The 115343-nt window shown below is 52.2% G+C and carries 80 protein-coding genes and 3 pseudogenes (1 of these 83 running past the window's edge); 45 read left to right on the forward strand and 38 right to left on the reverse strand.

The annotated features are described in order from the left end of the window. Positions 1-293: 293 nt before the first annotated feature. From F3J38_RS02930 to F3J38_RS02940, 3 genes are all read left to right on the forward strand, one after another. On the forward strand, positions 294-1193 hold the full coding sequence (locus tag F3J38_RS02930; RefSeq protein WP_167134930.1) for a dihydrodipicolinate synthase family protein: 900 nt from the start codon (positions 294-296) through the stop codon (positions 1191-1193). Positions 1194-1202: 9 nt separating this feature from the next. Then, positions 1203-2699: an aldehyde dehydrogenase gene (locus F3J38_RS02935; protein ID WP_167134932.1), complete on the forward strand. Its 1497-nt coding sequence runs from the start codon at positions 1203-1205 to the stop codon at positions 2697-2699. Between the two features lie 225 nt (positions 2700-2924). Continuing rightward, positions 2925-3620 (forward strand): GntR family transcriptional regulator, encoded by a 696-nt coding sequence (locus F3J38_RS02940; protein ID WP_167134934.1) that lies wholly within the window; start codon positions 2925-2927, stop codon positions 3618-3620. A gap of 45 nt (positions 3621-3665) precedes the next feature. Here the strand turns inward: F3J38_RS02940 and F3J38_RS02945 are convergent, their stop codons facing one another. Continuing rightward, a complete protein-coding gene (locus tag F3J38_RS02945) occupies positions 3666-5051 on the reverse strand; it encodes an MFS transporter (RefSeq protein WP_167134936.1) in 1386 nt (461 codons plus the stop codon). A 93-nt stretch (positions 5052-5144) separates the two neighbouring features. Here F3J38_RS02945 and F3J38_RS02950 point away from each other — a divergent pair, with 93 nt between their 5' ends. Next, positions 5145-6110 carry a LysR substrate-binding domain-containing protein gene (locus tag F3J38_RS02950; RefSeq protein WP_240155876.1) on the forward strand — a complete coding sequence of 322 codons (966 nt, stop codon included), beginning with the start codon at positions 5145-5147 and terminating at the stop codon, positions 6108-6110. Positions 6111-6145: 35 nt separating this feature from the next. Here the strand turns inward: F3J38_RS02950 and F3J38_RS02955 are convergent, their stop codons facing one another. Beyond that, positions 6146-6391, reverse strand: a complete 246-nt coding sequence (locus tag F3J38_RS02955) for a DUF2543 family protein (RefSeq protein WP_167134938.1) — start codon at positions 6389-6391, stop codon at positions 6146-6148. A 15-nt stretch (positions 6392-6406) separates the two neighbouring features. After that, on the reverse strand, positions 6407-6889 hold the full coding sequence (locus F3J38_RS02960) for a cold-shock protein (RefSeq protein WP_167134940.1): 483 nt from the start codon (positions 6887-6889) through the stop codon (positions 6407-6409). Positions 6890-7077: 188 nt separating this feature from the next. Between F3J38_RS02960 and F3J38_RS02965 the strand changes: the two genes are divergently transcribed. Next, a complete protein-coding gene (locus F3J38_RS02965) occupies positions 7078-7776 on the forward strand; it encodes an RluA family pseudouridine synthase (protein ID WP_167134942.1) in 699 nt (232 codons plus the stop codon). A 15-nt stretch (positions 7777-7791) separates the two neighbouring features. Here F3J38_RS02965 and F3J38_RS02970 read toward each other — a convergent pair whose 3' ends face one another. Both F3J38_RS02970 and F3J38_RS02975 read right to left on the reverse strand, forming a co-directional pair. Beyond that, on the reverse strand, positions 7792-8331 hold the full coding sequence (locus F3J38_RS02970; RefSeq protein ID WP_167134944.1) for a DUF2058 domain-containing protein: 540 nt from the start codon (positions 8329-8331) through the stop codon (positions 7792-7794). An 83-nt stretch (positions 8332-8414) separates the two neighbouring features. Then, complete coding sequence (locus tag F3J38_RS02975) at positions 8415-8765, reverse strand: DUF1304 domain-containing protein (protein WP_167134945.1); 351 nt, start codon at positions 8763-8765, stop codon at positions 8415-8417. Between the two features lie 45 nt (positions 8766-8810). Here F3J38_RS02975 and F3J38_RS02980 point away from each other — a divergent pair. Both F3J38_RS02980 and yajD read left to right on the forward strand, forming a co-directional pair. After that, positions 8811-9158, forward strand: a pseudogene (locus F3J38_RS02980) (LysR substrate-binding domain-containing protein); the annotation flags it as partial. Between the two features lie 83 nt (positions 9159-9241). Further along, positions 9242-9589, forward strand: coding sequence for an HNH nuclease YajD (yajD, locus tag F3J38_RS02985; RefSeq protein WP_167134949.1), 348 nt, complete (start codon positions 9242-9244; stop codon positions 9587-9589). 214 nt (positions 9590-9803) lie between these two features. On the opposite strand, the gene F3J38_RS02990 is transcribed toward yajD, so the two are convergent. Beyond that, complete coding sequence (locus F3J38_RS02990) at positions 9804-10259, reverse strand: winged helix-turn-helix transcriptional regulator (RefSeq protein WP_167134951.1); 456 nt, start codon at positions 10257-10259, stop codon at positions 9804-9806. A 157-nt stretch (positions 10260-10416) separates the two neighbouring features. On the opposite strand from F3J38_RS02990, the gene F3J38_RS02995 reads away from it, so the two are divergent. Together F3J38_RS02995 and F3J38_RS03000 are read left to right on the forward strand one after the other, a co-directional pair. Further along, the gene (locus F3J38_RS02995) at positions 10417-11304 is read left to right on the forward strand and encodes an EamA family transporter (RefSeq protein WP_167134953.1); all 888 of its coding nucleotides are present in this window, start codon (positions 10417-10419) and stop codon (positions 11302-11304) included. A 340-nt stretch (positions 11305-11644) separates the two neighbouring features. Beyond that, positions 11645-12964 carry an NAD(P)/FAD-dependent oxidoreductase gene (locus F3J38_RS03000; protein ID WP_167134954.1) on the forward strand — a complete coding sequence of 440 codons (1320 nt, stop codon included), beginning with the start codon at positions 11645-11647 and terminating at the stop codon, positions 12962-12964. Between the two features lie 41 nt (positions 12965-13005). On the opposite strand, the gene F3J38_RS03005 is transcribed toward F3J38_RS03000, so the two are convergent. From F3J38_RS03005 to glnT, 5 genes are all read right to left on the reverse strand, one after another. Continuing rightward, the gene (locus F3J38_RS03005; RefSeq protein WP_167134956.1) at positions 13006-14304 is read right to left on the reverse strand and encodes an ammonium transporter; all 1299 of its coding nucleotides are present in this window, start codon (positions 14302-14304) and stop codon (positions 13006-13008) included. A gap of 61 nt (positions 14305-14365) precedes the next feature. Continuing rightward, on the reverse strand, positions 14366-15691 hold the full coding sequence (locus F3J38_RS03010; RefSeq protein ID WP_084931594.1) for an FMN-binding glutamate synthase family protein: 1326 nt from the start codon (positions 15689-15691) through the stop codon (positions 14366-14368). Positions 15692-15703: 12 nt separating this feature from the next. Continuing rightward, positions 15704-16384 (reverse strand): GltB/FmdC/FwdC-like GXGXG domain-containing protein, encoded by a 681-nt coding sequence (locus tag F3J38_RS03015; RefSeq protein WP_167134958.1) that lies wholly within the window; start codon positions 16382-16384, stop codon positions 15704-15706. A 2-nt stretch (positions 16385-16386) separates the two neighbouring features. Continuing rightward, the gene (locus tag F3J38_RS03020) at positions 16387-17307 is read right to left on the reverse strand and encodes a class II glutamine amidotransferase (RefSeq protein WP_167134960.1); all 921 of its coding nucleotides are present in this window, start codon (positions 17305-17307) and stop codon (positions 16387-16389) included. A 28-nt stretch (positions 17308-17335) separates the two neighbouring features. Further along, entirely contained in the window at positions 17336-18670 is a 1335-nt protein-coding gene (gene glnT / locus F3J38_RS03025) for a type III glutamate--ammonia ligase (RefSeq protein WP_166935505.1), read from the reverse strand. 547 nt (positions 18671-19217) lie between these two features. On the opposite strand from glnT, the gene purU reads away from it, so the two are divergent. The 8 genes from purU to F3J38_RS03065 are packed head-to-tail and all read left to right on the forward strand — an operon-like array spanning position 19218 to position 27519. Beyond that, the gene (gene purU / locus F3J38_RS03030; RefSeq protein WP_166935502.1) at positions 19218-20081 is read left to right on the forward strand and encodes a formyltetrahydrofolate deformylase; all 864 of its coding nucleotides are present in this window, start codon (positions 19218-19220) and stop codon (positions 20079-20081) included. Next, entirely contained in the window at positions 20081-20980 is a 900-nt protein-coding gene (locus tag F3J38_RS03035) for a bifunctional 5,10-methylenetetrahydrofolate dehydrogenase/5,10-methenyltetrahydrofolate cyclohydrolase (protein WP_167134962.1), read from the forward strand. The genes purU and F3J38_RS03035 overlap by 1 nt, the downstream gene beginning before the upstream one ends. A gap of 11 nt (positions 20981-20991) precedes the next feature. Beyond that, positions 20992-22233 (forward strand): FAD-dependent oxidoreductase, encoded by a 1242-nt coding sequence (locus tag F3J38_RS03040; protein WP_167134964.1) that lies wholly within the window; start codon positions 20992-20994, stop codon positions 22231-22233. A gap of 11 nt (positions 22234-22244) precedes the next feature. Beyond that, positions 22245-22562 (forward strand): sarcosine oxidase subunit delta, encoded by a 318-nt coding sequence (locus F3J38_RS03045; protein ID WP_166935497.1) that lies wholly within the window; start codon positions 22245-22247, stop codon positions 22560-22562. Next, positions 22559-25471: a 2Fe-2S iron-sulfur cluster-binding protein gene (locus tag F3J38_RS03050; RefSeq protein ID WP_205298092.1), complete on the forward strand. Its 2913-nt coding sequence runs from the start codon at positions 22559-22561 to the stop codon at positions 25469-25471. Before F3J38_RS03045 ends, F3J38_RS03050 begins: the two co-directional genes overlap by 4 nt. Beyond that, on the forward strand, positions 25471-26055 hold the full coding sequence (locus F3J38_RS03055; protein WP_167134966.1) for an aminomethyltransferase family protein: 585 nt from the start codon (positions 25471-25473) through the stop codon (positions 26053-26055). The genes F3J38_RS03050 and F3J38_RS03055 overlap by 1 nt, the downstream gene beginning before the upstream one ends. A 46-nt stretch (positions 26056-26101) precedes the next feature. After that, entirely contained in the window at positions 26102-26905 is an 804-nt protein-coding gene (locus F3J38_RS03060; protein WP_166935493.1) for an IclR family transcriptional regulator, read from the forward strand. After that, the gene (locus tag F3J38_RS03065) at positions 26902-27519 is read left to right on the forward strand and encodes a helix-turn-helix domain-containing protein (RefSeq protein WP_167134968.1); all 618 of its coding nucleotides are present in this window, start codon (positions 26902-26904) and stop codon (positions 27517-27519) included. The genes F3J38_RS03060 and F3J38_RS03065 overlap by 4 nt, the downstream gene beginning before the upstream one ends. Before the next feature lie 345 nt (positions 27520-27864). Here the strand turns inward: F3J38_RS03065 and F3J38_RS03070 are convergent, their stop codons facing one another. After that, positions 27865-28155, reverse strand: a complete 291-nt coding sequence (locus F3J38_RS03070; protein ID WP_240155877.1) for a DUF1330 domain-containing protein — start codon at positions 28153-28155, stop codon at positions 27865-27867. Next, positions 28155-28832: a GntR family transcriptional regulator gene (locus F3J38_RS03075; protein ID WP_167134970.1), complete on the reverse strand. Its 678-nt coding sequence runs from the start codon at positions 28830-28832 to the stop codon at positions 28155-28157. Before F3J38_RS03075 ends, F3J38_RS03070 begins: the two co-directional genes overlap by 1 nt. Positions 28833-29349: 517 nt before the next feature. Between F3J38_RS03075 and F3J38_RS03080 the strand changes: the two genes are divergently transcribed. The 6 genes from F3J38_RS03080 (at position 29350) to F3J38_RS03105 (ending at position 35848) form a co-directional block, all read left to right on the forward strand. Then, positions 29350-29952, forward strand: coding sequence for an amino acid synthesis family protein (locus F3J38_RS03080; protein WP_167134971.1), 603 nt, complete (start codon positions 29350-29352; stop codon positions 29950-29952). Beyond that, a complete protein-coding gene (locus F3J38_RS03085; protein WP_167134973.1) occupies positions 29924-30751 on the forward strand; it encodes an alpha/beta fold hydrolase in 828 nt (275 codons plus the stop codon). The genes F3J38_RS03080 and F3J38_RS03085 overlap by 29 nt, the downstream gene beginning before the upstream one ends. A 3-nt stretch (positions 30752-30754) precedes the next feature. Further along, positions 30755-31696: a flavin reductase family protein gene (locus F3J38_RS03090; protein ID WP_167134975.1), complete on the forward strand. Its 942-nt coding sequence runs from the start codon at positions 30755-30757 to the stop codon at positions 31694-31696. Further along, positions 31693-32730 carry an LLM class flavin-dependent oxidoreductase gene (locus F3J38_RS03095; protein WP_167134977.1) on the forward strand — a complete coding sequence of 346 codons (1038 nt, stop codon included), beginning with the start codon at positions 31693-31695 and terminating at the stop codon, positions 32728-32730. The genes F3J38_RS03090 and F3J38_RS03095 overlap by 4 nt, the downstream gene beginning before the upstream one ends. Positions 32731-32741: 11 nt before the next feature. Further along, a complete protein-coding gene (locus F3J38_RS03100; RefSeq protein WP_167134979.1) occupies positions 32742-34208 on the forward strand; it encodes an aldehyde dehydrogenase in 1467 nt (488 codons plus the stop codon). 242 nt (positions 34209-34450) lie between these two features. Continuing rightward, on the forward strand, positions 34451-35848 hold the full coding sequence (locus F3J38_RS03105; protein ID WP_167134981.1) for a purine-cytosine permease family protein: 1398 nt from the start codon (positions 34451-34453) through the stop codon (positions 35846-35848). Between the two features lie 54 nt (positions 35849-35902). On the opposite strand, the gene F3J38_RS03110 is transcribed toward F3J38_RS03105, so the two are convergent. Then, positions 35903-36754, reverse strand: coding sequence for a Vmh family MBL fold metallo-hydrolase (locus tag F3J38_RS03110; RefSeq protein WP_167134983.1), 852 nt, complete (start codon positions 36752-36754; stop codon positions 35903-35905). Positions 36755-36873: 119 nt separating this feature from the next. On the opposite strand from F3J38_RS03110, the gene F3J38_RS03115 reads away from it, so the two are divergent. The 3 genes from F3J38_RS03115 to F3J38_RS03125 all read left to right on the forward strand — a co-directional run bounded on the left by F3J38_RS03115 (position 36874) and on the right by F3J38_RS03125 (position 39709). Continuing rightward, a complete protein-coding gene (locus tag F3J38_RS03115) occupies positions 36874-37761 on the forward strand; it encodes a LysR family transcriptional regulator (RefSeq protein ID WP_167134985.1) in 888 nt (295 codons plus the stop codon). Between the two features lie 60 nt (positions 37762-37821). Further along, positions 37822-38505 carry an O-methyltransferase gene (locus F3J38_RS03120; RefSeq protein ID WP_167134987.1) on the forward strand — a complete coding sequence of 228 codons (684 nt, stop codon included), beginning with the start codon at positions 37822-37824 and terminating at the stop codon, positions 38503-38505. Positions 38506-38569: 64 nt separating this feature from the next. Then, positions 38570-39709: a dienelactone hydrolase family protein gene (locus F3J38_RS03125; RefSeq protein ID WP_167134989.1), complete on the forward strand. Its 1140-nt coding sequence runs from the start codon at positions 38570-38572 to the stop codon at positions 39707-39709. Here F3J38_RS03125 and F3J38_RS03130 read toward each other — a convergent pair whose 3' ends face one another. After that, complete coding sequence (locus tag F3J38_RS03130; protein ID WP_167134991.1) at positions 39710-40921, reverse strand: MFS transporter; 1212 nt, start codon at positions 40919-40921, stop codon at positions 39710-39712. A 132-nt stretch (positions 40922-41053) separates the two neighbouring features. On the opposite strand from F3J38_RS03130, the gene pdxR reads away from it, so the two are divergent. Next, positions 41054-42487: a MocR-like pyridoxine biosynthesis transcription factor PdxR gene (gene pdxR, locus F3J38_RS03135; RefSeq protein WP_167134993.1), complete on the forward strand. Its 1434-nt coding sequence runs from the start codon at positions 41054-41056 to the stop codon at positions 42485-42487. Here the strand turns inward: pdxR and F3J38_RS03140 are convergent. Further along, on the reverse strand, positions 42453-43427 hold the full coding sequence (locus F3J38_RS03140) for an AEC family transporter (RefSeq protein ID WP_167134995.1): 975 nt from the start codon (positions 43425-43427) through the stop codon (positions 42453-42455). The two genes, pdxR and F3J38_RS03140, sit on opposite strands and share 35 nt — an antisense overlap. 91 nt (positions 43428-43518) lie before the next feature. Here F3J38_RS03140 and F3J38_RS03145 point away from each other — a divergent pair, with 91 nt between their 5' ends. Next, positions 43519-44406, forward strand: coding sequence for a LysR substrate-binding domain-containing protein (locus F3J38_RS03145; protein WP_167134997.1), 888 nt, complete (start codon positions 43519-43521; stop codon positions 44404-44406). A 316-nt stretch (positions 44407-44722) separates the two neighbouring features. Continuing rightward, complete coding sequence (locus F3J38_RS03150; RefSeq protein ID WP_167134998.1) at positions 44723-46063, forward strand: HdeD family acid-resistance protein; 1341 nt, start codon at positions 44723-44725, stop codon at positions 46061-46063. Here F3J38_RS03150 and F3J38_RS03155 read toward each other — a convergent pair. Next, complete coding sequence (locus F3J38_RS03155; protein ID WP_167135000.1) at positions 46048-46815, reverse strand: AraC family transcriptional regulator; 768 nt, start codon at positions 46813-46815, stop codon at positions 46048-46050. The genes F3J38_RS03150 and F3J38_RS03155 overlap by 16 nt on opposite strands. Positions 46816-46923: 108 nt before the next feature. On the opposite strand from F3J38_RS03155, the gene F3J38_RS03160 reads away from it, so the two are divergent. Next, positions 46924-47712: a sulfite exporter TauE/SafE family protein gene (locus F3J38_RS03160; protein WP_167135575.1), complete on the forward strand. Its 789-nt coding sequence runs from the start codon at positions 46924-46926 to the stop codon at positions 47710-47712. Here F3J38_RS03160 and F3J38_RS03165 read toward each other — a convergent pair. Next, the gene (locus F3J38_RS03165; protein WP_167135002.1) at positions 47709-48422 is read right to left on the reverse strand and encodes a molybdate ABC transporter substrate-binding protein; all 714 of its coding nucleotides are present in this window, start codon (positions 48420-48422) and stop codon (positions 47709-47711) included. The genes F3J38_RS03160 and F3J38_RS03165 overlap by 4 nt on opposite strands. Then, on the reverse strand, positions 48391-49461 hold the full coding sequence (locus F3J38_RS03170) for an ABC transporter substrate-binding protein (RefSeq protein ID WP_167135004.1): 1071 nt from the start codon (positions 49459-49461) through the stop codon (positions 48391-48393). Before F3J38_RS03170 ends, F3J38_RS03165 begins: the two co-directional genes overlap by 32 nt. 220 nt (positions 49462-49681) lie before the next feature. On the opposite strand from F3J38_RS03170, the gene leuE reads away from it, so the two are divergent. Then, positions 49682-50320, forward strand: a complete 639-nt coding sequence (leuE, locus tag F3J38_RS03175) for a leucine efflux protein LeuE (protein ID WP_167135006.1) — start codon at positions 49682-49684, stop codon at positions 50318-50320. Positions 50321-50543: 223 nt separating this feature from the next. Further along, positions 50544-56108, forward strand: coding sequence for a trifunctional serine/threonine-protein kinase/ATP-binding protein/sensor histidine kinase (locus F3J38_RS03180; protein ID WP_167135008.1), 5565 nt, complete (start codon positions 50544-50546; stop codon positions 56106-56108). An 80-nt stretch (positions 56109-56188) separates the two neighbouring features. On the opposite strand, the gene F3J38_RS03185 is transcribed toward F3J38_RS03180, so the two are convergent. The 3 genes from F3J38_RS03185 to F3J38_RS03195 all read right to left on the reverse strand — a co-directional run bounded on the left by F3J38_RS03185 (position 56189) and on the right by F3J38_RS03195 (position 59653). Continuing rightward, positions 56189-56806 (reverse strand): response regulator transcription factor, encoded by a 618-nt coding sequence (locus F3J38_RS03185; protein WP_167135010.1) that lies wholly within the window; start codon positions 56804-56806, stop codon positions 56189-56191. Between the two features lie 384 nt (positions 56807-57190). Beyond that, positions 57191-58378: a formaldehyde dehydrogenase, glutathione-independent gene (fdhA, locus tag F3J38_RS03190; RefSeq protein ID WP_205298095.1), complete on the reverse strand. Its 1188-nt coding sequence runs from the start codon at positions 58376-58378 to the stop codon at positions 57191-57193. A 438-nt stretch (positions 58379-58816) separates the two neighbouring features. Continuing rightward, positions 58817-59653: an undecaprenyl-diphosphate phosphatase gene (locus tag F3J38_RS03195; protein ID WP_369410981.1), complete on the reverse strand. Its 837-nt coding sequence runs from the start codon at positions 59651-59653 to the stop codon at positions 58817-58819. 478 nt (positions 59654-60131) lie between these two features. Here F3J38_RS03195 and F3J38_RS03200 point away from each other — a divergent pair, with 478 nt between their 5' ends. Beyond that, a complete protein-coding gene (locus F3J38_RS03200) occupies positions 60132-61370 on the forward strand; it encodes an aromatic amino acid transporter (RefSeq protein ID WP_167135014.1) in 1239 nt (412 codons plus the stop codon). On the opposite strand, the gene F3J38_RS03205 is transcribed toward F3J38_RS03200, so the two are convergent. After that, positions 61367-62245 (reverse strand): LysR family transcriptional regulator, encoded by an 879-nt coding sequence (locus F3J38_RS03205; protein WP_167135016.1) that lies wholly within the window; start codon positions 62243-62245, stop codon positions 61367-61369. The two genes, F3J38_RS03200 and F3J38_RS03205, sit on opposite strands and share 4 nt — an antisense overlap. Before the next feature lie 102 nt (positions 62246-62347). Here F3J38_RS03205 and F3J38_RS03210 point away from each other — a divergent pair, with 102 nt between their 5' ends. Then, positions 62348-62740 carry a tautomerase family protein gene (locus tag F3J38_RS03210; protein WP_167135018.1) on the forward strand — a complete coding sequence of 131 codons (393 nt, stop codon included), beginning with the start codon at positions 62348-62350 and terminating at the stop codon, positions 62738-62740. A gap of 141 nt (positions 62741-62881) precedes the next feature. Here the strand turns inward: F3J38_RS03210 and F3J38_RS03215 are convergent, their stop codons facing one another. Both F3J38_RS03215 and dsdC read right to left on the reverse strand, forming a co-directional pair. Next, positions 62882-63874 carry a sugar phosphate isomerase/epimerase family protein gene (locus tag F3J38_RS03215; RefSeq protein WP_167135020.1) on the reverse strand — a complete coding sequence of 331 codons (993 nt, stop codon included), beginning with the start codon at positions 63872-63874 and terminating at the stop codon, positions 62882-62884. A gap of 215 nt (positions 63875-64089) precedes the next feature. After that, complete coding sequence (dsdC, locus tag F3J38_RS03220; protein ID WP_167135579.1) at positions 64090-65019, reverse strand: DNA-binding transcriptional regulator DsdC; 930 nt, start codon at positions 65017-65019, stop codon at positions 64090-64092. 188 nt (positions 65020-65207) lie between these two features. Here dsdC and dsdA point away from each other — a divergent pair, with 188 nt between their 5' ends. Beyond that, positions 65208-66530, forward strand: a complete 1323-nt coding sequence (gene dsdA / locus F3J38_RS03225; protein ID WP_167135022.1) for a D-serine ammonia-lyase — start codon at positions 65208-65210, stop codon at positions 66528-66530. A 56-nt stretch (positions 66531-66586) separates the two neighbouring features. On the opposite strand, the gene F3J38_RS03230 is transcribed toward dsdA, so the two are convergent. From F3J38_RS03230 to F3J38_RS03245, 4 genes are read right to left on the reverse strand one after another with little or no spacing between them, the layout of a single operon-like run. Beyond that, positions 66587-68962 (reverse strand): alpha/beta fold hydrolase, encoded by a 2376-nt coding sequence (locus tag F3J38_RS03230; RefSeq protein ID WP_167135024.1) that lies wholly within the window; start codon positions 68960-68962, stop codon positions 66587-66589. After that, entirely contained in the window at positions 68955-70073 is a 1119-nt protein-coding gene (locus tag F3J38_RS03235) for a Gfo/Idh/MocA family oxidoreductase (protein WP_167135025.1), read from the reverse strand. Before F3J38_RS03235 ends, F3J38_RS03230 begins: the two co-directional genes overlap by 8 nt. Continuing rightward, positions 70070-76075, reverse strand: coding sequence for a beta-ketoacyl synthase N-terminal-like domain-containing protein (locus F3J38_RS03240; protein ID WP_167135027.1), 6006 nt, complete (start codon positions 76073-76075; stop codon positions 70070-70072). The genes F3J38_RS03235 and F3J38_RS03240 overlap by 4 nt, the downstream gene beginning before the upstream one ends. 54 nt (positions 76076-76129) lie before the next feature. Continuing rightward, on the reverse strand, positions 76130-88492 hold the full coding sequence (locus F3J38_RS03245; RefSeq protein WP_167135029.1) for a non-ribosomal peptide synthetase/type I polyketide synthase: 12363 nt from the start codon (positions 88490-88492) through the stop codon (positions 76130-76132). Between the two features lie 279 nt (positions 88493-88771). Here F3J38_RS03245 and F3J38_RS03250 point away from each other — a divergent pair, with 279 nt between their 5' ends. Genes F3J38_RS03250 through F3J38_RS03260 form a run of 3 tightly spaced genes read left to right on the forward strand, consistent with a single transcriptional unit; the run spans position 88772 to position 96712 of the window. Beyond that, positions 88772-94195 carry a non-ribosomal peptide synthetase gene (locus F3J38_RS03250; protein WP_167135031.1) on the forward strand — a complete coding sequence of 1808 codons (5424 nt, stop codon included), beginning with the start codon at positions 88772-88774 and terminating at the stop codon, positions 94193-94195. Continuing rightward, positions 94192-95220 (forward strand): HlyD family secretion protein, encoded by a 1029-nt coding sequence (locus F3J38_RS03255; RefSeq protein WP_167135033.1) that lies wholly within the window; start codon positions 94192-94194, stop codon positions 95218-95220. The genes F3J38_RS03250 and F3J38_RS03255 overlap by 4 nt, the downstream gene beginning before the upstream one ends. Beyond that, on the forward strand, positions 95210-96712 hold the full coding sequence (locus F3J38_RS03260; protein WP_167135035.1) for a DHA2 family efflux MFS transporter permease subunit: 1503 nt from the start codon (positions 95210-95212) through the stop codon (positions 96710-96712). The genes F3J38_RS03255 and F3J38_RS03260 overlap by 11 nt, the downstream gene beginning before the upstream one ends. On the opposite strand, the gene F3J38_RS03265 is transcribed toward F3J38_RS03260, so the two are convergent. Further along, positions 96705-97472, reverse strand: a complete 768-nt coding sequence (locus F3J38_RS03265; RefSeq protein WP_167135037.1) for an arylamine N-acetyltransferase family protein — start codon at positions 97470-97472, stop codon at positions 96705-96707. The two genes, F3J38_RS03260 and F3J38_RS03265, sit on opposite strands and share 8 nt — an antisense overlap. 96 nt (positions 97473-97568) lie before the next feature. Between F3J38_RS03265 and F3J38_RS03270 the strand changes: the two are divergent. After that, positions 97569-99002: pseudogene (locus tag F3J38_RS03270) on the forward strand (aminotransferase-like domain-containing protein). A 71-nt stretch (positions 99003-99073) separates the two neighbouring features. On the opposite strand, the gene fhuE reads toward F3J38_RS03270, so the two are convergent. The 3 genes from fhuE to F3J38_RS03285 form a co-directional block, all read right to left on the reverse strand. Beyond that, positions 99074-101281: a ferric-rhodotorulic acid/ferric-coprogen receptor FhuE gene (gene fhuE, locus F3J38_RS03275; RefSeq protein ID WP_167135039.1), complete on the reverse strand. Its 2208-nt coding sequence runs from the start codon at positions 101279-101281 to the stop codon at positions 99074-99076. A 525-nt stretch (positions 101282-101806) separates the two neighbouring features. Continuing rightward, entirely contained in the window at positions 101807-103072 is a 1266-nt protein-coding gene (locus tag F3J38_RS03280) for a type II toxin-antitoxin system HipA family toxin (RefSeq protein WP_167135041.1), read from the reverse strand. 5 nt (positions 103073-103077) lie between these two features. Then, the gene (locus F3J38_RS03285) at positions 103078-103416 is read right to left on the reverse strand and encodes a helix-turn-helix domain-containing protein (protein ID WP_167135043.1); all 339 of its coding nucleotides are present in this window, start codon (positions 103414-103416) and stop codon (positions 103078-103080) included. A gap of 914 nt (positions 103417-104330) precedes the next feature. Here F3J38_RS03285 and F3J38_RS03290 point away from each other — a divergent pair. Next, positions 104331-104890 (forward strand): annotated as a pseudogene (locus F3J38_RS03290) (helix-turn-helix domain-containing protein); the annotation flags it as partial. Positions 104891-104901: 11 nt separating this feature from the next. Here the strand turns inward: F3J38_RS03290 and F3J38_RS03295 are convergent. Further along, positions 104902-108558 carry an RNA-directed DNA polymerase gene (locus tag F3J38_RS03295; protein WP_167135045.1) on the reverse strand — a complete coding sequence of 1219 codons (3657 nt, stop codon included), beginning with the start codon at positions 108556-108558 and terminating at the stop codon, positions 104902-104904. Positions 108559-109028: 470 nt separating this feature from the next. On the opposite strand from F3J38_RS03295, the gene F3J38_RS03300 reads away from it, so the two are divergent. Further along, positions 109029-109472 (forward strand): DUF4174 domain-containing protein, encoded by a 444-nt coding sequence (locus F3J38_RS03300; protein WP_167135047.1) that lies wholly within the window; start codon positions 109029-109031, stop codon positions 109470-109472. 29 nt (positions 109473-109501) lie between these two features. Here F3J38_RS03300 and F3J38_RS03305 read toward each other — a convergent pair whose 3' ends face one another. Further along, a complete protein-coding gene (locus F3J38_RS03305) occupies positions 109502-110074 on the reverse strand; it encodes a flavin reductase family protein (RefSeq protein ID WP_167135049.1) in 573 nt (190 codons plus the stop codon). 160 nt (positions 110075-110234) lie between these two features. On the opposite strand from F3J38_RS03305, the gene F3J38_RS03310 reads away from it, so the two are divergent. Both F3J38_RS03310 and F3J38_RS03315 read left to right on the forward strand, forming a co-directional pair. Then, positions 110235-110666, forward strand: a complete 432-nt coding sequence (locus tag F3J38_RS03310) for a hypothetical protein (RefSeq protein ID WP_167135051.1) — start codon at positions 110235-110237, stop codon at positions 110664-110666. A 5-nt stretch (positions 110667-110671) separates the two neighbouring features. Next, entirely contained in the window at positions 110672-111220 is a 549-nt protein-coding gene (locus F3J38_RS03315) for an RNA polymerase sigma factor (protein ID WP_167135053.1), read from the forward strand. A gap of 33 nt (positions 111221-111253) precedes the next feature. Here F3J38_RS03315 and F3J38_RS03320 read toward each other — a convergent pair whose 3' ends face one another. Then, complete coding sequence (locus F3J38_RS03320; protein ID WP_167135055.1) at positions 111254-112273, reverse strand: MBL fold metallo-hydrolase; 1020 nt, start codon at positions 112271-112273, stop codon at positions 111254-111256. A 156-nt stretch (positions 112274-112429) separates the two neighbouring features. Between F3J38_RS03320 and F3J38_RS03325 the strand changes: the two genes are divergently transcribed. Continuing rightward, positions 112430-112762, forward strand: a complete 333-nt coding sequence (locus tag F3J38_RS03325; protein ID WP_167135057.1) for a gamma-glutamylcyclotransferase family protein — start codon at positions 112430-112432, stop codon at positions 112760-112762. Here F3J38_RS03325 and F3J38_RS03330 read toward each other — a convergent pair. After that, positions 112722-113789 carry an LLM class flavin-dependent oxidoreductase gene (locus F3J38_RS03330; RefSeq protein WP_167135059.1) on the reverse strand — a complete coding sequence of 356 codons (1068 nt, stop codon included), beginning with the start codon at positions 113787-113789 and terminating at the stop codon, positions 112722-112724. The genes F3J38_RS03325 and F3J38_RS03330 overlap by 41 nt on opposite strands. A gap of 89 nt (positions 113790-113878) precedes the next feature. Beyond that, complete coding sequence (locus F3J38_RS03335; protein WP_167135061.1) at positions 113879-114919, reverse strand: DUF2157 domain-containing protein; 1041 nt, start codon at positions 114917-114919, stop codon at positions 113879-113881. A gap of 87 nt (positions 114920-115006) precedes the next feature. Between F3J38_RS03335 and F3J38_RS03340 the strand changes: the two genes are divergently transcribed. Then, positions 115007-115343, forward strand: the 5' portion of a protein-coding gene (locus F3J38_RS03340; RefSeq protein WP_167135063.1) for an MBL fold metallo-hydrolase. 452 nt of this gene lie beyond the right edge of the window; the window shows 337 of its 789 coding nt (coding positions 1-337); it begins with the start codon at positions 115007-115009; its stop codon lies beyond the right edge, outside the window.

Raw genomic sequence — 115343 nt, forward strand, 5'->3', positions numbered from 1 at the left:
CCTGACGCACAGTGTAAATACGTCATTGAGGATGATAGTTGCGTAATGTGATCGCCATCTGAATTCATGTAGAAAAATAATACGCAGATTAAAATTAATTAAATCATTGAAATATAACAATTAAAAAAATTAATCATGTAAGAATGTTCCATCCATTAGTATTTCCTTTGTATTTTTTAAGTATACAAAAATTTCACATCGGTTGACCTCGCTGCACACCCTATGCAAATTGTTAACAAACGCAACCTTACGGCGTTGCATTTGGTCCTGAATTCACCCTGGAGAGTCTCGCGATGACATTTGAAGGTATCTACACCCCAGCTATTACCCCTTACGCTGCAGATGGCAGCATCGATTACGCTGCGTTTGCTACTGTGTTGGAGTCGCTGATTGAAGCACGTGTACACGGCATCATCATTGGTGGTTCTACCGGTGAGTATTATGCACAAAGCGCGGAAGAGCGTCTGTCACTGGTTGAGCATGCACGTAAGGTGATAGGTAATCGTCTGCCTTTAATCGTAGGTACTGGCGCCATCCGCACCGAAGATGCAGTCGCTTTCGCAACCCATGCTCGTGACCACAAAGCGGATGCTATCCTGGTGACTTCACCGCCGTATGCACTGCCAACCGAACTGGAAAATGCGCATCACGCGTTGACTGTAGATAAAGCCGCGCAACTGCCGATCATGCTTTACAACTATCCTGGCCGTATGGGCATCACCATGGGCGAAACCTACTTCCGCGAAGTAAGCCGCTCGAAAAACGTGGTAGCGATTAAAGAGAGCTCTGGTGATTTCAACAACCTGCACCTGCTGGCCTGCAAATTCCCACATATCGCGCTGTCCTGTGGTTGGGATGATCAGGCGCTGGAGTTCTTTGCCTGGGGCGCACGCAGCTGGGTTTGTGCAGGGTCTAACTTTATTCCACGCGAACACGTGTCTCTCTACAACGCCTGCGTGGTAGAGAAAGACTTTGATAAAGGTCGCAAGATCATGGCTGCAATGATGCCGCTGATGAACTTCCTTGATGGTGGCAAATTCGTGCAATCCATCAAGTACGGTTCGGAATTAGCGGGTCTGAAAGCCGGTCCCGTTCGTGCACCGCTGCAAGCACTGAATGAAGAAGAAAAAGCTGAGTTGCAAGCAGTGATTGAAGGTGTGAAACGCAACGTTGCTGCGGTTGCCGTGCTGTAAGGAGTGCGAATGAAACAAGTACAGACATTGAGCGATGTAGTGAATGTGGCGCGGGAACTTCGGTTTCCAGACCAGGCGTTCATTAACGGACGTTTTACCCCATCGGCATCCGGTAATACGCTGGAGACCACTAACCCGGCGACCGGTGAAGTGCTGGCGCATATTGCTGCCTGCAATGGTCATGACGTTAACATCGCTGTGCAGGGTGCCCGAAGTGCGTTTGAGTCCGGAAGCTGGAGTCAACTGCATCCTGGCGCGCGTAAAGCCGTGCTGCTGAAACTGGCTGATCTGTTGGAAAACGAAGTCACCCAACTGGCGGTGATGGAGAGCCTCGACAGTGGCAAACCTGTGAGCGAATGTCTGGCGGTAGATGTGCCAGAAACCATTCACGTGATCCGCTGGCATGCTGAAGCTATTGATAAGCTGTACGATCAAACCGCACCTACCGGGAACGGGGCGATGGCGATGATCGTACGTGAACCTATTGGTGTCGTGGGCTGTGTGCTGCCGTGGAACTTCCCACTGCTGATGCTGGCATGGAAAATCGGTCCAGCTCTGGCTGCGGGTTGCTCAGTGATTGTGAAGCCCGCAGAGCAGACGTCACTGACTGCGCTGCGCGTGGCAGAGTTGGCGCATGAAGCCGGCATCCCAGCGGGCGTACTGAACATCGTCACGGGCACCGGTAAAGACGTCGGTGAGCCGATTGGCTTGCATGCGGATATCGATATGGTGAGTTTCACTGGTTCAACCGCGACGGGGCGTCGTTTCCTGCATTACTCTGCTGACTCCAACCTGAAAAAGATTGTGCTGGAGTGTGGCGGTAAAAACCCGGCGGTGGTCTTCGATGACGCCGATGATTTGGCCAGTGTTGCGACGAATGTGCTGAGCGGTGCTTTCTGGAACATGGGCGAAAACTGTTCAGCCACTTCACGTCTGCTGGTGCATGAAAACGTCAAAGATAAGCTGTTAGCGTTGATCGCTGAGCAGATCGGCGACTGGCGTATGGGCAATCCACTCGACCCAGAGAACCGCTTGGGTACGATGATCACCGCAGAGCATTTCTGTAAAGTCAGCGACTACCTGAAAACGGCGCGCAAAGAAGGTTTACGGATTATTCAGGGTGGCTTCACCGATCGTGGCATCTATGTACAGCCCACGATTGTGGATGGCGTTACGCCGAAAAGCGCCTTGTTCCGTGAAGAGATTTTTGGCCCGGTACTGTGCGTTACCACCTTCAAAACCGAGGCGGAAGCCATTGCGCTGGCTAATGACACCGATTACGGACTTGCAGCGTCGGTCTATACCGGCAAGCTTAGCCGTGCAATTCGTGTGTCACGCGCCATACGCGCAGGAACAGTGACGGTTAACTGCTTCGGTGAAGGCGATGCGACCACACCTTTTGGTGGCTACAAGCAGTCTGGTTTTGGTGGCCGCGACAAGTCGGTGTATGCACTCGATCAATACACGGAACTGAAAACCATCTGGATAGACGTGCCTGCCGAGTAACCTGATTGTCGCCCGTCAAGGATGGCGGGCGTTCAGTTAAATAGAATAATTCCCTCAAGATAATTTGGTCTTACACATTATCTAACTCATTGTTATTTATCTTATCTACGAACTGTGATCCACCGCAGACTGCGAAAAATATCCCATAATTATTTTTGCTGTATACACACTTTTTCTGTAGGTTAAGCAGGAATTAGGTGCGGGATTTCATCACAGGAGGTCACATTGAGATCGGGAAAAGCAGCGTTATACGAAGATTTGAAACGCCTTATTTTGACCATGGAACTGGATCCTGACGAACTGTTGGATGAAGCCAGCCTGACAGGACAGTATGGACTGTCACGCACGCCAGTGCGCGAAGTGTTCCAGCGTTTAGCCGGGGAGGGGTTTCTGGAAATAGTGGAAAAGCGCGGTGTCCGTGTCATTCCCATGAGCCATTCCACGTTGCGTAATTTCTTCCTGGTAGCGCCAATGATCTATGCTGCGACAGGGCGGTTGGCGGTTCAGAATTTTAAACCTTCGCAACTCAAAGCGCTGAAAGAGACACAAAAGCGTTTTCGTAAAGCCGTGCAAACGCGAGATGCCGAAGCGCTGGCGTTAGAGAACAATCGCTTCCATGAAATCATGGGTGAAATGGCGAGTAATCCCTATTTGCAGCCCAGTCTGGGACGCTTGTTGATTGACCATTGCCGCATCGGCCACACCTTCTTCCGTCCGCAGAATGAGGATATGGAGCGCCGTCTTCAATTGGCTGCTGAACACCATGATGCCTTTATCGACGCGATTGAAGCGCGCGATGAGCAGAAGGTGGTTGATCTGGTATTTGAGCACTGGGAGCTATCACGCGAAAATATGGAAATCTTTATCGCGCCACAGGGCTTGAAAGCGGATGATCTAGTGCAGTCTCCGGAAGAGAAATAACAAATGAAACGGTCGTTAATCGTGACGACCGTTATGTTAATTAAATCAGTTTGGACGTTCATCTGTAGCGGACTGTTTAAACCACTGATAGCCCGGCATAATCCCATAAACGGTAAAACCTAAAGCGATAGCGTAGAAAGGTAAAGTCACCGTGAGTGCAATGTGCATGCTGTGAAGAGACAAATCTTTATTTCCTAACAAACTACCAAGAATAGCGACGCCCATTACACTGCCGCTTTGGCGAGCGGCATTAATTATTCCCGATGTAATGCCTCCTTGGCCTGGCGGAGCGGATGACATGCCTGCGGCAACCGTGGCAGGTGCTGTTGCTGACATACCAAATCCAACCAGTAACATAGGGACAAGCACTGCGAAATATGTGCTTGTTGCCGATGTGAAAACCAACCCTACAATCCCCAACAATGTCGTGGTAAGTCCTACAGCCATAGGCACACCCGGCCCTGTTTTTGCTGTGACTTTGCCACAATAGAATGCAGTCAGGGCCATAACGATAGCTTGCGGCAAAAGGGCAAGACCCGATGTCATGCTCGAATAGTGTTTTATTTGTTGAAAGTAGATGCTCATTATAAAAAGTTGACCATAGAACCCAAAGTTAATTATCAAACCCACCATCGTCGCAGCAGTGAATTTTCGTATCCGAAATAACCCGTGAGGCAGCATCGGATAGTCTGATAATCGCTCGATAAGTAAAAAACTCAACGTAGCCAGAATAAAGATAATGACAGCTACACTAACCCGCGCCGAAAACCACCCATTTGAACCTGCGGCAATAAACGTAAAGGCCAGCGCACCCAATGCGCTAGCGATCAGTAATTGAGAAAGTGGTTTGATTTTATGCGACAGCACGTTGATTTCAGGGATGTGCTTTATTGACATGAATATGGCTAAGATGCCAAAAGGAATATTGAGCAAGAATGCAGATGGCCAGCCAAATTTCTCAATGAGTATGCCTCCCGCCACGGGACCGATGGCGGTTGCTACGCCACCCAACCCGCCCCATACACCAAAGGCTTTAGCTCGTTCCGCTGGGTCATTAAATACCCCTTGCAAAAGTGATAGTGAATTAGCGACTGAGAGCGCAGCGCCAATGCCTTGAAGCGTTCTGGAAAAAATTAAGAACGATAATGAGTGTGCAATGCCACAAAATAACGATGCACAGGTAAACAGAATCAAGCCACTGCAGAAGATTTTCTTTGGTCCGATAAGGTCTCCCAAAGATCCTGCACTTAAAAGAATTGATGCAAATGCGATGGTGTAGGATGCCACTATCCACTGTAATCCACTTAGGTTTGCATTCAGGCTAAGTTTCAAATCGCTTAGTGCAACATTCACCAGTGTTGTGTCCAGACAAACCATGAAAAAACCCATCGAAATTATTGTTAATATCGTTGTGCGATTAACCTTTTCCATTATCCCTACTTTTTCTACTCAACATTTTCCTCATGACCTTAACGGCTACTGCGAAAGCTGAAAAACGACTTTTTGACACCTTAGCTTGATCAAATGTTATTCTTAACTTTCGTTTATCAACTCAATGGCCCAACTTTGAGACGAGTTCTTCCTGGTATTTCTGCTCTGATTGCGTTTGAAGCAAGCGCACGCCATAACAGTTTTTCCCGCGCGGCATCTGAACTTCACATTTCAGAAGGTGCTGTCAGTCGGCAGATTTCGCGTCTGGAATCGCAGCTTGGGACCACACTGTTTCTCCGTCGCGGAAATCGCGTTGAGTTATCCCGACAAGGAGTGAACTATGCTTCGCAGGTAAGGGATATCCTTGGAAGGTTGGAGCAGGAAAGTTTGCGTTTAATTGCGCAGCCGGAGGATGGAGGCACGCTTGAGTTAGCCGTTATGCCAACTTTCGCGAGTCGCTGGTTAATTCCTAGACTGGGACGATTTCAGCGAAGACATCCAAATATCATCCTGAACCTCTCTGAGAGAACACAACCTTTTCCAATGGCGGGCAGTGGTTTTGATGTTGTTGTGCATTTTGATCATCCTGCGTGGGCTGGCCACCAGACGCAATCGCTGTTCGAAGAGATGCTGGTTCCTGTTTGTCGCCCCGGACTCATTGAAGAATATGCTAGTGGCGTTTCACCCCTAGTCTTGCTTCATAAACGCAATACCCCGAACGAATGGCGAAATTTCGTCAGTTCTAGCGAGTTGAATATTTTGAATGCGGTAGCGGGCCCAAGATTTGATCTTTTCTCAATGCTGATAGAAGCCGCCGTTGCTGGGATGGGTGTTGCCTTAGTACCAAGTGCTTACGTTAAATCTGAACTGGCATCGGGATCGCTTTGTATACCTTGGACCCATGCTGTAAGAGGAAATAGGGTTAATGTTGTGACATTGGCCGATGAGGTTGCCGATCCAGCCAGAGAGGTTTTCGTTCAATGGTTGCTGGAAGAAGTGCAATTATATTGTGACGCTGAGCACTTACCATCAAACCGTGATGTATCAATGCAATCCTAGACCGGCCACCCACTGCAGGAGGCCGGCTTAGAATATTATTCGTTGCCCCACTGGTTCAGGAAGTTAGCGATTTCATCAATACGCACCTCCTGAATTCCCGCTTCACGAGCCATCTCTTGCTGTGACTCTTCGCTGATCTCTTCGTTATTCATCAGACGGGTCAACAACAGTTGGAAGTAATGCGCCAGAGAATCAAGCTCTGCTTCGCTGACATCGTGTTCTGATTCCTCAGCGTATTCTTCAGCGATATCATAATATTTCAGTGGTATTTCATTGTTCATTATTCGCTCCTCAATTTAGATTTTGAGCATTTTAACCGCTGCATTTATATCGATTTCATCTTCCGTGAAAATCAATGTTGTGCCCTGGAAGGTGGTGACTGCCAGTTTTTTTACCGAACGCATTTCATCAGGTTTCACATCTGATTTCGGCTTGATATTGTTCATTAAGATACCGACAGACAGCACGGTGTTTTCTTTATCAATACGGGTATCAACAGGTTCTTCTTCACTGTAAACCACGTAAGACTTGATTGAGGTGAGTTTTAATCGCTCGCCAGCAATAAAGATGTATTTGCTATCGGGTATGACTTTCACCGCAAAGGCCGAGAGACCCTTGTTATTGGTGGTGGGTTCGAATGTCACGGCCGCATCTTTCTTGATCAGATCAGGGTTGGCGACCTTAATCACATGAAAATAACGGTTGTCTCCGTTCTCATCTTTGATAAATCCAAAACCCTTATCTTGAAACCAGGTTGTGATTGTTCCGTTCATCGCCATTACCGCCTACTTAATCGTTTATTTACTCAGTTTTTTGCAGCGCGCAGTGTAAAGCACAATGGCTGCGCAGACCACGTCTTTACCTCAAGTCTGGACGAGAAATTTCTCTAGTGCGAGTCGAGGGGCAAATTCGTCAGAGGGGCAAAAATTGGTTATCATCCGCATCCCTTTGTCAGTCGGTACGTTTGATGTCCCAGATCGTCGATAACTTTGTTGCTCCCCCGTGCGCAGATCAGATAGAAATGCTCTATCAGGATCAGCACCTGTTGCTGATCAACAAGCCTTCTGGCCTGCTCAGCCTATCGGGAAAAAATCCGCAAAATCGTGATTCGGTGCATTATCGTCTGGTAAAAGATTTTCCCGGCTGCACGTTGGTACATCGTCTGGATTTTGGCACCTCAGGTTTGATGGTGATTGCGCGCAACAAATCCATCAACGCCGCCTTGTGTCAGCAGTTCAGCGAGCGCAGCGTGACTAAAATTTATAGTGCGTTACTTTGTGGACATCTGAAGGACGAAGAAGGGCTAATCGACGCTGCCATTGCGAAAGACCCGGCGCTGTTCCCATTGATGTCGATTTGCACTATCAACGGCAAACCTGCGCGCTCGCGCTATCAGGTCATTGAACGAGTTAATCTCGAGCAGGGCGATGGGCGAATGCTACCAGTCACGCGGGTGCAACTACTCCCGGAAACCGGCCGCACTCACCAATTAAGGATTCACTGCCAGCAGCTTGGACATCCAATATTAGGATGCGATTTGTACGGCGGCCTGACGTTACCAGGCACAGAGCAGACAACACGATTGATGCTGCATGCTAGCGAGTTGCATTTTGTGCATCCCGTCAGCGAAAAGCCATTCATCGTGCGTAATGCCAGTCCGTTCTGATATCGGCAGGTTTGATTACCACATCAAATCATCAGGCACTTTGAAATCAGCGTACGGATCATCTTCATCCTGTACTTCCTGACTGACTGCGCTATTTAACACAATGCTGTCTGCATCGCGTTGCGCAATTTTATCCGCAACGACCGCAGGAATAATCGCATATTCGCTTTTACCTGTGCTATCAACGACCAAACGCGCAATCGCCAATCGGCCATTGATCAGCTGTGTTTGGGTTTGCTTATCTACCGCGATTTTTTTGATGAGATTATTGTCGGTGAAGTTGAAATCAATGCTGCCTTTGGCAATGGTGAGACGGTTCATTTCAATCAACTGCTTAACCTGAGCTTTATACTCTTTGGAAAGAACAGCCTGTTTTTGTTGTTCGCTCAGCAACTTATCGCGCTCAATCTGCGCTTTCTTATTCTCTTCAACCGCTTCTCTCGCTTCACGCGCCTGCACGCGCGACTTCTTGGCGGTTCTCTGGACTTTGTCCATCTTTTTGCTGGAGACCAATCCCGCTTTGAGCATTTGCTCCTGTAAGGTTAGCTTTGTCATTTTCGTTCCTAAACCCGATGAATAATCCGCGGGATTATACCTGCAATGGCGGGGCTGATCACGACGAGGTGATAAATGATGGCCTATCGAAGCATTACGGCAACCAAAGCCACCAATGCCGGCAGCGCCTGTACATAGAGGATTTTACGACTGGCGGTCACGGCACCGAAAATCCCGGCAATCAATACACAGCTCAAGAAAAAGAGGGTAACGGACACGCCGCTGTCTCCCAGCCAAAGTCCCCATAACAAGCCGGCAGCCAGAAAACCGTTATATAAACCCTGATTGGCTGCTAAAACGCGTGTTTCACGGGCAAAGTCGACACTTAATTTAAAGGCCTTACGGCCAGCCGGTGTCTCCCACAAAAACATCTCCAGCACGAGGATATAGATATGTATTACGGCAACCAGTGTGACAAGGATATTGGCTAACACGGCAGTCCTTAATAGAAAAGTGAGGTTCATGGACGGAGCCACAGAGGTCGGAATTATAATAACGCGCACTTTGTTGGTTGGTCAGAATCTCATCAGCAATTGCCAGCGGCTAAATGGATAAACCGCACGCTGCGTGGCAAGCCATGCAGAGTTGAATCCAATACCCTTGTAGGGCAGGTTGCTGCAGTGAATGCTGGACTTGGATTAGGTGTTTTGCCGCATTTTATGGCGCAAAAAAGTGGATTAAAGTGCATCCAGCCTGACATCGGGGTTGATCAAACACTATGGCTCGTGATGCATTCAGATTTAGCCGGTTCCAGACGTGTTAGGGCCGTCGCGGACCACTTAATTGCGCTATTTGAACAGGCGAAACAGCGGTTAGCATTGCCTTAAAGCTTATGTCACTTCTGTTCGATTATGAGATATATTGGCAGCACAATCGTGAAAATATCTATCTGTAGCAGGTAACAACGGCAATGGCTCTGATTCCCAAAAACTACGCGCGGCTGGAAAGCGGCTACCGTGAAAAAGCACTGAAAATCTACCCTTGGGTATGTGGGCGCTGCGCGCGCGAGTTTGTTTATTCAAATCTGCGTGAACTTACGGTTCACCATATCGATCATGACCACACCAATAACCCGGAAGATGGCAGTAACTGGGAATTGTTATGCCTGTATTGTCATGACCATGAGCACTCGAAGTACACGGAAGCCGATCAGTACGGTACCAGCGTGGTCGCGGGCGATGACGCGCAAAAGGATGTGGGTGAGGCCACCTACAATCCGTTTGCCGATCTCAAATCCATGATGAGTAAGAAGAAGTAAAGCTGATAATGACCGCGCCTTGTCAACATTCTGCTTGAGCGGTCATCAGTCTGAGCTTACTGATGACCGCTCTAAGTTAACCGTCGGTGTAGCGTGCACACCTTTTGGGCCTAGCCTGCAAAGAACTACAACGGTGCTTACCGTAATTAAAAATTGGCAAAGTCAGCCACTTCTGACGTCGTTCACTTTTGATGCCAGAAACAATGACCGTCGTTTACATACCTGATACCACGCGCTGCCGATGGCAATCTGCAGGTTCGAGTTTAACGCCCTGGGCGGAGATAACCTGAAGCCGCGTTATAGGTTCTCCATGCACATTATCGAGCAACATCGAGTGTGTCTCGCCTTTGTCAAATAAATAGCATTCACCCCATTGCCGAAGCGCCACGACAATCGGAAACACCGCGCGCCCCCTTTCTGTCAGGATATACTCCTTGTAAGCACTGCCATCTGAGGCTGGGCAAACATCAAACACGCCTATTTCAACCAAGTGCTTGAGGCGTGACGCCAGGATGTTTTTCGCCAGCCCGAGATTCTTCTGGAACTCACTGAATCTGCGCACATCATCAAATGCCTCACGAATAATCATCAAACACCAGCGCTCCCCAATGGACTCTAGCGTCCTTGCAACAGGACATTCACTGGTCCTTAGCGATTCTTGCTTTGCCATTTTAACTGCCTCAATCAGTGACACACTTTGCTTGGCAGATTAAGCCCCCGCAAAAGAAGTTGCAAAAGAAAACTCTTGCTGATTATTATGTGGTTAATCTGGTTGCAAAAAGAAACTTCACAATGACTTTCCTTTTCGGGCTTGGATCAAGGGATCTATGAAACTACATCATTTACTGCTCGCCGTATTGATTACAGCAATTTGGGGCGTTAATTTCTCGGTTATTAAATTAGGATTGCACTCCGTCGATCCTTTTATTCTGGCTGGTATTCGTTTTACGTTATGCGCCATTCCGGCAATCTTCTTGATTAAAAAACCGGATGTACCTTGGCGTTTTATTATTAGCTACGGCTTGATTTTCGGAATCGGTTTATGGGGCGTGGTTAATCTTGGTATTAAAACCGGTCTTTCAGCCGGAATAGCATCGCTTCTGCTGCAATTCAGTGCTTTTTTTACCCTGCTGTTAGGCAGCGTCATCTTCAAAGAAAATCTCAGTCGCTATCAAATTTGTGGATTCGCCATAGCCTGTGCCGGATTATTGAGTATTGTGTTTATCACAGACGGTTCAGTGACTTACACCGGCATGTTATTGGTATTGTTAGGCGCAATAGCATGGAGTGTGGCCAACATCATCAATAAAAAAGCGGGGACAAAACAAGTCTTTGCGTTTTTAGTGTGGTCAAGCGCCTTTTCTCCCATTCCTCTTTTCGGGTTGGATTGGCTGATTAACGGTAGCAGTGGATACAGTTCTCTACTGAGTCAGATAGATGGTCGTGCAATAGCGTCTATTTTGTTTCAAGTCTATCCGAACACACTATTTGGATATTGGGTGTGGAATTCGCTGTTAAAACAGTATCCCGTTTCAACGGTGGCACCTTTATCCTTGCTGGTACCAGTATTTGGCATTCTGGGTTCCATGGTGATTTTTGGCGAGGGCATCTCATCCATCAAATTAATGGCGCTGTTATTGATCGTCACTGGACTGGCTGTAGGTCTGTATGGTCAGCGGCTTAAACGTTATTTTTTTGAACAACGCCGTGTGTAACTGACACCTTTCCTGCGTACAAACTTTCATTCACGTAAAGCGGCTTAATCCAAGCCGCTTGTCTGATTGCTCTTCCATGCCTTGAATGACAACTCCCATTCGTGTGGGCAGACAGGCTATCTAAACAACCTCACTAGGGTCAATTTTGCGATCCACTACGCATCCTTGCACTGCCCGCGTTGACAACATTTCGCCATGTTCATTAAATTTTGATACATCAAGTATACATGAAATATACATTGAAAATGCATGTCGGCTTTACGCTTTACACCACTAACAAACCCTACAGGGTGCCTGCCTAAGGGCGGTCACTAACCTAAAGTGTACTGGAGTAACGGAATTGCAAAAGATCACCTCTCTGCCCGCCGATGATTCGATGCCGGGTTGGTTCCACATCAGCGCTGCGCGCACCCCGCGTCCGGCGCATATTGGCCAGAAGAAAGCGCGTTTCGCTATAGTTGGAGCGGGTTTGACCGGTCTGGCAGCGGCGCGTCAGTTGGCGCTGAATTTCCCTCACGATGAAGTGGTGCTGATTGAGGCGCAAGAGGTGGGTTACGGTTCGGCAGGGCGTAATGCCGGTTTTGCTATCGACGTGCCGCATGATATTGGTGCAAAGGATTACATTGGTGATGTCACCATCGCCAACAAAATTCTCAAGCTCAATACGCTGGGGCAAAATTATCTGCGCCAAATCGTCCAGGTGCATAGTATCGAATGCCAAATGAGCGAATCCGGCAAATATCAGGCCTCAGTGGGCGAGCAGGGGACGGCGATACTTGAAGCTTATCGCAGTGGCTTGGCAAAAATTGGTCGTGATTCCGAGATGATTGCTGGCAAAGATTTGCCAGATCACATCGGCACGTCTTATTACAAGCAGGCGCTGTTTATTCCCGGCACCATTCTGTTACAGCCTTCGGCACTGGTGAAAGGGTTAGCCGATAATCTTCCGTCTAACGTCACCTTGTATGAATACACGCCCATCACCTCAATCGATTACGGCGACAAAGTGACGCTGGTGCATGACAAGGGTAGCATCACCACCGATACGCTGATTCTCGCCAACAACGGTTTTGCCTCGCACTTTGGTTTCCTGCAGCGCCGTTTGTTGCCGACCTTCCTGTATGGCAGTCTGTCGCGTCAGCTGACGGAAGAGGAGCAAGCGCGTTTGGGCGGTAAACCGGTTTGGGGGGTGATTCCTGCTCATCCGTTTGGCAGTACCATTCGCCGCACGGTAGACAACCGCATCCTGGTCCGTAATAGCTTTAGTTTCCACCCAGACGGACGTCCGCGTGAAAAGTACTTGAAAGGGTATCTCGAAAATCACCGGAAATCCTTTGAACGCCGCTTCCCCATGCTGCCCAAAGTTGATTTCGAGTACACCTGGAGCGGCGCGATCTGCCTGTCGGAAAACCACGAAGGCTTCTTCGGTAAATTGGCTCCCAATGTTTACGGCGCCCTGTGCTGCAACGGGCTGGGGATTACGCGGGGTACGGCGACCGGTAAGTTAATTGCCGACATGATCGCGGGCGAACGCAACGAACTGATCGATTTTCTCACTCAGTCGCCAGGCCCGAACCAAACGCCACCGGAACCTTTCCTGTCGATTGGCGTAAATTCGGTGCTGAAGTGGGGACAATATCGCGCGGGAATGGAAGTGTAAGCAACGTGATGACATCCCGGACAATCCGGGATGTCGAACGGTTAAACGTTGCTGTTGCGGTATCCCACTTCGCCGTGTGTCGTGAGATCTAAACCATCAAATTCGTCTTCGCGGTCCACCCGTAAGCCATTACATAATACGCCTGTGAGTTTTAACGCAATCCAACTGGTGATGGTTGAAAACAGGATACTAAAGACGATCACGCCCGCGTTGACCAACAACTGTTCGCCGATCAAGCGCCCGGCAACAAAACCACTGCCACCTAAGCTAGTCAGGGCAAAAATTGGCGTCAGTAGGCCACCCACAATGCCGCCGATACCGTGAATGGCGAAAACATCAAAGGCATCATCCAGATTTAAACGGTGTTTGATGAGTGTGACGAACGCCATGCAGCAGGGCGCGGTCAGGATGCCAACACAAATGGCGCCCACCGGCCCGACATAGCCGCAGGCGGGCGTAATGCCGACCATACCGGCCACAGCACCACTGACGACACCCAGCAAGCTGGGGCGTTTTTGCAGCCGCCACTCAATAAACATCCACGCCACAGCCCCCCCGAATGCCCCCAACAGCGTATTCAGCACGACCAGCATGGCGTAACCGTTAATCGCCAGTGCGCACCCGCCACAGAAACCCAGCCAGCCTAACATCAGCATTGCACCGCCGGTCATGGTCATCGTCATGTTGTGCGGGGTGAGTGCCACGCTACCGAAGTTCTGGCGACGACCGATCATCAGCGCGGCCACTAAAGACGCAATACCGGAGTTGATGTGGACCACGTTGCCACCGGCAAAATCTTGCACCGACAAGGCCGCCATCCAACCGCCGCCCCATGCCATATGCGCCAAAGGGATGTAATTGATGGTGGCCCAGATCGCCATGAACACTAAAACCGCACTGAATTTGACTCGCTCGGCGAACGAGCCGGTGATTAATGCGGGTGTAATCGCTGCAAAGGTCATCATAAAGAAGATGTAGACGTACTCAGGCACCGTGCCGACCAGCGAATCAACCGTGATATTCTTCAGGAAAACTTTTTCACCACTGCCTATGACGCTATTCAGCGTTTTGCCATCGGTGAAGGTAAAGCTATAGCCGTACAGCGTAAACAGAATCGCGACCAGCGCCGTGACGCTAAACACCTGCATCAACACGGACAACACATTCTTACTCTGCGCCATACCACCATAGAACAGCGCCAATCCTGGTAAGGTCATCAGCAGCACCAGCAGTGCTGTGACAAACATGAAAGCCGCGTCGCCGCTGTTTAACATTGGCGCGGCAAACGCAGGAAAGCTGCACAGCACAACAGGCAACGCGAATAGCATCGTTCGTTTCATTACGCACCTCAGCAGTAGCAGTCAAAAAAACGCCTCCGCAGAGCAGAGGCGTGAAGGGGAGTTATTTCAGGTCCTGACCGGGAATCCAGTTGGTTCCGGCCAGTGGGACGCGTGCCATGGCAGCCGCTTCCACATTTAATGCCACCAAATCTTCGGGCTCCAGATTGTGCAGATGTGATTTACCGCAGGCGCGCGCCAGAGTTTGCGCTTCAAGCGTTAACACCCGCAGGTAATTGGCGAGCTTCTTGCCAGCCAGTTCAGGATCGAGACGTTTGCTCAGCTCGGGATCTTGGGTGGTAATCCCCGCTGGATCCTTGCCTTCCTGGAAGTCGTCATAAAAACCAGCAGCTGAGCCCAGCTTTTTATACTCCTCTTCATAACGCGGATTGTTATCACCCAAGGCAATCAGTGCCGCAGTACCAATTGCCACCGCGTCGGCACCTAAGGCGATAGCTTTGGCCACATCCGCGCCATTACGGATACCGCCGGAGATGATGAGCTGTACCTCACGGTGCACGCCCAGCTCCTGCAATGCCTGAACCGCCAGCGGGATCGCCGCCATGGTTGGAATGCCTACATGTTCGATAAACACATCCTGGGTCGCCGCTGTCCCGCCCTGCATGCCGTCGACTACCACGACATCAGCACCTGCTTGTACCGCCAGTTTCACATCATAATAAGTACGGGTTGCACCCACTTTCACGTAAATCGGCACCTGCCAGTCAGTGATCTCACGCAGTTCCGCGATCTTAATCGCCAAATCATCCGGGCCGGTCCAGTCGGGATGACGACAGGCACTACGTTGGTCGATGCCCTGTGGCAGGCAGCGCATTTTGGCTACGCGTTCAGAGATTTTCTGTCCCAGCAACATACCGCCACCACCGGGTTTTGCACCTTGGCCGAGCACCACTTCGATGGCGTCGGCTTTACGCAGATCGTCCGGGTTCATGCCATAACGTGATGGCAGATATTGATACACCAACTTGCTTGATTGCCCGCGCTCTTCCGGCGTCATACCGCCGTCACCGGTGGTGGTTGAAGTGCCGACGGCTGAAGCACCACGACCTAAGGCCTCTTTTGCCTGCGCCGACAGGGCGCCAAAACTCATGCCCGCGATCGTCACCGGCGTACTGATCACCAGCGGCTTTTTGGCATAGCGCGTACCGAGCACCACTTCGGTACTGCATTTTTCGCGATAGCCTTCCAGCGGATAGCGCGACATGCTGGCACCGAGAAACAGCAAATCGTCGAAATGCGGCACCTGACGTTTGGCACCCCAGCCGCGGATATCATAGATGCCGGTCTCAGCGGCACGTTGGATTTCGGCAATCACCGAACGGGTATAAGTGGCGGATTCGCGTAACGCCGGATTGTATTTATCACTCATGGTGTTCTCCACTTAATACGCTGACGCGTTATCCACTTTGAAGTTGTAAAGCTGGCGGGCCGAGCCGTAGCGCGTAAAGGCTTTGGGTGACTCATCGAAGCCTGCTTGTTGCAGGAGCAAACCGAGTTCTTCGATATGTTCCGCGCGCATCTCTTTCTGCACACAATCTGCACCCAATGAGGCGACAGTGCCTTTCACATAGATGTGTGCCTCGTACAGTGAATCGCCGAGTGCTTCACCGGCATTTCCACACACCACCAGACATCCGGCCTGAGCCATAAAGGCGCTCATTGGACCGATATCGCCTTTCACTACGATGTTGATGCCTTTCATTGAGATGCCGCAGCGAGCGGCCGCATTACCTTCAATTACTAACAAACCACCGTTGCCAGTTGCGCCTGCAGATTGCGAGGCATCGCCTTTTACGCGTACAGAACCGGACATCATGTTTTCCGCTACGCCGACGCCAACGTTACCTTGCACGGTAATCGCCGCTTTCTGATTCATGCCCGCACAGTAATAACCGGCATGACCTTCAATGGTGATAGCCAGTTCATCATTCACGCCGCAGGCGATGTTGTGTGCGCCGGCTGGATTAATCACCTGCCAGTTTTTGATCTCTTTTGTCAGGTTGGCATCGTGCAATGCCTGATTCAGTTCGCGCACGCCGTGACTTAAGTCGTAAGTTTTCATGTTCACACTGCTCCTGCGGTCTGGGTGCTGTTGCGCTCCCACACGTAAAGTTTTGCCGGTTCCGGCTCCCACACATTGGCGTCCTTGATGCCCGGCAGATTTGCCAGCGCACGATATTCGGAGGCCATGGCGACGTAATCATCGGTTTCTGCGATCACTGCTGGCTTACAGGCGATGGGATCGCGCAGTACTGCAAAGCCGTCACGCGTGCCGATGGTGAAGGTGAAGAAGCCATCGAGATCTTTGAGCGCGTTCTCCAGCGCCACCTGCAACGAATCACCTTGCGCTAAGCGCCACGCGAGATAGCCCGCAGCCACTTCGGAATCGTTCTCTGTTTTGAACTGAATCCCGGCGCGCTTAAGTTTTTCGCGCAGGCGATTGTGGTTAGAGAGAGAACCGTTGTGCACCAGGCAAAGATCCATGCCGGTTGAGAACGGATGGCTGCCCTGTATCGTCACGGCACTTTCCGTGGCAAGACGGGTATGGCCAATCGCATGGCTGCCTTTCATCTTGCCGAGATTGAAGTGATCGGCGACTTGAGCTGGCAGACCAACCCCTTTAAGAATTTCGATACTGTGCCCGGCGCTCATGACATCGATTTCCGGTGCATGCTGTGCCAGCCAAGCCAGTGCGCTGGCTTCATCGGTTGGCAGCTTAAAGACCGCCACGCTGCTGTTCTGGAACCACTCATCAACCTTGCCAAAGTCGGTCGCCAGACGGTCGGCCAAGCCGTTCCAGTTAAAGCTGACATCATCACTACGCAGCGTCAGTTTGATGCCCGCGTCATATTCGTCACCGTAAACGGCAAAGCCAGCACTGTCGCAGCCACGTTCGGTCATCGAGATCAGCATCGGACGGAACAGATCGCCCAGCTGCTGCTCCATCGCCGCATTTTTAAAATAGAGTCCGACAATTCCACACATAGAATTTCCTTTGCTTTGCAGGGTTTCATTAAAAGAATTCGAGGTAGCGACGGGTTTCCCACTCGCTAACATGACGGTGATATTCGTGCCACTCCTGGCGCTTGACCTTAATGAACTCGTCCACGATCTCCGCGCCCATGCATTCGCGCAGAATCTCGTCAGCCGCGAGGGCATCCAGGGCTTCTTTCAGGTTTTGCGGCAGTAATTCGATGCCTTCGCGTTGGCAATCCTGAGCCGTAAGGGCATACAGATTGCCGTTCTGCGCTTTACCCGGCTCAAGTTGACGTGCCACACCATCCAGTCCGGCTGCGATAATGGCCGCATGCACCAGGTAAGGATTGGCACCAGTGTCGGGCAGGCGCAGCTCAAGGCGACCATAAGGGATACGCACCATGGCCGAGCGGTTGTTGTCACCGTAGGTGATAAACACCGGAGCCCAGGTTGCACCCGTAGCAGAACCGCCACTGGTTAAGCGTTTGTAAGAGTTAACGGTGGGCGCGGCAAAGGCACAAAGGGCTTTCGCGTGATGCAGCATGCCCGCCATAAAGTGATATGCCGTTTTCGATAAACCCAGGCCTTGCGGATCGCTGTCATCGTGGAAGATGTTATTGCCCTGACGATCGGCCATCGATAGATGGAAATGCATGCCGTTACCGGGGCGATCAGCGAAGGGTTTTGGCATAAATGAGCACAACAGACCTTGGTCATGGGCAATTTCCGCCGCTGCCATGCGCACAAAAGTAAAGCGGTCAGCTGAGGTCAATGCGTCGCTGTAGGTGTAATTAATCTCGAACTGACCGTTAGCGTCTTCATGATCGATTTGGTAGACATCAAAACCGACCTCCTGCAACGACTCAGTGAGTTTCTCCAGGAATGGGCGTACGCGGGACAAGCCTTTATAGTCGTAGCAGGGTTTTGCCAGCGTATCGCTGCTATCGGCAGGCAACAGGGTGCCATTTTCACCGCGAGTGAAGAGCGAGAACTCCGGTTCCAGGCCGCTATTCAGCGTCCAGCCTTTTTCGGCCAGGCGCTCAACCTGTTTCATCAACACCACACGACTGTCGTAGGGGTGCGGTTGTTTATTCACGTAACCGTTGCAGGCAATACGCGCATAACCCGGCTGCCATGGCACCAGTGACAAGGTACTGAGATCGCCACGAGCGCAGAAATCGGGGCCTTGCGGCTCCATGCCCATACCTGAAATGGCGAAACCGGCAAAGCCCGCACCTTTCTCAACCACATCCATCAAGCACTTAGCCGGCACCGATTTGGTTTTAGCGGCGCCGTGAATATCAACGAACTGTGCGAGCAGATAGCGCACATTGTTGTCTTGTAAAAACTGCCTGGCCTGTTCAGGTGACATAACTACCTCTTAACCGCAATGAAATGGAGCACGCTGCTTGAGTGCGTGGGCCTTGTTGTATTCTCGTGAGGAATATTTTTTCACTGACAGGAAAATGCAGGAGCTGTGCCAGAATGGCTGGGTTCTTAGATGAAAAGTAAAAAAACCTTTTATTTCATGCCATTAAATTTCATCCGTAAATCAGGATGGGTGAATTAGGCAGTAAGGAAACCAGATTTAACCAACCTCAATCATCAGTAATGAATATTTAGCAGGAGTGGACTCCCCAAATTGGGGCTTAGCAATGGGACTTTTAACTCCCTATTTGCACATAAATCTTCATGGGTAAATAAAATGAGTGAAACCATTCAAATTTGAAATAAAGTGTTTATATATAAATGATTAATTTGATGTGGGGTGATTTAGGGCTATTTATAAAATGTCGCTAGACAAGCGCGGAAAGATGAATTAAATGTGTTAAATAAGAATCGCAATGTGGCTTTTTGATTGTCGAAAAGCTGATATTTATTCACTCGTAAATTAATTCATTCACCTGTGTGGAGTGGCTATGTCTGCATCTGTTCGTGATTTCATTATTACTGCAACTTGTCCTGCAACCTCGGGAATTATTGCCGCTGTGACGGGGTTTCTAAGTCAGAGTCAATGTTACATCAGTGAGTTGTCACAATATGACGATGAGCACTTAGGGCATTTCTTTCTGCGTGCGCGTTTTCGTTTTAATGAAAACCTCAGCGCGGATATTGTCACGCTAAAAAAAGATTTTGCCGCCATTGCTGAGCGTTTAAACATGCAATGGGATATTTTCGATACCTCAGAGCCGATGCGTGTGTTGCTGATGGTGAGTAAGTTTGACCACTGCCTGGCGGATCTGCTTTATCGACGAAATAAAGGTGAACTGAATATCAACATCACCGCCATTGTCTCCAATCATTTGGATCTACGGCCTATGGCGGAGCGTGAGGGTATCCGCTTTGTTTACTTGCCGGTCAATAAAGAAAACAAGACACAGCAAGAGACTGAGCTGTTAAAAATCGTCGAGGAGACACAAACGGAACTGGTGGTGTTAGCGCGTTATATGCAGATTCTCTCGGATAATCTGTGCAAACAGCTGGCCGGTCGGGCTATCAATATTCATCACTCGTTCTTACCCGGTTTTAAAGGTGCGATGCCTTATCATCAGGCGTATGAGCGTGGTGTGAAATTAATTGGTGCCACGGCGCACTATGTCACTTCCGATCTGGACGAAGGCCCGATTATCGATCAAGAAGTGCAACGCGTAAATCACACACATCGTCCTAACGATCTGATTGTGGTGGGCCGAAATACCGAAACCATTGCCTTGGCGCGCGCGGTGAAATATCACACTGAACATCGCGTTTTCCTCGACGAAAATAAAACGGTGATTTTCTGATGACAACCACGCTGACTTCGCAACCGATAGCCATCAATATCGATGGCAAAAAAAGCGCTGCCAAACTACTCGAAAATACCGCCCAAGAAGTATGCCAGTTAAAACAGCAGGGCATAACGCCCTGTTTAGCTGTGGTACTGGTGGGAGATGATGCCGCTAGTCATGTTTATGTGCGCAATAAATTACGTACCGCCGAACAGGTCGGCATCAAATCTATTGAATTACGCTTTGATGCGCAATTAACCGAGGCGCGTTTGCTCGCCACTATTGACGAATTAAATAATGATCCCGCGGTGCACGGCATATTAGTGCAGTTGCCATTACCTCAACAGATTAATGAAAGCGCAATTGTACGGGCCATTTCACCTGTGAAAGATGTGGATGGTTTTCATCCGCAAAATGCCGGCGGCTTGGTTCAAGGCCAACGGGTGATCACGCCATGTACTCCGCTGGGTTGCCTGCTGCTGTTGCAGGAGTATGGCGGTGATCTGAGTGGTAAACACGCGGTGGTGATTGGTCGCTCCAACATCGTGGGCAAACCGATGGCCAGTTTGTTGCTGCATGCGCACTGTTCGGTCACCACGTTGCATTCGCGCAGCCGTGATGCCGCGCAGCTGGCGCGCCAGGCAGACATCCTGATTGCTGCTGTAGGCCAGCCACAGATGATTGATGCCAGCTGGGTAAAGCCCGGCGCGCTAGTGATTGATGTCGGCATTAACCGTGTAACCCGACCAGACGGCAGCACTCGACTGGTGGGGGATGTGGATTACGACAGCGTTAGTCTGGTGGCAAAAGCGATCACCCCTGTACCCGGCGGTGTCGGCCCCATGACTATCGCTTGTCTGATGCAAAACACCGTGCTGGCGGCTGAGTTGCAACTTCAGCAAGCGGCGGGTTAAGGAGAGGGAAGATGCCATTAGCGTTATTGAAATACGGGCTGTCGTCAGAATATCCGGCAGAAGTGGATATTCCCGCACCGCGTGAACTGAAAAAACACTATGACGTGGTGATCATCGGCGGCGGCGGCCATGGCTTAGCCATTGCCTATTATCTGGCGAAATACCACGGCATCACCAATGTGGCCGTGCTGGAAAAAGGCTATCTGGCAGGTGGCAATACGGCGCGAAATACCGCAGTGATTCGCTCTAATTATCTCACCTCTGAAGGCGTACGTTTCTACAGTGAGTCGGTGAAGCTGTTCCAGAATCTGTCGAACGAATTTGACTTCAACATCATGTATTCCGAACGCGGACAGCTGACCCTGGCCCACACCGACAGCACGGTGCGCGCCTTTCGACAGCGTGCTGAGGTCAATAAGCACTTTGGTGGTCGCACCGAGATGATTGATCGTCAGCAGATCAAAGAGCTGGTGCCAACCTTAAACCTCGATCCCGGTAATCTGCCGGTGCTGGCAGGACTCTGGCATATCGACGGTGCCACTGCGCGCCACGATGCAGTGGCCTGGGGCTATGCCAAAGAGGCAGCAAAGCGCGGTGTGGAAATTCACCAAATGACCGAGGTGGAGGATTTGGTGATCGCCGAGGGGCGCATTACGGCGGTGAAAACCAACCGCGGAACCGTGGGGTGTGGTTGTGCGGTACAGGCTGTCGCGGGGCACAGTTCGCTGCTGGCACAAAAAGCCGGTTTCCGCTTGCCGGTGGTGTCGTATCCCCTACAGGCCATGGTGACGCAGCCGGTGAAACCCTTTCTCGATCCGCTGGTCAGTTCCTCGGCGTTGCACTGTTACGTGCAGCAAACCAGCCGTGGCGAAGTGGTGTTTGGCGGTGGCTCCGATCCTTATCCGCTCTACAACACTCGATCGACGTTGGATCTGAAAGAGAGTCTGATCGCCCATGGTATAGAGATGTTCCCGTTCCTGGCGAAAGCGCGCTTGATGCGTCAGTGGGCGGGGATCACCGACATGACACCCGATTACAGTCCAATCATGGGCGCAAGCCCGGTGAAGAACTACTACCTCGACGCCGGATGGGGTACGTGGGGCTTCAAAGCTACGCCGATCTGCGGCAAAACCATGGCGGAGTTGGTCGCCAGCGGCGGTAAAACGCCGGAACTGATCGCACCGTTTCAGCTGGAACGTTTTGCGCGCTTTCAGCAGGTCAATGAAATGGGCGCTACGGCGGCCAGCCACTAAAGGAAAGACAGATGAAAATCATGCATTGCCCGCTCAACGGGCCGCGCAATATCACTGAATTCGCCTACGGTGGCGAATTGAAAACCCTGCCTGATCAGCTGAGCTGTAGCGATCGTGAATGGGCGGACTACGTGTTCTATGAAGATAATCGGGCAGGGGTAGTGACTGAATGGTGGTTCCACACGCCGTCGAGTTATTGGTTTCTTGCACAGCGCAATACCCTAACCGATGAAGTGATCCGTACCTTTGACGCCAGCGAAGTCTTCCCCAACCTGCACAGCAGTGCGCTGCCAGCCAGCATCAGCGCAGCCATGGAGGTGGCATCATGACCCAGAAGCGTTTAGCAGCCCCTATGGGACGGCTGATTGACCGTCGCCAACCGCTGCAATTTACTTTTGAGGGCGAGCAGATCAGCGGATTTGCTGGTGATTCGATTGCCAGTGCGGTGATTGCCAGCGGACGTCATCTGTTATCGCGCTCCTTCAAATACCATCGCCCGCGCGGTGTACTCAGCATGTTTGGTCAGGATGCCAATACACTGGTACAGCTGACGGATGAACCCAACGTGCTGGCCGATGTACAGCCTATAACGCAGGGACTCACCGTCACCGGACAAAACTGCAACGGATCGCTGGATAACGACCGCGACGCAAAAATGCAGCTGTTTTCACGCTTTATGCCGGTGGGTTTTTACTATCGCGCTTTTTATAAACCCAAGGGAATGTGGAAACACTGGGAGCCGCTAATCCGCCGCAAAGCGGGTCTGGGAGTATTGAATCTCAAGATCGACGAAGCGTATTACGACAAAGCGTATCTGTTCTGTGATGTGCTGGTGGTCGGCGGGGGGCCGGCAGGATTACAGGCCGCGCTGACCGCTGCAGACAGCGGTGCGCAGGTGATTGTGGTTGAGCAACTGCCGCTGCTCGGTGGCGCACTCAGCTGGGCAAGGATGGCAGCCGAGGCGCAACAGACGGAACAGGTCTTGCAGTTCATGACCAGCCGTGTGGAAACGCACCCGAACATCCGCGTACTGCTTAATGCGACTTGCAATGGTTGGTTCAAAGATCACTATTTGCCCGTGATTCAGGGGCAGCGCATGTACAAAGTACGTGCAACCAGCAGTGTTATCGCTGCGGGTGCTTACGACCAGCCAGTGGTTTTCCGCAATAACGACTTACCAGGGGTGATGCTAACCAGTGCCGCCCAGCGTTTGATGCAGCATTACGGCGTCAAACCGGGTCAGCGCGCCGTGTTGTTAACCGGCAATGATGATGCATATCTGGCAGCGCTGATGATGCATGAACAGGGTGTGACGGTTGCGGCCATTATCGACTTACGCACTGAACTGCCGTCAGCGGCCCTGACACAACCTTTACAGCGTGCAGGTATTGAGCTGATCGCCAATGCTACGGTTTATGAGGCATTGGCTGCGAGTGCGGGTCAGGTTTCAGCGGTTGAAGTCCGCAGCATTGTCGGCCAAGGCAAAGTGGCAGCGAGCGGCAAACGTATTGAATGCGATTTACTCTGCATGTCTGCGGGGTATATGCCGGCCTGGCAACTGCCGTGTCAGGCAGGTGGCAAACTCCGCTATGACGATGCCAGCGCCAGTTTTACGCTGAGCCATTTGCCCGCGGGCATGTTCACCGCCGGTTCGATTAACGGCTGGCATACGCTCGAAGAGGTGGTGCAGGATGGCACCCGCGCCGGACGCATGGTGCTGCAACAGTTAGGAATCAATAACAACATCAGCACCTTGCCACCGCAGCAGGGAGAAAAAACACGGATTAACTATCCCTGGCCAATCTTCGCCCATCCGAAAGGCAAAGAGTTTGTCGATTTCGACGAAGACCTGCAAATCAACGACATCATCAACGCCACCAAACATGGCTATCGCGATGTGCAGCTGGTAAAACGCTTTTCCACCGTCGGTATGGGGCCGTCTCAAGGGAGGCATTCAGCACTACCGACCGCACGTTTAGTGGCGCAGGCTACTGCACGCAGCGTGAGCGAAACCGGAGTCACCACCGCGCGCCCCCCATTCAGTGCAGAGAGCCTGGCGCATCTGGCGGGACGTCATTTCGACCCGTGGCGTGTCACGGCCATACATCAACGCCATCTGGCTTTGCAGGCGCAAATGATGCCAGCAGGCAACTGGCTGCGCCCTGGCTGGTATCAAACTGTGCCTGCCACCGACAAAAAAACAGCCGTGCAGGCAGAGGCGCTCAATGTGCGTAATAACGTCGGACTGATTGATGTTTCAACCTTGGGCGGCATTGAGTTGCGCGGCCCGGATGCCGCAGAGTTCCTTAACCGTCTTTATACTTTCGCCTTTATCAAACAGCCTGTGGGACGCACGCGCTATGCGTTGATGACCAATGAACAGGGCGTGGTGATTGACGATGGCGTGGCTTGTCGTTTGGCGGAGAACCACTTCTATGTCACTGCGACCACCAGCGGTGTGGCACGGGTGTATCAATCGATGTTGCAGTGGAATACGCGCTGGCGGCTGGATGTGGATATCGCTAACGTCTCCTCCGCGTGGGCGGCGGTCAATCTGGCGGGACCCCAGTCGCGTAAGGTGCTGAGTAAGTTGTGTGATGAACTGGATTTGAGTGCCGAAGCGTTCCCCTATTTAGCCTGTCGTGAAGGAAAGGTGGCCGGTATACCGGCGCGTCTGCTGCGTGTGGGCTTTGTTGGCGAACTGGGCTATGAGATCCATGTGCCGACCCGTTATGGTCAGGCCTTATGGGATGCGCTGATGCAAGCGGGGAGCAATGACGGGATAAAACCCTTTGGTGTCGAAGCACAGCGTTTGTTGCGCCTGGAAAAGGGGCACGTGATTATCGGTCAGGATACCGATGGTATGAGCCATCCAGGAGAAATCAGCATGGGTTGGGCGGTTAATCGTGTTAAGCCGGAATTTATTGGCCGTCGCGCCATCGATATTCTGGAATCTCACCCACCGGTGCGCAAACTGGTGGCTTTCACACTGCCTGCAGCATCCCCGCTCCCGCTGGAAGGTCATTTAGTTTTAGAAGGTGAGCGTATCACCGGCAATGTAACATCCTGCGAATATTCACCCACGCTCAAAGCGATAATTGGCATGTCCTATGCATCAGCAGATCGGGCAACCCCGGGCGATAGCATTACCATTCGCACTGAAGGCGGCAGGGAAGTCACTGCATTAGTGGTGAAGTTGCCCTTTTATGATGCTGAAAACCAGCGACAGGAGCTGTAATGATGCAAAACATGCACGTTTTGGCGGCAGGACCGCTGGATCATCTTGAGGCGGCGTCGATTGATAACGGCGCAATCGCACTGCACGACTGCTCGCATCAGGCGCGCGTGGGTTTTCGCGGACGCCACGCCGCGTGGTATCTGCAACAACGCGGCTTTGTGCTGCCCGATCAGCCAAATCAGTGTTGCTGGCAAAGCGACTGCTCACTGGTCGCGCGTTTATCACAGACTGAATTTTTAATTCTGGCCGCAGATAACGCACCCTCGCGAATTCAACACGAGGAGCAGTCATGGCAAATGAATGAGCTGTCGTGCTTTATGCTACCACGCCAGGATACCCATGCGTGGCTGGTAATAAGCGGTGTTCAGCAAGCAGCAATGATGGCGAAGTTGTGCGCGGTTGATCTCTCGGCGGATAAATTTTTGCCCGGCGCAGTGGCACAAACCTCCGTCGCGCGCGCCAATGCGTTAATCATCAATGCCTCGCTGCCGGATAAAGAACAGTTTTGGCTGCTGGTGGATTACTCCATGGCAGCATATTTCTGGGATGTATTGCTTGATGCCACGGCGGAGTTTGCTCGCTGATTTCCACTCTCCGGGCCACGGCCCGGTTTCACATATGCAGGTGTGTATGTCTCTGGCTGCTATTACTGAAAATGATTACACGGTGCCCGCACTCTTTCGCGGGCTGACCATCATTGAAATGTTCAATAGTCGTGACCGGGTACTGACGGTGCAGGATTTTGCCGATCATCTTGGTGTATCTACCTCATCGATTTACCGTATTGTCACGACGCTGACTGAGATGAACTATCTCGATAAGGTGGCGAAAAATACTTATCAACTCGGTCCACAGGTCATTTCCAATGGATTTAGTTACCTGGCCAGCCGGGATGTGGTGGATATCGCCATGCCGCATTTGAATACGCTGCGTAATACCGTTTCCATGTCATGCCATCTCAGCATTCGTGAAGGCCAGGAAGCGGTCTATATTTATCGCTCATTTGCGTCACAGCGCCTGTCGGTGAATGTGCCTATTGGTACGCGTATTCCCTGTCACTGCAGCGCCATGGGGCGGGTGTTGCTCACCGGCTTAAATGATGCAGAACTGGATAGCCTCTATCAACATGTGCGACTGGATGGCTATTCGGTTTCAGCGCCGCGCACCTTGCCAGAACTGAAGCAAACCGTGCAGCAGGACAGCATACAAGGCTGGGTTGAGCACCAGTCCGATTTCGCCACCGCGATTGCCTGTGCGCTGCGCGATCATCACAACCAGATTGTGGCGGCAATCAACGTCTCAGGACCTGATGCGTTGATGGAAGATCCTCATCAGAAGGAGGTGGTGCGTAATGCGTTATTAGCCACTGCGCAACGTATTTCGTTCGAGCTTGGAAACCTGCGCAAAATGTCGGAGAAAATTAAGCCTCGATGAGCAAATCGGTCACCACCAGCCAGCGTGAGAGCCCGTTGAGTCTGGAGCAGCATATTGCGCGTTCGCTGAAGCAGCGGCGTATTTCTCAGGGTTATAAAATCTCAGATGTGGCACGTATTGCGGGTGTCAGCGTTGGTATGGTCAGCAAGGTGGAGAACGCCCATGTTTCCACCAGTCTCGATATTCTTAGTCGTCTGTGTGACGCCATCGGTTTGCCGGTTTCCAAATTATTTAGCGATTATGATGTGGCCAAACGCGGCGCCCAGTTGATTAAAGCGGGTGAGGGCATGGAAGTAGTGCGCACTGGCACCGAAGTCGGCCACTCCTATCATTTACTCAGTTATGCGCAAGGCCCGTACAAACTGTACGAACCCTTTCTGGTCACCATGGACGATGCCAGTGAAGAGTTTCCCAATTTCTGTCATCCAGGGCATGAATTTCTCTATTTGTTGGAAGGCGAATTGATTTATCGCCATGGCACGCGCCTTTATCCCATGTCTCCGGGCGATAGCCTGTCATTCGATGGTGGAGTGCCGCACGGCCCTGAGAAATTACTCCAAGTCCCCATCCGCTTACTGTCGATTATTCATTATGATGAGAGTGAAGAGGGTTAATTGCACTAAAACGTATGAGCAGGCACAGATGATGAGTCACTATGCCAAAACGTTGGCCGCTTAGTCGTGGCGCAATTTATTGCGCAATCCCGCAGCGATTTCACTGTCGAATCCTAAAATTCAAACTGATGCGATAACTCGCGCCGCGATCGTGCGGAGTGATGCATTTCTGCACCTTAATAAGGCAGGGATTTTCAAACCTGAATATGTTATTTTAAGTATTAAAATCAGTAGGTTAATATAAGATGTTGTTATACGTAGGATGTGGCCGGCAGCTAATTTAAGCCACCGGTTATTCACGGGGTATTATAAAAAACCTCGATCATTAAATTAAATAAATGCTATTCACGCCAGTCCATCCACAATCGTAATCATCGCTTTCGCCACGTCTTTACGCTGTTTTTTCGCTAATTGATATTCTTCAGAATGGTAGCAATCTAATGCTGTTTGATAATCCGGAAATTCAATGACGACATGCTTAGTAAATTTTTCGCCCTCCAGAGAGGTAGCATTTTCACCTCGAGCGATAAACCTGGCTTGGTATTTTTTAAACGCCAAGGGCGCTAAATCAATATAATTCTGGTACTGCTGTGCATCATTAATATTAACGTGTGCGATCCAATAAGCAGGCATCATTACTCCTCGGCAGTCAAAATAGATTTAGCGAGTATTGCGGCTTCGGCCAGATGTTGTTTCACCGCATCTTTCGCTTGTTCTGGATTGTTTTCTTCGATGGCTTCATAAATTCGTGACATGCGTTCGAAACCTGCCACCTGGCGCTCAGGACTGCGCAGCGTGAGCGCGCGCAGACGGCTGATACGGCTGTTAAGGCGTTGCACGATCTCCCACGCAATATGATGTTTTGCAATGGAAAAAAGGGATTCGTAAAAGGCCTGAGAGGCTTCAACACGTTCAATATCATCGTGATCATGAGAAGCTTTGGCGATGCGCAGCAGTTTTTGGTGCAGATCCTTTTTATCTTTACTGGTTGCGGTTTTAGCACAATCTTTCGCCGCCTCGGATTCCAGTAACAGTCGAATGTCATAAATCTGCTCGGCGACTTCCCAGGTTAATATCGCGACAATAGGTCCTTTTTTCGGCAAGTTTTCAATTAAGCCTTCCGCTTCCAAATAACGAATGACCTCGCGCACCACGGTGCGGCTTACGCCTAATTCATCACACAAGCTACGTTCCACCAAACGATCGCCCGCTTTAAAATAGCCAGAAATAATGGCCTGGCGCACTTTTGCCAACGCCAGCTCGCGAAGGGTCACTGGCGTGTTTTCAATTTTTAAGGAGTGACTCGCAACCATAATTTTCTCTACGTTGAAATAAAAAATTCAGCTGGTCATTAATTTAAAACTCAGCAACCTTTTTACTATTAGCACTGTTTACCGCGCGAAAGCAACGCTGCCTGTTTGAGCGGTAGAGGTTATCCCCACGGACGTGATGAGCGACACCAGGGTGAAATTAGCGTTGGCTCACAGTTTCATCATGCGTCAAGACTTACGACTCACACCCCTCGCCGAAGAAATATTAATCCGATTTAAATCATATCGTTAACCAGATAACCCTTATGCATTGTCGGTGAAATTTATGACATCAGTCACAACGCGATAGTGCGCTCACGTCTATTCAGAATTGTGCCACGTAGTGGGCTAATTCCCCTGATACAGCGGGGTTTCCCGCCCAAAAAGCATAGCAAAAAAGCCTGCACATAAGAACACCGTATGATGGTATACCAACTTTTGACATACCATAAATTCCGATGTTATATCCCTTCCCGACACACCAGATTAACAAACCGTTAACTTGAATGAGGCTCTAACCATGCATCCAGATATACGCAAGACGTTCGTTACCACCGAGACCATCTACTCCGACGGCGGCAAAGCGGCCACCACGCCGCTGGTGATGATTGCGGCGGCTGCCGTGGTAAAAAATCCGTGGGCCGGTGAAGGCTTCGTCGAAGACCTCGCACCGAAGATTCGCGAAATGGCGCCAGTACTGGGTGAACTGCTGACCGGCTTGATCGTGAAAGAAGCGGGCGGTGGTGACAAGGTGGTGGCTTACGGTAAAAGCGCAGTGGTGGGCTTGAACGGCGAACTGGAACACGCCTCAGCACTGATTCATACCCTGCATTTCGGCAACCATTATCGCTCTGCTGTGAAGGGTAAAACCTATCTGGCCTTCAATAACACCCGTGGTCCAGCCAATACACCGATTCTGGTACCTATGATGGGTACGAATGATGAAGGCACTCGTGAGCACTACCTCACCATGCAGTTCAACATCAACGATGCGCCATTCGCAGACGAGATTGTGATCGCACTGGGCGCAGCACTGGGCGGCCGTCCGCATCATCGTATCGGCAACCGTTATCTTGACCTGAAAGAGTTAGGCCATGACCAGAAAAACCCAGCAGCTATCTGAGTTAGGTCTCCAGGTCAGTTACCTGGAGGCTGGACAGGGCACGCCGCTGGTGTTGATCCACGGTGTCGGCATGAATGCCGACGCCTGGTTCCCACAAATGGACGTGTTAAGCCGCTACTTCCGCGTGATAGCGGTGGATATGCCTGGACATGGCGAAAGCAGCGGTTTTCGTCATCCAGCCACCTTAAAGGATTACGTGCAGTGGTTGGCCCTGTTCTTGCAGACACAACCCGAGCGCAGTTTTGCTGTTGCGGGACACTCAATGGGCGCACTGATCACCGCAGGTATCGCAATCGATTATCCGCAGTTGGTAAATCACGCGATTGTGATGAGCGGCGTGTTTAAGCGTAACGATAGCGCGCGCAATGCGGTGTTGAAACGCGCACAAGAGTTAGCGAGCGGTAATGTGCGGCTCGATGCGCCACTGGATCGTTGGTTCAGTGACGAACACCACGAAAAACCCCTGCGTCAAAAAGTGGGAACGTGGTTGCAACAGGTGAATCGCGACGGCTATGCACGCGCCTACCAGGCGTTTGCGGCGGGAGATCGCTTCTATTCTGAGCGCTGGAATGAAATGCAATGTCCGGTGTTAGTGATGACCGGTGAACTGGATGCCAATTCGAATCCAGACATGACGCGCCAAATGGCCCAGGCAGCACGACAGGGTCAGGCGGTGGTGGTCGCTAACGCTAAACACATGTTGAACCTGACGGATGCAGACAGGGTGAACGAGGAAATTTTATCGTTCCTTAAGCCGGTTGCCGCCGCCGTCACGCAAAAAGAGCCTGTAAAGGAGTAACTTATGGACGCAGATAAACGCAGACAGTTACGTGACGCCTTTGGCGCCTTCATGACCGGTGTCACCGTGGTCACCACTAACGATGCACAAGGGCAGCCGATTGGCTTCACCGCAAACTCGTTCTCGTCGGTGTCACTTGACCCCGCGCTGCTGCTGGTGAGCATCGATAAGCGCTCCGCGAATTTCGAGAATTTCACGCAATGCCCGCATTTCGCCATCAACATTTTGGCGGAGCAGCAGAAAGAGACATCGAATATTTTCGCGCAGAAAGTGGCCGATCGATTCTCGCTGGTGAAGTGGCGCAAAGGGGAGTTCAACACGCCGTTGCTGGATGAGAGTTCAGCCTGGTTTGAATGCGCGATGCATCAGGTCATCGATGCCGGTGACCATGCGATTCTGATCGGTAAAGTGGAGCAGTTCGATTCTTGCGGTACGCCAGGCCTAGGCTACTACCGCGGCGCCTACTTCACGCCTTATCAGAATGCGGAATCCCTGATTGCCGGTCCTAACGTGGTGGTCAGTGCGTTGATTGAATCGGCGGGCCAGGCGTTAGTGGTTAAGAAAGAGAACGGTTATGGCTTGCCGTCGCAAACGGTCAATAACCGCAGCGTGAGTGAAACGCTCAATCTGTTGTTCACCGGACTGAATATTGAGGCCAACCCAGGTTTTGTCTACTCCATTTGGGAAGACCGCCAAAAGAAACAGCAGCATATCGTGTTCCTGTGCGCACAGCCGACGGGCAGCACCTTGCCAGCGGTACAGAAGGGCGAATGGGTGGATGTCCACACGCTGGCGCAACTGCCGGTGCCGGATAGCGCGCTGAAATCACTGGTCGATCGTTTTATCCGCGAAAATGCAGTGGGTAATTACGGTCTCTATTACGGTGACGAAGTCGAAGGTTCTGTCCGTCACTTCTTTACCGCATCTCATCAGGAGGTGGTATGAAACTTTCCTTGTTCCTGCACATGGAGCGCGTGTCAGCCGATGACGCGCAGGACAAGCTGTACGATGAGATGATGGAACTGTGTGAAATCGCGGATAAAGGAGGCTTGCACGCTATCTGGACCGGCGAGCACCATGGCATGAATTTCACCATCGCGCCGAATCCGTTTATCAACCTGGTGGATATTGCCAGCCGCACCAAAAATGTCCGTCTGGGCACCGGCACCATTATTGCGCCCTTTACCCATCCGATCCGTCTGGCGGGTGAAGCGGCAATGACGGACCTGATTACCAAAGGGCGTCTGGATTTGGGGATTGCACGCGGCGCGTACTCCTATGAATACGAGCGCCTGATGCCGGGGATGGATGCCTGGGAAGCGGGTCAGCGGATGCGTGAGTTGGTGCCTGCGGTGAAGGCCTTGTGGAAGGGCGACTACGAGCATAAAGGTGAGTTTTGGCATTTCCCGTCCACCACTTCGTCGCCGCAGCCAAAACAGCAGCCGCATCCACCCATTTGGGTGGCCGCGCGTGACCCGAACAGTCATGAATTTGCAGTGAAGAACGGCTGTAACGTGCAGTGCACGCCTTTGCATCAGGGCGAAGAAGAGATCACGCGTCTGATCACCACCTTCAAAGCAGCCTGTCGGGAATATTCACCTGAGCAGCCGCTCAAAATCATGCTGCTGCAGCACGGTTTTGTGGCCGAAGATGAGGCCGATGCGCAGCAAGCGGCAGTTGAACTTAATCGCTTCTACAACTATTTCGGTGCCTGGTTCAAGAATGAACGCCCGGTGCAGCAGGGGCTGATCAAGCCTTTGACCGAGGAAGAGATCGCCGCAAATACCTATTACAGCGTGGAAGGGATGCGAAAAAATCTGGCGATTGGTAATCCTGATCAAGTGATCGCTCGCCTGAAAAACTATGAGGCGATGGGCTACGATGAGTACGCCTTGTGGCTGGATAGCGGCATGACCTTCGAGCGTAAGAAAGCCTCGCTGGAACGCTTTATTAAACACGTTGCACCTGCATTTCACTGAGCGGAGACGTCATGGAATCTTTCAAACTCTACATCGACGGCCAATTTGACGCCGGGGCTGCGACTTTCACCTCGTTGAATCCGGCCACCGCTGAGCCGTGGGCCACGATTGCCGAAGCACGCAGCGAGCAAACCGACCGCGCAGTGCAGGCGGCGGCCCGGGCTTTTGAATCCGATGCGTGGCGCGGCTTAACTGCCGGTGCGCGCGGCAAATTGCTGCTGAAGCTGGCGGATTTGATTGAACGCGATGCCGCAAAACTGGCCCGTCTTGAGACGCTCGATACCGGGAAAATCATCCGTGAAACTCAGGCGCAGATCGCTTACGTGGCGGAATACTATCGCTTCTATGCCGGACTGGCCGACAAGATGGACGGTGCCACGCTCAGCATCGATAAAGCCGACATGGAAACCTGGATTAAGCGTGAACCGGTAGGCGTGGTTGCCGCGATTATTCCCTGGAACAGCCAGCTGTTTCTCTCCGCGGTGAAAATCGGCCCGGCCATTGCGGCAGGTTGCACGGTGGTGGTGAAGGCGGCTGAAGTTGCACCGACGCCGCTGCTGGGATTTGCTGAACTGGTGCATGAGGCCGGTTTCCCTGCGGGGGTGATAAACGTCATTACCGGTTTTGCAGAAGGTTGTGGCACGGTGCTGACCCAGCATGCGCAGGTCGATCACATCGCCTTTACCGGCGGTGCGGATACCGCACGTCACATTATTCGCAACAGCGCGGAAAACCTGGCCAGCACCTCGCTGGAATTAGGCGGCAAGTCACCGTTTATCGTGTTTGCCGATGCTGACTTGGAAAGTGCAGCCAATGCGCAGGTGGCCGCCATTTTCTCTGCCTCAGGACAAAGCTGTGTCGCGGGCTCGCGTCTGCTGGTGGATGAGCAGATTAAAGATGCCTTTATTGAAAAGCTCACCAGTAAAGTGCGCGGTATTGTTATCGGTTGCCCGCAGCAGCAGGAGACGCAGTTTGGTCCACTCTGCACCGAAAGACAGAAACGCAATATCGAGCAGGTGGTGAGGCGCAGTATTGAGCAGGGTGCGCGCCTGGTGATCGGCAATCAGCCGATTGACAGACCGGGATTCTATTTCCCACCCACCATTTTGGATTGCAGTGCGGTGCCAAATGCAGAAAGCGTGGTGCAGGAGCTATTTGGTCCGGTCTTGTCGGTGCTGACTTTTAATGATGAAGCCGAGGCGATTCGTTTAGCCAATGGTACAGAGTATGGTTTGGCTGCCGGTGTATTCACCCAAAACCTGACGCGCGCCCATCGTGTCACGCGTAAGTTGCGCAGCGGCGTGGTGTGGCTGAACACCTATCGCGTGGTTTCACCGCTGGCGCCGTTTGGCGGCTACGGTAAGTCCGGTTTCGGTCGTGAAGGTGGCATTGACGCCGCGTTGGAATACACCACCACGAAAACAGTGTGGCTGCGTACCAGCGATGAGCCGATTAGCGACCCCTTTATTATGCGCTGATTGATTAAGGTGCGCATAAATGCGCACCCTAAGGGAAACAGGTTTGGAATATGTAGGGGCGTCATTTATGACGACCGTCACATGTACAGTTGTTAAGCATTAATTAGCACCGGGAGTCTTACCGCCAATTCTTTTAATAAGAAGACGAAAATAAATTCGTCGGGATGGCTGTGGCTTTTTTTTCGCGAGGAAGGTTTTACCCACATTAAAAAACAATCCCACTTTGAGAATTGGAGGGTACGGTGAATACACAACCACGTCAGAGTCAAATTATCGAAAATAAGTCGGTGGATTATGTTCCAGAATCGGAACGCCACGGTAAATCGCACAGTTTATTTACCTTGTGGTTCTGTACCAATATTGCACCCTTGGCGGTTGTCAGCGGCGCGATTGCCACCGAAACGTTTCATCTGAATGTTATTTCTGCTTTAACCGCGATTATTGCCGGCCATCTGTTTGGCGGGGTCTTCCTTGCTTTAACCTCTGCGCAAGGGCCGAAAGTCGGCATTCCACAAATGGTGCAGAGCCGCGCGCAGTTTGGTCGTTACGGTTCGCTGCTGGTGATCAGCTTTACGACGGTGATTTATCTCGGGTTCTTTATCTCGAATATTTCGCTTTCCGGTAAAGTTATCAACAACGTCTTCCCGTCGATGCCGGTAAGCAGTGCCACGGTCATTGGCGCTATCCTTGCCACTGCAATTGGTATCGTTGGTTACCATTTTATCCATCGCATCAATAAAGTCGGTGCATGGATTATGGGTGCGGCGCTGATTTTGGGCCTGGCATTGATGGTGTCACAACCCTTGCCGGCGGACTTTTGGTCTCGTGGCAGCATGAGTGCCGCAGGCTGGTTCGGCACCTTCTGTATCGGAGCGGTATGGCAAATCAGTTTCTCGCCCTATACCTCTGACTACTCGCGCTACCTGCCAGCCAATGTCGGTGTTGCACGCCCGTTTATTGCCACCTACCTGGGTGCCTGCGGCGGTACTATTCTGGCCTTTATTTTCGGCATGATGGCGGTCAATATTGCGCCAACCAGTGATGCCATGATGTCAGTCCGTCACGCTACCGGTTGGCTCGGCCCGATATTAATGGTGCTGTTCCTGATTAATATTATCTGTCATAACTCGATGAACCTGTACGGCGCAGTGTTATCACTGATCACCGCAGTGCAAACTTTCCGTCCTCACTGGACGCCGGGAGCCGCAGTTCGGTTAGTGGTTTCAGCGTTGGTATTAGTGGGAAGCGTGCTGGTAGCGTTAGCGGCATCGCAGAATTTCGTCTCCTTCTTTATTAATTTAATTCTGGCGTTGATTGCGGTGTTAATTCCGTGGATCGTCATTAACCTGCTGGATTTTTATTATGTGAACAAGCAACGTTATGATGTTGACGCGATATTCCGCGCTGATGGTGGTCGCTATGGTTTGCTGAATACGCAGGCACTGTTGGTCTATTTTGCTGGTATTGTGGTGCAGATTCCGTTTGTGGAAAATGCCTTCTTCGCCGGTCCGTACGCCAACTTGATTCCAGGTGTGGATATATCTTGGATCATCAGCTTCGTGGTGACCAGCATTGCCTATCCGCTGTTTCATCGCAAAAGTGAGCCTGCGTTTGCACGGGCGAGCAACAGTAAAGCGTAAAGATTAAAATATCGAAAGGTGCGCATTAATGCGCACCTGGTCATATCCCGCCAACTACCACTTCATCTCACCGGTATTCACTTTGGCACTTAATTCCAACGAGCTTTCATCCGGCAAGTTCGGATAAGCCGTTTTCATTGCCTGAATCACCGCAGTAGAACCTTTATGTTGTTGTAATGTTTTTTCAAACGTTTGCAGATAATCAAGCGTAAAGGCCACCGCCTGATCGTCTGCTGGACGGGCACCAATATAATGGCCTGGAATCACTACTTTCGGTTTCAGTTGCTGGATTTCCTTCAGCACATTGCGCCATTGCTCACGGCTGGCCGGGGTTTGTGTGTCAGCGGTCCAGACATGGATGCCGGCAGCAATCGCAGTTCCGCCCAATACCGCCCGGTTAGCCGGAATCCATACGTAGGCGGATTTATCATCCGCGTGACGTAACTCAATGCGTTCGCCATCGACGTTGAAGGTGGTTTGATGGGTAACCTGCGGAACATACAGTTGTGCGGGCGCACCTCCCGGCATTTTGGGTCCCCAATATTCTAACTTGGCCGCTTTGGTGGCTTCAATATGCTCAACCACCAGCGGTGAGGCCACGATTTTCACCTGCGGATAGGCTTTCACAATCGGTTCCAGGCCGAAGTAAAAATCAGGATCGCCTGAGGTGATGACAATCTGCGTCAGTGTTTTGCCGCTGTCTTTGATCATTTGCACCAGTTTTTCGCCATCTTTAGGACTAAACTGGGCATCGAATAGGATCGCTTCATGCGCACCAGAGACCAACGTCGAGGAAACAGGAAATACACCCTGTTCCTGTGGGTTATATACCGCTAAATGCAGCGGGGCAGCCAGCACTTGTGCCGTTGCCAGCGCCATCATCAGCGCCAGTGTTTTCATCTTCATCTTGTTTTCCTTTCATCGGCAATATGGCCGGTAACAGAGCCATTGTAAGCAAATCCGCGTCTGCTAGAATTCCCGCAATCAGAGATGGTCAGTTTCATAAAACGATCAGATGGAGTCAGATGGACAGAGTGACAGCAGCAACCGTGTTTAATCGCATTTGCGAACTTGGCAGTTTGAGCGCAGCGGCACGTGCGCTGGATATCTCTCGTCCGATGGTCAGTCGGTACTTGGATGAGATGGAGAAGTGGGCAGGCACACGCTTACTGCACCGTTCCTCCCGTCGCCTCACCATTACGCCTGCAGGAGAGAAAATCCTTGAAAAGACGCGCTTACTAGCGCGGTTAGCGGAGGAGATTAGCGGGCAGGGCGAACCGGGCGAACCGCAGGGCACGCTGCGTATCGCTTGCGCGCATTCTACGGCAACGCACATTCTCGGCCCGATGATCCCGGCCTTTCTGGCGCGTTATCCCGCGGTACGCATTGAGCTGGAGATCAATAACCAACCGGTGAGTTTAGTTGGTGAGCGTATTGACGTGGCGGTACGCATCACCAATGACCCTGAACCTGGCGCCATTGCACGCCGTTTGGGTGAATGTGTTTCGGTGGTCTGCGCCTCCCCGGAATACTTACGAGAGCACGGCACCCCCACGACGCCCCAGCAGCTGGCACAACATAATTGCCTGCACTACAGCCGCTTTGCCGGGCAGCGTTGGCAGTTTAAGGATGCGCATGGCGAGGCGGTAACAGTAGAAGTCAGCGGCAATTTTAGCGCCGGAATATCATCCGTATTATGTGACGCAGCGATTGCCGGATGTGGGCTGGCGATGGTGCCGGAGATGGAGGCTCGGGTAGGGATTACCAGCGGACAATTGCGGTGTGTACTCCCTGACTTTGCGCCAAAAACGTTGGGCATTTATGGTTTATACATGTCGCGCGAGCGTCAGCCTGCTGCATTACGGTTATTTCTGGACGCGGTACAGCAAAAGTTGAGCGAGTCAGCGGGTTAAACCTGAGCGTCACACAGGTGTGCTATTCCTCTATTAAGCTAATACTCAAGGAGAGACAACATGCGCACCCCAGATTATCCTTCACAACATGCCGAACAGTGGGCACAGGTCGATCACTACTTTGCTGATGCGCTGGCGGCGGAAGATGTGGCATTGAAAGCCGCTCTGGCTCACAACGCCGCGCAGGGGTTGCCGGTACATGATGTGTCCGCGCTACAGGGTAAAATGTTGGCGTTAATGGTGACTTTAACCGGTGCTAAACGTGTACTGGAGATCGGCACCCTCGGGGGGTACAGCACCATCTGGATGGCGCGTGCTTTACCCGAGCAGGGTCAAATTATTAGCCTTGAGTTCAACCCGCATCATGCTGAAGTCGCCCGCCATAATCTGGCGCTGGCGCGTGTACAGGATCGCGCGGAAGTGCTTGTAGGCGCGGCGTTAGATACGCTACCGATGCTGGCGGCACCTTTTGACCTTATCTTTATTGATGCAGATAAAGTGAACAATCCGCACTATCTCCAATGGGCGTTAAAGCTGGCGCGCATTGGCACGGTGATCATCGCAGACAACGTGGTACGCGGCGGTGCAGTGGTGGATGCCGACAGCCATGATGCCAACGTGCGTGGTCTGCGTGAATTTGTTCAGATGATCAGTGACGATGCCCGGTTAGACGCTACGGCGCTGCAAACCGTCGGTGAGAAGGGCTGGGATGGCCTGATTATGGCGGTGGTGAAGAGTTTATAAGCGAAAATAGGTGTTAGTATTCAGCGGAAAATATCACGGAGCGTTAATAAGGGAGTGTTAACCGATGCGTCGTTGGATCAGTTATGTTTTTGTCGTGATGGGGAGCCTGGTTGCCACAGCATTGCAGGCGGCAGAATTTTCGCAACCTGCGGGGCTTATCCGCGAACCCTTAGTGCTAAGCGTGGTTTTGCCCGACGGGCAAACGGCAACCCTTGATGCCTTCGTCACCCGACCGAACCTACCCGGTCATTTTCCGATTGCCTTAATCACGCATGGCACCGATGGCACTGAACACAGTGACCGCGATCAACTCACCCCCAATCGATATGCTGCCGCAGCGCTAAGTTTTGCACGCCACGGTTATGCTGCTGTGGTGGTACTGCGCCAGGGTTATGGTCATTCCAGCGGTCATACTGATTATCAGGGGAACAGTTGCGACCAGCCCAGGCATGCCCGAGCCGGTAAAATGGCCCGCGAGGATATCCTCGCGGCGTTAACGGCAATTCGGCAATATGCCTGGGCATCCCATGACCAAGCGGTACTGGTGGGACAATCGTCTGGCGGGTTTAGCGTTATCGCCGCGAGCGCCCTCAATCCGCCCGGCGTGCAGGCTATCATCAGCTTTTCCGGTGGGCGCGGCGCAATTCATAATGGTTTGGTGTGTGACAAGAAGGCGCTAATGAGTGTGCTCACATCTTATGGCGAGAAAGCGCGTATCCCCACGCTGTGGATCTACACTGCCAATGACCGGTCTTTCCCATCTCAGCTCGGTCAGCAGATGTTCGCCGCTTATCGTCATGCCGGAGGACGTGGCGAGCTGATCAATCTGCCCGCATTCGATCATGATGGGCACGACCTGCTGATTTCCGCATCGGAGTCCTTCTGGTGGAGCCGCATTTCGACCTTCCTGCAAAGCAATGATCTTCCTGTTAACGCTATCAGCGCATTGCCCGAACCCCACCTGCCAGACCCACCTGGGCTAAACGTTTCTGATCGGCAGGTATTCAAACATTATCTCGCCGACCGTGGTTATGAGAAGGCATTTGCGACCAACGGCCAAGGCGTATGGGGGCGTTCTGCTTGGGCGCGTGACCAACAAGAAGCCAATCGTCGAGCATTGGCGTTTTGCCAGCAATATCGCGAAAAAGGCGAGGCGGCTTGTACGCTGTACGCCGCCGGAGACGACCTTGTGGCCAATCATTGATTACCCTTGCAGACCTTTTTCCTCTACGCGAAGGCGCGTATGTACGCGGTGAAACAGGAATGGCAGCAGCAATGCGGGTATCGCAATCAGGATAGCCAGCAAGGTCACTGACATTGGCTGCCACAGATTACTGATCGCTGCCCAGGCTGCACCCGCCATCATCTGTAAAAAGAAAAACAGCCCAGATGAAGCACCCGTATCCTCCGTCACGCTGCGCAATAATCCTGCCTGCGTCGCGGGGATAACCATGCCCACTGACAGCAGAATAATCAACATCGGTGCCATCAGCGTCAGAGACGTTGGCGTCAGCATCAGGTTGAGGGCCACTAATAACCCCCCACCCAAAGCGCCAATACCTGCTGCCCATTGAATAATCAGGTCGATATCACGGCGAATCGCCATACGCCGGGCCAGCATACTGCCGGCCACATAGCCGATAGCGGACGCGCTCAACAGGGCGGCGTACTGCTGCGGCGTCAGTCCGAGTTGTTGCTGCATGGGGCCTGATGAGCAGGAGACAAATACAAACCATGCCATCCAGGCAAAGCAGATCGATAACGCGTAGAGGCGGAAAAGAGGCAAACGCAGATTGCGCCGATAAATAGTGCCCAGCCGATGGAGTGGCACTGCATTTGGCGGGGCGGCAGCGAGGCGGCGGCTGGCGAAAGTAAAAAACACCAGGATCATCAGCGTCAGCAGCGCCATCATCCCAAATATGCCGCGCCATCCCACCAGCGGTAGCAGTGCACTGCCAGCCAAAGGTGCCAGGCACGGTGTGATGGCAATCGCTGATGAAAGCGTGGTCAGTATCGGCATACGTCGCTGTGGTACGTATTCGCGACTGACGATTAAACGTGCGGTGACCGTGCCTGCGCATCCGCCTACCGCCTGAATAAAGCGCGCCACCATCAACAGCAGTATATTGTGCGCCTGCGTAGCGAGACATGCACCGAGGACTGCCAGGATGAGGCCGCCGATCTGCACACGTCTTGGGCCAAAGCGATCGGCAAGCCATCCCGCCAGCAAAACCGAAATCGCATAACCCACCATGTAGACAATTAATGTGTCCTGTGCCAACGACGTTGAGAGCCTTAACGATGTTGCCAGTTCGGGCAGCGCAGGCACAATCATGCCCATCCCCAATTGGGGCACCACAACTGCCGATACTAACGCCAGCGTTAATTGCTGCTGGCTGGTCTCTATTTTGCGCACTTCTTATCCTTACCAAACCCCGTTTGATTGAGCAGATTACGTTTTTCTGGTCAAATCAGAAGAACCAAAAATCATCATATTGAGTAGACCACTTTGACTCAGGGCCGAACGGCTGTTGCGCTTGATTTACCTATGCCCGCAGAACTGGTGCATCCCACTGATGACCGCAGTAAACAGGAGATTGTTTATGCCGCGTTGCGTGATGCCATACTCCAGGGCTTGCTGCGAGTAGGAACCCAAGTGCCCTCAACGCGCACGTTGGCCTCTCGCTGGGCCGTCTCACGCGGTACGCTGGAAGGGGTGTATGAACGCTTGTGCGCTGAAGGCTACCTGACGCGGCGTCAAGGGGCGGGCACATTCGTGAGCGCCGAACTTCCGGATAGCTATCTTAAGGTTCAACCTGTTTTACCGCTGATGCCGCCACCCGCTGCAACACCATTGCGGCATCATGAAAGCCACGTGAAAAGCGGCCAGCCTTTTGTTGCGCGTTTGCCCGATCCGGCGCTATTCCCGTTGCAAGACTGGGCTCGCCATATGTTGCGCTGTATCAACAAGGCGGGAGAAATCACGTCGGAAAGCAATCAGGTGACGGGTTTTTTGCCTCTCAAACAGCAGATTGCGCAGTATCTGCGCGAGCATCGCAACATTGTTTGTGAACCGCAACAGGTGATCATCACCACGGGCATCCGTCATGCGCTGGCATTAATCAGCCGTGCCTTTTTGCGACCGGGCGACAATGTCGCGATGGAAGACCCCGGTTACCCATTTGGTCGTGACATTTTTGCACTCGCTGAGGCGAAACTGATTGATATTGCGATAACCGAACAGGGGATAGATCTTGAGGCGCTGTCTAAAGCGCAGCAAGTTCGTGCTCTTTATGTGACACCGTCACATCAATCACCCTTGGGCTGTGTGATGTCGATAACCAAGCGACTGGCGGTGATTGATTGGGCGCAGCAGCAGGGTGCATTAATCATCGAAGATGATTATGACAGTGAGTTCAGCTATAGCGGTTCGCCGCTCCCCGCCCTGATGTCACATGATAACAGTGCGCAAACCCTGTATTGCGGGAGCTTTAATAAGACGCTCTCAGCGGAATTACGTGTGGGGTTTTTAGTCGCCAGGGGCGCTCAACTTGAACGCTTAAATGAAGTGGCAGCCATTCATGGACGCGCAGTGGCATTACATGAACAGCTGGCGTTAGCTGAGTTTATGCGTAGCGGAGCCTTTGCGCGACATTTGCGCACCGCACGTCAGGCTTATGCCCAGCGACGTAATCGACTGTTGGCGCTTCTGACGCAGCATGCCAATGGAAAATATCGCGTCAGCGGCCATGAAGCGGGGTTGCATCTGGTGCTGTGGTTGCCAGCGGATCGCGATGAAGCGGCATTTTGTCAGCAGGCGGCAGAGCAAGGGTTGCAGTTGCAGCCCTTATCGCTGTTTTGCCGCAGCATCAAGCTGCCGCCTGCTGTGATGATTGGTTATGCCGCATTGACGCTGGCGCACATTGAGGTGTCGGCTAGGCTATTGGCTAAGCTACTGGCGTCACCTGCATCACATGCATGATGGCAACCAAGGTGACAATCGAGAGCACCGTTGAAATCAATATTGCACCTGAAGTGATCTGCGCATCGCGGCGATAATATTCGGCCAGCATAAACGGCCCTGTACCGGTTGGCAGTGCAGCCAGCAGAATCGCCATTTTGGTCAGGTCGTCTGGTAGATGGAATAACCACGCAGCCAGTATCCAGGTCAGCAGTGGTTGCAACACCAGTTTGGCGATAACCACCAATCCCACTGTAGGCAAGCTCATTTTCGCGCTGGTGGGCAGTTCGGTTGCCTTGGCTTTCTGGCGGCTGGCGAGGAACACCCCTAAACAGACTAACGCGCAAGGGCTGGCGGCGCCGCCGAGTAACTTGAGAAATGTCTCGACGCTGCCTGGCATCGTAAGACCTGCGCTGGAGCAGGCCGCACCCAGCAGCGGTGAGATGATCAGCGGGTTTTTGAAAATAGCGCGCAGCACTTTTATCGCCAGTCGATGAAACTCACGCTCACTCTGCAAACCGATCTCGATCATGGCGATGGCAATCGCAAACAGGATGCAGGCAACCACAATGGTGGCGGTGGTAGTGGGAATCAGGCTGCTTTTACCAAAAATCAGCAGCAACAGTGGGAAGCCAAGGTAGCCGGTATTGGGATAGGCGGCGGCAACACCATCTACACTGGCATCGGCGGTGGATTTACCCTTGAGTTTTTGAAACGCAAACACAATCACAAACGCTGCCGCGCAGGAGAGCGCAAATGCCCAGAAGAAGCCAGGCTGATAAATGGTGTGCCACGGCGTATGCGCCATGATGTCAAACAACAGCGCGGGCAGCGCCAGCCACACCACGAATTTATTCAGTTCTGTCGCAGCAGTGGGTCCCAGCACCCCAAACATACGGCAGGCATAGCCTGCCACTATCAAGCCGAACACCGGCAAAAGAATCAGAAATGTAGCGATCATCAGGTCCTCCCGTTAAGCTGGAGGACTGTAAAGAGTTTCCTGATGCAGATCCAATAGCAAATCTGACCGGGATTGATGCGAAAAATGAATCATGCTGGATATTAAGCCGCTGCGTTACTTTATCGCGCTAGCCGAAGTGAAAAACTTCCATCGTGCCGCGGAACGTTTACATCTGTCGCAACCGTCACTCAGCCGCCATATCGCTGCGCTTGAGAAAGCCGTCGGCACTCTGCTGGTGGAACGCAATACCCGGCAATTGATGCTCACGCCAGCAGGTGAAAGCTTTTACCGCGATGCGCGCAAAATCCTCGAATCACTGCAACAGGCGCAAAGCCTCGCGCGTGAGACTGCGCTGGGTAAATCCGGTTCACTGCGCGTGGGTTTCACCATGTATTCAGCACACAGTGTCATTCCTGAATATGTGCGCCTGATCCGTCATCATTATCCCAACATCGCGTTGGAGCTGGAAGAAGCCGTCACTGAAGATCTGCCCGACAAAGTGCTGGCTGGAGAAGTGGATTTGGCGGTTTTGGTTGAAGGATCTTCACGCGTGGGCATGCAAACGCTGACCGTACTCACCGAACCCTTGTGTGTGGCCATGTCGCGCACGCATCCCAAAGCGAAAAGCCGCAAATTACAAATTGAAGATCTGCGCAATGATCCCTTTGTCATGACCGCCGCCAGTGCAGGCAGCCGACTGACGGCGGTGATCATGGATTATTGCCGTGCCCATGGTTTTGAACCCATGGTCAGTCTTCAGGTGCGTTTACAGCACACCATGTTGAGCCTGGTGAACGATGCGAGCTACGTGGCGCTGGTGCCTGCTTCAGTACAACAGCTGAAAATGGATGGCATCGTATTTAAACCCTTAGCCGATGCGCCGCAGGTTAATCTGGCCGTTGCATGGAGCAGCGACAACCGCAATCCTTGCCTGGAGAGTTTTTTAAAACTACTGATTCAGCGTCATCATCCAGAGTAAAAAGTGCGCCAGCCGCATAATATTCTGGGGTTGATGTTTTTTGACTTTGTTTTTCAAGTGGTTAATTAGCACATATTTTTACGCTATCGTGCATTTTCAGCCTGAAATCGCCAAAAATTCATCAATCAACGGGTTAAAAAATAAACCAATCTTTACTTAACCATTAAGCCAATTTTAATCTTCGCCACGTAGAGTGCCCTCACAGTTACAACCATCAGTAAACGAACTCAGGATTGCAGCGATACAACAGAACTCCTGTTGTTGACCCGCGTCTACAGAACGTACTGAACGTTGCGCTATCCGCTGGAGAGTTCCTTTGCTGCGATTATTATTTCTGTTGATGGGTGGCCCGGCATTGAGAGCCGGTTGGCCCTATCTGACGGCACTGGGTCTGCTGTGTGTGGCAGCCAGTGGCGGAATCGTAATGGATTTGCTGCAACATGGAAGTTTATCCTTCCCGCTGCATGTCCTTGGCATGTTTATGGTGGTGGAAGGTTTGGCTGAAGCAGTCGGGGCGATTTACCAGCCTGCGGGTATCGGATGGCCTCTGCTGGCAAAGTCAGCGGTGCTGATGTTATTCGGGGGCGTGGTTTTCCTCGCACCGCATGACAGCGGCCTGTGCATGTCGCTGGCTTTCGCTGCCATCTTTTTGTTAGATGGTGGTTTCCGCATTATCTCGTGTAGCCTGATGCGCTGTCGTCGCTGGACGTCCAAGCTGACGTTGGGCTGCGCGGAAATTATGTTTAGTATCCTGATTGCCACTGCCTGGCCGTTATCACCGCATGTCATTGTGCCGCTGTGCTTTACTCTACTGTTGGTGGGCTGGGGGATCAATCTGCTGATGATGGCTGCGCAAATTCATGCGTTGCCGGAAAATTCCAGTGTCACGGCGCTGCCTTTGTTTACCCGTAAGGGACTGCGTGCGCCACACGGGTTGGATTACCTGCATCCTCCTCTGAACGCGGCACCGGTGAGTGAGCCGTTGAATATCTATATCTGGACGCCGATCGGTTCTGGCAATGTGTCAGGACGTCGCCCGTGGTTTGACCGTTGGGTAGCGGCGATTGACCATCGGGGTGAGGTTTCAACTGGGCATACCTCACTGGAAATGGGCGACGAACTCTATATCAGTCTGTATCCCGTTGATGATGTCTCGCGCAGTTTTCGCGGTTTTCTGCAAACGCTGCGAGCTAAAGAGGAATATGACGTCGAAGGCTTTTATCGCTCCTCGCTGGAAAAAGAGATCAAAGCCTGGTGCCGGCCCGATAAACGTCTGGCGTTACCACACTATAACCAGGCTGCATTGCGAAACTACTGGCGGAGTAACGCCTCTCATACCCGATATAACCTCACATCACGCAACTGCTCAACCAGCGTGATGCAAGCGGTAGACGTGGCGACCGAAGGGTTGCTCGGCCAGCGCGGTTTAAAAGGATTTTGGGTGCTGCTCAATCCTGATTTTTGGTTGTTAAGCTTAGTGCGCAGTCGGGCAGAGGGGATGACGTGGACGCCGGGTCTGGTGATGGATTACTGCCTGCTACTGCGTCGCGTACTGGCCGCCACGGAGCGCGAAAGTCGCTACCAGAAAGCCGCCCAGCGGTTGAAACTTGAAGTCGGTGTGGCGGTGCGTCATTTGTTGCGTTATGCGTGGCGATAAAATGAGGGCGGCTGGCCAGTGACGCGACGGAACATCGTCGCGAATGAAGAGCCGCTATCATAGCCAAGCGAAAGGGCGACTTCATTTACCGATTTTCCTGCCACTAGCAGAGCCAGTGCGCTCACCACACAAGCGCGCTGACGCCAAGTGGAAAAGGACATGCCGGTTTGCTGCAGAAAGTGACGACGGAAGGTACTGGCACTCATAAATAAGGTACTTGACCAGCGTTCAGCAGGGTCGTGTATCGAGGGCGACAGCAGAAATGCCTGACACTGTGCCAGCAGCGCCGGATGCTGTGGCAGAGGGATATCAAACTCGCGAACAGACATCAGGGCAAGTTCAAGCTGCATTAATGTGATTAACGCGCGATCTCGCTCACTTTCGTAGAGTGCAGGCAGGTCCACCGCGCCCATCAGCAGTTGTCGCAGCAGGGGGGACACACTGATCACCCGGCAACGCTCTCCCTCACGCAAGGTGGCGGCAAGTGCAGGTTCGATGTACAGGCTGCGCGTCGAAACACCCGCAAACTTCACTCTGTGTATTGTTTCAGGTGGGATCCATACCGCGTGCTGAGGCGGAACTACCCATTCACCTTCCCGCGTGGAGACGTGCATCAATCCACTGATGCCATACAACAGCTGTGCACGACGATGTTGATGAGCGGGTAACACAAAGCCCAGCGGATAGTCGTTACCCAGCGCGATCACATCGCGATCCAAATGATCAACATCCTCTATTCGAACGTTACGCACTTTTCCTCCCATTGACCGGTTTGCAAGGGTAATTGAGCGCTGCGCAAATGGGAAGCAGGGCGCGGAGAACGTATGCTGCGTAATCTCTTCACTGATTGGGATAGGCCATTGAACGATATCGTTATTATCACTTTAGCAGGCTTCACCACTGGCATCACCACGGTCCTTTTTGGCTTCGGGGGCGGTTTTGTAGTGGTACCCTTTGTCTATCAATTGCTGTTACGCCAGCCAAATGTTGCCTCTCAAGCCATGCACATTGCGGTCGCGACATCGACAGCCGTTATGATCTTTAATGCGGGATGGGCAAGCTGGCAAAACTGGCGAGCAGGCAAGTTGCCCACACAAGTGCTGTTTCCGTTGTTGTGGTTTATTGCACTGGGGGCCGTGCTGGGATCCTGGCTGGCGGGATTACTGGGTGATGGTGTGGTTCGCACGCTGTTTATCCTTTATATGGTTATGACGATTGGCGATTGCCTGCTGCGAAGAGGTTTTTTCACTGGCACCACGACGCGCCCCTTATTGCTCAGAACCGTAAGTGGCGGTGGAATAATCATAGGCACCGTTGCGGCGTTGCTGGGCGTAGGAGGCAGCGTCATGACAGTGCCACTTTTGCGGCGCCATGGTTTTACGATGCAGGAAAGCGTCAGTGCGGCAAATCCGCTTTCACTGCCGGTGGCGCTGTGCGGCAGCGTGACCTACGCCATCAGCGGCTGGCAGCAGATTCCGATGAATGGTTTTTTGGGTTTTATCAGTTTGAAGAGTCTTGCACTTCTGGTAGGTGCAGGCTGGCTCGGCATCCTGTTTACCCGGCGCTACCTTCCCGCAGTCCCTGATGTATGGCATGCGCGCATTTATGTCCTGCTGCTGTGTATTGTGTTGCTGGCCATGGTGGTTTAAACAAAACCGTGCTGTCGTAATATGCCTTGCGCGGTGTCTGACATAAGGAAGGCCGCTAGCGGCTGGGCGCTTGAGGAGAGTGTCGCCCAGCCATACTCGGCGGTTACATTGTAAGCGGCTGGGATGATCAATACTTGCAACTGTGAACAGTGAGCCAGTCGTGGCGCGTAGCTGGTATAGCCAATAAACAGTTCCGCATGGTCGTTGTCGATTAACCATTGCGCGGCCAGCTCGCCGGTGGGAACGGCAAGACTGTCTGGACCTCCCACCAACGGACGCGCTTTTTGTCGCAGAAGGTCGCCACAACCACGATGGTGCTGTTCGATGTTGTCAAACAGTTGCCAGGTATAATCACCCGACGGATCGCAAAGTGGCGTTGAAGTGGCTAAGCGCAAATCAGCGCGAAGCAACAATGATAGCCAATCATCGCCTTCGGTGACAACGTCACGTTTGACGGTTAAACACAGCGTGTTTGCCGTAAAGCGCCCAATATTTTGCGCGCGCCCATGTTGCAACAGTGTTTGTGGGTGCAACAAGTTGGCAGAGGCGAATAAATCGCACGCTTCACCTTGTTCAATACGCTGGCGTAATAACCCGGCAGGACCATATTGAGTCTCCACCCTCAAGCCTGATTGCGCGCTGAATTCCGCAATCAGTTGTGGCCACACGCCACGCAGACTACCGGCTGCCAGTATTTGCAGTGTTGTCATGATAGGAAGTCCGATAAAAACGTTGATACCAGCGGTCAGCCTGCTGCTGCATATCGATGTCGCGGAATTTTTCCGGATAAAGTTTCTTCGCCATCCATAATTCACCCAAACCGATGGCTTCCGGCATCGGATAACCCCAGGCTTTAGCATATTCGGGCATAAACCATACCTGATGATTTTTTACAGCGGCAATGGTGCGCCAACGTGGGTCTTGGTTAATCTCCTGTACCACCTGCGGATAACGATCCTGTACAAAAATCACCTGCGGATCCCATGCCACCACCTGTTCCATGCTGACCTGCTTAAAGCCTTGAATTGTGGCGGCGGCGACATTGAGTGCGCCAGCGTGTGCCATCATCAGACCGGTATATTTGCCGGCGCCGTAGGTGGTGAGATCGGGGTTCGCCATATAGGCACGAACACGTTGCTGCTCTGGGATATCTTTCAGTCGGTCACTGACCAGCTTACGTCCGGCAAAAGCGGCGGCGATAAGATCTTTAGCCTGTTGCTGCTTATTGACCACTTCACCAATCAGCGTGATACCTTCTTTTATGCCAAGATCGTAAGCCTGATCTTCATTCTGCATGCTCGGGTTAATTTTCCCTTGCTGGCCGGCATCGTCATGGCGCAACGAAATCGCCAAGACTGGAATACCCAGCGCAGAGATCTGATCGATCATCTCTTTTGGCGCATAGTTGGTCACAAACACCACCTGCGGATGCAGCGTCACCAGTTTTTCTAAATCAACGTGGGTTAGGTCACCGAGCATGGCCTTATGCGTCAATTCAGGCACCAGCTGTGCGTAGCCATCGCCTAACTGTTGTTTCCAGTTAGCGAGGATCCCAACGACTTTATCGGTCGCATTTAACTGCACCATTAAATTCAGTGTTTGATGCTGGAGCACCACCACACGATCAACCTGATCGGGAATCGTGACTTCACGGCCAATCTGATCGGTGACAACACGGCTGGCGTAGCTGTGCATGGAGGTAAAAGTGAGCAAGCCGGCAAGAACAAGGCGATTCAATGTGGTGTTCATAGGGGTTCCCTGAAGCGTAATGCAGCGGATTATATAGCGCTTGAGAGTGGCTGGATATGACGGATTCAATAAACTACAGGTTGTTTGCGACAGTGCTCAGGAGCATCTGCTAAGATATTGCGCCATAAGTAGTGCGATCCGCTGCTGCTTATCACCTGTCAAATCAATAACAATCGCCATCTGGCTGTTTAGCCGGCATGGCTGTGGAGTGAATGTCGTTATGCTGCACGAAGTCGGTATTATTAATTTATGGACGTTTCTGGCGGGCGCGCTGGTGATTATTCTCTTACCTGGCCCAAATAGTCTGTATGTGCTGCGTACCGGTATGAGTCGCGGAGCGAAAGCGGCAACCCGTGCGATTGCGGGTGTGCTGCTAGGCGATATTTTTCTGATTCTTCTCGCTTGGGCAGGCGTGGCGACCCTGATTCGCACCAGTCCACATATCTTCATGATTGTGAAATACATGGGCGCAATGTTCCTGCTCTATCTTGGGGCAAAAATTATCCTGGCGGCTTTCCGTAAGCGTGGTGCCAGTGAACCCACAGTGCCCGTTAAAGAAGAGAACTACTTCCTACGCGCTATTCTGCTGGGGATTACCAATCCAAAATCGATTCTGTTTTATGTGTCGTTCTTTATTCAGTTTATCGATCCTGCCGTCTCCCATACGGCACCCGCTTTTGCGGTACTGGGTTCCATGATTCAGATGATCAGCCTAAGTTACTACACCGTACTGTTGCTGGCGGGAAGCGTGATGGTGCGTTTCCTGAAAAATCGCACGCGGCTGGTGAAACTGGCGAATATGTTGACAGGTATGCTGTTCTTTGGTTTTGCAGTACGTCTGGTCAGTGCGCAGAGCTAATTTTAATGATTCCGGCGCGCTTACTGGCGCGCCAACTGATTCATTGCCATCCACGCATGCTTTTCCGAAAGGATAGTTATACATCCGTATAGCTATACACAGAGAAACGGGGGAGCCTAGAATATCGCTTACCCTGGCGCCGTCACTTTTTGCGAAAGCCCATGCTACTTGCTAATCTGCTGGGCTCTATCCGCCGCGATTTGGCCCGCAAAGAGACGCGCTGATGAATTCAGACTCTGCTGTTATTATTCCGGATGGCGATGCGCCTTACTCGTTGGCTGACGATACCCTCTACACGCCACTGGCGCAGGAGGGGTCGATTGCCTGGTATCTCTGCCGGCGGATTTTTTCTGGCGAAAACTTCGTACTGGCCACCGCCGTAAACGATCGCCATGCTTTGCAAGCCACACAACTGCTGAAAAATGAATTCGCGTTGCGAGATTCTCTTGAAGAGAGTTGGGCGTTACGGCCAGTCACTCATACGCAATATCAGGGTTGCTATGCTCTGATTTATCCTCCCTTCGTCTTTACGTCTCTTGAAAGCCAACCATGCGGCAGTGCACTCTCGATGACAGTGTTTTTGCAGCTTGCGATTGCATTGTGTGAGCCGCTGGGGGCAATGCATCAACAGGGTATCGTCCACGGAGATATCAAGCCGGGCCATTTCCTCTTAAATGAGAGTGGCAACTGGCAATTAGGCGGTTTTGGTCTGGCTTTTAATCGGCCTACTGAAGCTACCCATCAGTTCAGTGGCGTCGGCGGTACGCCGGTGTATATGTCACCTGAGCACACTTCACGTACCTCACACCCGCTCAGTAGCCAGAGCGATCTCTACAGTTTCGGTGTGGTGTTGTATGAGCGCCTGACGGGTAAGTTGCCCTTTGCCCCTGCCAACGGGAGTGAGGCAGAGTGGATCCATCAGCATATTGCCTCTGAACCTTCGCCGTTGCATCAGTTCAGATCGGACATTCCGCCTGTGCTGTGTGAGCTGATATTGCGCCTGTTAGAAAAGAAACCCGCTAATCGCTACCAAACGGTCACGGGATTATTGGCCGATCTCAAACGTTGTCTCGTTAATCTGCGTGACGATAATGTGTTGCCCCCCTTTTTGTTGGGTATGCAGGACAGCATGGCAGCCAGCAATGTGGGCGTTTTTCTCCAACATCCGCAGGCGGCCGATCTGTTGGCGCGGTTTGGCCTGGTACAAAGCACTAACGCCAGTCGTTTGGTGGTGATTCAGGGGGAGCCAGGAAGCGGAAAAACATCACTCATCGCCTCTTTTACCCAGCAGCTCAATCAGAAGAACGCGCTGATCGCTCATAGCAGAGCCGATCAACACTCACCGGTGATTCCGTACGGTGTTATCACCGCCGCGTTTCGGTCTTTGATTCTGCCAATATTGGGGTTGCCAGCCTCCGACATTGAACGCTGGAAGGGGCGATTGGTGCGATTGCTGGGGGATTTTACCGGGCTTGCTGTCTACTTGCTCCCGGAGCTGGGGCCGTTGCTGAATACGCGCGCAGCAGAGCCCGCAGATGCCGTAGCTGAAAGCAACCGTGAGCGATTTAATCATATGGTTTGCAGCCTGCTGGAAGCTTTCGCCGTCCCTGGTGCACCGGTAGTGATGATCATTGATGACATTCACTGGGCCGACCTCGCCAGTATTCAATTGCTAAAAACCCTGTTGAAATATAGCGCCGATCTACCGCTGCTGGTGGTGATTTCCCAACGCGATCTCGACTCGTTGCCTTGTCCATTGGCCGGTGAACAGTTGTTAGCACTACAGCAACCTATCGGTAGCTGCGATCGTATTATCCCGGTGCCTCTCAGTGTGAAAGAGGTGGCGCACTGGCTGACGACGCTGCATCAGGCCAAAACGCCTGCCAGTGCGCAGCTCGCTCATATCATTCATCAAAAAACCGGCGGTAACCCGCTGTTCGCGCAGTCATTCTTCCGTCAGGCGGCAAATGATGGGCTGATCTTCTATTCCCGCCAGTCTTCGCGCTGGCACTTTGACGCCAGCAGCCTCCAGGCACGACAATACACCGATAATGTGGCCAGTTTGGTGTTGGAGCAGTTGGCATTGATGCCAGCTACCACGCAACATCTTTTGGCCCGCCTCGCATGCATCGGTGCATCCGGGAATTTGAGTCTGACAGCGAATCTGCTGGAGATGGATGCAGACGAGCTCCAGCGACTTTTACACCCCGCGACGACCGCACAACTTTTGCATCAGCAGGGTGAAGAGTTTCAATTTACCCACGCACGGGTGCATGAAGCCGCGTTCGCTCTGCTCAGTGACCCTGAGCAGCAACAGATGCATGAACAAATCGCGCGCTTTCTGGCCGTATGCGCGCGTCTTACGACCAACACGCAAATCCTGTTTCGCGCGGTGCATCATATTTCCCTGTCTGTCGCCGCGTTGCGAGAGAGTTCGCAGTGGGAGGAGTTACTCGGATTAAGCCTGATGGCGGCACAGCGTGCCAAAGCCACGGGTGATTATATTTCTGCACTGCGTTTCCTGAAAACAGCACACGCACTGAATGGCAAGCAGCAGCAGGAACATGATTTTTTCATCAGCAAAGAAGAAGCACAATGTGAGTTTCTCCAGGGCAATCTGACGCGTGCTCAAGCGCTGTGTCACAAGTTGATGGGCTCCTTTGGCCCCCTGGCAGATAAAACGGTTATTGCCTGCCTGCTGGCTGAAATTCACATGCGGAAGTCTGAACATCAGCTGGCACTGGAGACGGCACTGGCCTGGCTAACGGTCTTTAACATTCATATCAGCCGTAATCCGACCAAAGCCGAGTGCGATGAAGCAAGAGTTCGTTTGAAAGCGAGTGTGGGTAAGAATGCCTACGTGCGCTTCCGACCCCTGCCAAAGTTGCGGGACCCTTCTCTGCTGGCGGTGATGGAGCTGCTGGCCAGTGCCAGCTTCTTTGCTGCGTTTAATCATCCTCGTCTGCATTTTATGCTGATCTGTAAAATGCTACATATCACCATGGATCACGGTATTACGGGGGCATCCACGCTGGCGCTTTCCTGGTACGGTGTGATGTGCGGAGATCTTTACCATGAATACAGCCGCGGACTCGCCAGTGGCTTATTTGCGCTCGAGTTAGTCAATCGTAACGACCTTAAAAGTTATAAAGCGAAAACCATGTTGCCGCTGGGCCAGCTTAGCGTTTGGACCATGCCACTGAGTTATGCGATCAAATGTACCAAAAACACCTTCAATGAAGCGCTGGCCAGCGGAGACTGTACGATTGCCAGTCTGGCTATCCGCCACCAGGCAATGAACTATCTGGCGCGCGGCGATCATCTCGATGTGGTGTTGACCGTCCTTGAGCGAGGCCTGGCATTTGTGCGCAAGAGCGCCTTCGTGGATGTCGAGAGTGCTTTACTGATGCAGCGATATTACGTTAATCGCCTACGCGTATCGGCAGAAGGGAGTTTTACTGGGGCGGACCTTTTTCCTGATGATTTATTGCGTTTAGAGGTTGTTCCGACCATAGCCAATACGCTGGTGCTGCGCTTCTGGTGGTGGTTATACCAAGGCATGGCGCATTTTATGGCAGGAGAATATAACTGCGCGTGTGACTGTTTAGCGCAGGCTGCGCCGTTGAGCGAGAATATTCCCGGTCATATTCACCTGATGGATTTTCATCTCTATAGCGCGTTGGCATTAACCATCCCACTGCAGCCACAACACTACACTTCTGACATACAGCAGGAGTTGGCTCGCCATTATGATCGCATCGCACTGTGGGCGGTGGAGAATAAAGGGACGTTCGCAGATAAAGAGGCACTGCTGCGTGCCGAACGTCTGCGACTTGAGGGGCGAGTGGTGGAAGCTATGGAATGTTACGAGAGCGCGATTACGCTTTCGCTGCAGGGTGAGTTTCACCCGATTAATGCCATCGCCAACGAGTTAACTGCGCGTTACGTACAAAGTTGTGGATTGAAGACGGCAGGCGATGCCTATATCAAAAAGGCGATGCTGGCATGGAGGCGCTGGGGGGCTTTTGCCCGTTTGCGCCAGTTGGAACAAACCTATCCGCAGTTAGTCGAGAGTGAAAGTGCCTCGCAATTTCATACCATTCCCTTTGCGCGTAATGAAGCCGTACACGACCTGCAAAGTGTATTAACGGCAGTACGAGCATTGACTGAGGAGATCAACCTCGACCGACTTATCCAGATTTTGATGACGATGCTGCTGGAGCGAGCAGGTGCGCAGCGCTGTCTTTTGATTCGTATCCGTGACGGCAATAAACCCGAAATTGAAGCACGCGCTAAAACGACGTCAGAAAGCTATCGCGTGAAAATCGTGAATGACACGCCGCTGGCGACAGATCTGCCTTTGTCGGTATTGATGGCTGTTATCCGCACGGGGCAGGAGATACGTACCGGTCAACCGGATGTGTACAGCCCGTTTAGTCAGGACCCCTATCTGGTGGCATCTGGCGCAGCAGTGATGTGCGTACCGATGTTCAAACAAGCGCGTATGGTGGGCGTGCTCTATCTGGAAAATCGCTTAATGCCTGATGTATTTTCATCTGAACATTCGCGCATTATTCGTATTCTCGCTGCGCAGGCGGCAGTGTCGATTGAAACGGCGCGACTGTATGCGGAATTACTTGAGGAGAACATTCAGCGTCGCCGAATAGAAAAAGAATTACGCGCCAGCCAGACCTCGCTAATGCTGGGCGAAAAAATAAGCCATACCGGGAGTTGGCGCTGGGATGTCACGCAGGATCTTATTCTGATGTCAGATGAGTGTCCTCGGATCCTGGGCCTGCCGCATGAGCAGAAGACCATCAGCATGGTGGCGTTTCTGAAAATGGTGCACCAAGACGATGTGAATCGCATTCAACAACTGGTTGATGACAGCGTGGATCGCGGTGTTGCGATGCGTTCCGAGTTTCGCCTGCTGCGCCCGAATGGGGAGTGCCGTTATCTTTCCGGTATGGGTGAGCCGGTTGAGCAGGGCACGGGCAACAGCGAGTATTTTGGCATCATTACCGACATCACTGATTACCGTCAGGCGGAGGATGCGGCACGTGTTGCACAGGCGGATTTGGCTCGGGTATCACGCGCGAATACCGTTGGCCAATTGACTGCCTCCATTGCCCATGAAATCAACCAGCCGCTGATGTCGATTGTTGCTAATGCCGGTGCCAGCCTGCGCTGGTTAAACCGGGAGTCTCCGGGGCTTGAACACGCGCGGCAAAGTTTGAAAGAAATTGTCACGGAGGGCCAACGTGCTGGGGATATCATTCGCGGCTTACAGGCACTGACGCGAAACCAGGATTCTTACTACAACGCTGAAGATCTGCATCAAATTGCGCAACACATTATGTCGTTGTCACGCAGTGAGTTAGAGCGTCACCGCGTTACAGTGGTGATAGCCTTAAAAGCCCGTGCATCTACAATTTTATGCGATACGGTACAAATACAGCAGGTGTTGTTAAATCTGGTCATCAATGCGATTGACGCAATGTCCAGTAATGATGAGCGCCAGCGTGTTATCCGCATCACATCCTCTAACCCTGGTGAGGGGTACGTGCGGTTGGAGGTGGCGGATACGGGGACAGGTTTGGATTTGGACGTGATGAAGCGAATATTTGACTCGTTCTACACCACTAAAAATCACGGGATGGGGATGGGATTAACCATCAGCAAGGGCATTATTGTGCGCCATCGTGGAACGCTTCAGGTTGCAAACCGAGATCCTTATGGATGTGTATTTTGGTTTGACCTACCATTAGACGCAGCTGAACACGGATGATTGCAGATTAATAGCTGATAGGGCAGTGCTCACTCTCCAGTCAGCTATGGCGCATTTTGATTAATTAAGTCAGAAATCTATTATTGTTGTGCACGCACTAATACCAGACGCTCTGAGGCGCGCACTAAATCAGAAATGGTGCGTGATTTCATCTTATCCATCAAATTACGCTTATGCACCTTCACGGTTATTTCACTGACACTCATCTCCATGGCGATTTGCTTAATCATTAAACCTTTAATGGTAAACTCCATCACTTCGCGCTCGCGAACGGTGAGTGATTTGTAGCGCTGTGTCAGTTCGTTTAGCTCTTGCTGCTGGCTGAGACTGTTTTGTGAGAGTTGCAGCGCTTCTGCGACCACATGTAACAGACGTTCCGGATCGGCGGGTTTAGTGAGAAACTCAAATGCACCGGCCTTCATGGCGCGCACTGTGGTCGGAATGGTACCAAACCCGGTGAGGAAGACCGTGGGAATGTGCATCATCAGGGCGTTCATCTTATCAATAACCCGCAAACCATCGCTGCCTGGCATATTCAAATCCAAAATCAGACAACTGGGCACGTCGCTACGTGCTTCGGTAAGAAATGCTTCTGGCGTGGAAAAATCCTGCACCTGATAATCTTCGGAGTGTAATAGACTGCAAAGCGAACTTCTTACGGCAGGGTCATCATCTACGATATAGATAATTGGATTCATGGATTTGCCTGATTGTCTGACCTAAATGAACGAAAAAGGATTAAAAAATGAAAATGTTGAATATCAAGGCACTGCAAATTTTTTTCAGATTAATAGCACAGCCGCTTGCGGTAAACAATGGGTTCACTTCTGATAATCGAGTAATAGGGTTGAATGCTGTTAATTAATCCATATCGATGAATAAAACATCATGGTATCAAGCGGAACGGAAATAAGATTGAGGTTAAGTATCTAATAACATCAGAGATGTTAGGGTGTAATGAATTATGTCTGTATGATTTTTTTACTTACAAAAGTAAAAATGCATTTCATTTATTTGATTGTGAGAGCGGATTAGCGGGATTGAAGGGCAGCTCAGCACATAAAGGCCGAGCCGCCAATGGCTCAGCTAATCACACCATGTGGGTCGAGAACATACTTGGCTGCGACGCCTGCATCAAAATGAGCATAGCCCTGTGCCGCTTCTTCCAGAGGAATAACTTTGGCGTTAACGATTTTGGCGATCGGTAAGCGATCGTGCAGAATCGCGTTCATCAGCTGGCGGTTGTAACGCAGCACTGGGGTTTGTCCCGTGTGCAGTGATTGTGCCTTCGACCAACCCAGACCAAATTTGAGGCTGAGAGATCCTTCCTTCGCGGCGTTTTCCTGTGCGCCAGGGTCCGCGGTGACATATAAACCCGGGATACCAATGTTGCCTGCCACGCGAGTAATTTCCATCATCTGGTTGAGTACCACCGCCGGTTGCTCTTTACCAGAATGGCCGCGTGCCTCGAATCCTACCGCATCAATAGCAGAGTCAACTTCCGGTACGCCGACGACTTGGGCAATCATCTCGCCTAAACGATCGTGCTGACTCAAATCGATGGGCACAAATCCCATCTTAGCAGCATGATTCAAACGCTCTTTGTTGAAATCACCCACCATTACCACTGCCGCACCGAGGATCTGTGCTGAGGCAGCAGCGGCTAAGCCCACGGGGCCTGCTCCCGCGACATAAGTAATGGAGCCTACACCTACGCCAGCTTTGATTGCACCGTGGAAGCCGGTGGGTAAGATATCTGAGAGCATGGTGAGATCGAGGATTTTCGCCAGAGCCTGATCGCGGTCAGGGAATTTCAACAGGTTAAAATCGGCATAGGGCACCATGACATACTTCGCCTGTCCACCCACCCAGCCCCCCATATCCACATAGCCAAACGCACCACCGGCACGTGCAGGGTTAACGGTTAAACAGACGCCAGTATCTAGCTCACGACAGCAGCGACAGCGGCCGCAGGCGACGTTAAACGGCACAGAGACGATATCGCCGACATTGAGCATCTCGACATCTGAGCCTTTTTCGATAATTTCACCGGTAATCTCATGGCCGAGTACCATACCTGCGGGGGCGGTTGTTCGACCGCGCACCATGTGCTGATCAGATCCACATATATTGGTGGATAGCACCTTAAGAATCACCGCATGATCAATTTTTTTACCGGCGGGATTAGTAAACGTCGGATCGGCAATATCCTGTACTTCAACTTTACCGGGACCTTGATATATAACGCCTCTGTTTGAATTAATACCCATGCATCCTCCATTAGATTGGCTGGGTTTGATTAATAACATAATACGGAATTATCGATGGGTAAGCGGCCAGCAATGTGGCCTAATAAATATAAGGTCACATCAGAGGATTAGCGCAATGGCGAAGCGAGAACTTTATTATAAGTTGTGAGAAAGGTCATGGAATGGCGTAAACATATATAAAGGTTTCTGATGGTGATTAATAGCAAGCAATTAAATGCGAGGTGTAAGTGAAAGTCATTCAATTCCATCTTTAACTGTGCTGGTGGGATTAAATATGGATTTATTTGTCACAGGGGAAGTAAGGGGGTTTCATTCAGGGTACTAATAACCCCCATTGAATGTGAAAGTCATAGTCATAGGTTGAAAATAGATGGCTTAAATTAATGAAATGGCACTCAGTCGATATAATCCGAGGAGCGCACTCCCCGGATCGCAGAATTACCCTAGCCAGCCAATTAGCGCTGCTGCGCAAAGACAATAGCCGCCAAACAAGTGCCAACGGTCATGTGCTAACCAGCGAGATAGCCAGCGTAGCGCTAGCAAACCGGCTGCAAAACTGAGCACCATGCCCACTACGCTTGGCAACAAGATGCCGCTGCTTATCGGGACACTACCTACAGGGCCGCTGGTGAAAGCGCGTAATCCCTCTTTGACTATGACGGCCGGTGTGAGTACGACGGCCAGCGCAAAGCTGAACTCTTCGGTGCGCTTTCGTGCCACACCCAAGGTGAGCCCAGTTGAGATTGTTGCACCTGAACGTGAGAAGCCACGGAACGGTAAGCACAGTCCTTGAACCAAACCGATACCTGCAGCGCTCAGCGGCGAGAGTTCACCCTCGTCTTTCTCTTTTAAGCGAGAGGAGACAATGATCAACAAGCCAGCAGCGGCTAAACCCGTGGCGATAATTTTGCTATTACTGAAAAGTGACTCTATTTCAAAAGTATCAGCATTGGCTGCGAAAAAGGTTTTAATTAATTTCATCAGTGTTAGTCCGACAATGCCGGTCACGCAGGTGGCAATAATGATGAATAATACATTTTTCTTAAATGCACTTGCCGAGCTGAAATAAGTTTCTCGCCAGTTTTGCCAAAAATAAACGATCACGGCAAACATGGTGCCGGTGTGTAACATGACCAGTAACAATGTCATCTGTGGTGAGCTGGGATCGAGCCCCAGTATTTTCTCTGCCATGATGACATGTGCAGAACTGGACACTGGCAGTAGTTCAGCTAACCCTTGAATAATAGCGAGAATGGATACATCAAGATAGTTCACCCGTTCGTCCCCTATAAAATGCCATTGGAATGTCTGATTTATATTAACGCCCTCACCCTGGCACATTTTCCTTTGAGGTCGTGATAAGTTTTATCCTATTTATAAATCTGTTGATGAAGTGTTTAGTAAAATAAAAACTGATAGGGGAAAGATGACATTTTTATTAATCAATGCTCAATCCTGTGATTTAATTCCGCAGGGTGACACCTGCCAGCTCTCGCTAACGAGTGTGGTATATGCCACAAGATTGGCTAACCGATCCCGATCCCCGTTGCGCCAGCTTGTCGGGCTATGTCAACCCCGCCTGACATAGCCGTTGGGAGTAAACATTGCGTCAGAATAAACATATTTATGTGATAGCGATGGGCCTGTCATTCTAGGCTGACAGCCGATAAACCTTTTCCTACCGCCTTCGTCTCTGCATCACGTTGCATTCCATGTAATATCGCCGCCTTTGATGTGGTGTAGGGATGACTAAATGACGGACACGTTAATGAGCCGCCGCCAGCCTTCTGTCTGGTGGGGCGCAATGATTATTTGCGGCACTGTGGTGGGGGCGGGCATGTTCACACTGCCGGTGGTGATGGCTGGCGCATGGTTTGGCTGGGCACTGCTGTTGCTGCTGGTCAGTTGGGGGGCGATGCTGCTGTCAGGCTTATTGTTTATGCGCACTAGCCTGCATTATCCAATGGGGGCGGGATACGACACGCTTACCAAAGATCTGCTGGGCCGTCGCTGGGCGGCACTTAACGGCCTAAGTATTTTGTTTGTGTTGGGGATTCTGACTTACGCTTATATTTCTGCGAGTGGACCGGTGTACCAACACTCGCTGAATGAGGCGGGAATACCGTTGTCCACTGCAGGGGCAAAAATCACGTTAACGGTCGGTGTTGCGGCGGTGGTTTGGCTAGGCACCCAAGGCGTCAGCCGTATTATGACTTTCTGCGTGCTGGCAAAGATCCTTCTGCTAATTCTGCTTTTCGGCGGCCTACTCACCCAGGTTAACTTACCGTCGCTGGTCAGCCCCGCACCGGCAGGTGAAAGCTATTGGCCGTATGTGCTTGGCGTGCTGCCTTTTTGTCTGGCCTCATTTGGTTATCATGGCAATATCACCGGCCTGGTGAGTTACTACAACGGAAATAAACCGCTAATTGCCCGCGCACTGTTTCTTGGAACCCTATTGTCACTGGCGCTGTATCTGTTTTGGATCATCTGCACCATGGGTAACATACCACGAGCCTCTTTTCCCGCCATCGTGCAACAAGGCGGAGACATCGCAGCCTTAATGGCCGCTTTACGCGACCATCTGCATGTCAGTGCCCTGGCGTTTATGATGTCTGTTTTTTCTCACTTCGCCGTCATCGCATCCTTTCTGGGTGTCACCGCTGGGTTGTTCGATTTTATCTCCGACCGGTTAGGGTGGGGAAATTCACCCACAGCACGCTTTAAGACAGCATGTTTAACCTTCCTGCCACCGCTTATCGCGTCGCTCTTTTGGCCGCACGGTTTTGTTGCCGCTATCGGTTTTGCAGGATTGTTTGCAACCTTGTGGGCAGTGATAGTCCCGGCATTACTGGCGTGGAAGGCACAGCAGCGTTTTGCCACGATGCCGCGCTCGCTGTTACTGATTACACTTGTCATGCTCTTCGGTGTGCTCAATATTTCGGCATGGCTTCTGAGTTGGTTAGGTTGGTTACCGACCTTTGGCAGCGCTTAAGTCATACCGGACAAGGTACTGTGTAAGATCTCACTAAATGCAGCACAGGTTTTTGACGTTTCGCTGCTGTCTTCGGGCCCTTGCAGCAGCATAAACTCTGCTAATGGCAGCGAGGGGAAGTTCAGCGATTCACCCCATTGATTTAACTCAGCGGGAATGGCTGATTGATTGAGGCATCCAACACCCAGTCCTGCAACCAATGCCGTTTGGAGCCCCCGTACACCTGAAGCAATATGACGAATCAGATACGATCGCTGATGTTGCTTCAAGGTGTGGCAGGCGAGTTGGTGCAGAGAACAGCCTTCAGGAAGCAGTGCCAGCGGCAGGGGTTCATGTTGGGAAGTGGGAGTATTTCCAACCCACATCATGGGTTCACGCAGCAGGAGGGTTTCGCGTGCATTCGAAGCGGGTGGATGGATGCCGGGAATACGCATCACTATGGCGAGATCGATTTCACCTTGGTGCCAGGCGTTTTCAATGTCGCGGCTTTTCCCCATCATTGTTCGCAGCCTCAAGTGGGGGTAATCACGAGCAAAACGCCCCAGAATCGTGAGCATATCTGCGGGGCGGCAGTAATCAGTAATCCCTAACCGAACTTCCCCATTGAGTGTTACACCTTGTAAATCCCGCCATGCCAGATCCGCAAGTGCCAGCAAATGGCGGGCGTGTTGCAACAATTTTTCACCCGCTGCGGTAGGGGTGACACCATTTTTGCTACGCAACAGTAACGTCTGGTTGGCGCGCAGCTCCAACTTGCGTAGTTGCTCACTCAGTGCTGATTGCGACAGGCAGCGCAGTGGTGCGGCGGCGGTAAGGCTGCCAGCATCGACAGCGGTGACAAAACTGCGCAACTGTTCCATATCAAAGCTATTCATATGATCCATCGGTTTTTTGGTTGGATGTTATTATATATTCCCGTTTTACCGATGGATTGCAATGCGCGATAGTGCTGTGGACCCCAACTAAGGAGAAATCACATGCCACATATTGTTTTGCAGTTATCGGGTGAACGAGACGCTGATTTGATGCAGAAATCCGTTCAAGTGATCCAAGACCTGACAGCCGAGGTATTGGGTAAAGAGCGTGGGGTGACCGCCACCACCGTGCAGTTTATCCCAGCAGACCAATGGTTTATTGCAGGAAAAGCGCTGTCAGAAACGGGAGGCAGTGCGTTCCATCTCGATATCAGTATTACGGATGAAACCAATACCAAAGCCCAGAAGGCTCGCTACCTAAGGGAGATTTATCAGGCGCTGGCCGCACTGCGCGGTGATCTGCATCAGGAGAGCTATGTGCATCTGATTGATGCGCGTGCAGCAGCCTATGGATACGGTGGCGTTACTCAAGAGTGGCGCCATCAGCATGCGTAATGTTGATGAGTTACTGGTTATCGTTACAACATACATTTGGTTTTCAGTACTCAAAACAGTGCGAAATGTGACTATGGTGCGGCTAGAAGGCTATTCAGTCATTTGATGTTGATGCCCGGCATGACTGCCGGGCGCATGCGCTTAGACTTCAATACTTGTCAGCAATGCATTTTGAATAATTTTCTGCGCTTTTAATGGATTCTGCTCGCGCTGGGCTTCTTGCAGGGCAGCGATGTCAAGTTTGTCCAGGGCGCGATAGATGTGCTTAAGGAAACGTATGGAGAGGTTGGCCGCTTCGACATGGTCTTCCCTGAAGGGGAACTGGTCCAGTTGCCACACACCATCCCAGTTATTGATCTTGAGCACGTAGAAGAATTCGAAAATCTCGGTCATGTGAACGGTACCGACCACCAAATCATCATCCCAGCCGCGCAGGTTGTCGTTAACATCCATCCCGAACAGACGGCCACGATCAATAATTAACTGGGCGGAATCAGCGGGAGACTCCCCGGCAAACAGGGCATGGCCGAAATCCAGTAGAACGCCAACGTTATCAAGGCCAATATCTTCGATTCCCAACAAAGTACGGGCCGCTGAATCCCAGGTCATCTTCACACGCGGTTCACGTGGTTTGTACTCGATAGCGAATTTGACATCCGGGTTGGCACTGGCCAACTCACGCATACCGTCGACCGCCATCTTCCACAGTTTTTTATGATCCACCTGGAACGGATAATCCCATCCATCCTGACCGGGCCAAACTTTCACGTAGTTAGCGCCCAGTTCACGCACCACTGTGGCGGCTTCATGCATCAATTCAAAGGCCTGCTGGCGTATGGCGGCATCGGGGTTGGTGAAGGCACCGCGTGAAAATTTGCGCAGATAGATTTCAGGTGTCACACCAATCGCTTTCAATCCTGCGTCTGCGAGAGCCTGTTTGACTTGCTCTACGGTCACGCCCTCAGTGAAAGGGTATGGCACATCAACATAGGACAAGTCTTCAACACTACCGGCGAGTTTTATCTGGTCCAGCGTACTGAGCGCGGGGCCATAACCATCCACGGCATAACGGTCGATATAATTGGCAAAATGCCACAATCCGGCACCAAATTTTGGGTAGGTGTAGCTACTCATTAGACATTCTCCTCGGATCGGTAGAGTTTAGCGTTAGAATGAAAGTGATTGAATATATATTCATATGTGGTTATATATTCCATTCTGCGCCTCGTTATCCTCTCTTCACCAGCAATAGATGGTGAAAATGGAAGCGCTATCACACTAATCCTTCGAGCAGCTCAACCCATCAAGCCGAGCAGAAACAGAAATCAGTTTTCAACGATAACGACTTACTAATCGGTCGCAGCCCTCGCTTTCAGCCAACTAATAAAAGCCTCAACCTTAGGCCAGCGTCTGTCCGCATGCGTACTGATGTAATAGTGTTGGGCGCACTGAAGCTCGGTGTTGGGGAAAGGCATGATGAGTTCACCTGAACGCAGTTTTTCTCCGATCAACCTTTTACGGCCGATTGCGACACCTGCGTGATGAACTGAGGCCGTTACGGCCAACTCTGCCTGGTCAAACTCGGTTCCGCGCGCTGCTGAAATATCGATGGCGTAGTGCTGCGCCCACAGTTGCCACTCGCCGCCGCCTGAATTCATGCTCCAGGCTTTCCTGTCATGCAGCAAACGACAGGAAGAGAGGTTATGAGGTTGGTCGATGAGCTCAAAGCGTTGGGCATATTCTGGGCTACAGACAGGAACAATGGTTTCATCCATGAGATGTTCCTGGTGAAAGCTTCCGGCAAGGGCATCATCAAAGCTAATGGATAAATCAACGCCCATCCGGTGAAGGTCAATCTCTTCATTCCCCGTCAGGATGACGAGGTCAATTTGCGGATAAGCCTCAAGAAAAGATGCCACGCCAGGACTGAGCCAAGACTGAGCAAAAGAGGGCCGACAGTACACCGTTAATCGTCCCGAAAACCCCTGATTCTTAATGCTCTGCACTTCCTGATTGAGAAAGTTAAGCGAGGTATTCATTGCGGCAAAAATGCGCTCGCCCTCCAGCGTGAGTTCGACTTTCCGGTGGGAACGGTTGAACAAGCGAATATTTAACTCGTTCTCCAACTGACTAATGCGATGACTCACTGCACTGGGTGTCAGAGCAAGTTCTGCTGCTGCCACCGAGAAAGATGCGCAGCGGGCCGCGACTTCAAAGGTATAGAGCCGACTCAGTTGACCGCCATTTATTTCACGCAAACCGTTGTCCTCATCATGGATAGATAGGGGGGGGATTATAGGGCTATCTCACTGATGAATAGTGTTTATATATGATTATTTTTCCGCATGTTTATCACATCTCACTGACTTCTTTGTGTTAACTGATTTCATGTGAAGATGAAAATCCATCGTTTGTCAGCCCATTGGAAGCTGTTGTTAAATATCCGCAAAGATCATGAGGGGAAATTATGACGGAATCCATTGACGCGAAACCTGCTTTGTCTATCGTGACGGAGTTGCAGTCCCTGCGGGAAATAGCCTGGTTTAATCCAAACCTAACATCAGCAGAAGAAGGGCTGAAACCTGTCGGTTTGACGCGAGCGGATGCAGAAGGCGCTGAAGCAAGGCTGCAACGCTTCGCGCCATTGCTGGTTAAAGCGTTCCCGGAAACGGCTAACACCGGCGGTATTATTGAGTCCGATCTGGTTGCCGCACCGCTCATGCAAGCTGAGTTGGAGAAAACAGCCCCAATTTTAGGCCAACTCTGGATCAAGAAGGACAGTCATCTGCCGATATCGGGCTCCATCAAAGCGCGGGGCGGCATTTATGAAGTGCTGTTCCATGCAGAAAAACTCGCTTTGGCAGCGGGACTTATCACTCCTTCAGTTGATTACAGTATTTTGCTGTCACCTGAGTGCCGTCAGTTTTTTAGCCAGCATAAAATTGCCGTGGGTTCTACGGGGAATCTGGGGCTTTCAATCGGTATCATGAGCGCCAGGCTGGGTTTTCAGGTGACTGTTCATATGTCAGCGGATGCACGGCAGTGGAAGAAAGATAAACTCCGCTCGCAGGGTGTCATCGTGATGGAGTATGAGCAGGATTATGGTGTAGCTGTGGAGCAGGGGCGTAAAGGAGCAGAATCCGACCCAGCCTGTTTTTTCATCGATGATGAGAACTCCCGCACGCTGTTCCTCGGCTATTCGGTGGCAGGTTTGCGATTGCCTAAGCAGTTGCAGGATAAAGGCATCATTGTTGATGCTGACCACCCTCTGTTTGTTTACCTGCCTTGCGGAGTAGGCGGTGGCCCCGGCGGGGTGGCTTTCGGGCTTAAGCTGGCGTTTGGCGACCACGTACACTGCTTTTTCGCCGAGCCTACGCATTCACCCTGTATGCTGCTGGGTATGAGCACTGGATTGCATGATGGTATTGCTGTTCAGGATATCGGTATCGATAACAAGACGGCTGCGGACGGCCTGGCGGTAGGACGTGCCTCCGGATTTGTGGGGCGTGCAATGGAGCAGTTGATCGATGGCTGCTATACCCTTAGCGATCAATCAATGTACGACCTACTGGCCATGCTTGACCACAGCGAAGGGTTGCAGCTTGAACCCTCAGCGCTGGCGGGTATGCGTGGTCCACACATTACATCGGCAGAACATGCTTATTGGGTACAGCACGGGTTTTCCGCAGAAATCATGGCGAAATCTACCCATCTGGTTTGGGCGACCGGCGGAGGGATGGTTCCAGACAGTGAAATGCAGCGGTATCTGGCGCAGGGAAAGCTTCGCTAAGTAAAAGTAAGAACGGCAATGCCGCTGAAGCATTGCCGTTTATCAAGCAGGGTTAATTAGTTGATTTTTTCTACTTCAGGGCGAGATTTGAGGCTGCTCCCCTGCATTTCCGCCAGCCAGTTCTTGATGCGCGCCACAACAGCCATTTTGTGTTGATGCAGGAAAAAATGGTCGCCCTGTAGCAAATGATACTCGCTTTTTTCATTTCCCCATTGCCGCCATGCTTCGAGCTTGTTGATCGGAACCTCTTTGTCACTTTCTCCGCCCAGAATCATCAACGGCAGTGTCCGGTGAGGTACACAGCCATCCAGCACGTACCGCTCAGTCAAACTGAAATCTGCACGCAGCACGGGCAGAAACAGCGACAACAGTTCGGGCTGCGCCATCACGCTAGCTGGCGTGCCGCCTAGCGATCCCAGTTCTGCCATTAGTGCTTCGTCCGACATCTCATGACGCCATGGCAAAGATGTTGCCTGCTGTGGCGGACGTCGCGCAGAGACGATCACGCCATCAATCCACTCAGTAGGCAGTCGTTGCGCCAGGGCAAAAACGATCAACGCGCCCAGGCTGTGTCCCATCAATGTCACTGGGTGAGGCACCTGTGCAATCAACGCTGATAACTCATCCAATAGCTTGTCCAGTTGACCGATACAGCTTTCAGCAAAGCGCGTGCCATGTCCCGGCAATTCAATCGGACAAAACAGCAGCCCGGCCTGTCGTGCAGGTTCCAACCACTCGCGCCAACTGGCTGCGCTGCCACCCGCATGATGGAAACAAATGACGGAATGTGCTTTTTGAGGCAAAGCGAAAGGAAACCATTTTTGTTTTTCCGTCGGTTCTATCCACGGGCTGAGCGCGTTAACCAGCCGCAGCTCAAGGGCTACACGATGTTGCCGCAGGAAAAAGTGGCCCCCTTGTACCGTCATCATGCTAACCGGTGCTGAAAAATGCTGGCGCCACGCGGCAATCTGTTCGGTGCTGACCAGTGCATCATCCTCAGCCTGCACCAGCACGATCGGGATGGGCAGCGGTGGCAGATCAGTTGCCACATAATTTTCGGCCAGCGCACAATCCGCGCGCAGCGCTTTCCCCACGGTGCGCATCATCTCCTCGTCGCGCATGACTGCTTTTGGCGTTCCGCCCAAGCGTTCAACTTCAGCAGCAAAGCGCCTTTCGTCAAGTTGCGAAAGACGATGTGTGATGGGAATATGCGGCGCAGGGCAAGCCATCAAAAACAGCAGTCGCGGTGATTGCTGCCGCGTGGCGAACCAGCGCGCTAGTTCGTAGGCAACTTTACAGCCTAAGCTGCATCCCACCAGCGCCCAGGGGCGGTCGGCATAGGGCGCAATCTGTTCAGCCAAAGACGCCACTAACTCGTGCATGTCAGAACAACCTGCTTCATCAATACGATTCTCACGGCCCGGCAATTGCAACGCGCAGAAACGCCAGTGGGAGGGCCAGTGTGCGTCACGTCCCCACTCGCGATAAATCGACGCACCACCGCCTGCATAGGGCAGTGCAAAAACGTTAATTTCTGCGTCAGCACTGGGGGCCTGTAATGGGAAATAGTCTGCTGATGTTGCCTCAGATCGCCCCTCAACGGCGGCAGCCAAACGGGCAGCACGTTGCATCAGACGCACCTCAAGCTCCTTGGGCAAGGTATTGACGGTGGTGGTGTGGAGCGGTTTGTGCAGGCGCAGAATGTAATACTCCACTCGACCACTTTCCATGGCGTTAAACACCGCTGAACCGGGCAGAGCAAAGTAGTCACGCAACTGCTGATCGCTGAGGCCATTGTGCTGTGTCGCGACGAGACGCTGGACCAAACGATCGCTGTTTTGTCGTCGTGCCGCCAGTACTTCACGGCTTATTGATCGCTGCACGCTCATTTCAAAGCCCAGCGTGGTTAGGGCATGGAACACATCGTTCAGGCTTTCAGCCGTGAACAAGTCGGCATAAAGAAAATCGCCTCCCGGTTTCAACACTCGCCAGGTTTCGCGCCAGAAATGGGTAATCTGCTCGTAAGCACCGGAGGATTCAATATTCAGTACCACATCGACGCTGGCATCGGCCTGCGGGAGTTGGCAGGCATCTGCGACGCGAAAGCGCAGGCGCGGGTGAGGATGGCGCTGACGGCAAAACGCGATATTACCGGGACTGAGATCAATCCCGGTGATGCTGACCGGTGTGAACGTCTCCAGCAGCAATGCCGCGGCACCGCCACGCCCACAGCCAACATCCAGTACTTGCCGCCCATTAATCCGCGTATCGCCGACCAACTGCAGCACCAGTTGTCGCTGGCTCTCGCTCGCATTCAATGGGCTGGCCGCGAGATCCTGATAGCCCCAGTTGAGAAACAGCGCGTGTTCGGCTAAACCCGCCTGTTCCAACACCGCGCCGAGTTCGCGGTATACGTCATCAGATTCAGTCATGGCTCTCCTCCTTGATAGCTGCAGCCCAGCGCAACGGATCGGGACTTGGTCTGGCAGGCGCATCGAACTGTTGCGTCACCGGTTGGCCCACCTGACGCATGATATCGAGCCACAGCGCACCCTGATTTTTCCACCATTCAGGCTGCTGCCACGAGGGTGATTCCGCAGCCAGTAGCTCAGCAAAGGCGCGGTGCAGACCACGAGGAAAAGCATCCTGCACCAGCTCGTTGAGGCTCTCACCGCGTGGGGAGCCAAACACCAATGCTCCGGGCTGTTGATTATAGTGACGTTGCTGATGCAGCTCAGGTGCCAGCAACCATGATGACTGCGCGTCATCACGATGATAATCCGGCGCATAGATAGCATGGCTCCACACCACCGGGCCGAAGCTGCCGGTGAGGCAGAGGTTGCCAGACGTATTGCCACAAGAGATGCGATGCATGACCAGACTATGATGATCCGGATCGCGCGGATCGAGCGTGGTTTGCAGGTTGATCAATACCGGGATGTTGTCGATTTCACCGTGCAATTGACGCATCGGCCAGTCACTGCGCGTGGGGGCCGGGGCCGCCACAAAATGGCTGGCACGCAGCGTCCCCAACGCGTGACCCACTATATCCAGGGCTGAATAGAGCAACTGCAAACTGGTGGTGATTTCGATGATCTGCAAAGGCTGTTGTTTGCGCCATGCCTGCACATAATCAATAAAACGCCGTGCCGCAGGCAACTGCGGGTAGAAGCTGTTGATGTGGTAGCGGGTTCCCTGTTCGGTAGCGAGGCTTTGCAATCGCGCGGCTTCACCGGGGTGAAGAGGATGCTCCTGCACGACCCGCAGCCCACGGCGCAACAGTGCCTCAGCCAAGGCGCTACCCTCACCGCCAACCATGCGGCTGCGAACGGCTACACAGGCGACGGTCACAGCATCATCAATTTGCTCAACGCTACGCCATAGGGGGACGCCAAACTTCTCAGCCAGAAGTCGAGATCGCTCACTGCCGCGCGCCAGAATCCCTGCCAGCCGTAATGGAGAATCAGGATGGGCGAGTGCGGCTAAGTAGTGCTCGCCAAAACGCGTGCCACATACCACAGCAGAAGGGCGTGAAATCATCATGCATCCTCCTTAACGATGGCAAGAATGTCACTGTCGGGAGGTAATAGCTGATCCAGCGGTGCATGCCAGGCTTCTTCTCCTGCAGCCAACGTTTCCAGTAACTGCCGCAAGGTCAACATGGCGACTTCACCCAGCGCATCTGGTAACCAACCCTCTTGTTGATCGATATTGAACAACAGGGCGCTTTCCTCCTCCAGTGCCTGGAGGTGGAGAGGAGTAAAGGCTTGTGCGGCATACTCGTAGTCAGGCATACCTAACAGCGGGTCGGAAACTTCCGGGATCGAGTAAGCTTGGCGCACACCGAGCAGACTGGTAAAGGCTACTGGAAGCTGAGTCAGGCAGGCCACTTCATCGGCACCACCCGGTAAGTGTTGTACAAGATGCTGTGTGCGCTGCTGCGCCACTGCTTCAGCCAATTGTAGGAAGCTGCCGCGGCTCTCCAGCGTGAGCGCAACCGGCATCAACGTGCTGGCATCTGTCACTAATTGTGAACTGTGAGGATGAAGCGGCAAGCGGTCGGTATAGTTCATACGCAGTTGTAACGCAGGTTGTTGCAACCAGTCACGTAGCGTCAGCGCCCATGCTGCTAACAGAATGTCGCTACCTGAAACCCCCAATGCTTCGCCTTGCTGTTTCAGCGTCAGCCACTGGCTGGCTGGCAGTGCATCACGCCAGATGGTAAACGCGGCAGCCTCATCACCTTTTTTCCATGGCAGCGACGGCGGCGTCAACGACGTCTCAATCTTCGCAGACGGCTGTTGTGCGAGTGCCAGCAGAGTATGTTGATAGGTTTGTGGCGAGAACGCCAACGCAGGCTGAGAAGCGCCAGGTGTGGTGATGGACTGATGTAATTCGCGCAGTAAGACGCGGAAGCTCTCGATATCAATCAGTAATGTACTGATAACGATAGCAATGCGATAACCCGATTCGTGGCGCGCCAGCGCAATTTCAAGCGGCGCAGGTTTAGTCAAATCAAAACTTTTACGTGACATTGTCACTCTTAACGCGCGCTGTTTCTCCTGCACATCCTCATTACGCCAGTCATAGCGCGAAAGTGTAAGCGTTGCGGGTGTCGGCGAGATGACGATTTCACCAGATGCATTGATGCTGCTATTTAGCAAAGCGTGACGATTAAGCAGCAGCTGCCAACCTGCAACAAAAGCCTCAACCGGGAACGACACCGGCTTATCATACTCGACATAAAGTAATTGGGGTTGGGTGGCGAACTGCTGCCAGCGAGTGCGTTGCAAAGGTGTCAGTGCCACGTTGCTGGCGGGCTGGTCAATAACATCGCCTCGAGCATCAAGCCAACCTGGCTGTTGCGCTTCAAGCTGCTGCAGACGTTGACGTAGCACACTCTCATTTTTGCTCGCGGGCGCGGTGGCTAACTGAATCGCCTGCTTGAGTTCCAGTACGGTGCCTGCTTTTAACACGCTCTCTGCATTGAGCTTGATACCTAAATCACTTGCCAGCGTTTCATTCAGGTCAAGGAACAGCAGGGAATCCAACCCAAGCTGTACCAGATTACTCTGATCATGGATGGTCTCGATGGCGCAGTTGAGCTGCTTGGCCAAAACGCCACGAAGATAGCGATCAAGGTCATCACCCGCAGGTGCCGTTGATGCGGTGGTCACTGTCGATTCAGGTAACAACTCCGCAAACTGAAGACGATCGGCCTCACTGATACCGGCTTGCTGTAGGCGTGTTCCGTCCACCTGCATGGCTGCGACGGTTGGCCAGGACGCGGCGAGCGCCTGATCAAGCAGATTGAGTGCCGCATCGGTTTCCAGTGGCAGCATACCACGCTGCGCCAGTGCAGCCTGTTGCTGCTGAGAGAGCGATTCCGTGATTTGCCACAAGCCCCAGGCCACTGCCAGGGTGTCATAGCCTTGCGCACAACGTGCACTCGCCATGCGCTCCAGCGCACAGCAGGCGCTGGCATGCGCGGCCTGACCACGCGGCCCCATGACGCTGGCGGCAGAGGAGAAGTACACCGTGCAATTCGGGGACAGTTGCGCCTGATGTGCCGCAAGGCGATGGGCAGTTGCCATGCGCAGCTGATAAACCTGCTGCAACGCAGACCAGTCCAGTTCGCTAATCGGGCGATCATCAATATTCCCCACCAGATGCCAGACCGTATCGATCGGGCCATGCTGAGCCATGCGGGTTAAAGCGGCATCAAATTCCTCGTGCTGGGTTACGTCGCCAGCGGTATCGATAACCACCTCCATACCCGAGGCACGCCAGCGCGCGATCTGCTCCGCTTCAGCAGGGCGCGGTTCTCTGCGCACCAGGAACAACAGTTTTTGAGCACCCTGAACAACTTGCTGATTTGCCACCGCCAAACCTGTCGGAGTCAGGCCACCGATAAACAGATGACAGCCGCTTGCCGTAGGGCGTGCGGTGATTTCATGCGGTACTTTGGTCAGTATCTGAGTCTGCCAGCTATTTTCATGCCAGCGATAAACCGGGGCGTGCAGTCGTGCTGCATCTTCAGTAGCGCGCGTAGTGTTGCCATCGGCCAGTATCAGGCGGCTATGCGGATACTCATGACGTGCCACCGCCAGGAAGCCAGGCAGCCAGTCGGCGGCATGTTGATGGCTATCATCAAACAGTCGTTCAGACAGGAACAGGAGCGGCTGATGTTCATTTGCCAATGGCAACGCCTCGCGTAGTGTCTGATAGAAACGCGCTTGCGCGGAGAAATCATCGGGAACATGCAGGATTTTCGGTGCAGCCCCAGCCGTGGCACTCAACTCTGCGCCTCTCCACTGCCAGCGCCACAGATCCCCTTTGGGCTGCCAGGGTTGAGGTATTTTTTTGCTGAAATCGAAGTGGGCCGGTTGTTGCGTGCGCGTTTTACGCCAACGTGCTTGCAACAGCGGCGTGCTATTCGCTTGTACGGAAATATGTTCGCCATGCTGCACCACGGTAAGCGTCAGTGGCGAAGGTGCACCGACTGGATTGCAATACCATTCAGCCACGCAAAGCTGTTGACCAGGCTGCGGCGGCAGCGCTTGTTTTAGCGCGTGCAGCAGGTGTTCTGCTGGCCAACGATTTTCCTCATCGGCTGCGACGGTGAGGCTTAAAAGACCGGGGGCAATGTCAGATACGGTATGTTGCTCTGCGGGGCGCTGTGCCAGCAAAATTTGTTCCCCGAGCACAAAGGCAGGGGTATTTTTGGCAGGAAACGCGGCAAACTGAGTCAGTCCGGCTTCGTTCAGCGCGGCTTGCCAATCTTCTGCGCAGGCAAAAAGTTCGCCATGGCGCTGTGCCGTATCGGCAATCGGTGGCACAAGCGCACCAAAGACAAAATCAAAGAGTTTCTTAGGCGCGGTGATTTCGCGCAGCAAAATCGCGCCTTCAGGTTTCAGCAGCGGGGTAAGGCGACGAAACAGCTGACGCAGATCGGCACTGTTATGCAGTACGTTAGCGGCCACAATGACATCATAGTGGTCAATCGATAATCCCTGACTTTCGGGCGACTGCTCCATATCAAAGGTCTGATAATCGATAAAGTCATAGTCTCGAAACTTCTCTTGGGCTTTTTGTAAAAAGAGCGGGCCAAGATCGGTAAATGTGTAGCGCGAACAGCTGCCGGGCGGGAGTGCTTGCAACATGTCACGCGTGGTGCCGCCAGTACCGCCGCCAATTTCCAGTATCCGGATAGGAGCATTGCGGCTCTCGGCTAATTTTTGCAGCACTGAGGAAGCAAGGCTATTGAAGTAACGCGACCAAGGCTGCTCTTGATACATGTGCTCGACGTCATCGGTCGCGGCGGCAGGAAACACTACGCTAACGGGGTCAACATCGCCTCGCAGCATGTTGCCCAGTTCCGGGCCAGTGCGGGCTATCAAGGCAGCCAGATGGTGATAACCCACTTCACGCATACGTTTGAGCCAGCCTGCCGCATCCACTTCAGGGCGATGCCGCAGTAAATAGCCATCCGGCAGGGTGACCAGCACGCCAGCTGCGGTCAGATCGCACAGCATACGCTGCATCAAATCACTGTAACGGGCAGGAATGTTCAGCAGGGCCATAATGGCGTGACAATCGCCCAGCGGCTGTTCCAATGGAAGCTGATCGAATAAAGCACTCGCATAGTGACAGTGTAACGCATCAACGCATTGATTCTCTTCATCCAATACGCTGAGGTCCAACTGCGCACCCAACGTATTGGCGCAGTGATGACCAGTCTCGACCACGTTCAGCCAGGGCGACTTGGCGTCGCTTGCAGCTGCACGCGGTGGTACACAGATTTCGCCTTCAAAGGGGGCTACAGGAAGAAGTGAACGACGTGCAGACTCTGCAAATAGCGTCTGCCAGTCGGGTTTATCGGCGGATAATTGCTGCTGCCAGCTCTGACGCTGTGCTTCACTGAGCGCAACCGCTTCGGCAACATACATCGGCTTAGCGGCTTCACGTTCGGAGAGCTCAAGAAGATCCAGTAACTGCGCTAACCAACCATCGGCATCGCTGGCAAGCAGCAACACGCGACATGGAAACAGCGAGCGATGGTAGAGGGAGGTGGCCGCGTAGTCATTAGTCGAAAAACCCGGTTCGCGATCGCTCAGGCGAGCAGCATGTTGTTGTGCCAATGCTCGCAAGGCTGAAGGTGTACGGGCAGAAAGTAGTAGAGGATAGGTGTCAGCCTGCGATAGCGGGTTTTGCCGCACAGGCGCACTTTCCAGAATGGTATGGGCATTACTGCCGCCAATGCCAAAGGCGCTGACTGCGGCGCGATGCCAGCCATGTTTTGGCACGGGCCAAGGCTCCAGATGGGTCGGCACGCGAAACGGCGTTTTGCTGAAATCAATGGCCGGATTCGGCGCTGAGAAATGCAGCGTCGGCGGAATTTGTTGCTGCCACAGCGCCAGGCTGGCTTTGATCAGGCTCCCGACGCCTGCAGCCGTATCCAGATGACCCAAATTACTTTTTAGTGAGCCAATGGCTGCCTGGCCTGCTGTGGGTGAGGCAGGCGACCAGGCTTCTGTTAGCGCGGCGATCTCTAGCGGATCACCCAACGGCGTGGCGGTGCCATGCGCCTCGACCAGTCCGATAGTGTCTGCGCTAACGCCAGCAATCGCCAGCGCATCCTGAATGACTTCTCGTTGCCCACTCAGAGAAGGGGCGGTAAATCCGGCTTTATCGCTACCGTCATTATTCGTCGCCGTACCGCGAATGACGGCCAGAATGGCATCGCCATCTTCAACGGCACGGTCGAGCCGCTTCAACAGCACAACGCCCGCGCCATTTGCCACTAGCGTGCCATCCGCGTCTGCTGAGAATGGCCGACAGTGGCCGTCACGGGAAAAAATCATGCCCTCGCGATGGAAGTAGCCCGCCTGCTGAGGGAAGCTGAGACTGGCACCGCCCGCCAGCATCATGTCTGCTTCCCCGCTGGCGATGGCTTCACAGGCCAGGTGGGTGGCAATCAATGAACTTGAACAGGCGGTTTGCACGGTGTAAGCCGGGCCACGTAGGCCAAGCTTATAAGCAACGCGCGTCGCCAGATAATCTTTGTCATTTCCCATCAGTTTTTGGAACGTTGCGGGCGTCACGATATTTTGCGCATCGGCCGCCGTGGCGGTTTGCCAGGTACTCATACGGCAACTGCCAATTACCCCGACACGGTCCTGTAATGTATTAGGTTGGTAACCCGCCATTTCCAAGGCTTCCCAAGCACACATTAAAAACAGGCGCTGCTGCGGATCGATGCTCTCGGCTTCCTGGCGCGAGTAACCGAAGAACTGCCACTCAAAACGCTCTGCATTCTCGATCACGGAGGCCGCGGGGACAAAATCTGGGCGCTGAAGCAGTGCGGGGTCGACACCCGCAGCCGTTAAGGCCGCCGCATCGAAACGAGAGATCAGCTCTTCACCATCTGCGATGCGTCGCCAAAACTCAAACAGTGAGTTGGCCTGCGGGAAACGACATCCTGCGCCGATAATCGCAATGGGCAGCGTGTCGCCGTAATGTTCTGCTAATGAGTCGGTCATCATGTTTCTCTTTTCTCTTGGTTGAGCAGGCGCGCCAGTCATGACGCGCCTGATTCATTAACGTTGACGTTGGTGACGGCGGCGCTGACGTGCCTGTAAGCGCGACTCACCGCTGCTGCTCTCCTGCATCACTGGGCTATTGCCCGGCATTAACCGAGCCGCTAGCGCCTGCGGTGTTGCCGCGTCAAAGAGCGTGACCAGTGGGAAGTCGATTTTCAGCTTCTGTTGCAATTGCTGACGCAGGCGGATCAAATGCAGTGAGGTCGCGCCAGCTTCAAAGAAGTTACGCGTTGGTGACACCTCGTTTCCGCCTGTGATTTGGCTCAGCAATGCACAAATCTGTTGCGTTAATCCCTCATCTGCCGAGGACGTGATCGCTGCCACTGAAGATGTCACCGCCGACGCTTTTCGTTTCGCTGGCTGCTGGGCATGAGCAGGAAGCCAGGCCGCGACATCTTGTTGCCAGGACGCTTCGTCTCCTGCCAGGCGCTGCAGCACCTGTTGATAGTGACTAAAGAGTTCTTGCATCAATCCATCCGGGAACAGCGCATCCACGCAGTCCCAACTGAATGCCAGCGCGCCATGGCGTTCAACCACCTGGTGATCGATCCACACTTGCGGTGTCTGGCTCACGCTCCAGCCAAACTCACCTAGCCAGTCAGCCGCCACGCTGGCGTCGCTGCCCCGGTTATCCACGCCCAATCCGCTGGTAAACACTACGGGCATCGCCATCGCATCCACCCGACCAAAACGTCGTGCGGCTTCACGTAATACCCGGACGGCAGAGACGTCGCTATGACTGAGGTCGCTACCGAGCTGTTGTTGCAACGCCTGAGCGTGCTGCACGAATGAGGCTGGGTGGCGGTAATCACAGGCCAGCAGGCTGAGGGAGGTGAAGTCACCGACCAGTGAGGCCATTTGCGCATGCACATCGGGACGTTGGAATTGTGTGAGGTTAAGGGTGAATTGCCGCTCGACACTCCAGTTTGCCAGCACGTAGCCCCAGGCCGTCAGCAGCAGTGCATTCGGGGTAATACCCGATTGCGCGGCATACTGGCGTAGCTGTTGCCATTCTGCCGGTGCCAGTTGTGCCTGATAACGCGTGAAGCGCGGCTTGACGTGGGTTAGCGCTATGTCGTCAACCGGCAACTGCGGCGCGGGAGGTAGGCTGTCTATACGGGAAAGCCAGTAGTCGAGTGCACGCTGCCAGGCGGGCTGCTGCTGCCACTGCGGCTGCGACATCACATAATCACGGAAGCTGATCTCCAGCGCAGGCAGTTGATGATGAGGCGAACGCGCGAGCAGCGCCCATTCAGACAGTAGCATCACCATTGAACGGCCATCGCAAATCAGATTATCCAGACTAATGCACAGACGCAGGCGCTGGTCATCCAACTGAGCCGCATGAAGGGTAAACAGCGGCCATTGGGTGGTGTCATGCACCTCATGACCGAGTTTCTCTCGCGTCTCTTGTTCCCAGATGTTGCGTTCGTCTGCAGAGGCCGAGCGTAAATCGACACAGGACAGCGGGTAGTCAGGCACCTGCGACAAAATGCGCTGATAGCCCTGATCGTCAATCACTGCGCGCAACATCTCATGGCGCTGGATGAGCTGTTGCCAAGCATGCTCTAGCGCAGTTGCCGAGATGTCAGTCACCTCAATTTCAACATAAAGATGTGTTGCTACGCCGCTCAACGGCAGGCCGCTTTGACGGCCAATCCAGTACGCTTGCTGCACATCGGTGAGTGGGAAAGGCTGCTCGCGCTGAGTCGCATCGACGACCAACGTCAACGGCTGGTCTTCGCCTTGTGGTGCGGCGCTCACCAGCGCTGCAAACTCCGAGAAACGCGCGGCAGTAAAGAGATCGCGTAACGCAACCTGGCGCTGCAGACGGTGGCGTACTTTTTCGACCAGACGCACCGCCATCAGGCTGTCGCCTCCGGCCTCAAAGAAGTGGCTTTCAGCAGCAGGCCATGCACCACCGAGCAGTTCACTCCAGATCTCGGCAAGTTGGGCTGTTTCGCCGTGCCATTCCGTGCGTTCTGTACGGAGTGCCGTCTGCTGTGATTGCGGTCTTGGCAGCGCAGCGCGGGCAACTTTCCCGGTCGGTGTCAGGGGTAGGGCGTCCAGACAGAAGAACTGTTGCGGGATCATGTAGCCGGGCAGCTGCTGGCGCATGACGTCTATCAGCGAGGCAGGATTGAATTGCCACAAAGTGTGTGGCATTTGCGCCACAATCAAGTGGAAGCCACTGTCATCACTGGTGCTGAGCGTTTCGCAGGTGGCAAAACCTTGTTGCAGGCAAAGTTGTTGCCACTGTTCCGCGTTCAGCAGCGGCAGCGATTCAACCGCGCGTAGGTCATCAAAGTGACTGTAACCTCCCTCCAGCAGCGCAACAGTCGCTAGCTGGAACGGACTATTGCGCGTCATCTCTGCGGCCCACAGGCTACCACCCGGTGACAACAGATTTTGCAGGTGTGCTAACAGTTGGGGCAACGATTTGCTGCGGTGCAGAGCGTTGAAGGCGACCACCATATCAACACGTGGGATATCGCTGAGTGGCTGTTTATCAATATCAAGCGTGCTGAATTGCAGATGATGGTATTCATCTGCCACGAGACGACGCTCGGCCTGCTGGACCAGTAAGGGTGACGCATCCGTGAAGTGGTACTCGACCGCGATGCCTTTTAGCGCTTGTAGCAGTGACTGACTGGATACGCCGCTACGTCCGCCCAGTTCGAGGATACGCGGCGCGCGTCCGGTGCGGTGATTAAAGGTTTTGACCGCTTCAGCCAATCCAGCGATCAGTGTTGCATTAAGCGGGTGGGCCTGAGTGAGCTGTTCAGGTGAAAGACCATCGTCATCGCTATAAAAGAGTTCCAGCGCATTTTTCTCTCCGCGCAGCACCTGTAAGCGTTCGGTGGCACCTTGTTGCAGCCGGGTCAGCGCTGCGTCAGGAAGGCCAAACATTGCGGCTTGCTGGGCAAGTTGTGACCAGGTTGGCAATGCATTTTGCGTCAATGCCTGCCAGCGGCTCACCAGCGTCTTGAACTCCGCACTGGCAGAGAGGGGTGCGTCACCGGCCGCGTCCAATACATCCGCGATAGCACGTAAACCTAGCTGATCGATCAGCTGCCAGAACTGCGTCAATGATGAGGCGGACGTGTGACGCGCCAGTGGTGAACGCGCCGCTGCCAGTTGCGTTTGCCAGTCAGCAGGGCTGACTTCAGCGACCAGCGCCTGATGGGCCTGCTGCGTATTTTTATGCAACACCAGCCATGCGGCGAGGCGCTTCTCACCTCGCGCTTCGCCCAGCGTATCAACCACCGCTTCTTTTACCGCTGGATGCTGTAACAGCACCGACTCGATTTCACCTAATTCAATTCGGTTACCCGCAATTTTGACCTGGAAGTCGCGGCGACCTAAGAATTCCAGTGTGCCATCTTTCCAGTAACGAGCCAGATCGCCCGTGCGATAGAGGCGTTGCTCGCCGTGAGTGATAAAGCTCTCAGCGGTGCGCTGTGCATCGTTTTCATACCCTGCGGCCAGTCCTGTGCCAGAAATGTACAAATCACCCGTGACGTAGTCGGGACGATCGCGTAGTGCGTCATCCAGCACGTGATAGGCTTGGTTGGTGAGGGGATAGCCATAAGGGATCGCGCTCCAACTGCTCTCCACCTGCTCCACGGCAAACCAGTTTGACCAGATTGACGCTTCCGTCGCACCACCCATCGCCACCAGCTGTGCCAGTGGTGCCGCATCTTGTAGGCGGGTCGGTAAACTTAGCGGGATCCAGTCACCACTCAGCCATACCTTGCGCAGAGCGGCCAGAGGCTGCGCATGATGTTCTGCTTCGCTTAACAACAGATCCAACAGCGCGGGTACGGAATTCCACAGGCTAACCTGTTCTTGTTTTATCCAGTGCAGCCAACGCGCCGGATCGCGAATCGCTTCCGCTTCGGGCAGCACCAGTGTGCCGCCCGCGGCGAAGGTGCCATACAGGTCATAAACCGCGAGATCGAACCAGAGTGAAGAGAGACCTAACACGCGATCCGACGCATCAACACCAAAGCGCTGGTTTACATCCAGCACCGTATTGACGGCGCCTCGATGGTTGATCAACACCCCTTTTGGGGTCCCGGTCGAACCTGAGGTGTAGATAACGTAGGCGGCATCGTCAGGCTGATGGGTGCGCATGATGACTTCATCAGAAGTCACCGGTGCAGCAGCATCAACCACGACGCAGGTAGCGTATTCGCTAAGGGCCGCGAGACTCTCTGGTTGCACCAGCAGCACTCGAATCGCGCTACCTTGCAGGATCCTGGTCAAACGGCGTGCAGGTGTATCATCGGCGAGCGGCACCCAGGCTGCACCAAGTGACTGAATCGCCAGACAAGCGGCGACCTGTGCCGCTCCTTTATGCATCACCACCGCCACGCGGTCGCCATGGGCCACGCCCAGCGTTTGCAGCTCCAGGGCAATTCCTTGGCTCCAGCGAGCTAAGGCGTGATAGCTCCAGCGGCCTTCTGCCGTCACCAGCGCAGGGGCCGCTGGCGTGCTGGCCACCTGGCGCCAGAACAAGCCATCCAGGGTCATCTCGCTCAGGGGCTGTTCAGTGGCATTGATCTGTTGGCGAACCTGCAACTGGTCAGCGGGGAGCAGCGCGGGGAGCGGCGCATGCCAGTCAAGACTTTCCCCCGCGAGTCGCTCAAGTAGCTGTGCGTAAGCGTTAAACATCGCTTCAGCTACACCAGGAAGAAACAGGTCATCTACCATGTCCCAGTTGTAAACCAGCGCACCTTCCTGCTCGCTGGCTTGATGATCCAACCACACCTGAGGGGTCTGGCTTAGACCATAACGGATCTCACCGAGTGGACTTTCCGCTGCACCCTTGGTCGGATCGCTGACGCCAAGTTGGCTGGTAAACACCACCGGCATACTCACCAGTGACTGCTGCTCACGACCGCGATTCCATTCTCGCAGCACATCAACCGCACTGAACTGACGATGCTGCAAACTCTCCAGCACTTCACCGTTTACCCGGAGTGCCTGTTCAGCAAAGCTCAGCTGAGCAGGATTATCCAACGCCAACAGTGTGACAGCGGTGAAATCGCCGACCATACGCTGTACGTCTTCATGACTCCCCAGACGATCAAAGATGGTGAGATTAAGGCAGAACTGTGGCTCGCGGCTCCAGGCTGCAAGCACCTGGGAGAAGGCGGCGATTAACAGCGAAGCAGGGGTGATGCCTTGCTTGGCGGCCCGTTCACGCAGGGTTTGCCATTTCTCTGCCGACAGGGTCTGTTGGCGGCGCGTGAAACGTGGATGCGTCTGCATCAAGCGATCGCTCTGCAGCGGCAATTGCGGTGCAGCGGGAAGTGAAGGCAGACGCGCCAGCCAATAGTCGCGGTCTTCCTGCCAGTGCGTCAGCCTTGCCCCTTGCCGATCCTGTCGCGCCAATACGTAATCGCGGAATGTCAGGGTAAAGGGTTCGAGCCCTGCAGCATGCATATCGCCTTCTGCGCGGTACAACGCCACCAGCTCTTCCCACAAGATCTGGCTGCTGGTCGCATCATTGATCAGCATGTCGATGCTGATATAGAGACGGCTACCGCCACTGGGGAGGCGCGCCAGACGCAGATCGAACATCGGCCAACGGTCACAGGGGAGTACCTGATGTGACAACGTGTCACGACACTGCTGGCTGGCGTGATCCGCCTCCTCAGCCGAACAATCTTGCAGATCCAGTACCTGGATACGATACGGCGGTACTTCACGGAGGACGCGCTGTTGTCCACTCTCTTCAATAATGAGTCTGAGGGCATCATGACGCTCGACCAGCAGATTCCAGCAGCGCTCCAGTCGCGAGATATCCAGCGGTTCGGCGGCGTCAGCCTCCAGGTAAGCGTGGCAGGCCACGCCACCCAGTGCGTAGTGATCCTGACGGCCAATCCAGTAAGCGTATTGCAGCTCAGTCAGTGGGAAGGGTGAGAAACGGCCCTGTGCATCGTGCTGTAGCACCACTTCCGCATCCATGGCGATCTGTTCAGGTTCCACATACGGCAGCTGGGTTTTCAGGTAGTGCACCAGGCGTGCGGGCGTGCTGTGCTCAAACAGCGCTTTTAACTCACAACGAATACCCAGCTGGCTCTGGCAACTGCGCGCAAAGTCCATCACCAAAATCGAGTCCATGCCCAAGGCCAGCAATTCAGCGTCGGGTTCTATGGATTGCGGTGACATGCGTAAAGTTCGACCCAACTCATTGCGCACGAAGTGCTCTATCGCCTGGTGCTGTGCTTCCGCCGAGAGTTGAGTCAATTCACTCAAATCGGGCGCTTCTTCTATCGGTAGCGCCTGGGTTTGCTGTTCGAGGCAGCGGCGGAAAAGATGTGTCGGGTGGTAGAGGCCAAACATGGGCACGAATTTGCCCCAGTCAACCTCAGCCGCCAGCCAGACAGCCGCATGGGCATTAGCGCGCTCGCCAGCGGCAAACAGGCGATCGAGGGTGGCCAAATAGCGTGACGGTGACTGACGATAAATGCCCGCGATACGCAGATAATTCAGCAGCGAGGCATCGACTTCTGACATGCCTGCGCCGCCACTCCATGGTCCCCAAGAGACACTCATGCCCGGCAAGCCGAGATGGCGTCGCTGGCGCATCAGTGCGTCTTGCCAGGCGTTGGCTGCGCCGTAGTGAATCTGTAAGCGGCTTCCCCATACACCGGCAATGGAGGTAAAGCAGACGAACCAGCGGTGCGCACGATGGCGTGTGGCGCGATCCAACAGCGCCGTGCCTGTCATTTTCGCGCTGGTGACCGCGTGATAGTCCTCCTCGGTAATGTCCTCCAGCGGGTTAAAACGCCCCACGCCTGCGCAGTGGAAAACCCCGGCCAGCGGGCGTTCAAGTGCATCGATACGCTCGAACAGGGTATCGACTTGCTGTGGGTTGCTGATATCAGCTTCAGTGCAGAACAATTCCACACCACGTCCACGCAACCAGTTCAGCCATGGTTGCCAGTGAGAGCCTGGCGGCTTGCGACCGGACAGCACCAGATGGCGTGCTCCGTTATCCACCAGCCATTCGCTGATATAACGTCCCAGCGCGCCCCATGCGCCAACAACCAGAACAGTTTCTTCGGAGGAGACGTTAAATGATTGTTCAGTGTGCAGCAGTTCGTCATGCACGGGCGTCAGGCAGGGGCGTAGCCACTGGTTGTCGCGCAGCATCAGGGCATCATCACTGCCGAAATGGGCGGCGGCGCGATGCAGTGCAGCAACCCGCACCTCCGCTGTGGTCAGTCGGGAGACATCCAGCAGCAACCATTTACAAGCCGGATATTCGATGGCGAGCGCACGAGCTGCACCCCATGCGGCAGCTTGATCGGGATCGCAACCCTCATTCGCGGTGGCTTGTGCCTCCTCACTCAGTACCAGAATACGCAGTGCCACATTCCGTTTTTGCAGCTGTTTGAGGGTGGCAATCAGTGGCCAGACATCGCTTCCTGGGAGATAGACGGCAACATCACCCTCGCGCCAGTTTTCCAGAATCGCTGCACTGTTGGGGCACCATGCTGCTGTCAAACCCTTGGCGGTGAAAGCTGGCAATAAGTCGTTGGCCAACGACTCTTCGCCGAACAGCCAATAGCGTGCGGCCGAGTTATTGTTTTCTGCGAGATCCAGCGCTTCCCATTGCTGGGTGTAGAGCGGCACCGGTTCCGCGCGGCTATGTGAAGGCTGTGGCTGCAGAGGAAGCGGCTCACGCGGCGCATCGCCATCGTACTCTAGCCACCAGGTTTGGCGATGGAACGGGTAACGCGGCATCTTACGCGGCGAGAGCATGGGTGAGGAGAAGGTAGCCGCCTGCGGATCATCCCAGTGGAAATCGACGCCTTGCAGGTAGAGTGCCTGCATCGCTTCACGTAGCGTTAGCACTTCATGAGTGCCCCGTCGCAAGCTGCCCACCACATTGACGGGATGCGAAGCGGGATGTTGCAACAGGTGACGCTGTGCCAGCGCAGTGAGGATGTTGTGCGGCCCAATCTCCAGTAAGAGATCGCACTGCTCTGCCATATGTTGTAAAGCCGGCCAGAATTGTACCGGCTGACGCGCATGGCGACGCCAGTAGTCGGCATCCGTAGGTAGGGTAAGTGCTTCACCTGTCATGGTTGAAACAAAGGGAATCGATGGCGATTGGCTGGCGACCTGGCGACAGGCTTGCTGCCAGTCATCCAACATCGGTTCCAACAGCGGTGAGTGGAAAGCGTGTGAAACTTGCAGGGGCCGTGCACTGATATCTTCAGCGGCCAACTGCTGACGCAACGTTTCAAGCAGCGTAGCTTCCCCTGCAATCACCGTATCTTCAGTACCGTTAAGGGCGGCAATGGAAATGCGGGTGGCATCAAACGCTGCCAGGCGTTGCTCGCAGGCGTCGGCGCTCAGGCGAACGGCCAGCATGCCACCGCCAGAGGGAAGCGCCTGCATGAGACGTGCGCGGGTCACAATCAGCTGTGCTGCGCTCTCCAGCGTCCAACCGCCCGCGATAACCAGTGCAGCAAATTCACCTATCGAGTGCCCGGCGATGGCAACAGGCTGCACGCCGTAGCATTGCCACATGCGTGCCAGTGCATACCCCACGGCAAAGAGCGCGGGCTGTGTCCATTCGGTCTGATCAATGTCACGCCATGACGGATCATGTAGATGGCTGATCAGCGATTCACCCAACCAAGGGACCAGTGCCTGATCCGCTTCGTCCAGAGCCTGGCGAAACGCCGGTTCTCGCGCGTAAAGTTCACGCGACATGCCTGCATATTGCGCGCCCTGGCCGGTAAACAGGAAGCCGACGCGAGGTGCCTGCACGATGGCTTCGGCAATAGGCGCTTGTTGAAGCTTTGCGCGTAACTCATTGGCGTCATGCGCGATCACCGCCAGACGCAACGGATGGTGATCGCGTTGCCGCGCCAGACTTGCTGCAACCGCATTCAGCGGCAATCCATCGTCTGGCTGTTCAATCCACTGCTGTCGTATTTGCTCCAGTGCCTCGGCGGAGCGGGCAGAGAACAGGCAGAGTTGTGGCTGTTGGTCTGCCACCAAGTCAGTTGGGGTACGATGGGGTGCTTGTTCCAGAATCACATGTGAGAGCGTGCCGGCGAAACCATATGACGTCACGCCCGCACGCCTTGGGGCGGCGCGTCTTGGCCATGGTTGGTTCTCGCTGGGAATCGCCGCCGGGATGCTGGCAAGATCAATCAAAGGATTGAGCTGTTTTAAACCGGCATGCGGTGGGATCGTCCCTTTTTCAAGCGCCAGCACGGTTTTAACCAAACCCGATGCCCCAGCAGCGGCTTCAAGATGGCCGATATTGGTCTTCACCGAACCTAACCAGAGGGGATCACGTGCCTGACGTCCGGTAAACACGGCTGCCACCGACTGATACTCGATAGGATCGCCCAGACGCGTACCGGTGCCGTGCAACTCCAGATAGTCAATATCGTCTGGTTTCAGATTCGCGCGGGCTAATACTCGCTGCAGCAGACGACGCTGCGCCTCACCGTTAGGGGCTGAGAGACTGCTACTGGCACCATCCTGACGCACCAGGCTGCCACGGATCACTGCACGAATGTCATCGCCTTGCGCCAGCGCCTGAGACAGCGGTTTAAGCAGAAACGCCACGCAACCTTCGCCGCGTACATAGCCATCGGCGGCGGCATCAAAGGTTTTGCAGTGACCATCAGCCGCCAGCATGCCAGCTTTATGCAGCACCTCATCCACTTCTGGCAGCAGTTGCAACTTCACGCCTGCCGCCATTGCCAGATCGCATTCGCCCAGCCTCAGCGCCTGACAGGCCATATGCAGGGCGCTGTGTGACGATGAACAGGCGGTATCGACGGCAACCGACGGGCCTTCCCAGCCATAAAAGTAGGAGAGTCGGCCACAGGCTGCGGCAAAGGAGTTGCCAGTGCCGTAATAGGCATCAAGATGGCTATTTTCGCCGGTGATAAACGGCAGGTGCGAATAGTCACCGGTGCCAATCCCGACGTAGACACCGACATCACCACCTTTAAGCTGGGAAGGGCGTAATCCCGCATCTTCCAGTGCGTGCCAGCTCACCTCCAGCAGCATGCGTTGCTGCGGATCGGTGTTGATCGCTTCACGAGGTGAGAGGCCAAAGAAACTGGCATCAAAGTCTGCGGGATTATTCAGATAGGCACCGAAACCTGGAATCGCCTCACTCCGCCGGAAGCGCTCAATCGGCATTGGGCGGATGGCAGATGCGCCTTCAGAAAGTAGCTGCCAGAAGGCGTCATCATCCTGTGCCTCTTCGCCTTCGGCTCCCGGCAAGCGGAAGGCCATGCCGATGATGGCGATAGGCTCGTCAGCGGCCATTCTTTCGGGTTCTTTCGCTGCGTCTGGGCTTGCAGCGAGTTTGCCACTGATGCGTGCTGCCAGCGCTTCTGCGCCAGGGGCTTCATAGAGATCGCTCTCCTGAAGCGTGACGTCATAGTGTTGGCGGATGCGTGCCATCAGTGTCGTGGCACCGAGTGAATCAAGGCCGTAACTGAACAGCGAACGCTGTGGGTCAATGTGACGCGCGGCGACGTTGCCCAATAACTCGGCCACTTGCTGTGTCAGCCAGCGTGTTATGTCGCTCTTGGCCTGGGATGACGCCTCTGGCTCAGGTTGTTGCGGCAGCAGACGATGCAGTTGATCCTGCAGCAGTGCCTCACGCAGCGCGCGGCGACGTACTTTACCGCTGGTTGTCCGTAGCAGAGTGCCTTTGCGCAGCGGGATAATTTGCCAGGCGGTGAGTTGATGCTCCTCGGCAATGCGCTGCCGTACCGTATCGATAAGCTGAGTCAGCTCTTCTGGCTGTGCACGCTGGCACTCCAGCACCACGACCAGTCGTTCTTCCTCTTGCTCGGTAGCGGGCAGTGAAAAGGCGGCTGCGCCATCGCTGACGGCCAGCGGGTGGGCGGCTACCGCAGTGGCTTCGATATCATTTGGGTAATGGCACTCTCCACGAATGATAATGCTGTCTTTCAGTCTTCCAGTGATAAACAGCTGTCCCTGGTGCAGGAATCCCAGGTCGCCAGTACGCAGCCAGTGATGATGATCACCTGCTACTCTGGCCTGAAAGGTGTGCTGTGTTTCTGCATCGCGCTGCCAGTAACCACCGGCTACGGCTGCACCGCTGAGCCAGATTTCACCCACTTCATTCTGACCACAGAAACGCGCTTCGTCAGGCTGCACAATACGCAATTGCTGTTGACCAAAATCGTTGCCGCAACCGACGTAACGGCGTGTATTCGGGCCAGGTACGGCATGGATAATGACCTCATTGCGTAGCAGCGCGTCGCGCTCAACATCCAGTAACACCGGCTCTGGTGCGCGATTGCCCGCAGCGATCAGTGTGGCTTCCGCAAGGCCATAGGAGGGCTTAATGGCGGAGAGCGCTAGACCGCAGTCGGCGAAGCGCTGCCAGAAATTCATCATTTGTTGCGCTGAAACCGGCTCAGCAGACGGCACCAGACTCTTCACGCTGCTGAGATCAATTTGGGTCAGGCGATGCGGCTCTCGCTCGGCGGCGTCAAGGCAGCGCTGCAGGGCAAAATTAGGGCAGGGCAAAACCGTCGCGCGATATTCACTGGCCAGTTCCAGCCAGCGAAGCGGGTCTTGCACAAAGGCGACCGGCGGCAGATACAGCGCAGTGTTGCCATACACCAACGGCGAGAGGATGCCCATGATCAGGCCCATATCGTGATAAAGCGGCAACCAGCTTGCCACCACACAGGCTTCATCAGGTAGGGTCAGACAGGTAAGGAACTCAAGGTTGGCCAGCAGGTTGGCATGGCGATTAATGACCCCATTAGGCTCACCCGTTGAACCAGAGGTGTATTGCAGAAACGCCAGCGTGGCCCCCGTTAGATCGGGTGCAACGTAGCTTAGGTTCTCGGAGCGTGTTTCTTCATCGGTTAACACGCAGCTGAGCTTGAATTTGGCGGTAAACGCTTGTAAAGCCTCAGCTGAATCCTGGGCGATATCGCGCCCGGTGAGAATCATCTGTGGCTGACAGTCATCTGCTATCGCTTCCAGTTTCCCCAGCACACGTTTAACGCGAGCGGCGCCAGAGAGGTTGACCGGTACCGCGACGATCCCGGCGTAGAAACAGCCCAGCAGCGAAATGACATAGTCGAGTCCAGAGGGATGAAGAATCAGCGCCATGGCGCCGGGTTCAGCCTGCTGCTGAAGTCTGGCGGCTAGCGTTCGCGCCTTGGACGCAACTTCAGCAAAGGTCAGCGATTGCATCTGACCGTCGAGAGAGAGAAAACGCAGTGCGGGGCGATCCGGCGTTTTCTTCGCATGCTGATCGATCGCAGCCGTCAGCGTGTTCCAGCCATAGCTTTTCTGGCGTTGCTCAGCCATTGTAACCTCAAACGTTAAGCGTTTATTAATGTTCCCGCTCACGTCGCACCAGCAAACAAATCAACCCTGCCAAAACACGGATTAAAAACTGGGTGATATAACCCAGAAAATGTAAGGATAATGATGATTTATCGTAAAATTTTCAGTTGCAACCGTAAATAGAATGATTATCATTTGCAACATTATAAATAATTAAATTTGAAAATTGCATAAACAATCCTAATGAAACCCTGCGATGTGAGTGGTTAATTCTCACGCGTTTCTAAGGCTGGAGCCGTTATGAATGGGGAAAGAGTTGCGAATGAAAGGGTGCTGGCGCTGATCGCCAGTCAAAAAAATCACGGTGATTGCGATGTCCTGCTGCTGCACTGTGATGCGATACCCACAACCTGCTCAGTGCGAGAACAGTTGCGTCAGCAGGCGACACGTTACACTCGTGCCGTCAGTTCACGCTTGGCACAACTGACCCTGCGTAAACGCGAACCGGAGGCCGATTGGCAACAGGTTGATATTCATAACGCGCTATCGAGGCAGCGCATCAGTCAGCCGGGGTTCGATTGGGTGATTCTGCCCAATTCTGCCAGTGAAACCCTGTTGTGGCGTGATGTGCTCAAGCCGGGTGGCTGGCTGCTGTATGACAACGGCGACGACTGGCTATGCTGGCGCAATGAGCGTGGCAGTGAACCTTTTCCCCTTACCGACATTCAGCACGCCTATTGGCTTGGCCGCACGCATACGCTGGCGTTGGGCGGCATCAGTTGTCATGTGTGCTTTGAGTGGCGAATCGACAATTTCGATATTGCACGCTTCGAGCAGGCCTGGAATAAGGTGATTACCCGCCACGCCATGATGCGCGCCTGCGTCAACGATGATGGTTTGCAACATATCCTGCCTGAGGTGCCCTGGTATCCTATTCGCGTCAGTGACTGGCGCGGGGATGCCCCTTCTTTGCAACAACAAAAGTTACTGGAAAAACGTGGCCAATTGAGTGAGCAAGTACTCGATGCCAGCTGCTGGCCGCTGTTTGACTTGCAGGCCACACGCTTGAGCGACCGTGAAACCAGGGTGCATCTTGACCTCGACCTGCTGACTTTTGATGTGCAAAGTTTTCACATCGTGCTGGCGGAACTGGAGAGTAATTATCATCAGCCTGAGCGTCAATTACCGCCGCTGAGCTGGACTTTCCGCGACTATCAGTTGGCAGAGGTTCGTGATAAAGCGTCTCTTAGCTGGCGTAATGACCGTGATTGGTGGCTGGCGCGGCTGGATGAAATTTCACCTGCGCCGATTTTGCCGCTGGCTTGTCAGCCAGATCAGTTAACTAAACCGGAATTTCGCCGCTTACAGCGCCGTGTCGACAGCCAACATTGGCAGCGTCTCACACAGCATGCCGCACAGGTCGGTGTCACATCGTCAGCTATGTTGCTGGCTGTGTTCAGCGAAGTGTTAACGGGCTGGGCGGAGTCAGGGCGTTTCACCCTGAACCTGACGCACTTTAACCGCCATCCCTGGCATGCGGATGTCGCTGAGATGGTCGGCGACTTTACCGCCGTGCTGCTGCTGAGTGTGGATTGCAGCCAGAGTATGCCGTTTGCTGAACGCGCGCAGCGCATTCAACAGGCGTTACGTGAGCGACTGGCTCACAGCCGTTTTGGTGGCATCGATCTGTTACGTGAAAAAGCTAAACGTGACAGTCTTAGTGAAAGCACGTTAATGCCGGTGGTTTTCACCAGCTTGCTGGGAATGGATCTTGACCGTCTGGTGGAAGGGGCCAATCTGCTTGGCGAACCGGAGTGGCTATACACGGCTACGCCACAAGTATGGCTTGACCATCAGGTGATGGTGCGCAAAGGCACGCTGGAATATAACTGGATTGTGATTGATAACCTGTTCCCTGCAGGCATGATTGACGAAATGTTCGCGGTATACGGGGAGCGACTCGATGCACTGTGTGACGCTGCAAACTGGCAGCAGCCACTGGGCAATCTCCTGTCATCGCGGCAAGCGGTGATACGTCAGCAGGTGAACCACACCAATCAGTCTCTGACCCTGAAGCCGCTCCATGCCGGCTTCTTCCAACAGGTAGAACAGCGACCGAATGCCTGTGCACTGATCACTGCGAAGGGCAGTCTTAGCTATGCTGAACTGGCGCAAAAAGCATTGCAAGTCGCCGCTGCATTGCGCCCATTCGACGTCGAAAATCATCCGGTGGTGGTGTCACTGCCGAAAAGTGCCGAGCAGATTATCGCCGCCTTGGGTGTCATGGCCGCCGGTGCGATTCTGGTGCCTGCGGCTACTGACTGGCCACGTGCGCGACTGTTGCAGGTTATCAACAATGCTGAGGCGAGAGCGGTCATACTTGCTGACGTCGATCCTTTGTTAGCCACTGAGGTTCCGGTGCTGATCCTTGAAGATCTGCCAGCCGCTCAGTTGGCACCGCTCATGCCGCCTCTCAATCAACTGGCTTACATTATTTACACCTCCGGCTCAACGGGAACGCCGAAAGGCGTCGCGATGCAGCATGGCGCGACAGCCAATACCTTGGCGGATCTCTGCCAGCGTCTGTCGCTCGGACCAGACGATCGTGTCTTCGGCATATCGTCACTGAGCTTCGATCTCGCGATATTCGATCTCTTTGCCACGCTGGACGCCGGAGCAACCTTGGTGTTACCGCATCACACGGCATTGCGTGACGCCAGCGCCTGGCTGGGGCAACTGACCGCGCATCAGGTTACGGTATGGAACTCTGTTCCAGCCTTGATGGCGATGCTACTGGAGCAGGTCACCGATCAAACGCAGCTAAATTTGCGGGTGATTATGCTTTCGGGCGACTGGTTTAAGCGCGAACTGGCTGAGCGAATCGCCATCGCACTGCCAAAGACGCGCATTCTGGCGCTGGGTGGTGCAACCGAGGCGGCAATCTGGTCGAATCTCATGGATGCCACTCAATGTGATGCGCGTTGGCATGCTGTGCCCTATGGCTATCCCTTAAGTAACCAGCGTTATTACATTTTGGATGAACAGGGGCGCGATCGTCCGGCGGGAGTCGCAGGCGATCTCTGTATCGCAGGTGCAGGTCTGGCGCAGGGTTACTGGAAAGACAGTGCGCGCACGGAGCAAGCCTTTTTCTGGTCGCACAGACATCAGCAGCGTCTCTATCGCACGGGTGATTTGGCACGCTATGACGTTAAGGGCTGCATTGAATTCCTTGGGCGTCGTGATCGTCAAATCAAACTTAATGGCTATCGTATTGAGTTGAGCGAGATCGAACAGACGTTGATCTCCCACCCGTCAGTCAGCAACGTTGCGGTGGATATCGTGACGCGTGAGTCCGGTGCTGCACAACTGCTTGCCTGGGTTGTTCCTCACAGTGAAAACGCGCATCTACAGAACACGGCGTGGCGTCAGGTGGGGGATGTGGCGGCACAGCAGTTACCTTCCGCCACGGAAATTGCGTCACTCGCGGCGTTTCAGGCAGAAAGTGAATCACTGGCTCCGCTGATGATCTGGCAGTTGTTGCATGAGATGGCTTTTATTGAATCGGAGGGTTGGGTAATCGAAGAGGCGCGTCAGCGGGCCGGCATTGCAGCCTGTTTTGGGCGTCTACTGGAGCGCTGGCACAGCATTCTGGAAGAGGAGGGTATTATTGAGCTGCGGGGGCAACGCTGGTTCGCTGCCGAATGTGCGCCTAGCCTGCTTTCGATTGAGCAGCGCATTGATGATGGGAAAACGCGCTTGGGCCGCTGCCTGGCGTGGCACGCGCAGGGGGAAACCTTCCTTCATTGGCTGTTTGCCAGCCAGCACACCATGATCGAAGTGATGCGCGAACCGCGACTGGCGAACAGCCTGCTGTTCCCCGATGGGGAAAGCTCGGTCTCAGAAGCGCTTTATCAACGTAACAAGCTGGCGGACTACCTTGGACATATTGCTGCCACGCTGTTGCAAGCCGCGGTACAGAATAGCGAGCACCCGCAGGTGTTAGAGATTGGGGCTGGCATTGGCGGTCTGACCGCCAGTACGTTGCCGGCCTTTAATGCTGCCGGAACGGGACATTACTATCACACCGATGTCAGTCCGTGGTTCTCCCGCTATGCAGAACAACGATTTGGCCAATATAGCGCTTTACGCACCGGTCGTTACGATATTAATCAACCCCTCGATGAGCAAGGCTGGCAACCCGCTGGATTTGATGCGGTACTGGCTGCCAATGTCCTGCATAACGCGCATCGTCTCGATGTCACGCTGAGCGACATCTGGCGATTACTGAAACCTGGCGGTGCCTTGATTGTGTTGGAAGCCACGCAGGATAAAGCGCTGCAGTGGGTAACGGCTGCCGCCGTGCTGGAGCAAGCGGCAGAGGATCATAGTCAGCAAGACTCACCGCTTTTAGCGCGTGACGTCTGGCACCAGGCATTTCAGCGAAATGGATTTGTTGAGGTTGGTGAATGGCCACAGGCTGATATGCCACTCGCTTTTGCCGGACAACAAGTGTTTATGGTTCGTCGTCCCGCGGGTGTAACGGATGAAATGACCTTGCAGACCCGCATCCAACAACACCTGCCGAGTTACATGCTACCGGAACAGCTGATTTTTGTGCCACGTATCCCACTGAGTGTGAACGGTAAGCATGATCTCTCGGCTTTGCCGCGGCCTACTTTCGTTAAGGAGGAGAAACAGAGCGCCGCGGGCCGCCCACTGACGCCTGCAGAAACCGAATTGGCGGGCCATTGGCAGGCGCTGTTGAGCATAGAGCAGGTTAATGCTGATGAGGATTTCTTCCGTAGCGGCGGTGATAGCCTACTTGCCACGCAACTCACCGCGCGCCTGAGTCGGCATTACGACATGAAAGTCCCAATCGGTCTGATTTTCTCTCACAGCAAATTGTGTGATATGGCGCAGGCGCTTGAGGCGCTATCGAACAGAGCGCTGAATTATCCGTTGCTGGCGCTTAACAGTGGCGGTGAACAAACGCTTATCTGCCTGCATGCCAGTGATGGTGACAGCGCGGCTTGGGGGCAAGTGGCGGCACGTTTGCAGCAAGTGCACTGTGTTGGAGTGCAGTCGCCTGGATTCAGCACTGATGAACGGCCGTTAAATGATATTCCTGCTCAGGCAAAGCGTGCGTTGCATGCACTGCGTGAAGAGGGATTCAAGATGCCGTGGCATCTGGCGGGTTGGTCGATGGGAGCCGCAGTCGTTATTGAAATGGCTTGGCAGTTACAGTTGGAGGGTGAACACATTGCTTCACTGACGCTGGTCGATCCGCTACCACCTCAGTCGATGCAAGCCTGTGCGGCGGATGAGTATGGGTTATGGCAGTCGATGGCGAGTCAGGCTCAGAAGCATGAGATTACCAGCTTCGAAGGCATGGATCGCGCGCAGCGACTGAGGGCGTGGCGCAGTGTGTTGTCGGCGAATTTCCAGGGGGATGACCACGTGCTCGAGCGCAGAATTGCGGTCGTACAGAGTAATGTGCAGGCGATGTGCACGGCTCCTGTTCGTCAGATCACCGATCTCACCGTCAATATCATCGCGGCTGATACGCGTGCGACGGAGTGGGGCGATAGCTTTGCATGGCTGACACCCCAGTTCCCGCAAGGCAGCGTGATTGAGCCTATTGCAGATGCAAACCATTGGACATTGTTGACGCGTCCAGAATGCAGCGCTGTGCTGCAACGTATTTGTGGCGGGAGGCCGCGTTGAATAACGAAGCACAGGCGCGAAAGCGCGCCTTTTCACTTTATTTTCTGATTTTACTGATTTTTTTTGTGGCGTTAATAGGATGGTGGTGGTTGAGTTGGCGCGGCGTTGAACGCACCGATGATGCGTTTATCGATGGCCACATTGCTCAAGTTTCTCCGCAGATTGCGGGGCGGGTCGCGTCGATTGAGGTGAAGGATAACCAGCGTGTGAAAAAGGGTGACCTGCTTTTAGTGCTCGATGAACAGGATTATCAAATTGCGCTGCAAAAAGCGTTGGCCACGCGTCAGGTTGATGATGCCAATCTGGCACAGGCAAAGGCGAGTATCAGTGCCGGGCAAGCGACACTTGAGCAGAATCTGGCAAATGTGCAGCTAGCGGAAGCGAATTTAGTGCGCGACCGTAAAGATCATCAACGCTACCTTAACTCCAGGCTGGCGGTGACCGCGAGCGATCTGGATAGCAAAGCCGCGAGTGAAAAGGTCAGCGCGGCCTCACTGCTTGCTGCGCAAAAAAACGCAGATTACAGTCGGGCAGAACTCGATAAACTGAATGCGGCATGGGCGGCAGCACGGGCCACACTGCAGCAGGACGATACCGCTATCGCACAGGCGAAATTACAGCTCAGTTATACCGCGCTGTATGCGCCTTTTGACGGTTACGTGACTCGCCGTGATGTGGAAGTCGGTGATTATGTCTCTGCGGGGACAGTTTTAATGCGGTTGGTGTCTACCGAGAGATGGATAACCGCCAACTTTAAAGAAAACCAACTGCGCTATATGCGTCCGGGTCAATACGTTGAGGTCAGGGTTGATGCTTATCCTGATCAAACGTTTAAGGCGCATGTAGACAGTATGCAGCGTGCAACGGGCTCGGTATTTAACTTGCTGCCTGCGGAAAATGCGACCGGGAACTACGTTAAAGTGGTGCAGCGTGTTCCGGTGAAGATCGTCTTTGATCCGCCATTATCAAGCGATTCTCCGCTGTCTCCGGGAATGTCTGTGGTGCCAGAAGTCGATGTCCGCTGAGGCGTTACCGCGCTCCGCCGCGGGCAAGCACAATCCTTGGTTGATGGCCTGTATCGCGTCTATCGCGACCTTCATGGAGGTACTGGATACCACCGTTGCTAGCGTATCGCTCTGGCATATCTCTGCCAGTATGGGCGTGAGCTATCAAGAGGGGTTATGGGTGATCACCAGTTATCTGGTGGCGAATGCGTTAGTTTTGCCGATGAGCGGCTGGCTGGCAAACTGGTTTGGTCGCAAACGCTATTACATGGGCAGCGTGGCGCTCTTCACTTTAGCTTCATTGATGTGCAGCATGGCGCCCACACTGGAATGGCTACTGCTGGCGCGCGTGTTGCAGGGTATAGGCGGTGGCGGCCTGGCCCCCATTGAACAGTCCATGCTAGTGGATTCGTTTCATGAAAAGGCCCGTCCCAAAGCGTTTGCACTTTATGGCGTCACCATTCTTTTTGCCCCGGCGATCGGTCCTTTAGTCGGCGGTGTGATTACCGATGCGCTGAGCTGGCACTGGGTGTTTTTGATTAATGTGCCGATTGGCATGCTTTCACTCTTCCTCTCCTGGCGTTTTATTGACGAGCCGCCGCTACTACAGCAGGAACAACGCGCACGCCGTCAGCGCGGAATACAGCTTGATTGGCAAGGGGTGTCGTTAGCCGTGATAGGATTCGCGTCATTGCAACTTTGTCTCGATCGATTCGAGCGTTACGATGGATTTTCTTCCCCTTTCATTATTACTACCGCTCTGATTGCACTCGTTTGTCTGAGTTTTTTACCGCTGTGGGAGTGGTTTCATCCCGCACCCATTGTCGATATCAAACTCTTCCGCCATCGTAATTTCGCGCTTGGTGCAGTGTTGATGTTTCTTATTGGTCTGTTGGTCATCAGTACCACACAACTGCTGCCACAAATGACCCAGGAGTTAATGAATTATGATGCATGGACATCAGGACTGACGCTGGGCGCGGGCGGATTATTCATCTTGTTGTCGATGATGATAACGGGGGCGGTCGCCAGCAAAATGGATCATCAACAGATATTGGTCGTGATGGGATTGCTGCTAAGCGGCCTGGCACTATGGCATTTTTCCACGATGACGCTTCAAGTCGATTTCTCGACGCTGATGTGGGCGCGGGTATTACAAATGGTAGGCATCCCACTCATCTTGATCCCAGTTGCCTCGCTCTCCTACCGCGGGTTGCCCGCAGACAAAAGCAGCGAAGCTTCTGCCATGTCAACGTTGTTGCGCAACCTTGGGGGCAGCATCGGTATCGCCTGGGTGGCTAACGCGTTACATCAGCGAAGCCACCTGCACTATGAGCGTTTAAATGAGACCGTAACCCTGCCTGACACGATTTCTATTAAAACGATGGCGGAAGCCGCGTGGCAGCAGGCCAGCTTTATCGCTTATCTCGATATTTACTGGCTGCTGGGGATGATGGCCTTCTTGGCGTGCTGGCTTCCGCTCTTGTTCCACAAGGCGGTGAAGGTTAACTGACTGAAAGAGCAAAACGGTTTTTCAGCACATCATCAATGTCGTCTTTCGTCAGCTGCTGTTTTTCAATCCCGGAAGCGGTGATTGATGTCAGTATATCTCCCAGTAATATCAGCCGCCCTTCGGGGCGATGTTGAATAATCAGCAACTTCTGTACAAAGATAGCCTCAGGATGGGTAGAGTTGAGATAGTTGGCCGGAACAAAATCAATCCACTCCTGAGGTGACAGGTCGAAGCTATATTGATTGGACCATTCACCCTCTACATCAGCTTGTAACAGGTATCCACCTTGCGCGTTATGGCTGAGTCGGAAAGTGTCGAAATCCTGCTTTATGTCGGTATCTAGCAGGTCTAAGGCCATCGGCGCGCGGATACCATAGCTACCAAAACCCAAGTCGCAAAGCCACTGACGACCTTCGACTTCAGCAATGACCGCCATATGCGTTTTAGGTCGGCGCGCTGGGTAGAACATCGGCCGCGCTGCGACAAAACGGTAGGGTATACCTAATGCTTCCAGCGCCATGGCAAACAATCCATTGACCTCATAACAGTAACCTCCTCGCCCCTGTTGCAGCAGTTTATCGGCAATGTCATCGGGCGCCATTGACACGACTTTGCCTGCCTGGACATCCAGGTTTTCAAAGGGAATCGAAAACAGTTGATGGCGCATAAGGGTGTTTAGCGTCGCGCTATCAGCGGCGAGATGCCCGGTATAGTTTATGCGGCGGAGATAACGGGAAAGATTGAAGTTGTTGCTGTGCATACGGCCTCCTTGTTGTGATCTTGCCTGGTACTATAGATGGCGCTTAACATCGTCTGTATAGTCAGATTCATTGAAAATCAGACTGTACAGATCGACATGTCTCTCTCGACCCTGCCATCTCCCCATTACCGTCGTATCGCTGATATGTTGCGAATGACCCTCGCATCAGGCGCGTTGCGAGCCGGTGACCGGATGATCTCTGCACGCAAACTTGCCGAGCGAGAGCAAGTCAGCTTGCCAACGGCGCTGGAAGCGCTTCGCTGCCTTGAGGCCGAAGGGCTCATTTTTGCTCGACCGCGCTCGGGCTATTTTGTCCGTCAGACAGATGCCGTCCCAAGCATGCAGGTGGATCGCCAATTGTCTGGCCCGGTGCCTGTGGCGATGTCAGCCGTCGCTCGTTCCCTGTTCAGCAGTGCCGAAACCCGCCTCGTGCCCTTAGGTGCTGCGCTGCCCGATCCCGAATGGCTGCCTACTGAGGCGCTGCAGCGTGCATTGCTGGCAACGGGGCGTCGACTGGATGCGCGCGGGCAGAGCTACAGCCTGCCGCCTGGACGGGCAGACTTGCGGAATAAGATTGCCTCGCGTGCTGCACAGTGGGGGGCACGTTTTGCTGCAGGTGAGCTGGTCATCACCGCAGGTGCGACACAGGCACTGCGTCTTGCGCTCCGGGCCGTATGCCAGCCTGGCGATGCCGTTGCCATTGAGCAACCAGCCTATTTCGGTACGCTTTTACTGCTGGAAGATTTAGGTCTGAAGGCTTTGCAGATCCCTACCGATCCTCTTGAGGGTTTGATGCTGGAACCGCTCGCTGAGGCCATCCAACATCACCGTCCTGCTGCTGTCTTAGCCTCACCGACTGTTCAAAACCCGCTTGGTGCCAGCATGCCCGTTGCGCGCAAGCAGGAACTTGTTGTTTTACTCGCGCGTGCAGGGATCCCGTTAATTGAGGATGACGTCTATGGTGATCTGGCTGGGGAGGGGCAACGACCTCCGGCTTGCAAGGCGTTCGACCTGAGCGGAAATGTTATTTACTGCAGTTCAATGTCTAAAACGCTTGCTCCGGGTTGGCGTATTGGATGGATTGCGGCCGGACGCTACCATACCCAGGTCTTACAGGCGCGTATGGCCGGAGAGTGGGCCGGTGCGCCACTGCTGGAAGCGGCGATGAGTGAGGTTCTTTCCAGTGGCGATTACGATCGCCATCTACGGCGGCTAAAGTCACGGATTAATGAAGGGGTGAAAGCGGTTATTGCCTAGGTCGAGGCGAGTTTTCCGCCAGGTACAGGTGTTGCGATGCCTGCCGCCGGTTTCTTGTTGTGGGTAAAATTGCCACACTCGATTAATGCACTGGAAGTGCACCGTCGTGCGTTAGCGTTAGGGATTGGCGTCAGCCCTGGCCCCTTGTTTTCACCAGCGGCAGAACTCCAGAATTATCTACGATTAAACTGTGCGAACGAACCCACGCCTCACTTGTTGAACGCTGTGGGACAGATTGGCGCGCTTTGCCATGAACTGGCCAGGGTAGGGTAAACCATTAACCTGCACGCCAGTTTTGAAGTCCGGCGTGCAGGTTTCACTGTTAAGCGAATCGTTTCCTGAGATTAGAAGCGATAGTTCGCTGATACTGAAACGTTTCTCGGCTCACCGTATACGGTGTTTCTGCCGACATCAACATTGTAGGTCTTATCAAAGAGGTTATTCACATTAACCTGCACTGACAGCTGTTTGTTGACCTGGTAGCGGCTAAACAAATCAACCAGCGCATAGCTGCCCTGATTTGCATAGATGGTGCTGGCACCATCTGGCCCTGCTGCGTTATCCCACGTATTATTCTGCCAGTTCACGCCCCCTCCAATTGTCAGAGCCTGAAGCATTGGCAAGCGATAGCTGGTAAAGAGTTTCAAGGATGTGGTTGGCTGCGTTGTGTTAAGTGCTGCACCTTCGCCATCATGAGCGACGTAACGCGTGGCACCAAACGTCATCTGCAAGTTATCCGTCACCGCACCGTTGATTTCAAACTCTACCCCCTTACTGACCGTGCCATTTTGTTCATAGTAGGCATAGTCAGTACTGCCCGAGACCAAGGCATAATCAGTGGCGCCAAGATGGTCTTGCTCAATTCTAAACACGGCCAACGATGCCGTGATTCGGCTATTGTTCCAGTCGCCTTTGATCCCGGTTTCGTAACTTTTGCCTGTGACAGGAGACAGATAAGCACCACTGGCATTACGATAGGTCTGCGGTTTAAAGATCGAGGTATAACTGGCATAAGCGGAGTAGGTGTCATTAATGTCGTAAACCAGCCCTGCATAAGGCGTGACATTATTTTTCTCCATATTCTGCGTCAAGGTGTCGGCAGTATATTGGGTGTAGCGCGCACCCAGTATCAGATTTAACTTCTCTGCCAAAGACATACGTGTCGCAAGATAAGCTGATTTCTGATGAATGGTATTATCTTGAGATAAGCTCTGGTCATCCCAGTCGGGTTCTGGATAGTTGCCCCAATCATTAAAGTCACCCACATCTGCTGAGGTGAAGCTGGTGGATGCGCTGAAGTAACGGTCATTTTGACGCAGATAAGTGACACCGAACATCAACTCATGTTGACGGCCGAAGAGTTCATAAGGGCCTGATGCATAGGCATCGAGGGAGTCTTCTTTGCGTTTTGCGGAGTTATATCCTGTGCCGCCTAAAAGGTCATAGCCTGCGTAAGGGCCGATGCCGATTCCGGTAGTTTTATCAAAATACCCATCAATATAAAGCAACTTGCTGTCCATCGTGGCCTCAGTATGCGAGCCACTCAGATTAACCAGCCATCCGTTATCGAATGTGTGTTTTAGGTTTGCAAAGACCTTCTTCGAATCGCTGTTGTTGTAGGCCCAGTCTGGCGCGAGATTAGTGCTGCGGCTGTAATTGGTTTTGCTGCCATCAAGATAGAAGGTTGGCAAGCCACCCCAGGTTGCGCCTGAGATGTTAGTTTCCTGATAATCGTAACCTATCGACGCAGTGGTATTATCGCTCAAATCGGCATCGACAACGCCGTAAAGAAACTTTTTGCGCGTGTGGTAATGGTCGAGCCAGCTATCGCCGTCTTGATAACCGGCAATAACACGGCCGCGTACATTACCTGACTCAGTCAGTGGCGCGGAGATATCGCCTACATAACGCTGGGTGTCCCAGCTACCGTAACTGGCTGATACGTTAGCCTTGAATTCTTTGCTGTCAGCTTGTTTATGGATCATATTGATCGACGCAGCAGGGCTGCCAGCGCCCGTCATCAGACCGGTAGCGCCTCTAACGACTTCAATACGATCGTACACTGCCGTATCTGATAGCGTATCACCGACATTCCACTGCGAATCGATCAGAGTAGGCACACCGTCTATCTGATAATTATCAATCATGAAGCCGCGTGAGTAGAAGTTACTCCTGTTTGACCCTGAATTAAATTCTGAGATACCGGTTGTATTCTTGAGCGCATCGTTGAGCGTTACAAGCTTCTGGTCTTCTATGCGCTGCTTGGTAATGACGCTGACAGATTGCGGTGTATCGCGCACAGTGAGGGCCATTTTCGTTGATGCACGCGTGACCGGAACACTGTAATCCGTGCTTGCCTTATCATCGTTGTTATTTTGAGCAGCCGTAACCACTAAAGTTTGATTATTATCTGTGGTGGTTTCAGCATTTGCCGCTTGTGCATGAAGCGAGGAGGCGATGACTAAAGCCAGTAATGAAAATGAAAATACAGGCTGACCATAATTTTTTAAACGATGGAATTGATTACTGTTTAACGTTGAAAGAGCGGACATCTTGGTTCCCTTGTTAAAGGACAAATTATTTGGAAAGCAACAGGATGATAAAATGATTGTTATTGGATGTTTTTATGACCTAAACATTATGAATAAAATTTGAACAAATATATTTGTACTCTTGTTTAAGATAAAGTGGTGAAAATCATAATGATAATTATAATCATTTAAATTTCATGATCATAGATAGGTCTCATGCTTTAGCTGATTATCTTGTTTTTGTTGATTTATTGGGTTACTTGAACTGAACTAAGCACTATATAAAGAGGGGTATTTTGCTAGGGTTCAAGGGGGCGCTATTTTGTTGACGAGTTTTCTTAGGTTACAATAGTTTCTTGTTGTTATGGTTTCACTTTGTGACTTAATAGTTTTTATATTCGCTAAGTGCTCTATGAAAGATGTAATAAGATGATTTCGACATTTATGATTGATGCTTAGTTCGAGAGTTGCCAGTCAACTCTCTGCTCAGCTAATTTATCGTTGATGAATTATTTTATCCGGTCAGTAAGTCATGCCTGTGAATCATCAGAGCGATTTCAGGTTGGCCTGAATTTGTGAATTAACATCTCTGATTACTGCTTTAGGTATCGAATCACCTAACGTGTTTGCATTAGCTTCAAATGAATTAGCCACTTCGCTGACTTCTTCAATAATAAGGTTCATGATTTTCTCACTGATATCAGCCGATTTTCCGGCTTTAACCAGAGCCTTTCGTGTAATGCGACTGCCATACCCTGCAACGGATGATTGATGCTGCCCACCCGGTCCGTTTTGGAAGGTGAGGTCATATGCAGGAGAAACCTGCCATTCTTCATTTTCGTTGAGAATGAAAGCAAAGTTTTTGGCGTGGTCATCCTGATTGTTCATGATCACATTAAACACCATGCGACGAGCCTGGACTTCTCGCTCTTTTGCTGAGCGTGTCACCATCGCGGTGGCACGTAATATATCGCTATAATCGAGGCAGGGCAGCCGAAAGTCTGCCTGCAATACTCCCGCCATACTCAGAATTGGCACACGCAAACCGTTGAAACGGTCGAATCGTTTAACGCCAAAAGCGGACAGGCCATTTCCCAGTGGAAACCAACGGCTTTCGGGGAATTCGATACCCGATTTTCGTGCCATAAGCGCATACACTTGTTCTAGTGCACAGACCCAAGCCGCCTCTTGGGCTGCTGGGAATTTAATCAACCAAGGATCACTGCCTAAAGCGGGTGTTGAACTTATCCTGTTGGTCGCGGGATTGAATTCTAGCAATGCTTTCGGACGCGCACCGTGTGGCGATCCGCCCAAACGTACCAACTCTGGCAATACTTCGGAGTCCAGTCCGGCCACTTCGACTTGTATTTCACGGGCGAGTAAAATCAGGTCATCAATAGTTTTAGGGTGATCATCATGGCCTGGCATGTCAACGACTGGACGATAAGTCAGTGCGCCCATCATGTTATTGCCCAGCATTGCCAGACGGTCCAGCGGGGAGAGCGTTGCGGGTTCGATATCATTGCGACGCAGTAAACGGTCCATCAATAGCCGCCCCCAGCCATCGGGTAGTGAATCGGCAATAAAACCAGGAATGCTATCTTGATGGCGTTCAAAATCCGCGTAGGTGGTATTCACCGGAGGGTGTAGTAATGGAGAAAATTCAATACCGCGTTGAATGCTCTGTTCTGAATATTCAAATAACCACTCACCGCGTTGTCTACCCGCAGCCAACACCCCCATGGTCCATTGTTCTCCCCATCCTTGATAGATAACATCCAGCCGTTGCAGAGGACGGTAATTCGAGTTCATTATTTCTACTCCTCGCGCTTCGTTTTTAACTCTGAAGAGGATTTTTTCCGTTTAGCAGCGCGTTGTCTGGCCGGTGCTTTGAGCGCTTCAACCTGAGCGATACTCAGTGCAGGTTGCACGAACAAATTCATCATTTCCCTCTCAAGACGTAATGCGAAAACGACTTTCACAAAGTTTTCCAACGTTACTTTGCCGTCATTTTCAAGCTTCTTGAGTGCCGATACCGATATCCCGGCTTTATCTGCCAACTCCTTTTGCAGCATATTGCGTCTTAGCCGGTGTGATTTAAGACGCCGCCCTAATTCTTCGATCATTGCAGATTCGGAAAATAAGTTAAGAGACATTATAAAAGCTCCTAAGCAGCAAAAATTTCTTTAAGAGCTTATAATAAAGCCATTCATTGAAATTGTCGAACTTGTTCACCACAAGAGTCTTTTAAAAAGCTCTAGATGTCATATGGGAGACCTAAGGGGCTTATTAAAAGCTTTAAGTATCATCGAAAAAGTTTTTAAATGCCTTTCTGATGCTTTGATTACGTTCAGCAACTGGCATTTAAGTGGGCGTAAGCGCGAGAAGTTAAGTCTGAATACTTCGACCGGTTCAAGCAAAGCAAAGAGGTCGAGTTTGGAAAAAACGGTAAGAACCGGCTGGATTGATCCAATCGGCGTTGCTACGCGAATTCTGCATAATGACACAAGGGATTACCCATGATTTTTTACGTAGCGATGCCGGTTGATTATCCAATCTAAGGGTTAAAGTGCAGCTTGATGAAACCGACATTATAAAACGGGCTTTCATAACCGACTTAAATTGATAGCAGCCTTGAAAGAACGGACAGATGGCCAGAGCATTGAGGCGCTGCGATATCTGCTAAAGCATGATGGGGTTTACAAGGTGAGTCTGACAGTCTGGCAGGCATTGAGTGAGAAAGGCGTGCAGTGCGCCGAACCGTAAGCGCATCCAGCTTCTGGAGAAGAGCATCAGCAAGCTAAAACGCTTTGGAGTTTGGCGGGTAGATATCACCGAGGGGGGTAGATGATGCCGATGAGCAGTTGAGACATGCTGACAGTACAAGACCGTGGAGAGCGGGTGACGATGAGGTGCAGCTTCTGGTGCGCATCTGGATACCTTATTTAACATAATCATGATTATGCGCATATAGATTGTGGTGGCTAAATTCAGATGTCCGCCTCTGGCTATATTGAGATGTCCGCTTTAACGTCCTTTTTCCAGGGTTTCCCGGCTGAGGACGCAACTGATGACGGCTTACGGTTCGGAGTGCTTTACGATGAATGAAGTTAACCGCCTCAAGATCCTGCAGGATGTCATTGATGGCAGGCTCACCACTTCGCTTGCATCACAACGACTTGGCCTCACGGACCGCCACTGCCGGCGTCTGCTTGCGCGTTATCGCGAGTCCGGGCCGCTGGCACTGGCGAACCGCCGCCGTGGATTGCGTGGTAATCGCCAGCTTGTGCCCGGCCTTGCTGAACTTGCTCTGGGCATCATCCGCGATAACTACGCCGACTTTGGTCCGACGCTCGCCTGCGAGAAGCTGGCCGAGCTGCACGGCGTGACGTTTTCTAAAGAGACCGTACGCAAGCTGATGATGCAGTCAGGACTCTGAATCCCGCGCAGGAACCGCGACCCCGCTACCGGCACGCCTGTGTCGCCGAGCTGATACAGATCGACGGCTGCGATCACCGCTGGTTCGAGGAACGCGGCCCGGCCTGCACGCTGCTGGTTTATGTGGATGACGCGACCAGCCACCTGGTGCAGCTTCATTTCGTCCGTTCAGAGTCCACATTCACCTATTTTTAATTGTGTATTCAACCGGCTGGATAAGGTTTGAAGTTTAATAAGTCAGACCTCCTACCTTTAAATTTACTAATATCTTCCAGTTCAAAAAATGCTATTGAAGCCAGTGGTTGACCATGCATATGGAATACTTGCTTTTCCCGATCTATTTTATAGGGTGCATAGGCATTGCTACCCCCATAATTGCCATTATTTGCCACTATCACCATTTGGTGCATATGGTAATGAAGTGCAAGAGCCATGTTATCAAATGTTTTTATGTCTTTATTTAAAGCTGTAATCGCAAAAACATCGGATTTATCTTTCAAGTCAGCAGCTAACTTCAAATCTGTTGCATCAAAACATATAGCTGCAGAGAGCCAGAGGGGCTCGTTTCCATTGATGCCTGACCAATCGTATCCTATCAACCACTGGCAAGGTCTAAATGATTGCACTAATCCCTTCTGCTCATAACTTTTCTCCATTGGTGCTAAGTGTTTCTTTCCCTGCCTTATCATCCTAATTTGTAATCCACGAGTGTTATGTTGTACTGGAATTACCCATAACGCCGAATTAACTAAAGGTTGCCCAGCAAAAACCTCTTCATAGGTGAGCCCAGTCAAAATAATTGTTTTATATGTTCTTGCAAAGGGTACAAGGTGAGTTTTAACGTCATCAGGATGGACTGAAAGCTCAGGCATAATCAGCCAATCTAACCTGTTATCCATGCTTTTATGCGTTTCCCTTAAAGCTAAGGCGCTTTTTACAGCGGCTAAAGCAGCAGATAAGTGTCTCCGATGCTTTATACGTAACTTTTCATCTGACATAGTTAAATCGTCTTCATTAAAATCATTCTTATCAGGAAAAACCAACTGAATTACGCAGCCACGTAATGGTTGAACGTCTTTTTGGAACGTTCTTGGTATATTAATTGGAACAAATGAAACACTTTCTCCGCCTAAATCTTTCAAATAATTAATTCGATTATTTATTTCATTTTTTGCCGATTCGATAGTGTATTCAATGTTATTTAAATCCTGATCGACCGTGCCTGGCCATCTCAATAGTTTGAAAAGAAACTCTTCCATCCATTCGGAAATGGGAAGCCAATCATCTCCAAATGCAGAATGACCATTGTAAAATCCATGTATGCGTTCATACCAGTGGCTACTTGGTGGCCGATATATATGGCTTGTTTCTTTCCAGTGCGGATTATGTACTGCCCTGGTAAAATCAGGCTGCGCAGTAAGAATGAAACGAATTAGGAAACCAAGTTGAAATCGCCAATATTCTTCTTGTTCCGCCCAGTAAGGTGGCCTGTATAACGAGTCACCAATTAAGTCTCTAGGTGATAATAGCACTTGATCCACATCACCCCTTCCAACATTTAGATGTACAGTGACATCAGAGGGAGTTATGGCGACTAAATCGTCGAAATCATTAAGGCTGGTAAGAAATAGCTTAGAAAATAAAAGCACATTGCGCTCAGTTCTTAAATAATTCTTGGTATCAGGTGAAAGTACAATTTTGCCTAAGGTACTTTGATTATCTTGTGAGGCATAAATTCCTAAATCTGCGCGGCTTCTTGGGGTTAAATATGAATTAATCCTATCGTTTAAAATTAGTTCCATTGCAAAATTAGGATCAAGGGAAAATATTTTATTTAATCTGGCGTGTGTTAATTTTGGTCTTACAGTCGCTACTGCATACTCAACATCAAAGTATGACCGACGAGCCAGTATTGCATAAGTCGCAAACTCATCTGACAACCAATTATCAGCTTCATTATTCAAAAACTTCAATAATCTACTGTATGGGCGTAATACCCCTTTTGGATTTTTTGGTAAACGGCTAATTCCTTCAGGCTTAGTCGCTAACATTAGATATGCTTGCTGCTTAAGATACCAAGGCAAATAAGTTTCCTTGGTTGTAATGACCCTTAAAGCCTCTTCTCTAAGCACTCGCCTGTATTCATCAACATCTACCGAAGAAGGTAATTGTTCACTATCACCTACGAAGCCGGTTTCAACTGCGCCTGCACGTAAAATTTCTGATAAACAATACCACGCAATTCTGCGCGGCATTTTTCTCGGCCCACCTTTTTGAGTATAAGGACGTATTAAGTCAAGAATGTTTTTGAGAATGCTAGCATCAGGCCAAAGGTCCAAAGCAATTCTCAACAAACGGACATTCGAAGGATCACTTACCCATTTAGATATAAGTTCCAATGAAAATGTTCGCATCTCATCATCGAGTTCACCGCGCGTCCTTACTCCTTTGAACTGACTTCCCGAGCCATCTGCTAATTCAAGCTCAGCAGATGTCTGCCAGAGTTGTGGTCGAAGTGAACGATATGTTGAGCGAAAGCGGCCTGCAGCAAAACGTTCTACGGTAGAATCACGTACGTCAGGTACTGGTCGAAAAGGATCGTGCTCATTTAAGCGCTGTGCATTTGCCAGACGTTCTTGACTGCGCATAAGAGATAAAACAGAGTCTAAAATCTCACCTCCAGCTATAGGGTCAAAACCTCCGGAAATGGCAGTCTGTATTCTCGACATTCTCTTACTTTGAAGAAGTATAGGTCTTTCTTCTGCACGAAATGCAGAAACAAGTGTTTTTTCTTGAGAAAGAATTAAGCCAGGTGCTGTCACATCCAATATACTTTGCAGCCATGAATATATCTTTGTCGTAAACTCTTCTACTTTTTCTTCTTTTGAAACTGACATAACAAATCTGAGATCATCGACATACCTAGAAGCGTCATGCAACCTTACTCCTGGGAGTATATCATTCCCTATAATCTCTCTAAGTTTAATGTCAAATTTAGTTAATATAGCATTTGAAAAGAACCCGGATGAAACAAGCCCCTGAGGAAGTACTATTGAGTTGAAGTCTTGAATTCCAGATAGTTCTGAATACTTAAGTGCATCTTTAATATCATCCTTGGACCATTTCCAAGAAAAAAAATTAGATGTAACTTCATAAAATCGAGGGTCATCTTCAGGTTTCTGAAGATACCTTAGAGCTTCCTGCATAAGAGAAGGAGTAACGCGGTCATAAAATTGTTTAAGGTCAGATTGAACTATAAAAATTCTCGGGTAATTATCGGAGATTTTCTCTGCTATAAATTCTGGTCTAGCAAGGAAGGTTTGATAATCCTCATAAAATCCTCTATAAAATTTACCTGATCCCCAGCGATGCCTGACTTTATTATTATTGAAGTCACTATATAATCGATTTCCATAAGAGATAATATGCGGTAGCTTATTGCTGTCCAGACGTGTTGATGGGTCACCTTGTATGCTTTCCAAGCGATCTGCAAGACACATCATCATAGCTGTTGCGATTACTTGATCTCTGAGATTTACATGTGCAAGGGGCCTTATTTTTATATCCTGAGCATGACTTCCACTGGGTGCCCAGCGACCATCTACATGCACTTTCCATTCTTGGCTTTTTGGTGCAGGTACTATTCTTATCGGGGCTGGTAATAATAATTCCCCCGATTTTATTTGTCGTGATAAATCAGATATGAATTCTTTCAGGTTTACTGCTGTTCTATCCAGTTCTAATGTGTCACTGAACCAATTGTGATATCTGATATAATTTGATGTTTTCTTCCATGCCTGAATCAGCACAGTTTCATCAGAGAGGCATTCTAATGAAGGAGTCAGAGAGTTGATTTTCACTTAATTTCCTGTTTGGTTGTTATCGAGTTTAAAAAATATTTATTATTGCGATTAGATTAAATGATGCACTGATGTTTTTTATCTTTTGATTAAATTCTTCCATGTATCAATAAGCTTTATGGGGTTTTAAATAGGCAAACATATAGTTTACAGTTATTGACTGATTCGGCAGTATTGTCATAATTCAAATGAATCTCATATTTTATAATGCATCCTATTTTGATAGTCATTAAAATAATACTTAACCCCTAAATGTTCAATTAATTTTATTTGTTAAATGAAATTAACTATTGGCATGGTGGGTTCCATCTTTTGATTCAAGCTAACTTTGCTAAATTGGAAGGATGCTTAAGTGCGAGTCTGAGATAATGCCTCATTAAATGGTAAAGAAACGTGAAGTGAGCAGCACTCTCTCCCCTTTTCGCTACCCTTGATAGTACGCCATCTCAAACTTGACGGGGGAATTTATCATGTCGATGCCTCATCCACACCTGAGTATACCAGTGCTGCTGTTGACCTTTTGCCTGATGCTGGCTGCCAGCACGGCTCAGGCCACCCAAACTCCGCTATTCCAATCTTTATCGCCTAAAGCCGCCGATCTCAATCAGTATCGCTGGCATAATCGCCCTTTAGTCATTTTTGCACCGTCTAAAACTGATCCTGCATATGTTGAGCAGATGGCGATGCTGGAAAAGCACAAATCAGAACTGGCAGAGCGCGAGATTATCGTACTGAGTGATACCTCACCCAATGAGAACGGAACGTTGCGTAAGCAGCTCAATCCTAAAGGGTTTGAAGTGGTATTGGTCGGTAAAGATGGAGGGATGAAGCTACGTGAAACAACACCCCTTAGCACTGAGGTGTTGCTGTCGACCATTGATAGAATGCCAATGCGTCAAGCGCGGTTGGATTAATCCATTGTACTCATATCAAGGGCTTACGCTTATTCGACATCCAGTCGTGAGCCCGTTTTATAGAAACGTTTCCCCGCAATATAGTGCAAACTGCGCATCTCTTCAGGAGCCTCTTCGAATAACCAGCGTCCTTCTTTGAAAACTCGGCTATCCGCCCAGGCCCCTTTAATTTCACCAATGAACAGGTCGTGATCGTTTTGATTCTGCTCAATAGGAATTAACTCGCAATACAGCCACGCGGCGCAGCCCGCCACCAAAGGCAGTTCGCTCGCAGGTAACTGGAAGAACTGGACGCCTGCAGCGGCCAACTTCTCTGACTCATCTGTACGTGAGTGAGTTCCGAGGTAGTGAACGAGCTGGGCCTGGCCGACCGTGGGAACATGGATAACGAATTTATGGCTTTGTTCAATCAGCTTGCGGGTAAACGTCGATTTATCCAGCACCACGGTCAGTTTTGCCGGCTTGAACTCTAGTCCACACACCCAAGAAGCGGACATCACATTATCAATCCCGTCATGGCGCGAAGACACCAATGTGGTGGGGCCATGGTTGATAAGTCGGTAGGCTTTTTCCAGCTCAACAGATTCAATATGAGGATTCATGGGTTGCTTCCATCGCTTAAGTTATACAGGGAATTATTGTCGCTTAGTGAAATTTAAAGCATAACGCTAAAAATTTTTATTTTTCTCAGCAATATTTCCTTCGCTCATTCGTCTACCTCATTACAAGGCGATTTCCGCTACTGTAATGAGGAACAACACAATGAGAGATTTTGATATGCGCGGACACCACCGTGGTCACTCTTTTGGCGGCCATCGTATGATTAAGCCCCTGCTGATCGGCGCGGTGATTATTGCAGCGCTAGGTTTGCTGGTGATGTCACTTTGGAATGCGATTCTTCCGGCGATCATCGGCGTTAAGAGTATTGGCTTCTGGCAGGCGATTGGGCTACTGGTGCTGTGTCGCATTTTGTTTGGCGGTTTAGGTTTCCGTCCGGGGATGTTTGGCATGGCGCGTCGTCGCATGCATGAGCGTTGGATGCAGATGACACCGGAACAGCGTGAAGAATTTATGCAGCATCGCCGGGAACGTTTTCATCATGGACGCCGTGAGCGCTGTGACTGGCATGGGCGTCGCGACGAGGCCCGCAGCCAACATGATGAAAACACGCCAAAATCCCCCGAAGCTGAGTGACACTGATGGCGCAGGATTCACTGCTGATATCCGCGTTAAACGCCTGCCGAGCCACATTGCGTGCTTTTATCCGTGGCCGCACGGCAGTGCGTGAAGATGCCGATGATATTCTGCAGGAAGTCACTTACAAGCTCATGCAAGTTGAGCAGCCGGTTGAAAATGTCGCCGCCTGGTTATTTAAGGCGGCACGTAACGAAATGACCGACCGGGCGCGTAAAAAGCGTGAACTTCCCTTTGGCGACCTATTTAAAGGTAGCGATGAAGAAGATTTTCCAGAAGATGAGTTAGCTGAAACCTTGTTCGGTGTGCCACAAACGCCGGAAGACGACTATCTCAAAACCCTGTTATGGGACGAGTTGGAACAGGCTTTGGCAGAGTTACCCGCAGCACAGCGTGAAGTGTTTGAGAAAACTGAGCTGCTGGATTACAGCTATAACAAATTAGCTGAGGAGATGGGTGTCAGCGTACAGACGCTGCTGTCGCGTAAACATAAAGCAGTATTGTACCTGCGAACACGTTTACGCAGTCTCTATGATGAACTCACTGCAGAATGAATAAACCCGATCATAATGATCGGGTTTATTTTATTACCACCAAGCGGCTTCTTCCTGAGGCTGCAAAATGTTCACCCCCTGCCCGATCTGAGGTAACGACAATTTGACTCGCTGTTCACTGGCCAGTGCGACGATTTGCTTGAAGGGATCGTTCCAATGGTGGAAGGCCAAATCAAAGGCAGCATTATGGATAGGTAATAACCATTTACCCTGCAGATCCTGAAAAGCCCGTATGGTGTCACTTGGCAACATATGAATATCTGCCCAGCGACTGTCGTAGGCTCCATTTTCCAGGCAAGCAACATCAAAAGGCCCGTATTTGTTGCCGATCTCTTTGAAACCGGTGAAATAACCGGAATCCCCGCCAAAGAACAGACGAAACTCATCCGTAATAATGCTCCAGGAGCACCACAGGCGTTTATTGCCATCAAATAAGCCCCGCCCAGAAAAATGCTGCGACGGCGTGGCGACAAAATGAATTTCACCCACATCGGTAGATTGCCACCAATCCAATTGCGTAATCTTTTCTTCAGCAACGCCCCACTTGGCCAGTAAATCGCCAACGCCTAGCGGTGTGAGAAAGTAACGCACGCGATCTTTCAGCTGCATAATCGTCTGGTAATCCAGGTGGTCATAATGGTCGTGGGATAAGATGACACCCTCAATGGTCGGCAACGCATCCAGTGCAATAGGCGCGGGTTGAAAGCGCTTAGGCCCCAGCCACTGGAATGGAGAAGCGCGCAAGTTGAAGACCGGATCGGTAAGCCAATATTTGCCTTTCAATTTGAGCAGTAATGATGAGTGCCCCAGACGAAACACACTGTTATCAGCTGCCGCAGCAAGTGTCTCGGCCGTGATCGGCTGCACAGGTAATTGCTGCTGCGGTACGGTTTCTTTCGGTTTATTGAACGCCAAATCCCAGAACATCTTTAAATATTCACCGAACTTCAAGGGCTGACGTGGCGCAACATTGGTGAAACGCTTGCCATCAAACTGCGCGGATTGCGGATAGCCCTTGATGGCAGCGCGGGAAATGCTTGAACAATTCAACATTGATCTTTTCCTGGCCGTGTTGGGTACATCAGAATAACGGTTTTTAGTGAATCATATATTGCATAACTGGCGTTTTGGTTTTGAATATTCTCCTTGAGATGACATTTGCACTCTCGAAGGTTAAAGTTTCTCTTTTGATTGATTTTGCGAGGGAAAATGAAACCTTTATTTGTGTATGGCACCTTACAACCTGGTCACTCAAATGCCCATATTCTCGAAGATATCGGTGGTGAGTGGCTGGCCGGTACAGTGAAGGGCATCTTTTACGAACGTGGTTGGGGGGCAGCAGCAGATTTTCCCGGCATCGTATTGGACACCAACGCCGGTTATGTCAAAGGTTCACTGTTCTTCTCGGATAACCTCACGTCACATTGGCCAATGCTGGACGCGTTCGAGGACGGTTATGATCGAGTGGATGTTGAAGTCACCACCCTCGAAGGCGAGAAAGTCACGGCGTGGATTTATCAGTTGCAGCCACAGCTGCGTTAATCTGCCCTCTTTTTTTCCAACCTAATTCAGGTGCTACGCCAAGGATAAAGTCACTGATAATCTGTTGATACTCGGCGTGGCTGAACTCATAGGGCAACTCCACGCGGAACTCGTCTACTTCGCGCAGAATCGGATCGTTAATTAACTGCGCGACAATTTCCTCACTGCTGCCCACAATATCCTGCGAGAAAAGAATGCGCTTCGGCCCCTGTGGCTCCAGAGTGCGCTGATAGCGGCTGGCAGCAAAATCCTGATAGCGCTTGATGGTGGATGGACTGGCACTGTCGGTAGGGATGATAACGCGGCCAGCTGCAATGCGCGGTCGATGGGTAGCGTCCGCTGCCCAATATTGTCTAAAGGTACGAATTAAGGCCAGTTGAGCGTCATGATAATCGAGGCTGACTTCTGCTGATGTGAGATTTCCGATCAGCAAATTGAACTGGTTTTCAGCGGCCCATTGAATAGAACGATGTGAGTTGCCGCCATACCACAGGCGTTGCGCGAGTTGAGGTGCGGCGGGCTGCACTCTGGGCCGCTGGCGATTACCGGGTGAAAGGATAACCGTCTCATCATCGCCAAAGTAACGTCCACGGATGTTGAGTTGTAATCGTTTAAGGCGTTCATAGCTGAAGTCCTGCTGCTGCCAGTCACCGTGAAACACCTCATCGCCAATCAGCTCAACGTGATTGGGCGTACCTGCACTTAGCCCGACATTCAGCCTGCCAGCGGATAATACCTCCACGGTCATAAGGTCTTCCGCCAGACGAAGTGGGCTTTCATAGCCCATTTGAATCACAGCACTGCCTAATTCAATCGTTCGCGTCCGCTGCGTGGCGGCAGCCAAAAATACGCTGGCGGAAGAGACGCCATGCTCCAAGTGACGTTGACGCACCCAAGCGCCGTCATAACCGAGTTGTTCACCCAAAACGATTAATTGTAAGGTCTCTTCCAGCCCCTGCTGTGGCGCATCATCCGCATAGTTGCCTGGTGTAAGAAATGAAAGGTGTGAGATGTTAACGGACGGCATGACTATTCTTCCTTTATCGATCAACATCCACAAATTATGACGGTGACCCTTTTAAGGAAGAAATAACCTATTCAGCATTGGTTATCTGATTATTCACTCATCTCACGCTCTCCGAGATGCCAGATTTTCTCTGCATAACGGCCTATCAGTGCGAGTGAGGCCGCGAGAACCAGGAAGAATACAACCTTGTGTAAACCATCCCAGAAATATTCGAAATAACGGGTATACAAATTAATCGCCAGAAATGTGATGCCAAAACGACGCAGCATGCTGTCATCGGTTTTTAATCCAATACCGATACAAACTCCTGATGCCAATGCGAACAACAGTGCCCAAGGCAGCAGCGCCAGGCGGCTGGTGTCGTACCAATTGTCGATATCATAGTTGCCAAAAATCGACATAATCCATAAAGCAATAAACAGACAGGTCAGACCCATGACTTTGCTGACGGTAAACAAATGACGTTTAATCAACACAGGTTGCAACAAGAAGCACAACAGCAGTAAACCCGCACCGAAGAAAATAAAACGAATCGGGTAATTCATGCCTAACCAATACGCGCCCCAGCCAGACATATAACCGGTTTCGGCGCCGAACGCGTTAGCGAGAGAGAGCAGAAAGAACAGCCACACCAAACCTGAACGCCCAAAATAACCGATCAAGCCATACAGCACCGATCCTGCAAGAAATAGCGGTGCAATATTGCCACTGCCGTTATCCAGCATCACGCCAATTTGCCAAAGTGCAATGGCGGAACTGAGCACGCCAAGAAACAATATGGCTTCAGTACTGTAATGCCACTGTTTTTCCTGATGTTGACGAGTGAATCCCCAACCAAAAAACATGATGGCTAAGATAAGGGGAAGTCCGATACGTGCTACTGACGAAAAGGCAAACCATGCGAGGATTTGTGCCAGTAAATCGCTGTCAGAGAAGAGACTGCCGAAGGCAATAACGATACAGGCTAACGCTGTCCAAAACGCATATTGGCTCAGTCTTCGCCAATCAAACACCACTCGCGTCAAGGTTCCGGCTAAACGCTGATGATCCTCAGTGGTGATCGCCCTTTCCTGCTGCCATTGTGCCAACGCCTGACGAATAATCTTTTCCTGCTTACGTGTGACGCGCATATCTCTTCCCTGCTGTGGTGGTTGCCGCACATTAGCACGTATCACGCCAGGCTAAAATTAATACAAACCGCGTAATGGAGCATTGAGATGATTAAACTTTGCACCGCTTGTAGCACCTCCTACGAAGATGATGCAAGCATCCGACATTGTAAGATTTGCGAAGACGAGCGCCAATTTGTGCCGGTGAGTGGGCAGCATTGGCTGGCACTCTCTGATTTGTGCGCTACCCACCAAAATAAATGGCAGCAACATCAGCCAGGATTATTTAGCTTACAAACAGTGCCAGCTTTTGCCATCAATCAGCGTGCATTTTTATTACAAACCGTGCATGGCAATATTCTGTGGGATTGTATTGCCAACTTAGACTCAGCAACAGAAACCCTGATTCAGGCTTTAGGCGGTATTCACGCTATCGCGATTTCAC

It is taken from the genome of Candidatus Pantoea formicae (genome assembly GCF_011752625.1).
Taxonomy (GTDB): Bacteria; Pseudomonadota; Gammaproteobacteria; order Enterobacterales; family Enterobacteriaceae; genus Pantoea; species Pantoea formicae.

What these genes read in the sequence shown, in the direction of transcription:
- F3J38_RS02930 (WP_167134930.1), top strand. Translation starts at nt 294, where the DNA reads ATGACATTTGAAGGTATCTACACCCCAGCTATTACCCCTTACGCTGCA.
- F3J38_RS02935 (WP_167134932.1), top strand. Translation starts at nt 1,203, where the DNA reads ATGAAACAAGTACAGACATTGAGCGATGTAGTGAATGTGGCGCGGGAA.
- F3J38_RS02945 (WP_167134936.1), bottom strand. Translation starts at nt 5,051, where the DNA reads ATGGAAAAGGTTAATCGCACAACGATATTAACAATAATTTCGATGGGT.
- F3J38_RS02950 (WP_240155876.1), top strand. Translation starts at nt 5,145, where the DNA reads ATGTTATTCTTAACTTTCGTTTATCAACTCAATGGCCCAACTTTGAGA.
- F3J38_RS02955 (WP_167134938.1), bottom strand. Translation starts at nt 6,391, where the DNA reads ATGAACAATGAAATACCACTGAAATATTATGATATCGCTGAAGAATAC.
- F3J38_RS02960 (WP_167134940.1), bottom strand. Translation starts at nt 6,889, where the DNA reads ATGGCGATGAACGGAACAATCACAACCTGGTTTCAAGATAAGGGTTTT.
- F3J38_RS02965 (WP_167134942.1), top strand. Translation starts at nt 7,078, where the DNA reads ATGTCCCAGATCGTCGATAACTTTGTTGCTCCCCCGTGCGCAGATCAG.
- F3J38_RS02970 (WP_167134944.1), bottom strand. Translation starts at nt 8,331, where the DNA reads ATGACAAAGCTAACCTTACAGGAGCAAATGCTCAAAGCGGGATTGGTC.
- yajD (WP_167134949.1), top strand. Translation starts at nt 9,242, where the DNA reads ATGGCTCTGATTCCCAAAAACTACGCGCGGCTGGAAAGCGGCTACCGT.
- F3J38_RS02990 (WP_167134951.1), bottom strand. Translation starts at nt 10,259, where the DNA reads ATGGCAAAGCAAGAATCGCTAAGGACCAGTGAATGTCCTGTTGCAAGG.
- F3J38_RS02995 (WP_167134953.1), top strand. Translation starts at nt 10,417, where the DNA reads ATGAAACTACATCATTTACTGCTCGCCGTATTGATTACAGCAATTTGG.
- F3J38_RS03005 (WP_167134956.1), bottom strand. Translation starts at nt 14,304, where the DNA reads ATGAAACGAACGATGCTATTCGCGTTGCCTGTTGTGCTGTGCAGCTTT.
- F3J38_RS03010 (WP_084931594.1), bottom strand. Translation starts at nt 15,691, where the DNA reads ATGAGTGATAAATACAATCCGGCGTTACGCGAATCCGCCACTTATACC.
- F3J38_RS03015 (WP_167134958.1), bottom strand. Translation starts at nt 16,384, where the DNA reads ATGAAAACTTACGACTTAAGTCACGGCGTGCGCGAACTGAATCAGGCA.
- F3J38_RS03020 (WP_167134960.1), bottom strand. Translation starts at nt 17,307, where the DNA reads ATGTGTGGAATTGTCGGACTCTATTTTAAAAATGCGGCGATGGAGCAG.
- glnT (WP_166935505.1), bottom strand. Translation starts at nt 18,670, where the DNA reads ATGTCACCTGAACAGGCCAGGCAGTTTTTACAAGACAACAATGTGCGC.
- purU (WP_166935502.1), top strand. Translation starts at nt 19,218, where the DNA reads ATGTCTGCATCTGTTCGTGATTTCATTATTACTGCAACTTGTCCTGCA.
- F3J38_RS03035 (WP_167134962.1), top strand. Translation starts at nt 20,081, where the DNA reads ATGACAACCACGCTGACTTCGCAACCGATAGCCATCAATATCGATGGC.
- F3J38_RS03040 (WP_167134964.1), top strand. Translation starts at nt 20,992, where the DNA reads ATGCCATTAGCGTTATTGAAATACGGGCTGTCGTCAGAATATCCGGCA.
- F3J38_RS03045 (WP_166935497.1), top strand. Translation starts at nt 22,245, where the DNA reads ATGAAAATCATGCATTGCCCGCTCAACGGGCCGCGCAATATCACTGAA.
- F3J38_RS03050 (WP_205298092.1), top strand. Translation starts at nt 22,559, where the DNA reads ATGACCCAGAAGCGTTTAGCAGCCCCTATGGGACGGCTGATTGACCGT.
- F3J38_RS03055 (WP_167134966.1), top strand. Translation starts at nt 25,471, where the DNA reads ATGATGCAAAACATGCACGTTTTGGCGGCAGGACCGCTGGATCATCTT.
- F3J38_RS03060 (WP_166935493.1), top strand. Translation starts at nt 26,102, where the DNA reads ATGTCTCTGGCTGCTATTACTGAAAATGATTACACGGTGCCCGCACTC.
- F3J38_RS03065 (WP_167134968.1), top strand. Translation starts at nt 26,902, where the DNA reads ATGAGCAAATCGGTCACCACCAGCCAGCGTGAGAGCCCGTTGAGTCTG.
- F3J38_RS03070 (WP_240155877.1), bottom strand. Translation starts at nt 28,155, where the DNA reads ATGATGCCTGCTTATTGGATCGCACACGTTAATATTAATGATGCACAG.
- F3J38_RS03075 (WP_167134970.1), bottom strand. Translation starts at nt 28,832, where the DNA reads ATGGTTGCGAGTCACTCCTTAAAAATTGAAAACACGCCAGTGACCCTT.
- F3J38_RS03080 (WP_167134971.1), top strand. Translation starts at nt 29,350, where the DNA reads ATGCATCCAGATATACGCAAGACGTTCGTTACCACCGAGACCATCTAC.
- F3J38_RS03085 (WP_167134973.1), top strand. Translation starts at nt 29,924, where the DNA reads ATGACCAGAAAAACCCAGCAGCTATCTGAGTTAGGTCTCCAGGTCAGT.
- F3J38_RS03090 (WP_167134975.1), top strand. Translation starts at nt 30,755, where the DNA reads ATGGACGCAGATAAACGCAGACAGTTACGTGACGCCTTTGGCGCCTTC.
- F3J38_RS03095 (WP_167134977.1), top strand. Translation starts at nt 31,693, where the DNA reads ATGAAACTTTCCTTGTTCCTGCACATGGAGCGCGTGTCAGCCGATGAC.
- F3J38_RS03100 (WP_167134979.1), top strand. Translation starts at nt 32,742, where the DNA reads ATGGAATCTTTCAAACTCTACATCGACGGCCAATTTGACGCCGGGGCT.
- F3J38_RS03110 (WP_167134983.1), bottom strand. Translation starts at nt 36,754, where the DNA reads ATGAAGATGAAAACACTGGCGCTGATGATGGCGCTGGCAACGGCACAA.
- F3J38_RS03115 (WP_167134985.1), top strand. Translation starts at nt 36,874, where the DNA reads ATGGACAGAGTGACAGCAGCAACCGTGTTTAATCGCATTTGCGAACTT.
- F3J38_RS03120 (WP_167134987.1), top strand. Translation starts at nt 37,822, where the DNA reads ATGCGCACCCCAGATTATCCTTCACAACATGCCGAACAGTGGGCACAG.
- F3J38_RS03125 (WP_167134989.1), top strand. Translation starts at nt 38,570, where the DNA reads ATGCGTCGTTGGATCAGTTATGTTTTTGTCGTGATGGGGAGCCTGGTT.
- pdxR (WP_167134993.1), top strand. Translation starts at nt 41,054, where the DNA reads ATGCCCGCAGAACTGGTGCATCCCACTGATGACCGCAGTAAACAGGAG.
- F3J38_RS03140 (WP_167134995.1), bottom strand. Translation starts at nt 43,427, where the DNA reads ATGATCGCTACATTTCTGATTCTTTTGCCGGTGTTCGGCTTGATAGTG.
- F3J38_RS03145 (WP_167134997.1), top strand. Translation starts at nt 43,519, where the DNA reads ATGCTGGATATTAAGCCGCTGCGTTACTTTATCGCGCTAGCCGAAGTG.
- F3J38_RS03165 (WP_167135002.1), bottom strand. Translation starts at nt 48,422, where the DNA reads ATGACAACACTGCAAATACTGGCAGCCGGTAGTCTGCGTGGCGTGTGG.
- F3J38_RS03170 (WP_167135004.1), bottom strand. Translation starts at nt 49,461, where the DNA reads ATGAACACCACATTGAATCGCCTTGTTCTTGCCGGCTTGCTCACTTTT.
- leuE (WP_167135006.1), top strand. Translation starts at nt 49,682, where the DNA reads ATGCTGCACGAAGTCGGTATTATTAATTTATGGACGTTTCTGGCGGGC.
- F3J38_RS03180 (WP_167135008.1), top strand. Translation starts at nt 50,544, where the DNA reads ATGAATTCAGACTCTGCTGTTATTATTCCGGATGGCGATGCGCCTTAC.
- F3J38_RS03185 (WP_167135010.1), bottom strand. Translation starts at nt 56,806, where the DNA reads ATGAATCCAATTATCTATATCGTAGATGATGACCCTGCCGTAAGAAGT.
- fdhA (WP_205298095.1), bottom strand. Translation starts at nt 58,378, where the DNA reads ATGGGTATTAATTCAAACAGAGGCGTTATATATCAAGGTCCCGGTAAA.
- F3J38_RS03200 (WP_167135014.1), top strand. Translation starts at nt 60,132, where the DNA reads ATGACGGACACGTTAATGAGCCGCCGCCAGCCTTCTGTCTGGTGGGGC.
- F3J38_RS03205 (WP_167135016.1), bottom strand. Translation starts at nt 62,245, where the DNA reads ATGAATAGCTTTGATATGGAACAGTTGCGCAGTTTTGTCACCGCTGTC.
- F3J38_RS03210 (WP_167135018.1), top strand. Translation starts at nt 62,348, where the DNA reads ATGCCACATATTGTTTTGCAGTTATCGGGTGAACGAGACGCTGATTTG.
- F3J38_RS03215 (WP_167135020.1), bottom strand. Translation starts at nt 63,874, where the DNA reads ATGAGTAGCTACACCTACCCAAAATTTGGTGCCGGATTGTGGCATTTT.
- dsdA (WP_167135022.1), top strand. Translation starts at nt 65,208, where the DNA reads ATGACGGAATCCATTGACGCGAAACCTGCTTTGTCTATCGTGACGGAG.
- F3J38_RS03230 (WP_167135024.1), bottom strand. Translation starts at nt 68,962, where the DNA reads ATGACTGAATCTGATGACGTATACCGCGAACTCGGCGCGGTGTTGGAA.
- F3J38_RS03235 (WP_167135025.1), bottom strand. Translation starts at nt 70,073, where the DNA reads ATGATGATTTCACGCCCTTCTGCTGTGGTATGTGGCACGCGTTTTGGC.
- F3J38_RS03240 (WP_167135027.1), bottom strand. Translation starts at nt 76,075, where the DNA reads ATGATGACCGACTCATTAGCAGAACATTACGGCGACACGCTGCCCATT.
- F3J38_RS03245 (WP_167135029.1), bottom strand. Translation starts at nt 88,492, where the DNA reads ATGGCTGAGCAACGCCAGAAAAGCTATGGCTGGAACACGCTGACGGCT.
- F3J38_RS03250 (WP_167135031.1), top strand. Translation starts at nt 88,772, where the DNA reads ATGAATGGGGAAAGAGTTGCGAATGAAAGGGTGCTGGCGCTGATCGCC.
- F3J38_RS03260 (WP_167135035.1), top strand. Translation starts at nt 95,210, where the DNA reads ATGTCCGCTGAGGCGTTACCGCGCTCCGCCGCGGGCAAGCACAATCCT.
- F3J38_RS03265 (WP_167135037.1), bottom strand. Translation starts at nt 97,472, where the DNA reads ATGCACAGCAACAACTTCAATCTTTCCCGTTATCTCCGCCGCATAAAC.
- fhuE (WP_167135039.1), bottom strand. Translation starts at nt 101,281, where the DNA reads ATGTCCGCTCTTTCAACGTTAAACAGTAATCAATTCCATCGTTTAAAA.
- F3J38_RS03280 (WP_167135041.1), bottom strand. Translation starts at nt 103,072, where the DNA reads ATGAACTCGAATTACCGTCCTCTGCAACGGCTGGATGTTATCTATCAA.
- F3J38_RS03285 (WP_167135043.1), bottom strand. Translation starts at nt 103,416, where the DNA reads ATGTCTCTTAACTTATTTTCCGAATCTGCAATGATCGAAGAATTAGGG.
- F3J38_RS03300 (WP_167135047.1), top strand. Translation starts at nt 109,029, where the DNA reads ATGTCGATGCCTCATCCACACCTGAGTATACCAGTGCTGCTGTTGACC.
- F3J38_RS03305 (WP_167135049.1), bottom strand. Translation starts at nt 110,074, where the DNA reads ATGAATCCTCATATTGAATCTGTTGAGCTGGAAAAAGCCTACCGACTT.
- F3J38_RS03310 (WP_167135051.1), top strand. Translation starts at nt 110,235, where the DNA reads ATGAGAGATTTTGATATGCGCGGACACCACCGTGGTCACTCTTTTGGC.
- F3J38_RS03315 (WP_167135053.1), top strand. Translation starts at nt 110,672, where the DNA reads ATGGCGCAGGATTCACTGCTGATATCCGCGTTAAACGCCTGCCGAGCC.
- F3J38_RS03320 (WP_167135055.1), bottom strand. Translation starts at nt 112,273, where the DNA reads ATGTTGAATTGTTCAAGCATTTCCCGCGCTGCCATCAAGGGCTATCCG.
- F3J38_RS03325 (WP_167135057.1), top strand. Translation starts at nt 112,430, where the DNA reads ATGAAACCTTTATTTGTGTATGGCACCTTACAACCTGGTCACTCAAAT.
- F3J38_RS03330 (WP_167135059.1), bottom strand. Translation starts at nt 113,789, where the DNA reads ATGCCGTCCGTTAACATCTCACACCTTTCATTTCTTACACCAGGCAAC.
- F3J38_RS03335 (WP_167135061.1), bottom strand. Translation starts at nt 114,919, where the DNA reads ATGCGCGTCACACGTAAGCAGGAAAAGATTATTCGTCAGGCGTTGGCA.